This window comes from Paenibacillus sp. AN1007 (assembly GCF_040702995.1).
Taxonomy (GTDB): domain Bacteria; phylum Bacillota; class Bacilli; order Paenibacillales; family Paenibacillaceae; genus Paenibacillus.
In genome coordinates, this window is sequence record NZ_CP159992.1 from 245,514 (window position 1) to 360,856 (window position 115,343).

Sequence of the window (115,343 nt, forward strand, 5' to 3'; positions counted from 1 at the left end):
CTACGTAGTAGAACATTTGCTTCATCTGGACAATTACAAACTGTTAGATGAGCAGACGCTGCGTATTTATGATCCGGGTCTTATCCCATCCGATCTCAACAGTAAGTTGGTCCAGCACGGTGTTGCGGTAGAGTCGATATCCAAACGATCGCATTCTCTGGAAGAGCACTTTATGAGTCTGATGAAAGGGGATGATGACGCTGCTTAAACTTATCCGTCTGGAATGGCGCAAGCACCGCTTTGCCCGTAATTTTGTGGGTGTGGGTATCGCCAATATCAGCATTCTTCTATTCATTATCCTGATTGGCATTACAGAACGAGGGGCTGCAGATTACGTCCTGGCGAATTACCATGACGCCTTCATCCTGATTGATACCATTGCCCGAGCGGTATTTATCATATTCGCAGGTTCCCTGATATCCAAATTAATCATTAGTGAGTACCGGGACAAAACGATGAATGTCATGTTCACCTATCCGATCAAGCGGCATAAAATTATCGCTGCAAAGTTAATACTGGTATTTATATTTACTTTCGCAATGATTATGTTTACAGATATTCTGATGGGGACTCTTCTGCTGGCTGCGAATCAATATTATGGCTTTATTACCGAGCCGCTGGGGTCGGCAGCGTTGGGGCAGCTGGTGCTTAAATACACGATCAGTTCACTCTCTGCAGCTGCGATGGCTCTGATTCCCCTATTCTTCGGTATGCGCAAGCATTCGGTAACAACTACAATGGTTGCTTCGGTTCTCCTTGTTTTCATTGTGTGCTCCGGTTTCGGCGGCCCTACAATGTCGCTCAACGATATCATCGTTATTCCGTTGACCTTAGGAGCGATAGGATTATGGATTGCTGCACTTTCCATGGTACGGCTGGATACCAAAGATGTGAATTAAGACATAACTTCTTTTCCTTCTGAAAACCACGCGCTGCATGGCTTGACATGCCATTGACATCCGCACGTACAAGGGATAGGATAGTGTCAACTGAAACACGAAGGAGATTAGAACGACCATGACGATTCCTAAAACGTTGACCATCGCAGGTTCAGATACGAGCGGCGGTGCTGGTATTCAAGCGGATTTAAAAACATTCCAGGAGCTGGGTGTATACGGAATGACCGTATTAACAACGGTTGTTGCGATGGAACCTGAAACATGGGATCACCAGGTCTTCCCTGTAGAGTTGAATGTGGTCGAAGCTCAGCTTCGTACTGTTCTGGACGGCATTGGCTTTGACGCCATGAAGACAGGCATGCTTGGTTCTGTAGATATTATTGAGCTTGTCGCCAAACATATTCGCCGCAGCGGTCTCCCGCAGATCGTTATCGATCCGGTTATGGTCTGCAAAGGCACGGATGAAGTGCTGCAGCCGGAAAATACAGAAGCGATGATCGAGTTTTTACTGCCGGGGGCAGACCTCGTCACACCAAATCTGTTTGAAGCTTCCCAACTGGCGAAGAGCGGTCCGATTCGTTCCAAAGAGCAGATGGAAGCCGCCGCAGCTGCCATTCATGCTCATGGTGCCAAGCATGTTCTGATCAAAGACCGCGGTGTAATTAACCCGGGTAAAGCGATGGACTTGCTCTATGACGGAACAAACGTTGAATGGTTTGAGGCTGATGTTGTCGGCTCCGGGTATACACATGGTGCAGGATGCACAACCTCCGCTGCGATTACGGCAGGTTTGGCTCGTGGCCTATCGGTGAAAGAGGCTGTACGTGAAGGAAAAGCGTTTATTACCAAAGCGATTGCTGGCGGGTTCCCGTTGAACCGCTTTGTTGGTCCTACACTGCATGCTGCACATCGTTTGGAGCACCAACGTTAATCATCGTTCACAATGAGCCTGTTCTTCACAGGACGGCCTGCAGCGCAGCGTATGCTTTTAATAAGCATATCCGGAATTTCATCTTAGGAGCGGTCAACAAACAGTGTACTGCCTGTTGGCTGCTTCTTTTTTTATGCTCATTTTGATAAAAAATAGTAACTTTTGGTATATATTAATCGTATATATGGTGAAGCAGATCTCTGAATGGATCTGGATTTATATGGATGCATCTGGACACATGAACGACACATGAAGCAGGTATGTTAACTTTAGTAATCGAGAAGGAGAGTCGGTCATGATCAGAACCGTGCTTCTGGTAGAAGACGAAAGCCGCATTCGCGAGATTGTGGCCGATTATTTTATAAAAGAACAATGGCATGTGATTGAAGCTGAGGATGGAGTACAGGCGCTGGAACAGCTGGCGCTGCATCAGGTGGATCTAGTCATACTGGATGTATTAATGCCTGAAATGGATGGCTGGACATTATGCGGTCATATTCGCTCTACTTCTGCCGTACCTATTATCATGCTCACCGCAAAGTCCGAGGATGATGACAAAATCCACGGTTTTCAATTAGGTGTAGATGATTATGTTACCAAACCGTTCAGTCCCCGGGTTCTCGTCGCGCGGGCGGAGACATTGATGAAACGTGTGGAAGGCGCGGTAGGACGTGAGCAGGGGGCGATCCGCTTTGGCGGGGTCACTCTTGATCCTTGGGCCAAACGTATAGAGAGAGACGGGGCCGAGGTGGAGCTTGCACCAAAGGAATATGAGCTGCTTCTCTATCTCGCTCGGAATGCAGGTATTGTCCTATCGCGGGAAGCGATATTGAATCGGGTATGGGGATTTGACTTTGAAGGTGATTCCCGAGTGGTGGACACACATATCAAGAAACTCCGCAGCAAATTGGGGGATGAAGCCAAGTGCATTCGGACCGTGATTGGTACAGGATATCGTTTTGAGGCGGAGGCATGAGAAGAAACGGCGTAACGATGAAGCTGTTTCTGGTCATGGCCGGGTTCCTGCTCCTGCTGTACGGAACAACGGTACTTGCCCAGCTGATCTGGTTCCCCGATTTTTACCAGCATCAGAAGATCACAAGTATGAAAAAGAAACTGTCCAAGTTTGAACAGCAGTATTCCGCGAGCCACTGGAATGATCTGCAGCTTGCCAAAGAAACAGGCAGGTTCATGCGCCAGAATCAGTCCCATCTCGTTATTTTGACGAATACAGGCAAACTGGTAGATGATCCCTTTCACATTACACTTCTTCAGGAAGACGGCAAGCGTGTGAAGGTTTCCCTATCTCTGTTCATTAATAGTGAGAACGCAGGCTGGATCAGGTCTCATCTGAAGTTTGGGCAAAAACTCACCGTAAAGGGGCCATCCGGCAATCTGGATCAACCTGAACCGATGGTATACCCATTCAAAATTCAGGATGCGGCTTCTGCCGCATGGGGAACGGAGACCTTTCAGGAATCACTGCTGCCGGTTCAGGAATGGACCGGGGTATTAACAGAGGTTGTGCTGCCTGACCTCGCGACCTGGAGTCAGCGGCAAGGACTGCTTGTGCAGGCTCTCGAAAGCCGGTTCCCATTGTCATCGGAAGATCAGCAGACGCTGTCTAACGGTAACATGATTAATGAGGAATGGACGGACGGCTGGAGCGGTGTCCGCAATGTGATTACGATTGCTCCGGTGCATCGTGCCGGTTCAGAGCAGCAGTTGATTTTTTCTCTCACCTCACTTCAGGAGATGCGGGAAGCGAATGAAGCGACTCGTTTATTTTATGGATACTTCGGCATTGGTGCTTTTGTTTTGATTCTGCTGCTTGCGCTGCTGCTGTCTCGAATTATTACAAAGCCGCTTCTTGCTCTGAATCATGTGGCCAAGAAGATGTCCACGCTGGATTTCACGGTGAAATCACCGATCCGGCGCAAGGATGAGATTGGCAGCCTTTCCGATAGTCTGAATGCATTATCAGGTACACTTGGTCAAACATTGGAGGAACTTAGACAGGCCAATGAACAGATGCGTACCGATATGGAAATGAAGCAGCAGATTGAACAGCGTCAGCGTAAGTTTTTTGCCGATGCCTCTCATGAACTCAAGACGCCTATCAGCATTATTAAGGGATATTCGGAAGGGCTGAAAGACGGCGTAAGTGAAAACAAGCGAGAACGCTACATTGAAGTCATTGTAGACGAAGCTGTCAAGATGGAGACGATGGTTGAAGAGATGCTGGATCTGGTGAGACTTGAATCTGCTGCGATTCAGCTGAATACAGGAGCGATTGCCCTGGCAGATATGATTGAAGATATTACCGGGCGTCTCGGACCTCAGCTGAAAGGTAAAGGACTTGAAGTTGTGCTTGTTTCCACAACGGAGCAGACCGTTGAAGGCGACCGAAGCAAGCTGGAGCAGGTATTTTATAATATTATGATGAATGCTATACGTCACGCGGTTCCGCAAACCGATATAATGATTGAGATTAGCAGACATGAAGGATCTGTCCACGTTACGATTGAAAATAAAGGTGAACATATTGCGGAAGAAGAACGTCAGTATATATGGGAGAGGTTCTACCGTGTAGAACGTTCGCGCAATCGCAAAATGGGAGGGACCGGGCTGGGCCTGGCCATTGCGAAGCAGATTCTGGATCTGCACGGGTGTGGTTATGGTGTGGAGAATACACCGGATGGCGTACGTTTTTATATTACATTTCCTAAAGCCTAGTATGAAAGGAAGTTAAATCTTATGAAGTCTTTACCATCCATTTTAACCTTGGGTAATTTAAGTTCGGGGATGCTTGCAGTCATTATGGCGATTCATGGGGAGTTCGCCTTGGCTGTGACGATGATCTGGGTAGCGATGTTCTTTGATCTATTCGATGGATATGCAGCGCGCAAGCTTCATTGCGAAGGGGAATTTGGCAAGGCACTTGATTCACTGGCCGATGTCGTTTCTTTCGGGACAGCTCCTGTGCTGATTTTATACCTTAACTCAATGACCGAAGTCGGTTTCCTGGGTATGGCGTTGACAGCATTGTTCCCCGTGTGCGGAGCACTTCGTCTTGCACGGTATAACTGTCAGAAAACACCCGTTAGTGGTTTTGTCGGAATGCCGATTACCTTCGCAGGTGGGCTGATGTCCTTCTTCGCTCTGTGGAGTCCTTATTTTACTCAGGGAGTAGCATACCTCGTTATTGTTGTATTATCAGGTCTTATGGTCAGCCAAATCCGTTTCCCTACACTGAAGCAGCTGCTGCCCTCTCATGAGAAGGATATTGTGGAACCGAAATAAGGAGCGAGTCGAGTATGGAATTTGCTAAAGAAATTATTAGTCAATATGGGTATTTTGCAATATATGGATTACTCGCTCTTGGCGTCATTGGACTGCCGATACCGGATGAGGTGCTGATGACCTTCGTGGGTTATCTCGCCTCCATCTCGGTTCTGAATTATTGTGTATCCATTGCTGTTTGCTTTGGCGGGGCGTTTACTGGAGGCATACTGAGTTATACCATTGGCAGAAAAGCAGGCAGGCCCTTGTTTGATAAGTATGGCAAATGGATAGGGATCAATGCCAAGCGATTCAGTAGGGTAGAGACCTGGTTTCTCAAGTATGGATCCTGGTCTGTTATTATCGGTTACTTCATCCCAGGTGTTCGTAATCTGATGTGCTGTTTCTCTGGCATGAGCCGCATGGGGATGGGCAGATACGTAATTGTTTCAAGTATTGGTGCCTTTGCCTGGTGTGTCGTGTTTATTTCGATTGGTTTCTATGTAGGTGTATTAACGTAGGTTGGATAATCTGTGCAGGGTGGACAGATTATGTTCACTTCGCTAAAAGATTTCCGGTTCCCAGTCGCCGCATCCGGCATCAGTAAGGGATGCAAATTATAACTCAGGATAGAAGACCTCTTGTGCGTAAAGTGGTCTTTTTTACTGTCTATTTTTTTAAAAATAGCCAATGCCAACTCCAACTTAACTCCACAATTACCTAAGCCAAGCTAAGTGGACCTCAAATCGATTTAAGACTAGATTAAGCTGAGTCGAATGATTTCTTCAATCTAACCTAAGCTAAAGCTGGACCAAGGGCCAAAATCGTAAGTGAACTAAAGTTAATTCAACCAATGATCCAAATAGCGTCTCTGGAAATCGTTAGAAAGAATTACTATAGGCACTTCTGTAGACAACTGCATCCATGCACTTTTCTCTTATGATCGTAAAGCGTAAGTCCGATACCTTTTATTACCGCTCGCAGCATATACGATCTGTTGGTCCAGCAGATTGCGGAGAATTTTTCGGGTGTGAACGTTAGAAACTCGCAGATGTGCTGCCAGCTCTGAAGGTGTAAAAGGGCGGACTATACGTCTTGCGTATCGGACTGCTTCAGCATCCAACCAGTTCAGGGACGGAGGTACATCTGAAGACACGAATTTACCTATGAAAGCCAGCACCAGCTGCTGACACTGTTTCGGTTCGTCTTTGATGGAGAGATAGGCAATTGGTAGAAAAGTCCAGTCTTCCAGCGTTAAAAGACAATGGCGCCAGCACAAATCCTTGAAACGCCTCACATCGAGATCACGGGCGTGAGGCCCATAGCCTTGAATTTCGATGCCCCCCTTCACGCCATTACCTGGTAAATAGGCTAGGTCCAGATAGCGATAACCGTTGTGAAAGTCCCGAACCTCCCATTCAGGGTAAAGATGGTTAAAGTTTTTCATTACAGGAAACCAGACAGAACGTAGAAATTCCAACGTTCCATGTTCAAGTCCATGTTCGATGCGGGACCGTACCCGTGGGTTTGTTTCTTTGGCAATCAGTGCTGCCATTCAACTCCCATACGCCTCATCAAAATCATAACTCATCTTGCTCATCCAATGACCACCCCCATAAATTTAAAAGCAAAAAGCCGCTCTGCCCCATTCAGCCTCCACAGGGGAGAGCTGGAAAATGGACAAAGCGGCGTGTACTCCACGACCGACATTCTTTCGTGTCACAAGTGACTAAAGAAATTACGATCACTTTATAACTATCATACTCGATTTACAGAAGTAACGCACTACACAACATGTGTAACTCTCATCACTGAAATGTTAACTATTACCTGCATCTACTTTTATCATGTTCGCTGCAAACTGATCTGTTCCATGCTGAGGATTTACCCATCCTGATGAGACTCTTCGATCCCGCGCTCCACACGACGGTCTCCCTTTTTACGGGCAAACGTGATCTTAAGCAGCGGTGGGGTGACTAGAGTGGTGACAATAACCATAATAACCACGCTGGTGAAATATTCAGCATCAAGCAGACCTGACGCAAGTCCAGTGGAGGCAATAATGAGAGCAACTTCGCCTCTGGAAATCATGCCTGCCCCGATGGCAATCGAAGAAGAACGGTCAAAACCGGTTAATCGGGCACCGATACCTCCGCCAAGAATTTTGGTCAAAATGGCTACAATGCTGATGACGATGATCAGGCCAATCTGAGAGCCCACACCCTCAAAAGTTACATTTAGTCCAATGCTGACGAAGAAAACGGGGACAAATACACTGTATGCGATAGGTTCCACCTTTTGCTCCACCTCATGTTTGAAGCCGGTTTGAGATACAGCAATACCTGCTGCAAATGCACCGATAATACCGGCAACGCCCATCCATTCTGCAAAATAAGAGAAGCCAAAGCAGATAATTAGTCCTGCCGTAATGACAGTTTCCGTAACGCGCAGCGGGGCCATCCATTTCATAATACGCGGCACGAGCAGCCAGCCTGCTGCAGTGATGATAACGAAGAACAGCAGCTTTTTACTGATCAGCCAGGCAATGGACACATCTCCGCCCCCCGTTCCAAGTACACTCATCATAACGGCGAGAAGTACAACGACGAGTACATCATCAACTACGGCAGCTCCCAGAATGGTTGTACCTTCACGAGAACTGAGCTGGTTCATATCCTTCAATGTCTGTACGGAGATACTTACGGACGTGGCACAGAACAACAGACCAAAGAACAGCGCATGAGTCTGTGACATCCCAAAGGCTATTGCCGATCCATATCCCCCGATAAAAGGTAAAATAACTCCGCCCACTGCCACAGCGAAAGCGGACTTCCAGTTTTTTTTCAACTGCTCCAGGTCGGTTTCCAGACCTGCAATGAACATAAGCAGCAGTACGCCGATCTCGGCCATGTAATGCACAAAATCACTTTTCTCCACCCAGCCAAGCAGGGCAGGTCCAAGAATAACACCTACAATAAGTTTTCCCAGCACCGATGGCTGGCCTAATCGAACGGACAGGTCACCTGCAAGTTTGGTGAAGATTAAGATAAGGGCAAGAACGAGTACAAATTCCACAGTCGGTTTCTCCTCTCTGATCGCGGCATACTTAGAATATCCTTTCCAAGGGAAAACAACCCGTCCCAGCCGGTCTGCAACAGACAAAAGGCATGGAACAACGATAACAAGTTACCGTTCCATGCCTAAAAAAGACAAAGAGGGGCCCTTGGTGACAGGCTCCTCCGTAGTCGACGCGTATGTGATTAAGTGCATTAATTATAACACATCTGCCGACTTGGGTAAAATAGTACTCGGGCAAAAAGGGATGAAAACGGCCTTCAACGGGCATTTATACGTAAAGGCCGCATTTTTTGTTCAGAGTGTTGTCACTTAACAGCCCTGATTCGCCGAGATATAATGATATAGAACACAGAAAGTTAGGATATGAGGAGGATTTTGCATTGGCTAAAAAGGAAAGAGGGGATCTGGACATGTCATCCAATCAGACGACCCCGACCAGTAATAAAAATTTCGCAGGTATCATTATTACCATCTCCATTCTTGCTAACGTTATCATCCTGTTACTGTTTTTTGCACCATCGATCGGTTATAAAGGCGACGTCACATTTGACATTACTGTGCTGCCGCGCTTTAACGCCGTATTTAACAGCTTTACCTTTATCTTTTTGCTTGCGGCACTGATCGCGATCATCAAACGTAACGTCAAGCTGCACAAGCGCTTTATTTTAGCGGCATTTTCAACGACGCTGCTGTTTCTGGTGACGTATCTGACGTTCCACTATCTTTCCCCGGAAACGTCCAAATTTGGCGGCGAAGGAATCGTTCGTTCCATCTACTTCTTTATTTTGATCACGCACAGTATTCTGGCTGCGCTGATTGTACCGCTGGCGCTGTTTACCTTGGTATGGGGCTGGACGAACCAGCTTCAAAAACACCGTAAAATTGCACGCTGGACCATGCCGATCTGGCTGTATGTCAGCTCCACAGGGGTAGTCGTTTACCTGATGATGGCACCTTATTATTAATTCTATTTCACGGGTTTAACCATTCACGTCATGTATTTTTTCGAAAGAAGCTGTACCTGGGGTTAGCAGATACTAATACGGCTGCTGTATAAGTTTGCTGGATCTGTGGTTGATGTATCCAAGGAAGGAGGGGCACGTGATGTACAGAATAGTATTGATTCGCCATGGACAGAGCATGTGGAACGTGGAAAACCGCTTTACCGGATGGACTGACGTGGATCTGACTGAGGATGGTTACGGGGAAGCGCGTAAGGCGGGGAAAATTCTGAAAGAGCAGGGGTTTGATTTTGACTGTGCTTACGCCTCGGTACTGAAACGTTCCATCCGTACATTGGATATTGCGCTGGATGAGATGGACTTGATGTGGATTCCGATTGAGAAGACGTGGAAGCTGAATGAGCGCCACTATGGAGCGCTGCAGGGATTGAACAAACAGCAAACTGCCTTGAAATATGGAGAAGACCAAGTCCATGAATGGCGGCGTTCGATTAACGTATCACCTCCGGCTCTGGATGAGAATGATGATAGATATGTGCAGGATTTGGACAAGTATAAGCGACTTGGCTGCACGATCCCGCGTACTGAGAATTTAATGGATACGTCCAAGCGGGTACTGGAGTACTGGGAGGCAGAGATCAAACCGATGGTTTCGGCGGGAAAAAGAGTGCTGATCTCCGCGCATGGCAATACGCTCCGTTCCCTTGTCATGCATCTGGACCAAATGTCCGAAGCAGACGTGATGGCGCTCAACATCCCGACAGGCATTCCGCTTGTCTATGAGTTGAACGAAGAGCTTCACCCGATCGGTCATTTTTATCTGACCGCCGATGGCTCAACTTACAAACATGAAGAGATGAGCCATGCAGCTCGACCATCCGACTGAATCAAAGAACAGCTCATACAGGCTCGCGTAACGGAGCACAATAACCAAGCAAAGATGATCACCGAACCATTCTTCATTCGGTGGATCATCTTTTTTGTACGGTTAAACCGAAGCATCAGGGGTGTACCTGTGAGAGAGAGATTTATTTTTTCAAAGGCAGGCCTTGGTATCGTTTCGTTTGCGCTGGATCGGGTAAAACTCAAACAAGACACAACGTACATTAAACCCTAAGGAGGAGAGCTGCATGTCAAAACGGAAATTGCTTATGACAGCCCTAGGAGCTGGTGTGACGTATTTGATGAGGAATAAGCAGGCCCGAGATAAAGTGATCAGCACGGTATCCAATATGGTGAAAAAGAATGGATCATCCGCTCAGAGCGCCAGACCGCGAGTAGAGGTTAACAGCAGAGAGTGGAAAAATTAAGGCAGCGGCGTGATATACGATCGCGGCTATGTATAACTGTGGATCAAACCTGGGACGATGGTTCCGGGTTTTTGTTTTGCAGGCTGCCGGGTTAGATACTGCGCTGAGAATGCGATTTTTACCAGGAAGAATGATACAATGAATACTTGCAGAACGTATGGAGGGAGATGCACTTATGGAAAATGGTCGTTTGGACACAACCATGAAAAGAAATCGTTTGGGCACATCCGATTTAATGGTGGGGGAGATCGGACTGGGCTGTATGTCGCTCGGAACGGAACTGAACTCTGCGGTGAAATTGATTCACGAAGCTTTGGACCATGGTGTCAATCTGCTGGATACAGCGGACCTGTACGATGCTGGGCGAAACGAAGAGATTGTGGGACAAGCGATTAAAGGCCGCCGGGACCAGGTTATTCTTGCTACGAAAGTGGGCAATCGCCGGATTCCCGGTAAAGAAGGCTGGTCATGGGACCCGTCTAAAGCCTATATCAAACAGGCTGTGCATGAAAGTCTCCAGCGTCTGCAGACTGATTATATTGATTTGTATCAGCTGCATGGCGGCACACTTGATGATCCAATCGATGAGACCATTGAAGCCTTTGAGGAATTAAAGCAGGAAGGACTCATTCGGTATTATGGCATTTCTTCGATCCGTCCGAATGTCATTCGGGAATATGTAGAGAAGTCATCGATTGTCAGCGTGATGAACCAGTACAGCGTAGTGGATCGCAGAGCCGAAGAGGAAGTGCTGCCTTTGCTTGAGGAAAAAGAGATCAGTGTCATCGCCCGTGGTCCAGTTGCCAGCGGTGTGCTGGCTGATTCGGGAACAGAGAAGGCGAATAAAGGTTACCTGGATTACACGCCCAATCAGCTGCACCATATTCGCCAAGGGATGGCTCGGCTCGTTACAGATGACCGCAGCATGGCGCAGACAGCTATCCGTTATGCACTGGCTCACCCGGCTGCAGCTGCTGTCGTACCTGGAGCCAGCTCCAGAGCGCAGCTGCTGCACAACATTGCCGCAGCTTCGTCGCCACCACTCACCGCAGCCGAGGTTCAGGTCATTCGTGAGCATACTCCGGCTAACCGATACACACAGCATCGCTGATCGATTCGCTGCCTGTTTCCAAATGTAACTTTTTAAAGTACAATAAAGACAGGCGGCAGGAAGAGTAACGTGGACCAAGTTAGACTGCTGCATACAATAGGTAAACATGAACTAGAATGATATAAGGAGAGAACTCATATGGAAAGAATTCAAAGTGAACAGCAATACCTCGACCTGATTAACTCAGACGGTTTAACCGTGATCAAATTTGATACAACCTGGTGCCCGGACTGCAAAAACCTGGATCGCTTTATCGGTGATGTTATGAATAAACATACAGACAAATCCTTTTATGCCCTCGATGCAGAACAGTTCCAGCCGTTTGCGGAAGAGAATGGTGTACGCGGAATTCCAAGCCTGCTTGTATTCCAAAATGGCAAGAAGCTTGCACACCTGCACAGCAAATGGGCAAAAACCCCTACACAGATCTCGGAGTACCTGGAGACGCTTGAATCTAAAGTGTAATCGAATATTGATGTGATGAAGATGGATTCATGACGAAACCCCTGCCTGTCTTACGACCAAGCAGGGGTTTTTGAATTATGTGACTTCATTGGACTCACAGTTTGACAATGAACTTACATATTAACCATTTTATTTCCTTTGGGCTTGAGATTTACAAGCAGAATACTGGCAATTATCATAATCAGTCCGGCAACCAAATTGACCGTCACCGACTCTCCAAGGAATAAAACACTGCAGAGCAGTGCAATCAGCGGAATTAGAAAGGTAAAGGACCCTACTTTGCTGGCTTCTCCGTTACTGACGAGTTTGAAGAATGCAAGCCAGCCTAAGGCAATGACAAATACCGAAATAAACAGCATATCCGTTATAAAAGAAAGGCCCCACTGCACATTTCCCCAACTTTCAGATGCTGTCCCTGCCGCAGTGAGTACAATCCCGCCAACCAGAATCGGAATCGCCGTCATCCAGAGTCCATCTACTTTGGTAGAGTTCTTTTTCATGTATATGGTACCCGCAGCCCAGCTTAAAGCACTAAACAACCCAAGTATTACTCCCTCAGGGGATATCTGGCCAGTCATACCGCCGAGACTGATCACAGCTGTACAGGACGAGCCCGGTGATTTTCATCCCATACATTGTTTCTCCCAACCACAGCCAAGCCCCGATCCCGAGCAGTACAGGCTGCAGGAAAACGATGGAGGAGAATAATCCTGCGGGTACCTTTGTCAGGCCGACTGTCTGGAATCCGTAGAAAAAAATGATGTTAAATACCGCAGAGATCGCATAAATATGCCAGGTTTTCCGAAGCTGAAGTGTTTTGTAACGTGGAAGAGCATAGAGTCCTAGGACGAGCCCTCCAATCAGCAGACGCATGCCTGCAAAAAGAAGAGGGGGGGTAAAGTTTAATGCATATTTGGTCAAGGGCCAGTTTACTCCCCACATAAGAACCAGGAAAACCAGAATCCAGCCTGCTTTTGCACGTGATAAAGCCATAGGTCAAACGTCTCCTTTAAAGATACATAGCAAAGACTGCTGCAACCGCATGATCGCTCAATCTATACCATACTTCATGTGAATTCGGATAAGAACAGCGCCCAAGAGGTCTCTCGTTGCTCGCTCCGTGTTCTCCATGATACAATAACCAGCGGGATAATTGAAATGCATGTTAATTATGAGGAGCATACCAAAATAGTTATGAACAATTCACAATTACAGCTGTTTGTTAAAGTCGCCGAGACAGGAAGCTTCACACGCGCAGGACAGGAGATGAACATGACACAGCCTGCAGTCAGCCGGTCCATCTCCTCCTTGGAAAATGATTTAGGCGTTACGCTGATCATACGAGATCGGCGCAATGGTATTATGTTGACGGATATAGGGCAGCGAATTCTGGTCATCTTCCGACAGATTTTACAGCAGTACGATAAGGTGCATCAGGTGGTAGCTGCCGAGAAGGGCCTGGAGATTGGCACGATCCGCATTGGCTCTTTCCCCATGTCATCTGCACATCTGCTGCCCAGAATTATTCGCTCAATCCGAGACAGGTATCCGAATATCGAATTTGAACTGCATGAAGGCAATATTATGGAGATACAGGAATGGCTGCATTCACGTGCTATTGATGTCGCTTTAATCATCGCTACCGACAAGGAAGCTGCGGATATGAACTATGAAACGATGCCGTTATACAACGAAGAGATGCTGGCGGTGTTTCGAGAGGATGAGATATTTGCTAATGAGGAAATGTTACATGTGAGAAAACTGAGTGGACAATCGATGATTATCTGTAATGGCGGTTATGAAGTGCCGATTGTAGATCTGTTTGAACGTGCAGAAGCGGAGCTGAATATCGGCTTTATCGTGCATAACATCAATACCTGTCTTAACCTGATTGAACAGGGACTTGGAACAGCCATTCTGCCTGCCATTTCGCTGTCTTGGCTTCCTTCGGGTGTAAAAGCGCTGCCTACAGAGCCAAAGGCATATCGCTGTATCGAGATTGCTGTACCTTCGCTGATGGAGGCTTCCCCAGCTTCCCGTTTGTTTATAGAGACTGCACAGCAGCTGTACGGATCATAATCAGGGTCTTGTTTAGAATTTGTTCAGTGTCGTTCTGTATACTAATAGAACAAACTGAATATTGGAGTGAACAAGAGCCGAATGAGCAGAGAGATTTTGGAAGAGATGCATCAATTGAGCCATAATAATGATCGAAGGTATCATTTGCTGATGATTGGTGTAAAGCAGTTGTTAAATGAACAGAAGCTGAATAGGTATCGTTGGTTGGGGAGACTGAAGGAACGAAAAAGACAGCGAAGCATACAGGCAGATCGTTGGGAATAATATCGGATTACCTGAACATGCCTAAGTAATGCCAGGCTTACATTGTACATATTAAATTATAGCCAAATGGCGGCCCTGCTTCCGGAGGAAGACAGGGCCGCCATTTCTGTTAGAGCAGCTGATCGGTTTGATGTTGGATAAGAATGGAGATGTGTAACCCCGTTTTTGTTCCATTCATATAAATTACATCATCAGAATCACGAAGAATACTGCTGCCAGTACAAAGCGGTATACAGCGAAGACAGTCAGGCTCAATCTTTTCAGAATAGACAAGAATGTCTTAATTGCCAGCATGGCCACGATGAATGCGGCGATAAATCCAATCGCAAAGATGAGAAAATCATCGCTGTTCAGATGATCAATGCTTTTGTACATATCGTATCCCGTAGCACCAATCATAATTGGAACGGACACGAGGAAGGTGAACTCTGCCGCAGCTACCCGGCTGATTCCGGCAAACAGGCCGCCGGAGATTGTGGAACCGGAACGAGAAAAGCCCGGCCACAACGCCAAAATCTGAAACATGCCTACAGCAAATGCCTGCTTGTAGGTAATATCATCAACATCATGTGTGGTAATACGTGAGCTTTTACGGCTCCAACGCTCAGCTGCGATCATCAGTAGACCACCGATCACAAGGCTGTACAGTACGGTTTGCGGACCAAACAAGTGAGCTTTAATCCAGTCCCGGAACACAAGTCCGATGACGACAGCAGGAACCATCGCCAGAATGATATGGCCCAGATTGAGACGGCGGGAATACGGCCTTTTGCCTCCGGTGAAGCGAAACATATCAATGAATTTGTTCCAGTACAATACAACAACAGCCAGTACAGCACCAAGCTGCACAACCACCTCAAACGTTTTGACTGACTCGTTGTCCTCTGATAGACCCAGCAGGTGAGCTGTCAGAATCATGTGTCCGGTAGAGGACACGGGCAAAAACTCAGTCAAACCTTCGATGATGCCCATAATAATGGATGATATAAAGTCCAATTCTCTTCCTCCTTGAGATGCAGATGACAGCCATAAGGGCCTGTCCTGCTATGACGATGTCTGTCCTTTCGAACAAGACTATCCTCTATTATGCTCAGAATGGTCTCCCACTTCAACTCTATGCTTGTAACCCGGTGTTTAAAACTATATTGACAAAAACCGAGTTATCCCATAGGATATACATTAACTGACTGACTAATCAATCGGGAGGTTTGCAATCATGGCCAAAATCAACGGTTTGGAGCCCGGAGAAGAGCGCCGAGACCAAATTATCCGTATAGCGATGGAACGATTCGCGACCCAGGGGTATCATCAGACCAAAATTTCCGATATTGTTCGAGAGGCTGGAGTTGCTCAAGGAACGTTTTACTGGCATTTCAAGAGCAAAGAGGCCATTGCCTCCGAAATTTTGTTAACCGGCAGAGAGCAGCTGCTGGAGGCGATCGGGCAGGGCTACCGCAAGGATGCGGGATCGGTTGAAGATATGGTGAAGGCCTCGGAGAAGCTGTTTACCGACTTGTTCACCTTTGCGGCGGCGAATCGGTATTTTATGGAGCTGCTGCTTAAGGGAATTGTGACCGAAGCGTCCGTTCAGGCGCTGGTCGAAGAGACTCGCAATGCGGTGGAGACGGCTTTCCGTCACAATATGGAGCGTGCTGTCGAACTGGGCATGCTGCCAGCAGATATGAAAGTACCCCTGCGTGCGGCGCTGCTTGTAAGCATGATCGAGGGTATGATCTCACGCTGGTTGTTTGGCTCGGAGGAGCTGCACAGCCGTTTCCCGGATATAGACGCTGCAGCGTTAGCAGCTGAAGCGGCGAGTTTTGAATTTTACGGCCTTCTTGGTACATAATGGGCAGCGGGGTCGTGGCGTTATTTTCAGGAAAGAGGCAGGAAAATTACACAATTACACGCTTCTTCACATGATTAAGCCAGTCACAGGGAATAATGGAAGCACCAAGAGAACATAAGATGAATGAGAGGAAGTTAACGTCATGAATAACACATATGGAACTAAAATTCGCAAAGGGTGGTCTCTCACCGCAATTCTGCTCATGGTTGTGCTCGTACTGAGTGCGTGCGGCAGCAAGGCTGCGGATAATGGGGACACGAATACGGGCAATACAAACAATGCAGCACAGTCTGGTGGCAGCGAACTGGAACAGATCAAATCCGCAGGTGTGATTAAAGTCGGCATGATGGGCACGTATCGTCCGTACAACTTCCTGAATGACAAGAAAGAAATGGACGGATTCGATGCGGATATCGCACGTGAAGTGGCGAAGCGCCTTGGCGTTAAAGTTGAATTTGTATCTCAGGAGTTCTCGGGTCTGACACCAAGTCTGCAGGCGAAAAAGCTGGATGCGATTATCAGCCAAATGACGATTACGGACGATCGTAAAAAAGTGCTGGATTTCAGTGATCCGTACATCACGAACCAAGTCAAAATTATTGTCAAAGAAGACAACAATGATATTACGAAACTGGAAGATTTCAAAGGCAAAACGATCGGTGTAGGTTTGGGCACTAACGATGAAACGTACCTGCGCAGCGAAGTGCTGCCCAAAGTTGGAGAGTTTACAATCAAAACGTATGATGATGTCATTTCATCCCTGAAGGACCTGAACGCAGGTCGGATCGATGCTACGATTAACAACCTGTATGCTTTGAAACCGATTATCGATGCGAATGGATTCAAAATTAAAGCTGTAGGCGAAGCAATCAAAAGCGACCAGGCAGGGATCGCGGTGCGTAAGGACAACCCTGAGCTTGTCGCTGCATTGAACGATGCGCTGCAAGGCATGAAGGACGACGGCACATACAATACTATTTTCAAAAAATGGTTTGGTGAAGAGCCTGCGCAATAATGAACCGGCAGGGCGAAGGGAAGTTTGATCCATGGAACTGGTATTCGAGAATATCCCCTTCTTTCTGAAGGGGGCTTATTATACGCTGTATGTCACGGTGATCTCCATGTTTTTTGCCTTTATCATCGGGTTGCTGGTAGCTATTGCTAGGCTTAAAGGGCCGGTGTGGTTAAGGCTGATCGCCAGATTTTATGTATCCATCATGCGGGGCACCCCGCTGCTGGTGCAATTATTCGTCATTTATTACGGGCTTGTCGACTATGGTGTAACGCTTGGGTCGCTTACGGCCGCTTGTCTGGGGCTTAGTTTAAATGCCGGTGCGTTTCTTTCCGAAACGTTCCGCGGGGCGATTCAAGCTGTACCGAAAGGGCAAACGGAAGCGGCATACGCGACGGGTATGACTCCCGCACAGGCGATGAGACGTATCATTTTCCCGCAGGCCGTGCGCATTGCCATTCCACCGATGGGTAATACCTTTATTGGCATGCTCAAGGAAACATCGCTAGTCGCTGCTATTGGCGTTACCGAACTGCTGCGTTCTGCACAGCTTTTGGTATCGCAGTATGCAGTCAATATGCCATTTTATCTGGCAATTGGCGTAATGTATTGGATCATGAGCATCGGCTTCTCGGCCATTCTGGAACAAGTGGAGCGCCGGCTGGCCCGGGCTTACTAAAGGGGGAGAGGACCGATGATTACTACAACCGGACTGACCAAACGTTTTCAAAATCATGAAGTGCTCACCAATATCGATATGCATGTAGATGCCAAGGATATTGTTGTCCTGCTGGGTCCCAGCGGTTCGGGCAAAAGCACCCTGCTGCGCTGTCTCAATGGACTCGAACAGCTGTCCGGCGGACAGATCGAAGTGAACGGCATTGTGGTAAACAGTGCAGATCCGCTGCGCGTGCAGCGTGCCCGGGTACTGGAGATTCGTCGCCAGACCGGCATGGTGTTCCAGCAGTTTAACCTGTATCCGCACAAGACGGTGCTTGGCAATGTCATGGAAGGTCTTATAACGGTGAAAAAAATAAAGCGGGATGAAGCCGCCGAGCGCGGGCGTCTTTTGCTGGGTCGTGTAGGTCTGTCGGACAAGGAGGACGCTTATCCTTCCCGTTTATCGGGGGGCCAGCAGCAGCGAGTAGCCATTGCGCGTGCTCTGGCGATGGAGCCGGAAGTGATGCTGTTTGACGAACCTACCTCAGCCCTTGACCCCGAACTGGTTGGAGAGGTGCTGTCGGTGATGAAAGAGCTGGCACAGGAAGGCATGACGATGCTGGTCGTGACACATGAGCTGAAGTTTGCCCGGAACGTGGCGAACAAAATCGTCTTTATGGCGGACGGTTCCATTGTCGAGACAGCAAGCCCCGAAGCCTTTTTTGAACACCCTGAGCAAGAGCGCACGCGCCAGTTCCTGCGGCAGATTACCGAATTTTAAACCACCCAGTGATGGGAAGGTTATTCTGTCATCGGAGTGTATGTGTAAACTAACTAAAGGAAGAAGGAAAACATCATGAATGTAACAACAGTATGGAAGGGAAAACGCGCCTTTACCTCTGAAGGACCTTCAGGGTATGCTGTAGGTATGGATGCCACAGCAGCATATGGCGGTGACAGCCAAGGCGCTACGCCGATGGAATTGTTACTGGCAGGACTTGGCGGCTGCATGGGGATCGACATTACGATGATTCTGGATGCTTTTCTGGATAAGATCGATTCGATCGAGATCGAAGCGCAGGGCACACGCAGCGAGGATATGCCGAAAGGTTTTACGTCCATTGATCTGATCTTTAAAGTAGACGGCGACATCCCGGATTACCGGATCTGGAAAGCCATCCAGATGGCCGAAGAGAAATACTGCGCCGTTTCCGCGTCACTGAGCGCAGATATCCATCCGAAGCTGATTCTGAACGGCGTAAGCACGCCACGTCCTTAAAACAGCTTTAATTTAATTTAAGCTTTAAAAACACATCAGATTTAATGAAAAGAGGCACTTCCAATCGTGGAAGTGCCTTTTTAGCGTAGGCATGTTTTTTGGGTTCCATCCATGTATCTCAAACCATATCTCCTTTTTAATGTCAAATCGAACGCTGCAGTTATGTGGTATGATGGATGCGCGGGTTAGCGTGACCTGTTTCTAATGAACTGAAGATGTAAGCGCTTATACGGACGATGGAAGGTGCAGATATGTTAAAACGGCTGATTCGAACTTCGAATAATCTCAAATTAAAGCATAAATTGCTCATTTCCTATGTGCTTGTTGTTATGATTCCAGTGCTGATTATTGGTCTCGCTGTTACCAGTTATTTTCGTCAGCAGGCGCTGGATAATGCCATCGGGCAGACCATCATTAATGTGGATAAAATTAAAAGCCAGACGGCGACCATGCTGCGTGTGCCCACCGATATATCCAACATGCTGATGTTCAATGCCGATCTCAAGGAGATCGTGAACCGGCGTTACAAGAGTGTGGTAGAGCTGACTTCGGCCTATCTTGCCTATAAAGACTTTCAGGAATATCGAAGGCTGTACCGCGAAATAGCCGGTATTCGATTTTACTCCCCCAACCCGACATTGATTAACAATCTTGAGTTTATTCCGGTGAATGAACGGACCAAGGAGAGCTACTGGTATAAGGAAGCGCTGAAAACGACGAGCATCGGCTGGTTCTATATCCCCGGCAGGGAAGACAACCCGGTTCACCGGCTCAGTCTGGTGCGCAAAGTTCCGTTTGCCGAATATAAGACAGAAGGTGTACTGATGATTGTGATCAATCAGGAGGAACTTAACGGCCTCCTGCGTCAGGAGCAGTTTGAGACGCTGATTACGGACGAACAGGGTTATGTAGTTGCAGCCAAAAATACCGAACTGGTCGGTAAGACGCTGGATGAGCTTGATTTTGGCGTAGATCTGCAGAGTCAGCCCAAAGGCACCATCGAAGCTGATTTTCAGGGGGAGCCTTCCAATATCGTGATTGATGAACTGGGGCCGGGGTCCAGCTTCAACAAACTGAAGGTCATCTCGGTGTTTGCGACCAAAAATATCGTGAAAGATGCTAACCAGATCAGCCAGATTGGCATGATTTTTATTACTTTGGTGCTGGTGATCGCACTGCTGCTGGTATATATCATCTCATTCCTGACCTCAAACCGGCTTCTCCGGCTCAGCAAACATCTGAACAAGCTGGCTCTCGGGGACTTGAATGTCACTTCGCGTATTGACGGAAATGATGAGATTGGTCAATTATCACGCCAGTTCAATTACATGGTGAAGAGCATTAACGAATTGATGACCCAGGTGGTCGAGACCACGGAGCAGAACAACCGATTGGAAATCGCTCAGAAAGAGATTAAACTGAAAATGATGGCCAGCCAGATCAATCCCCATTTTTTGTTTAACGCGCTTGAATCTATTCGCATGAAGGCTCATATCAAGGGGGAGGCAGAGATTGCGAATATTGTCAGGCTGCTTGGCAAGCTGATGCGAAAAAGTCTGGAGATTGGCAGCGGTAAAACGACGTTTCGGGCAGAACTGGAGATGGTACGTTCTTATCTGGAGATCCAGAAGTTCAGGTATGGAGACAGACTAGCGTTTGAGATTCATGTGGACCCTGAGGTGGAGAGAATGTATATTCCTCCTTTGATCATTCAGCCGATTGTAGAGAACGCCATTGTACATGGTTTGGAAAACAAGGAAGGTACTGTGCAGGTTCATATTCATATCTGGCTGAAGGATGGCATAGTGGGGGTTCGAGTTAAGGATGATGGGGCGGGAATCACGCCGGAAAGGCTTACTGAAGTGATGCAGTTTGTCAGCGGCCCCGAGGAAGAGGAGAAGAGCCGGATTGGGATGCGTAATGTGCATCAGCGTTTAACGTTGACGTATGGGGAAAGTGCCGGGTTACAGATTAACAGTGTGTACGGGGAAGGAACGGAGGTTTCTTTCACCTTGCCAGCAGGAGGGAACCAGCATGTATAAAGTATTGTTGGTAGACGATGAACCGAGCATTCGCGAGGGACTGACCACCATTATCGATTGGGAAAAATACAGCTTCCAGGTCATGGCTACAGCCGGAAGCGGGCGAGAAGCGATCGCCTGTTTCCACGAAATGAAGCCGGACCTGACCATTATTGATATACGGATGCCAGGCATGACTGGCCTGGAGGTAATAGAAGAGCTCCGCCTGACTCAACCGGATGCACATTTTCTGATTTTAAGCGGGTATGCTGATTTTGATTATGCCAAAAAGGCAATCAGCTTCGGCGTGGACGGCTACCTGTTGAAGCCGGTGGACGAAGAGGAAATCATTGCTGAACTGGAGCGCATTGCGGTGCAGCTTCAGCAGGAGCAGGAGACGCAGGCGCGTTACGCGGGAGAAGATACAGCCTACAGGGAACATCAGATTGAGGCGCTGCTCTATGACTCACTGCAGGGTACGGGAAGCAGGGAGGAAGACAGCCTTGGACTTCACTGGCCGCAGTATCAAGTGATTCTGCTGGAAATTCATGCAGCACCGGATCTGCAGCGAGGAAATGAGATGAAGCGCAAGCTGATTGAAGCATTTGATCAGAAGGAGAGAGGGATCGTGTTTTCCTTTCATTCCGGACTGGGGCTGTTAATTAAAGAAGTGGTTACTCGGGACTCTGCAGCACAGGAGATGTACGAGGAGCTGCAGGCATTACTCGCGGAATGGAACGTACACATGTACGCTGCTGCGGGAGAACCGGTACATTCTACAGCGGATATTGCCAGATCATACACACAAGCTAACACCCTTCTAGCGGAACGTTTCCTGTTCTCCGGGCAGCGAATCGAGCGCTGGGACGAAGGGCGGCTGTCTCCTTCAAATATTACAGATGTGAACGGTCAGGAAACCGTAACAGAAGGGGTACAGGAGCCTGATGAAGTTGAATTGGCGGACAAGCTGTATTATGCCCTGGATATTCGCAGTAGTGAATCCGTGATGCGTGTGCTTGGAGAGATGGAAGAGCGCCTGATTCCGTACCACTGGACGGAGCAGGCAATCAAAACAGCATTTTCTCAAGTGTTCTCGCTCGCATTTAACAAGCTTGCTGCGGCTAATCAGCAGATGCAGTCTATTATGCAGGAGCACTCGGTGCTGATTAACGAGGTATATCATCAGTTTACGATGGCCGACCTCAAAGCGATGGCAGCTGAGCATTTGAATCGTCTGATCCAGCGAATGGGCGGAGGCAGCAAGGATACAGTGATGAAACAGATGATTGAATTCATTCAACGTAATCCGGGCGAGAACCTCAAGCTTGAAGTTCTGGCTGAGGTGTTCAATTACAACAGCAGTTATTTGGGGAAATTGTTCAAGAATCACACCGGGGAGTATTTTAACGCCTTTCTGGATAAAGTCCGAATCGAGCAAGCCAAAGTGCTGCTTGACGAAGGATTAAAGGTGCATCAGGTAGCTTCAAGGGTGGGATATGCCAACGTGGACTATTTCCACGGTAAATTCAAGAAATATGTGGGTGAGTCTCCTTCGGCGTACAAACAATCCAGATCCCAAGCCCAAGCCAAAGAAACGGGTTATCAGGAGGGCGAAAACGAGTGATCCAGACTTACCTCTGGTGCTCATCGTAATTATAGCGGATGTACTTCCTGGAATAAGCAATGGTTTACGAATACCCTGCACCGTAGACTGACCTGCACAAAGTACAAGAGTCCAGAGGAAGGGTGGCCCAGATTATGAATCCGCAGTCGGATGCAGTCGAAGCGCGTTATACGATCCATTTGAATGGAACCTGGCATTTTCTACTGGCCCAGCAGGCCGAAGAACATACTGAACACAGCGGGCATAGTGAAAGCAGGAACACGAAGCAATGGTGCCCTCCGCACCCGGAGGATGCTCTATGGAACACGATTCAGGTGCCGGGGTCTTGGGAGGAGCAGGGGTATGGTCAGGCTCCCGGGTATGCCCGAATCGATACATGGACTAAAATTCGTGAGTATGAGGGCTCAGCTTGGTATGCCAGAGATGTCTTTATTCCCGCTGACACCCGGAGCGGACATTATGTATTCGGACTGAAAGGCGTGCGTTGGACATCAAGGCTTTGGTTCAATGGAAACGAAGCCGGCATAAGGGACAGCCTGCTTACTGAACAGACGTGGGATATAACCCCTTGGGTAAAGCCAGGGGAGAACAACCGTATAGAGATTTGGGTCGATAACACGATGAAGCTGCCTCTCGCGGGCAGTCACATTCATTCATTACATACGGCCGCGGCTTGGGGGGGCATTACAGGAGGAGCATTTCTGGAAAGGCAGCCTTTACGGCGGGTACATAACTTACGAATTGAGCCTGACATGGCCAGCGGAACGATATCGGTTCAGTGCACGATCAGCAGACCCGCTGAAGTCTCCGCATCACGGATGCAGCTGCGGATTGATATCGAGCACCCGGATGGAACATGGCTGAGGCCCCATCTTTATGATGTACAGAGTGCCGAGAAGCAAGTAAATGCCAGAACGGAGGCTCAGGAGAACGACGGAGCGGAAACAGGTGTGATTATAGTATCATATCGGGTTGAACTGGGAGCGGAGAGAACGATCATAGCGTGGAACGATGAGAACCCTGCTTTATACCGGGCAGTGGTTCGATTGAAGGAAGGGGAACAGGAGCTTGACCGGATGGAACAGCGATTCGGTATGCGTTCTTTTGCAGCACGTGGTAAACAATTAATCCTCAATGGAACGCCAGTCTTTCTGCGCGGGTACGTGGACTGCTGTATATTTCCGCTCACTGGATATCCGGTTTGGGATTACGAGCACTATGTGAAGCAGTTTCGCACAGCCAAGTCTTACGGCTTTAACCATGTCCGTTTACACGGGTGGAGTCCACCGGAACCGTTCTGGGAGGCCGCCGATGAAGAGGGCATGCTTGTGCAGGCAGAGCTTCCGCACTGGTCCCGTTTTTTTCAAGAGAGTCATACTGCTGCTCCGATAGAGATATTGAGCTATCTCACACAAGAACTGGATCGACTGCTGGAGGCCCTGCATCGCCATCCTTCTTTTGTCTTGTTCTCACTGGGCAATGAGCTGATTGGTGCGAACGGACATCCCGAACTGAATGCACTGATCGCAAGAGCGAGAGAGAAGGACCCGTCCAGATTATACACGGATAATACAGGCTTTGGGCAGCTTCCCCCACAAGGAAGAGAAGCGGATTATTATATTCAGTCCTTTAACTGGCATCCTCCGCTGGAATCCGTTTTGTCGGCGGTGCCGGATACGACACTGGATTATCATGCGGTTACAAGGCTGGCATCACACCCGGTCATCGGGCATGAACATGCACAGTTCACGATGTATGTGCGTCCCCAGGAGCGGGAGAAGTATACAGGAGTCTTTCGTCCTACGTGGTTAGATCCTGTCGAAGAGTCACTCCAGCGTAAAGGCATGATGGTGAAGCTGGAACCGTATCAGCAGGCAACGGGTAAACATCAGATGCGATCACTCAAAGAAGCGATGGAGCGAGTAAGACGTACGCCGGATGCAGCAGGCATCCAGCTGCTGGATATCCGCGATTTCCCGGGACAGGGGCATGCCACCACCGGTTTTCTGGATGTATTTTGGGAGGATAAAGGAATAACAACCCCTGCTGAAGTAAAACAGTTCAATGCTGATGTGGTCATACTTCTGAGCTGCATAGAGCGGACTTATTACGCTGGAGAGCTGATCGAGATTGATGTGCGCATATCTCATTATGGCAAAAGGACATTAAAAAATGCTTCCATTCACTGGAGAATGGCTGCGGATGGACAGCTGCTCACGGAAGGAGAATGGAGCTGCGGAGATATTCCCTGTGGTTCGGTCCTGTCTCTCGGAAGTGTGAAGATTGATGCACCGGGCCATGGTGTATCAGCCTTTCGAGTGGAGGCCGAGCTGCGCTGCCATCCTGTGAATGATGCAATTCATCCTGTCAGCGCTGAACACTCCATCGTGCATCCTGCCAATCATCTGACGTCCGTTACGGCAGCCCAGAATGTTTGGCATGGCTGGTCTTTCCCGGTGGTACAGGCGGCGAGCGAACGCCATGGGGATATGAAGCGCATCTGGAATACGATGAAGGAACTGCAGCCCTTGCTGGTTGAATCACACTGCGAGCGTGTGGACCATGTAGATGGCTGCAGGCTGCTGAGACAAGGCCAGCATGAGCTGTTAATTGTGAAGTCCCTGACTCCCAATGTGCTGGATGTGCTCTTGAATGGCGGCCGTATTTGGCTGCAGCCGGATGCCGAGGATCTGTATGATCCGGTGGAAACGAAGTACCTGCCGGTGTTCTGGAATTATCTCATGTTTGCTGCGCAGCCGGGAGCCACGATGGGCATGCATATGGAGAAAGAGACCGCCCTTCTTGGGAGCTTCCCGCATGATGGGGCCTCCGATTGGCACTGGTATCATCTTGTGAATGGTACGCCTGCAGTTTGCCTCGACACGATGCAGGATGTTAATCCGCTGATTGAGGTGGTGGATCATTTCCACCGGGCCAAACGGCTGGCCTATGCATTTGAAGCCAGAGCAGGAAAGGGCCGTATTCTGGTATCTACTTTTCCTTTTACGGACACAGCCTTGATGAAGCGCCCGGAAGCCGCCTTTCTTTTTCAAGAGATGCTGTCTTATGTCCAGGGAGAGCAGTTTAAGCCGAGCAGTTCCGTTACAGCGGCCCAGCTGCTTGGAATGTTCAAGCTGAAGCCTATTCAATTTACATTGTGATATAAAGCATTTATTCGGAGACCTGCAAAGGTCTCTTTTTTATGTTTTTCGGCTAAAGGTAAACGATTTCTAAAAAACGTTTTCGTAAATATACTAACAAAGTTAAATCTAACTTTATATGGATTTATAAAAGTTAATAAGTCTATATTATCTCTAATTTTAAAGGATTAATGTCTGATTTTAGGGGGGGATATCTAATTTTTATATGATTTTCTCTAAAATCCAGATGGTATTTTGAAAACGCTCTATCGATTATGATTATTTTATAAAAACAGAGGAGGGGGAACGGAGATGGAAACGCTAACAAAGAAATCCGCTTCCGCGAAACGAAGCAGGGACCCCAAACCGCCATTGAAGCAGCGGCGGAACGGAGTTTGGGACAGAATGAAACAGCAGAAATATCTTTATCTGATGTCACTGCCATTCGTCGCTTGGGTTTTTGTATTTAACTATCTGCCGCTGTGGGGATGGACGATGGCTTTTCAAAATTATAAACCTGCCAGGTCATTCGGAGAACAGGATTGGGTTGGTTTTAAACACTTTGTAGAATTGTTCAGTGATGACCGGTTTTATCTGGTGCTTCGAAATACACTTGCAATGAGCTTGATGGGACTGATTGTCGGTTTTATCGTGCCGATTTTCTTTGCCATCCTCTTGAATGAAATGAAAGGTATGTTCTTCAAACGGGCTGTGCAGACCGTATCGTACCTTCCTCACTTTGTATCCTGGGTTGTTGTAGCAGGGATTATTACCAAGATGCTGTCGACCGATGGCGGAATTATCAATGATATTCTGATGGGTCTTCATATTATCGATAAGCCGATTCAGTTCATGGCGCAGGGGAACCTGTTCTGGTACATTGTTACCGCCTCGGATATGTGGAAGGAAACCGGCTGGAATGCCATCATCTATCTGGCGGCCATTACGGGTATTGACCAGGAGCTGTACGAGGCTTCACGTGTAGATGGTGCGAACCGCTTCAGACAGATGTGGCACATTACACTGCCGGGAATTCGAACGACGATCTCTGTATTGTTCATCATGTCGATAGGACACCTGATCAGTATCGGTTTTGAGAAGCAATTTTTGCTGCAGAACAGTCTAGTACTGGATTACTCGGAAGTCCTTGATCTCTACGCACTGAATTACGGTTTGAATATGGGTCGATTCTCGTACGGTACAGCGATAGGCATATTCAATTCCGTTGTCAGTATCATCCTTCTGTTTACGGCTAACGGTTTGTTCAAAAAATTCACCAAAGAAAGCATCATGTAGGGAGGGGGAGACATTATGGCGAACAAAACATTCAATGCCACACGGGGCGATAAAGTGTTCGATATATTCAATATCCTCGCGATGACCATGGTGCTGATTGTAACACTCTATCCATTCCTCAACGTACTGGCGATCTCGCTGAATAACTCGGCGGATACAGTACGCGGCGGAATCTACTTATGGCCTCGTGAATTCACACTGCAGAACTATCAGACAATCTTTCAATATGAGGGGCTGCTGCAGGGTTTGAAAATCTCCATTATGCGTACCCTTGTGGGTACACTGCTTGGGCTGATCAGTTCATCGATGATTGCCTTTACATTAAGCAGACCTGATTTCGGACTGAGAAAATTCGTATCCACAGCGCTGGCATTGACGATGTATTTCTCGGGTGGTCTGATCCCTGTATATATCCTGATGCGTGACCTGAACCTGATTGGTACATTCTGGGTATACGTACTGCCAGGTATGATCAGTGCGTGGAACGTATTCATCATCCGTTCATTCATTGACGGTCTGCCATATGCCCTTCAGGAATCGGCCAAGCTGGACGGTGCGAATGATTTCAAAATTTATTACCGCATCATTCTACCGCTGTGCAAGCCTGTACTTGCAACCATTGCGCTGTTCCTCGCCGTGGGACAGTGGAATGCATGGTTTGATACGTACCTATATAACGGCTCGAAGGCGCATCTGACTACTTTGCAGTACGAGCTGATGAAGGTGTTGCAGAGTACGCAGCAGGGCTCGGGTGCCGGACGGAACGCCAATGATATGGCACAGCAGATGGCACAGATTTCTCCGGAATCCATCAAAATGGCGATAACGATCGTCGTAACGGTTCCGATTCTGATTGTTTATCCGTTCCTGCAGAAGTACTTTGTTGGCGGAATGACACTTGGTGCGGTAAAAGCATAGACCTTGGTACAGATGTAAAGACTGGCCTAATAATGGATTGTAAACCTATAATAGAGTACTTATATAGAGAAGCTCAGGGTATCCCGACTGCTGCCATACACTATAATTTCAGTTTTGGCGGCGGGGCAGGGATCACTCATGAAGCTAAGAGAGGAACAGAACAGTTCCGTATAAGACAGACGTATGAAATAGGGAGGATTACCATTATGTCCAGTTTTAAAATGAAGGTCGCACTGGGGCCGCTTCTGGCTTTACTTTTGATTACATCCTGTGATGGAGGCGTCGGCGGTAAAACGTCACTTACGAATACCAGCGGAGCGCAGTCTCCGCTTACGTTCGATTTTTTCAGTGTTGATCCAAATCCAAACTGGAATGGCATGAAGGATGAAGTCGGCACGGTTATTACAGCCAAAACAGGCATCACCTTGAACGGCGAGTTTGCCGTTAGCGGGGGACAGGACAGAATATCCCTGATGGCAGCAAGTCGCGACTATCCGGATATCGTTTCACCCAAGGGTGAACTCAGCAAGCTGGTGGATGCTGGCGCAATGCTGGACCTGACCGACCTGATCGAAGAACATGCTCCCAACTTGAAGAAGCTGTATGGTAATTACATGAATCGGTTGAAATACAGTAACGAAGATCAGGCAATCTATGTGCTGCCGACGTATTATGCGGTGGACCAGAAATATTTTGATGCAGGCGGGGGATTCGGTATTCAGCATCGTGTGCTGAAAGAACTCGGATACCCCAAGGTTCGAACACTTCAGGACTATGAAAATGTACTGCGGGCATACAGCGACAAACATCCGATGACGGATGGTCAGCCGACCATTCCGTTAACGCTGGATGCAGACAACTGGAGAATCATGATTACCGTCACGAATCCGGCCTTTCTGGCCACAGGCGCACCGGATGACGGCGAATACTATATTCATCCGGAAACCTATGAAGCGATGCTGCATTACAAACGCCCGGAGGAAAAAGAGTATTTCCGCTGGTTGAATCATATGTACAGCGAAGGTTTGCTCGATCAGGAAAGCTTTGTGCAAAAATCAGATCAGTACAAATCCAAAATTGCAAGCGGACGTGTACTGGGTGTCATTGATCAGGATTGGGGGTATGCCGATGCAGAGGACGCACTGAAATCGTCGGGTAGAGCGGAGTCAGCTTATTCTCATTTCCCGGTGACACTGTCCGAGGAACTGAAAGATCACTCTTTTCAAGACCCAGGATTTGTATCCGGCTGGGGAGTAGGTATAACCACTGCTAATCCTGACCCGGTACGTACCATTCAATTCTTTGATTATTTGGCTTCCGAGGAAGGGCAGATTCTGATGAACTGGGGCATTGAAGGCAAACACTACGAGATCAAGGATGGCAAGCGTGTGATTCCGGCAGCGATTCAGGAGCAAAAAACAAACCATGCTTCTGCGTTCCAAAAAGAGTCTGGAATCGGACTATATAAAAATATGTCCGGACGCTATGGAGATGGCGTGAAAGATTCCACGAATAATTATTACACGACAAGTTTTCCTGAACAGATTGAAGCTTCATATACTCAAGCAGAGAAAGAGACCCTTCAGGCATACGGTGCTTCAACATGGAAGGATCTGTTCCCGAGTGAAGAGGAATTTCCGGTTAAACCTTGGGGGCAGCCTATAACATGCCAGCACCAGGAGATTCGGATTATAATGTCGTTTTCCAGAAAACACAGGATATCATCCGCAAACGGATTCCCGAAGCTGTCTTAAGTTCACCCGACAAGTTTGATGCCATCTATGATGGCATGATCGCTGAACTGAACCAGGCGGGAGCAGAAAAAATGGAAAAACAATATACGGCATTGATTCAAAATCGCGTTCGGTTATGGAACGCTGATTAGTGTTCGGTAAGTACAGACCTGTCCATTGAAAAAATAAAATAGAACCCGGAATATCGGGTTTCTTTTATAACAAAAACGTTTTAGTGAAACCGTTTTAGATTTTTGAAATTAGCTATTGACAAGGGTTTTCTTAAATATTATGATTCAACTGTGAAAGCACTTACAATTAATTGTGCATCTACTGCAGCCGTCTACCCGACAGAAAGAAGATTAAACATATCTGAAGGGAACAAAGCCTGGTCACTCAGAACGGCACCCTCATCCACTGGAAAAAAAGTAAGCGCTTCTAATGTTACTGAATCTGAGAAGAACGTTGGATTCACCCGAATATGGTATGAGCAGGCAGGTCCTGTTGTACAAATACACAGCTTCATTTTATCCAAAAGGGGGATTACACATGAAGGGCAGAACACCAAAAACATTTGCAATGCTTTTGTTAGCCAGCGCGCTTGCAATCACAGCAGGATGCGGAAGCAGTGGAGAGAAATCAGCTTCAGAGAAACCGGTGGACACGGGTGACACGACGACCCCGATTACGTTTACATTCTTTGGAGCAGATGCCAGTCCGAACTGGAACAACATGAAGGATGCTGTCGGGCAGGAGATTACCAAAGCAACGGGGGTTACACTTGAAGCTGAGTATGATGTAAATAATGGCGGCGACCAGAAGATACCGCTCATGGCTGCCAGCGGTGATTACCCTGATATTATCTATCCTAAAGGAAACCTGTCGAAGCTGGTGGATGCAGGCGCAATGCTTGACCTGACCGACCTGATTGAGGAGCATGCTCCCAACCTGAAGAAAATCTATGGTGACCAGATGAACCGTTTGAAATACAGCACAGAAGATCAAGCCATCTATACGATTCCAACCAATATGGGTGTAGGTAACGTCGCGTTTGATGCTACTGGCGGGTTTGAGATTCAGCAGAAGGTATTAAAAGAGCTGGGCTACCCGGAAGTGAAAACACTCGAGGATTATGAGAATGTGCTGCGGGCTTACTATGAGAAACATCCAACAATCGATGGGCAGCCTACTATTCCGCTGACGCTGAATGCCGATGACTGGAAGATTATGATTACGGTTACAAACCCGGCCTTCCAGGCAACAGGTGCACCAGACGACGGGGAATATTATATCAATCCTGAAACCTATGAAGCGATGCTGCACTACAAACGTCCAGAGGAGAAAGAATACTTCCGCTGGCTGAACAAAATGTATAACGAAGGTCTCCTGGACAAAGATACCTTTGTTCAGAAGGATGATCAATATAAATCCAAAATTGCCAGCGGCCGCGTTCTCGGTCTGATTGACCAGGAGTGGAACTATGGCGAAGCAGAAAATGCACTCAAATCCAAAAACAACGGTGAGAGCACGTATGCGCACTTCTCCGTCTCATTGAACAAGGATATTGTGGATCATACATTCCAGCCAACCGGTTTTGACGGTTACGGTATCGGAATTACTACCTCTGCGAAAGATCCGGTTCGGATCATCAAGTTTATGGATTGGCTTGCTTCCGACGAAGGCCAGGTCCTCCGAAACTGGGGGGTTGAGAACCAGCATTATAAAGTCGAAAACGGCAAACGCATCGTGCCGGAAGATGTCCAGGACCGCAAGATCAACGATAACTCCGCCTTCACTAAAGAGTCTGGAATCGGGATGTATAACGTCTTCAGTGCCAGATACGGTGATGGTGTGAAAGATCCCACAGATAACTACTACACAACCAACTTCCCTGAACAGATTCAGGCTGGATATACAGCAGCTGAGAAAGAAACGCTGAAAGCTTACGGCATTACAACTTGGAAAGATTTCTACCCGTCTGAGGATGATCTGAAGCTGAAGGATTGGGGCGCAGCATACAACATGCCGGTGCCTTCCGATACCGAATATAATGTTACCTTCCAAAAAACACAGGATATCATCCGCAAACGGATTCCTGAAGCGATTTTGGCCAAACCGGATCAATTCGACAGTCTCTATGACGGGCTGCTGGCTGAACTGGATAAAGCAGGCGCAGTAGAGATGGAAAAACAATACACCGTATGGATCAAGGATCGTGTATCCCTCTGGACGGGAAAAGATGTGAAGTAATGTTGAAACCATAACGATTGAAACAGGGGTCGTTGATTACATTTTACGAATAAGTTTGGCTTAACTAATATGTGGTATCCTCAGGCCCCTGGCCTGTTATACAGATAAAACCTTCATAAATAGGGGGAGATAGACAATGAGAGGCAGTATGAAAGACAGAATTACAGGTAAAAGACCGAAGACGTTTGCTATGTTAATGCTCGCTAGTGCGATGTTGGTTACTGCTGGATGCGGTAACTCCGGCACCAAGGAGACTACCGAATCCAGTGGTACCGATCCGATTACGATCTCATTCTTCGGTGCGGACCCTAGTCCAACCTGGAACAACATGCAGGATGCCGTTGGTAAAGAGATCACAAAGCAAACCGGAGTAACGATTGAAGCAGAGTATGATGTCAACAATGGTGGTGACCAAAAGGTTGCATTGATGGCAGCTAGCGGCGACTATCCAGACATGATTTTCCCAAAAGGAAACTTGTCAAAGCTGGTGGACGCAGGTGCAATGATTGACCTGACCGATCTGATTGAAGAACATGCACCGAACCTGAAGAAAATCTATGGTGATCAGATGAACCGTCTGAAATACAGCACGGAAGATCAAGCGATCTATACCATCCCAACGAATATGGGGGTAGACAACGTTGTCTTTGACGCGACAGGCGGATTCGAAATCCAGCAAAAGGTACTGAAAGAACTTGGTTATCCTGAAGTAAAAACACTTGAGGACTACGAAAAAGTACTTCGTGCCTATTATGAAAAACATCCAACGATCGACGGTCAGCCAACGATTCCATTGACGCTGAATGCCGATGACTGGAAAATCATGATCACGGTTACGAATCCGGCCTTCCAGGCAACAGGTGCACCGGATGATGGTGAATACTATATCGATCCAGAAACGTATGAAGCGAAACTTCACTACAAACGCCCAGAGGAGAAAGAATACTTCCGGTGGCTGAACAAAATGTACAATGAGGGCCTTCTGGACAAAGATACGTTTGTACAAAAGGATGACCAGTACAAATCCAAAATTGCCAGCGGCCGTGTTCTGGGCCTGATTGATCAGGAGTGGAACTATGGTGAGGCTGAAAATGCATTGAAATCCGCAGGCAAGGATGACAGCACGTATGCTCATTTCTCTGTTTCCCTGAATAAAGATATCGTTGACCATACGTTCCAGCCAACAGGGTTTGACGGTTACGGCATCGGAATTACCACGTCCGCGAAAGATCCGGTTCGGATCATCAAGTTCATGGATTGGCTTGCATCGGATGAAGGTCAAGTCCTGAGAAACTGGGGCATTGAAGGCGACCATTATAAAGTAGAAGATGGTAAACGTGTGATTCCGCAGGAAATTCAGGATCGCAAAGTAAATGATAACTCCGCATTCACCAAAGAAACGGGAATTGGCATGTATAATATTTTCAGTGCCAGATACGGCGATGGTGTGAAGGATGCAACCGACAATTATTACACAACGAACTTCCCTGAGCAGATACAGGCTGGATACACAGCGGCGGAGAAGGAAACGTTGAAAGCTTACGGTATCAGTACATGGAAGGATTTCTACCCTTCTGAAGATGATCTGAAGCTGAAGGAATGGGGCGCAGCGTATAATATGCCCGTACCTTCCGGAACAGATTACAGTGTTAAATTCCAGAAAACACAGGATATCGTCCGCAAACGAATTCCGGAAGCTGTCTTGACTTCACCAGCCAATTTCGATGCGACCTATGATGCATTCCTGGCTGAGCTGGACAAAGCCGGTGCAGTGGAGATGGAGAAACAGTATACGGAATGGATCAAAGATCGTGTGTCTCTGTGGACAGGTAAAGATGTGAAATAACAGGAGATATCCACTATGGTTTTCATCCGGAAAAGGCCCTCGCTCTGAGGGCTTTTTTTTGTGGAGCTGTGAGAAGGAGCATTGACGACATTTTTGAAATCGAATATAATCCTCTTATTGTAAGCACTCCCATTCCAAAATGGGATATCCCCGCTGGTTGTGATGTTATGACTGCTTAAAGCGAATTGCCTTTTTTATTTACACTTCTTCGAAAACGTTTTAGGAAACTGGTTTCGTAATGAAAATGTACCACCTATATTTTTAGTATGCCGCCGGATCAATGATCCAGGCGCCATTAGAGACGGAGGATTAAGCCATGACCATATTTCAATTCCCTCAGGATTTCCGCTGGGGAACAGCAACTGCATCCTATCAGATTGAAGGGGCTGCGCACGAGGGAGGACGCGGAGTTTCCATCTGGGATACATTTGCACGCACTCCTGGCAAAGTGTTTAATGGCGACAATGGTGATGTCGCTTGCGACAGCTACCACCGTTATGAAGAAGACATTGCACTGATGAAAAAGCTCGGTATCAACACCTATCGTTTCTCCATTGCATGGCCGCGTATTATTCCGGACGGAGATGGCGAAATCAACCGTGAAGGCCTGGATTTCTATCATCGTTTTGTAGATGCTTTGATTGATGCTGGAATTGAACCGTTCCTTACCTTGTATCACTGGGACCTGCCGCAGACACTGGAAGATGACGGGGGTTGGGGAAATCGCAGAACCGTAGATGCTTTTGTCAAATATGCAGAAGTGATCTTCAAAGAGTTCTCAGGCAAAATCAATTTCTGGCTTACCTTTAACGAACCATGGTGTATTGCATTCCTCTCGAATATGCTGGGTATCCATGCACCGGGTAACAAAGATGTGCAGACAGCCATTAACGTGGCTCACGGCCTGCTGGTTGCTCACGGTAAGGCTGTACAATCCTTCCGCCGTATGGGGATTACAGGACAGATCGGTATTGCTCCGAATGTTTGTTGGGCTGAGCCTTACAGTAAATCTCCTGAGGATCAAGCAGCATGTGATCGTTCGATCGCGCTGAACACAGACTGGTTCCTGGATCCAATCTACAAGGGCTCATATCCACAATTTTTGGTGGATTGGTTTGCAGAGGCTGGCGCAACCGTGCCGATTCAGGACGGGGATATGGAAATTATCTCAGAGCCGATCGACCTGTTGGGGATAAATTATTACACGATGGGCATTAACCGTTATAACCCGGAGGCAGGTGTACTTCAGTCTGAAGAGCTGAATATGGGCCTGATCAAAACAGACATCGGCTGGCCGGTGGAATCACGCGGCTTGTATGAATTCATGCATTACTTGCAGAAGTACGGCAACGTGGATGTATATATTACCGAGAACGGTGCCTGCATTAATGATGATCTGGAGAATGGGAAAATTAACGATGATCGCCGCATCTCTTATTATGAGCAGCATTTGGCCCAAATCCATCGGATTATCAATGACGGAATTAACCTGAAAGGTTATATGGCCTGGTCTCTAATGGACAACTTTGAATGGGCCGAGGGATACCGGATGCGCTTTGGTCTGGTGCATGTCGATTATCGTTCGCTTGTAAGAACCCCTAAGGAAAGCTTTTACTGGTATCAGAACGTGATCAAGAACAATTGGCTGGAAATTCGGAACTAATTGGTTTATTGTACGGATTTATGTTTCTTCTATTATATATAGGCGGCTCTGTCGGATATTTCCGATGGGCCGCTTTTTTCTGCTGTCTGAGTAAAAATGAAGTTCATAAACCGTTCATAAGCTTCAGCCTGTAATGGTGTTATGAAACGAGTGTTTTTGGGTTATAAGAAGTAAGAGGATGTGTGAATGCGTTTGTCAATATGTTTCACGGAAATAAAGTGTCCAAAATGAGAAATAAATTTGAACATTTATTGACTAAAATTCATACTAATGTGGTATATTTGTATAAGGAAAGCACTTACAAAAAGGGAAAAGGAAGTGTTTACTATGGCATCGAAGACAGCAATGGTCAGCCAATTAGAGCGTAAAGATAAAAATATGCGTCGCGCAGTCTTGACGATGACAGTTTTGGCATGGATTGCACTGATTACTGGAGTTGTGCTGTGCCTAATTAACTTGAATGATTTTAATGATCGTAATTTGGGATTAATGGTTGGCATTGGTTTTCTTGTAGGGAGCGTATTTATTTACGTCATTGCCAAAGCGATTGGTCTGGTTCATACACGCCGGGAAGACGAAGGCGCGGATTAATTATAATCCTGCGCAATATTGTCCATAATAAGACTGGAATATTCCCCGGAATCCAGTCAATAAAGCCCTTTGCGGATTCGTTGACCTTGTTCAACGGGACTGCAAAGGGTTTTATTTTGTGACCTGGAGTGTAAAGATTACAATGTACAAATATCAACCGATCCAGTGATTTGTGAGAAAAAATTCACACATTTAGGGTGTAAAATCGACAAATTTGTTAACAAGAATAAAAAAGTCGCTCGTTTCTGATATCTTTAGTAGGAAGAGAGTAGTATACTGATTTTTTAGTATGAGCGAATATTTGAGGAGAGGGGATCAAAATGAACAAGAAACCTAGGTCGCTAACTCGGATTATTATTCCGGTTGTCCTGACGTTGGTTACAATTGCCTTGATTGTCTGGCCAATGGTGGCAGGCGGGCAGTACGTTGTTATGGATCCGAAGGGGCCTATCGGCGCATCGCAGAGAGATCTGATTGTTATTACGACACTTCTTTGTGCGATCGTTATCGTTCCTGTGTTGATTTTGTCTGCTGTAATCGTTTGGCGTTACCGCGACAAGCCAGACAACAAAAACGAGTACCAGCCAAACTGGGCTCACAATACGAAGGCGGAAGTTATCTGGTGGACCATTCCGATTATTGTTGTCGGGCTGATTGCCATTATTACAGTTCGCTACACGTATGACCTTGAGCCTTCCAAGCCGCTGGCTCATGAGAAAGCACCAATTACGATTCAGGTATCTTCACTGGATTGGAAATGGTTGTTCCTGTATCCTGAGCAGGGCATTGCAACGGTTAACACGCTGAATATTCCGGCAGACCGGCCTGTGAAATTTGAGCTTACTGCGGATTCACCGATGAACTCATTCTGGATTCCGCAGCTGGGTGGACAAATTTACACGATGTCAGGTATGGCGATGACCTTGTATTTGCAAGCAGACCATGAAGGTAAATACTGGGGCTCGGGAGCTAACTTCACCGGTGAACACTTTGCGCAGATGCGTTTTGATGTAAATGCGACTTCGGATGAAGAGTTCGACCAATGGGTGAGGGAAGTTAAAGACCAATCCCAGCCAATGACACAAGAAACGTATGATGCTCTGGCGAAGCCGGGAACAAGTAATGTTGCTTATTACTCTGCCTTCCCTGAAGGTTTGTTCCAGAACATCGTGACTAAATATGTTGTTGACGGCAAAAGTGCTCACAGCAAGCATGAAAGTTCAAGTTCGAACGAAGCTGCTGGAGACAAATCCTTATCTGTACCGAAAGTAAATACAAGTACGAACTAAAGATTGAAAGGAGGCCCCCAATGTTAGAGAGATTAAAGGAGTTTGCATCGGAGTTTTTTGTAACCGGCGACCCGCTGATCTATGGAGCAGACGTGGCGATCGGGATTACGATTATTGCGATCGTATCGGTGCTGACTTATTTCAAAAAATGGGGCTGGCTCTGGCGTAACTGGTTAACTACTGTCGATCATAAAAAGATCGGTATTATGTATATCATTGCTTCCATTATCATGTTGTTCCGTGGTGGTGTGGATGCATTGATGATGCGTCTGCAGCTGGCTATGCCTAATATGGATTTCTTACATCCAGAACACTATAATCAGGTCTTCACAACACATGGTACGATCATGATCCTGTTCATGGCGATGCCATTTATGTTCGGTTTGTTTAACGTCATTGTGCCGTTACAGATCGGAGCAAGGGACGTGGCATTCCCGTTCCTGAACGCACTGAGCTTCTGGTTATTCTTCCTGGGCGCAATGCTGTTCAACCTGTCCTTCGTCATCGGTGGTTCACCGGATGCTGGATGGCTGAGTTATCCGCCTCTATCGGAGCTGTCACACAGTCCGGGGGTAGGACAGAACTTCTATATATGGGGTATCCAGATATCGGGTATCGGTTCCCTGGCGACCGGTATCAACTTTATGGTTACCATCATTAAAATGCGTGCGCCAGGCATGAAATGGATGAAACTGCCGATGTTTACATGGTCGGTATTCTCCACTTGTATTATTATCTTGTTTGCTTTCCCGATCTTGACCGTGACACTTGCACTGCTTTTCCTCGACAGATTTGCCGGGGCGCACTTCTTCACACTTGATCTGGGCGGCAACCCAATGATGTATATCAACTTGATCTGGATGTGGGGTCACCCTGAGGTATACATTGTCGTCTTGCCGGCATTTGGTGTGTTCTCCGAGATCGTAAGTACGTTCTCTCGTAAAAAACTGTTTGGTTACAAATCGATGGTATTCGCGATGCTGATCATCAGCTTCCTGTCCTTCTTTACATGGGCGCATCACTTCTTCACGATGGGTTCCGGGGCGGACGTCAATGCATTCTTCGCGGTAACTACGATGCTGATTGCGATTCCGACAGGGGTTAAAGTCTTTAACTGGCTGTTCACGATGTATCGAGGCAGGATACGCATGGCTACACCGATGATGTGGACCATTGCCTTTATCCCGTGCTTCATCGTCGGGGGGATGACAGGTGTTATGCTGTCCGTAGCTCCTGCTGACTTCCAGTTCCACAACAGTTACTTCCTGATTGCTCACTTCCACCAAGTGTTGATCGGCGGCGTTGTCTTTGGATACTTCGCAGGTCTGTACTACTGGTGGCCTAAAATGTTTGGTTTCCAACTCGAAGAGAAACTGGGCAAATGGGCATTCTGGACTTGGAATATTGGTTTCTATGTCTGCTTCATGCCGCAGTACGCTGTCGGTCTGATGGGTATGACACGTCGTCTGAGCACATATGGCTGGGATACTGGCTGGTGGGAACTCAACTTCGTATCCACAATCGGGGCATTCCTGATGGGTGTCGGATTCTTGTTCCAAGTTGCACAAATTGCAGACGGTATTCGTAAATACAAAACACTCAAAGCATCTGGCGATCCATGGGATGGTCGTACGCTTGAGTGGTCTATTCCTTCACCAGCTCCGGAATACAACTTCGCTGTTACACCGCGCGGAGATGATGTGGATGAGTGGTGGGAAGAGAAAGAACGTCGTGCGAAAGGTATTCATCCGCCTGAGCCTGTATATGAGCCAATTCATATGCCGAAGAATTCCTCGATTCCGTTCATTATGTCTGTCTTCTGGTTCGTAGCCGGTTTTGGCTTCGTCTTCGGATGGCTGTGGATGGCAATTCTCGGACTTGCTGGCGTAGGTATCTGCATGATCGCTCGTTCCTTCTCTTACGATACGGATTATTATATTCCGGTCGATGAAATTAAACGTACCGAAGCGTCGTTAAGGGGGTCGGTATAGATGGCTCAAGCAGCCGCTAAGCACGGTGAGAATCATGCACACGGTCATGACCATGGCCACCATGATCCACAGGAAATGAAAATTCTCGGATTCTGGTTCTTCCTGATTTCCGACGTTATCCTGTTCTCCGTATTGTTCGCAACCTTCATTGTGCTGCGTGACAATACGGCGGGCGGACCGATTTTGTCTGACTTGATCAAAATGCCTGGTGTAATTGCCGAAACCTTCCTATTGCTCACAAGTTCCTTTACGAGTGGACTTGCGGTTCTGGCAATGAACCAGGGTAAAGTAAAACAATTGATTAACTGGCTTATCATTACAGCTGTTCTGGGTGCAGGCTTCCTTGCACTGGAAATTTATGAATTTGTTGAGATGGTTCACGAAGGATTCAGCTACACAACGAGTGCTGCTTCCGGCGCGTTCTTTACCCTCGTGGGTACTCACGGACTCCACGTATCGCTCGGTCTGATCTGGATGATCGGACTGATGTTCCAACTGAAAAAACGGGGTATTACCGATGTCACTCGCGGTAAAATCAACGTAATCAGCTTGTACTGGCACTTCTTGGACGTCGTATGGATTTTCCTCCTGACGATCGTCTATCTGATGGGGGTGATGTAGATGGCAGAGCACAACGCACATGATTCCCATGGACACGAACAACATGGCTCACTGAAGTCCTATGTCGTCGGTTTCATTCTGTCCATCGTTCTGACCATCATTCCTCTGGTCGTGGTGCTGAACGATATGATGGGCAAAACAGGAACAATGGTTGTTATTCTTGGTACAGCGGCACTTCAGTTTGTGGTTCAACTCTTCTTCTTCATGCATATCCGTGAAACAGAGAAGCCTCGCTGGAATGTGATGGCCCTTATCTTCGGATTGCTGATGATGTTGACCATCGTCATTGGTTCGATCTGGATCATGCTGAACAACGCAGTAGCACATTAATATGTAACATAGAGAACCTTCTCGTCTGTCATTCAGGCGAGAAGGTTCTTTTTTATTTTTTTGTAAGTAGTGGTATGGAAAAAACGATCATATGTGCTGTTATAGGTGGTTGCATAGAATGTTTTTAATGTTACGATGTTTATATAATGGAATGTTGTTCCAGCATACAGCGGGAAAGACTTAAGAGCTTGGTTAGGAGAGAGAGTAGAATGAGAGCAAAGGTCATCCGATATTATCGTTTTGGGGAACCAAATGAAGTACTGCTTGTGGAAGAAAAAGAAATACTACCGCCTGGGGAGGGCGAAGTAAACGTAAGAATGTTGGCCAGACCTATTAATCCATCCGATCTTATTCCTGTTCGAGGAGCCTATTCACATCGCACGCTGCTGCCGGCTGTTCCTGGTTTTGAGGGTGTGGGAGTGGTAGAGGCTGTCGGGAGCGGAGTATCACATCACATGCTGGGGCGTCGTGTTTTACCGTTAAGGGGAGAGAATACGTGGCAGGAAGTAGTGAAGACTTCTGCTAGGCATGCAGTCATCGTGCCTGATGAGATCTGTGACGAAACGGCATCTCAGATTTACATTAATCCCGTAACTGCTTGGCTGATCTGTAACCGTATGCTGCATCTTACGTATGGTAATACATTGATCGTCAATGCCGGCGGCTCTGCAATTGGGCGTGTATTTGCACAATTATCGAAAATTATCGGTTTTCGAATGATCGCGCTTACAAGGAGCGATCGGCACACTGCTGACCTGCTCCGTCTTGGGGCGGATGTCATCGTGAACACAACAAAGGAACAGCTTCAGGAAAGAATCATGACAATAACAGAAGGACGAGGCGCTGATGCAGCCGTGGATTGTATTGGCGGAACGGATGGAGAGCAGCTCGTGAGCTGTCTTGGACAGAGCGGTATGCTTATCAGTATTGGACTGCTTTCAGGAATTACCCCATTGTGGCATGAGTTAACCCGAGGAACACAAGTTCAAGTGAAGCTCTTCTGGCTTAAACACTGGGTGGAACGCTGTTCACAGGAGGAGTGGACGCAGGTATTTAATGAGGTAATGACGCTGATCCGTGCTGGGCAGCTGGTCATGGCAGACACGAGCGAGAACTATGAGTTAACGAATGTGCATCAGGCTGCTGCTGCGGCGGAAGCGGGTTTGAAGGGGAAAATACTTTTGAGGAGCTGGAGGTGATTGAGTTGGCAATTCTGAAAAAAATCATGTGTCTAAGTATGTTATGTATGGTTCTTCTTGTGCTATCTGCTTGCTCGGAAAAAACGGAGAGCAGCCTGGTGACGGGAGATGAGGAGCCGAGTCTTCCGGCGGTTGAAGTTTCTTTGCAGGAGGCGGAAGCCAGGGTTCCTTTCAAAATTAAACAGCCGGTCGTCCCGTTTGAAATCACCGAACAATATACTCGAATTTTAGAAACGAATGGAACATACGAAGCAGTGGAAATGACGTATGCAAACAAGGACGAGGATGCAAACTTAATTCTGCTGATCACCAACTCCAAGGCAGATACCCCTCCAAAAGGGAAAATAGGTCGTAAGTTAACCAACGGTTCACAAACCTGGGACCAAGGGAATGGAGAAATAAGTGCCATCTACTGGAGAGATGAGGGGTTAACTTATGCTCTTGTATCCGGCAAAAATAACAATCTTGAACCGCTGTACGACTACACAACATTATTAGAAATAGCGAATACGATCTAATGATTTTCATTTTTCTTAAAATAAGGGTACACAAAAGATACAAAATGAACTAAAATGAACTTATATGAACTTTAACAAACATTAATGAACACGATTGACTGTCAGAAGGACTCAACAAGGCTCGATCCTAACATTATTCATAAGACGAAAGGGATGGATTACAGATGGAAAACCGTTATGCAGCACACCCGAATGAAGTGAAGACGTATGATACAGCTCGTTTGCGTGAGGAATTCCTTATGGAGCAGTTGTTTGCCAAAGACGAACTGGTGACTGTGTACTCTCATGTGGATCGTTACATTGTGGGAACTGCAGTGACACACAGCAAGGACATCACCCTTGAAGTAAACTTGAAAGATATCGGAACGGACTTTTTCTTGGAGCGCCGTGAAATCGGTATCATTAATGTGGGTGGACAAGGTACTGTAACAGCGGACGGAGAAGTGTACGAAATTGGAGCGAAAGAATGTCTTTATATCGGTAAAGGGGTCAAGGAAGTTGTATTCAAGAGTAATGGCACCGAGCAAGCGGCTCAGTTCTATTTCGTTTCTACACCAGCTCACCATACCTATCCGACAGTAAAAGCAACCCAAGAGCAAGCACAGCCGAACCATCTCGGCAGCATCGAAAGCTCGAACGAACGTACCATTTATCGTTACATTCACCAGGGTGAAGGCGGAATCAAGAGCTGCCAGCTCGTGATGGGTATCACGGAATTGAACAAAGGAAACATGTGGAACACGATGCCTGCACATACGCATAACCGTCGTTCTGAAGTATACCTGTACTGGAATCTGCCTGAAGATGGCGTTGTATTCCACATGATGGGTGAACCGAACGAAACACGCCATCTCGTTGTACGTGATCGTCAAGCGATCATCTCTCCAAGCTGGTCTATTCACAGCGGTGTGGGTACGAGCAATTATACATTCTGCTGGGCCATGGCTGGGGAAAATCAGACGTTTGAAGACATGGACGGCGTAGCGATGAAAGATCTGAAATAAACAATAATCCAAGAATCAATACATGAATAAATACAAATAAATGATTGAATGAAGCAATGAACCATGTACAATGAATCTACCAATGAAGTAACCGATGAATGTTCGAATTTAAGCCGTCTGATGTGGAAGTGAATGGGAATGTGTCATTCAAACACGATATTCATTTTTGCATTCAGAAATAGGAAGTTGATTAGATGAATCCATTGAAACGACATGAAAAAATAATGGAGGCTCTGCTGGAGCGCCAGGAAGTCACCGTCAGCGATTTGAGCGAACTGCTGCAGGTGACAGGCAAAACGGTACGAGAGGATCTCGACAAGCTGGAGACTATGGGACTGCTTGTACGTGTACATGGCGGGGCCATGCTTGCTCAGAACGACCAGTATGGCATTTTGAACAGCAGGGGAGTGCTGGAGAAGCGCCAGTCCGAGAAAACCGAGATTGCGGAGCGGGCGCTTGCTTACATCAAACCGGGTGATATTGTCGCTCTGGATGGTGGAAGCACAACGCTGGAGATGGCGAAACGATTGGAGAATCAGCCGTTGACAGTGATTACGAGTGATTTGTATATCATTGCAGAGCTGACGAAAAAGGAACAGGTACGGCTGGTCGTTCCCGGTGGAGCGCGTGTGCGTAATATGTTGGTGGGTGAGGATACAGCGGCGTTTATCTCCGGTCTGAATATTCACAAAGCCTTTATTTCAACCACGGCGCTTCATCCCGAATTTGGATTGTCCATCTATACAGGGGATTTAGTTCCCTTGAAAAAAGCGATGATTGCTGCCGCACAGCAGGTATTTGGTGTGGTGGATCATTACAAATTCGGGCAGTTTGCTCTCCGTACTTTCGCGCAGTGTTCTGAACTGGATTATATTATCAGTGACCGACATCTGGAAGAAGAGACAGCGGATCTATACAGGCAGCTTGGTGTCAATGTGGATTACCATAGTTAACTTCATATCCTTTTTACGTAATGAAATAACGAATGATTAATGTTGTTGTTTGCATATCAAAGACATGCGGAGGAATTGTTCATGAACCCATTTGATTTAAGCGGACAAGTTGCCATGGTGACAGGTACTTCGGGAGGACTCGGGCAGGGAATGGCTGTTGGCCTTGCGGAAGCTGGGGCTGATGTGGTGCTGGTGTCATACTCCAAACCGGCAGAGACAGCAAGTGCTATTGAAGCGCTGGGACGCAAAGCGTATATCATTGAAGCTGACCTGAGCAAGGAAGAGGAGCTTTCAGCTGTATTTGAAAAAGCGCTCGCTTTCCAGGGCAGAATTGATATTCTCGTCAACAATGCCGGCATTATTCGCCGCACTCCGGCAGCAGATCACGCGCATCAGGACTGGCATGATGTTATTGCGCTGAACCTGAACAGTGTATTTTTCCTGAGTCAGCTGGCAGGCAGACATATGATTGAACGTGGAAGCGGCAAAATCATTAATATCGCATCGATGCTTTCCTATCAGGGCGGCATTAATGTACCGGGATATACAGCTAGTAAACATGGCGTTGCCGGGTTGACGAAGGCGCTCGCCAATGAATGGGCTGGCAAGGGTATTCAGATTAACGGAATTGCCCCAGGTTATATGGAAACCGATAATACAACGCAAATTCGTGCGGACGAGAATCGTTACCGCGATATTACGGCACGTATTCCTGCAGGGCGTTGGGGAACTCCTGAGGATTTGAAAGGTCCGGTTGTGTTCTTGGCTTCTGCCGCATCGGATTACTTGAATGGTCACGTACTGAATGTGGATGGCGGATGGATGGCACGTTAATCGGGCTTTCGAGATTCGCTCTGCAGAAGGAGGCAGTGAGATGAAACTTGGCATTCTGGCCCATACGTTTGGTAAACGGCCTACAGCTGAACTGGCACAGACGATTGCGGATAATGGATTCAACTCCGTGCAGCTGGCTCTTGCCAAAGCGTTGTCGGATATGGATTCAGCGAATGGCAAATTGAGCCCTGGATTCGCTAATGAGGTAGGAGAACAATTTGCCAGCCGCGGAGTGAAAATTGCTGTTCTGGGCTGTTATATCAATCCGATTGATCCTGATCCTGTGAGCCGTCGCGCAGACATTAACCGGTTCAAGGAACATTTGCGATATGCCCGGGATTTCGGGTGCAGTATGGTGGCAACAGAAACAGGAGAACGAACGACTTATCGGGATACTCATCCAGACACGTATGATGAAAAGTCATGGAGTGTTCTGAAGGACACGCTGGAGGAAATCACGGAGGAAGCCGAGAAATGGGGCGTACATGCCGCCATTGAACCTGTAGCGACACATACGCTTCATACGCATGAACATATGACCCGTTTGTTTGAAGAGATTCCATCATCTAATCTGGGTATGCTGTTTGATCCGTGCAATCTTATTAAACAGCATCATACAGCAGATCAAGGAGCTTTTCTGCGCGAAGTCATGGAGAAGCTGTATGAGAAGATTATCGTGATTCATGCAAAGGATGTAGCTTTCAATGTACAGGGGGAGAAGTATAATCCTGTTCCTGGTGCGGGAATTCTGGATTATCCGTTGTTCTTCGAATTGCTCAAGACGTATAAACCACACATTGATATCTCGCTGGAAGGTGTGAATGCAGAAGAGGCTGTTCCTGCTGCCAAGCATCTGCGTGAGGTGTGGAATGCTGTAAGGGTGTGAAGAGTTGAGAAGCTCGTCTGCTCATGAAGCTCACACTTATGATTTTGAGTTATATATTGCAAGTTAAATGATTGAAGTTGATTGAAAGAATCGAAAAACCTTTGCTGCGGCGAAGGTTTTTTTGCTGCAGGCGATGTGAGATTTACATATTTATATTTCTTATCGGAAAAATCGGAAATAAACTCTTTTCAAAACCGACATCTTGTGAGAGAATATGGAAAACATAAGCTGTCATGAACAGATATCAGTAAAGCAGGAATTGAGAATCAACACACACACAAGAATGTATATATCAAGGGAGGATTCAGAATTATGTCAAACGAACGTGAGCTTTCATTTGAAACATTAGCTATTCATGCAGGTCAAGAGATTGACCCTACAACTCAATCTAGAGCTGTACCCCTGTACCAGACCACATCTTATGGATTCCGCGATACGGAGCATGCCGCTAATCTGTTTGGTTTGAAAGAGTTTGGCAACATCTACACACGTCTGATGAATCCGACAACGGATGTATTTGAGCAGCGGATTGCGGCGCTGGAAGGTGGAGCAGGCGCATTGGCTACAGCTTCGGGTCAGGCTGCTATTACGTTCTCTTTGCTAAACATTGCTGGTGCTGGAGATGAGATCGTGTCCTCGGCGAGCCTGTACGGTGGTACGTATAACCTGTTCTCTACAACACTGCCGAAACTGGGTCTTGATGTGAAGTTCGTAGATTCCAGTGATCCAGAGAATTTCCGTGCGGCAATTACGGAGAAAACAAAAGCGTTGTACGCTGAAACGATTGGTAACCCGAAAGGTAACGTACTTGATATTGAAGCCGTGGCAGCGATTGCTCATGAGCACGGAATTCCATTGATCGTGGATAACACATTCCCAAGTCCGTATCTGCTTCGTCCAATTGAGCATGGAGCGGACATTGTCGTTCACTCTGCGACGAAGTTTATTGGCGGACATGGTACGTCCATCGGCGGTGTAATTGTAGACAGTGGTAAATTCGACTGGAAAGCAAGTGGCAAATTCCCGGGATTGACTGAGCCAGACCCAAGTTACCATGGGGTTGTGTATACAGAAGCGGTTGGCCCGATTGCTTATATTATTAAAGCACGTGTACAGCTGCTGCGTGACCTCGGTGCATCCATCTCCCCATTTAACTCATGGTTGTTAGTACAAGGTTTGGAGACACTGCATCTTCGTGTGGAACGTCACAGCAGCAACGCTCTGGCCGTAGCGGAATATTTGGAGAAACATGAAGATGTTCTTTGGGTGAGCTATGCAGGTCTGCCAAGTCACCCATCTTATGAGCTTGCACAGAAATATCTGCCAAGAGGGCAGGGGGCAATCTTAACGTTTGGAATTAAAGGCGGCGTAGAAGCAGGACGTAAACTGATCGAAAATGTAAAACTGTTCTCTCACCTCGCCAACGTGGGCGACTCCAAGTCATTGATCATTCATCCGGCAAGCACCACGCATGCCCAACTGACGGCCGAAGAGCAGACCGCAGCTGGCGTAAATCCGGAGTTGATCCGTCTGTCCATCGGTACAGAGAACATTCAAGATATCATCTATGATCTGGAGCAGGCGATTAAAGCGAGCCAGGGTGCAGGCGTAGGGGCTTAACGCGTAAGATAAATTAAAAGGTTAAAGAATAGTCAATGTACAGCATAAGGTCAGAGCCGTGTTCAGCGGACTTTGGCCTTTTTTGCGGGCCATTTTCGGTAGATGTCTGGCGAATTGCGTGTCTTGGTGAAACTTCACCAAGCGGAATGAGAGGATAAGAGTGTAGAGCGCTGTGTTTACTTTTGATATGCTTAATGTACTATAGTTCCCCTAGGAAGGAGGCGGACAGGATTACATTGCGTATAGGTTATGCTGTTCCCATTCTAATCTTAGCAGCTGCTGATATTGGCCTGTTGATCTTCATTATAAGCAGCTTTCAAGGTTTATCTGAGACAGGAAGGGCAAGTTTGCTGCTGCTTGTATTTGCTTTGCTGACTGCATTAACAATTATATCTATTGTTCGGTATATTTCATGGATTAGGGACAAAAGAATTTGATGTTTTTATGCAGGGCATGATCAGACAGGATAGGTGATTATATTTCTTTCTTGTGACTTTTGGCTGCTGTTAACGGGTTTGATTCCCTATTCAAGTTACTATTCAAGTCGCTGCTGGCGGCTTTTTTAGTATCTACGTTTGATGTTAAGTCTGGAGTTTTATTTGGGATATCCATTTACAAATCCACGACACAGGCATATAATAAAACAAAAGTTGCATTGAGTAAAAATAATTGCATAAGCACAAAAATGATTATCATTCTCACTGAATAATTGATTCATTGAGGATGCGAAATCATCTCTAAACCATGCTGCTGCGGGATTTCCGCAGCAGCATGTGCCATTTTTAGGGCAGTAACAATGGCTCTCATTCTCAATACAACTTAGGTTAAGACAGTCAGATGAGAAGCGGAAACCAGCAGCAGTCGAAATGTTCGATTCAGCGAAGTCCAACGAATAAGCAGAAACCAAAGCCAAAGCAAAACCAAAAGCGAAAGACAAAATGCAGTGTCGTTACGCTCAAAAACCCATACGGAAGGAACGTGATTTATATGCAAGCGATACACCAGCCTTTACAAGGAAAACAGCAAGCCAAGCAGCAATCGACCCATACTCCTGGTCCTAACCGGGGCAAGAAGCCGGACTTCCGAGTCATGCTGCAGAACAAGGAGATGCAGGCGGCTTTAGGCAGCGGTCTTATGATGCTGATTGCATGGGGGATTGCTCCTTACTTTGGGACAATGTCTGTCATACTTTACATTGCAGCTTATGTTATCGGGGGCTGGACCAAGGCGAAGGAAGGCATTGGAACGCTGGTCAAAGACCGCGACCTGGACGTTAACCTGCTGATGATTGCCGCATCACTCGGAGCAGCGGCTATCGGGTACTGGAATGAAGGAGCAATGTTGATCTTTATTTTTGCCCTCAGCGGAGCCTTGGAGAGTTATGCGACGGAGCGCAGTCACAAAGATATTTCATCCCTCCTGGCACTTAAACCCGAGACGGCACTGCGGATTGAAGATGGACAGATGAATGTGGTAGCTATTGAGGATTTGAAGCCAGGGGATCTGCTGCTGGTGAAGCCGGGAGAGCTGATTCCAGCGGATGGGGTGGTTTACCGGGGAAGCTCTTTTATCAACCAGTCGTCTATTACAGGAGAATCCATGCCGGTGGATAAGAACATAGGTGACGAAGTTTATGCAGGTACGGTGAATGGCGAAGGGGCAGTATATGTCGAGGTCACCAAGTCAGCTGAAGGTTCGCTGTTCGGCAAGATTATTAAAATGGTGGAAGAAGCACAGGCTGAGGTGCCGGACTCGCAGCGTTTTATGGAACGCTTTGAAGGTATTTATGCTCGCATCGTTGTAGGAGTTACGATTCTGGTTATTGTAGGAACACCGTTGATCTTGGGATGGACGTGGAATGAAGCTTTCTACAAAGCAATGGTTTTTCTTGTGGTGGCTTCACCATGTGCGCTTGTTTCATCGATCATGCCTGTAATGCTGTCCGCAATGTCGAGCAGCGCCCGCCGCGGCATTTTGTTCAAGGGTGGGGCGCATATGGAGAATATTGCTCATACCAAGGTGGTTGCTTTTGACAAAACAGGTACGCTCACGATGGGAACACCCCAAGTAACAGATATTCTGACTGCACCGGGCATAAGTAGGGAGCAGCTGTTATCTGCGGCAGCGTCCATTGAAAATCTCTCGATGCACCCTCTTGCCCGTGCTGTTGTTGAACAGGCCAATAAGGAAAATCTGCCTTTGCAGGAAGCAGAGCATGTGCAGTCCATTACTGGACACGGCATTGAAGGAACGTTGAACGGCATCGTATGGAATATTGGAAGGCTGGATGGAACAGTGTGGGCACAAGATACACGAGAGATGCAGATGGAAGAGAGGAGAGCCGCGAAAACCCTGGGGCTAATGCCGAACGGAGAATCGAAGGATAGTAATTCCCTGGAACCCACAGCCGATGAAGTTGAAAGATCCGTAAACCGTGCTCCAGAGTGGGGAGAGGTATGTGCTGCGCTGGAGCAGGAAGGGAAAACGATATCCGTTGTAACCGTGAATGGTGAGTTTGCAGGTTTGATTGCGATGCGGGACAGGATTCGCCCACAGGCAGCAGCTGCTGTACAGAAGCTGAAGAGCATGGGGGTCGAAGCTGCGATGTTAACCGGTGACCGTGCCCGTTCCGCCTCGGTGATTGCTGGCGAAACGGGAGTTAGTCTGGTTTATGCAGATCTGCTGCCTGAAGACAAGGTGAAACAGGTACAATCGCTTCGCGAGCAGTACGGCCATGTGCTGATGGTTGGTGACGGGGTCAATGATGCCCCAGCACTTGCGGCAGCAACCGTGGGTATGGGGATGGGCTTATCAGGAAGCGGGACGGCCATTGAGGTAGCCGATGCAGTGCTTATGAATGATAACATTGAAGAGATTGCGTGGGTGATTGGGCAGGCTCGACGGGCAGAGCGCACGGTGAAGCATAATATGTGGTTTGCCATTACAGTTATTCTGGCATTGATTGCAGGAAACTTCCTGCAGGATGTCGCCCTTCCGCTTGGCGTGGTTGGTCATGAAGGAAGTACCATTCTGGTTATTTTGAATGGACTTCGGCTGCTGCGTTAAAGTTAATCTGTCATCAAGCTTAACGTGATAGCTTTATAAAACAACTTGCAGCGCCCGGCAGCTCCCGTTTGAACCTGTGGTCAGAGGGTAATAGTCGTAGAGACGATACAGCGTATCTCGCTAATGATAGTTACTCTGATAATAACTTTGAATAATAAGGGAGCTGTGAAAAAATGGGCCGTTACGTACAAGTTGAACCGAGTGTAAAAGTATATGTTGAAGATATTGGTGAAGGGACTCCGGTGCTGTTTTTGCACGGCTGGCCTGTCAATTATAAAATGTTTGAATACCAGTTGAATGTGCTGCCGAATCACGGGATTCGTTCAATTGCGATGGATTTCAGAGGTTATGGCTTATCGGATAAGCCGTCAACCGGTTACGACTATGATCGCATGGCAGACGATGTTCGTGCGGTCATAGATGATCTGGGGCTGACGGATGCGGTGCTGGCCGGGTTCTCTATGGGTGGTGCCATTGCTGCACATTATATGGCGCGGCATCAGGGGCACGGGGTATCCAAGCTGGCGCTGCTGTCGGCAGCGGCACCTGTATTTACCCAGCGTGAAGGTTATCCGTATGGTTTGACGCCGGATGAACTGAACGAGAAGATTATTGAGCCGATTTTCACGGACCGTCCAAAGCTGCTGGATACGTTTGGCGGGATGTTTTTTGCGAAGGAGCACAGCCAGCCTTTCATGCAGTGGTTCCATGCACTCGGCATGGAAGCTTCTTCTTATGGTACGATCAGCAGTGCCATGGCGCTGCGGGATGAGGATTTGCGCGGGGAGCTGGGAACGATCCAGGTGCCTACAGCCATTTTCCACGGTAAAAAGGATGAAATCTGTCCGTTCGAATTCGCGGAGGAGATGCAGAAAGCGATCCCTTCGGCTGAAATGGTTGTTTTTGAAGAGAGTGGACACGGTGCATTTTACGATGAGTTGAACAAATATAATGCCGAACTGATTCGCTTTATCCAATCTTGATCTTGATGTTGTAGATGTTGATGTACTAGTTAAAAAGAATAAACGGAACGCCCTACCGAGGATATAAGCAATTTCAGTAATTTCATGGAATCTTCATTTGTGGCAAAATAAAGAACCCGACTTCAGCGTGCAGCTGTTGTATCGGGTTCTTTTGGCTTTCCGTTTTGACGTCTAGCTTTTTTCGTTTATGTTCCATTTAGAACAGTTCGGTCAGCCCAATCATCGTAATCAGCCCAAACAGGAACGAGATTGTCGCTGCGCGTGCATTGCCGTCTCCGTGGCTTTCGGGAATCAGCTCTTTATAAACGATGAACATCATCGCACCTGCTGCAAACGCCAAACCGTATGGTACAAGGCCAGCCACCAGACTGCTGAGCGTATATCCGATCATAGCGGTAATAATCTCTACAGCTCCGGTCAGAGTTGCAATACCAAGCGCCTTGAAGCGGCCGATATTTTGATTGACGAGAAAGAGAGCGACCAGAAAGCCTTCGGGTGCATTTTGCAGACCGATAGAAAAGGCGATCAGATTCCCCAGATTCTCATCTGTACTAGCGTAACTTACACCGACAGACAAGCCCTCCGGCAGGTTATGCATTGTAATGGCTGCGATAATCATGAAGGCTTTGCCTTCAATTTTGAAAGGCATCTTCTCGGGATTCTCCAGATCTACGTGCGGGATCCGCATCTCCAGCACAAGCAGCACCAGGCTGCCGAGCATAATGCCAAACGCGAGCACGAACAGATTGGACTGTCCGAGTGCTTCGGGAATGAGATTGTACACCGAGGCCGAGGTCATAATGCCCGCTGCGTAAGCGAGCAGAATGTCGCGCAGACGATGTGATATTTTACGCATAAATAAAATCGGTACGGCTCCAAGTCCGGTAGACATGGCCGAAATAATGCTGCCTAGTAGAGCGTCGTTCATGCTTCCATTTTCCCTCCTGATGAAGACTTCTTCATAATCGCTGCCGAGCATTGACACCGTACATAAAAGAGATCATAATGAACAACAGATTAGAATGATTATAAATTAGAATTCCGTTTCTGCATAGGTGAATCGTCATATTCGCAGGCAGTTTATGGACATGACATGGGCTATTCGTTTTAGTGTATGCAAAGGCTCGCGCTTTTGATGCCGGAGAACCTGACCTTTTTGCAGAACCTGGGGGAGGAACTATACATGTATAAATCAATTATTATTGGAACAGGCCCTGCTGGGCTGACAGCAGCAATCTATCTGGCACGTGCTAACTTGAATCCGCTTGTTATTGAAGGACCACAGCCGGGAGGACAGCTGACAACAACGACGGAAGTAGAGAACTTCCCGGGTTTCCCTGATGGTATCATGGGTCCTGAGTTGATGGATAACATGCGTAAGCAGGCAGAGCGTTTTGGTGCTGAATTCCGTACAGGTTGGGTAAACAATATCGACATGAGCGAGCGTCCATTCAAAATTCAAGTAGAAGGTATGGGCGAACTTGTATCGGAAACGTTGATTCTGTCTACAGGTGCTTCCGCTAAATATCTGGGTATTCCAGGAGAAGAAACAAACGTGGGACGCGGTGTCAGCACATGTGCGACATGTGACGGATTCTTCTTCCGCAACAAAGAAATCATCGTTATTGGCGGTGGCGATTCCGCATTGGAAGAAGCAAGCTTTTTGTCCCGTTTCGGTTCGAAAGTAACCTTGGTACACCGTCGTGAGGAACTGCGCGGTTCCAAAATCATGCAGGATCGTGCACGCAGCAACGAAAAAGTAGAAATGGCTCTGAACCGCACACCACTTGAAGTTATTGCTGGCGACAACGGCGTAACTGGCTTGAAGGTACTCAACAACGCAACAGGTGAAGAAGAAGTGATTCCGGCAAGCGGCGTATTCGTAGCCATCGGTCATACACCGAACACAGGTTTCCTCGGCGGCCAGATTACGACGGATGAGCATGGTTACATTTTGACAACACCTGGTACTTCTGAAACCAATATCCCAGGCGTATTCGCATGTGGTGACGTTCAGGATACACGCTACAAACAGGCGATCACAGCTGCAGGCAGCGGATGTATGGCTGCGATGGATACAGAGAAATTCATTGAAAGCCTGGAGCACAGCGCGGTTGCATTGTAATTCGCAAGTTCAGTGTTTAAAGAGTGCTTGATTAAGCTTATTAATTATTAACCATATAAATCAAATAATCATTATGAGGTGAATTGAACATGGAAAACGTAATTGTATACACATCCACGAACTGCCCGAACTGTAAGTCTGTTAAATCTTTCCTGGCTGACAAAGGCATTGCTTACGAAGAGCGCAACATCGAGACAAGCGATGAGTTCGCACAACAAGTATGGGACATGGGCGTACGTGCAGTTCCTTTGACAGTAATCGGTGAACACCGCATCCTAGGTATGAATAAAACGCAATTCGCGAAAGTACTGGACGCTTAATTCATGCTCTTCTAGTATGTAAGCTTACTGTGTAGTTTAAAAGAAATGAAGCTATTCCGGTTCGCGCGAGCCGTTTGAATATAGAAGTGAAGAGAGGAAAACCGTACCTGATGAGGTGCGGTTTTTCTGTTTTTTGCATTTTGAATGGAGTGGTGAAAGAGAAACAAAAAGAAGACGCGTAAAGCAGCGTCTGGGGTTCAAGACGTTGCGTATAAGCGTCTTCTTTTTCCGTTTGTACAAAAAATCCTATGCCTTTACATCCGTTGAGGTGTTAAGACGTTCTCGCTAGAAAAAAATACTCATAAACGTCTGAAATACGACATACACCAGCAAGCCTGACAGCATGTACATGACACCAGCCTTCTTTTTGCTCTGAAAAAATCGAAGTATGCCTAGGCTGAACAGGGGCGCAAGCACAATCAGGAACAGGAGTACGGTGACAAACACTGGCGCCGAGATATCTGATGTATCCACGTAGGTCACGAGTTTTCACTCCGTTTCATTATCGGATAACACAGCAGCGCGAGCGCTGCCATGACAAAAATCACATAACACCATTATACCTCTGGATTTCTTTAACAAAAAGGGAGGAAATGGGGCGAAATCTTGTCAATTTTATATGTTTTTGTGCTGAATATTAAACAGAGACGCGCACATTACCTAAGAACTGGGATATTGCAGCGTAGGCTGCCCCGATTCGGGTCGAGCGGCTGCCGAGCGCAGCCCATTCCACCTGCAGACTGCGGCGGTGATATGGCAGGGTTCGTTCCTCAACCACCTGTTTGAGTGCAGACTCAATCCAGGGTTTGGCTTCTGAAAGCGGGCCGCCAATAATGATGCGTTCCGGGTTAAAGCTGTTGACAATATTGGTAATGCCGATGCCGAGCTTGCGTCCAACCATTTCGTACAAGTTCAGTACAGCTTCGTGACCCTCCTGAGCCAGTTCAATCAATTCCTTGGTAGTACGCCCAGGCAGATGCTCCTGATCCGGGTGCTCATATACTTTTTCCGAGGCATACAATTCCCAGCATCCCCGATTACCGCAAGAGCAGGGCAGGCCCTCTGCTTCAATGGACATATGTCCAGTCTCACCCGCATACCCCCAGGCTCCCTTGTATAATTCACCGTCAACGATGATACCTGAACCAATCCCGATGCCTGCACTGATATAGATTAAATGACGCACGCCAATACCTGCACCAAAGTTCAGCTCGCCCCGCGCTCCCGCATTGGCTTCATTATCAATCGTAACAGGAAGCTTGAAGCTGTCCTCCATCATCGCCCGCAAAGGAACCATCTCCCACTTCAGGTTGGGTGCAAACAGCACAGTGCCCTGCTCATCGACCATCCCGGGAACACCGATGCCAATGCCGATCACGCCATGAGGGGAGGGAGGAGCCTGCCCGATCAGGTAATCTGCTGCCAGCTTTAATTGTTCGAAAACAGACGCTGCATCATGCTGCATCAGATCGGCGGCATATTCGGCAACGATTTGGCCCTCGAGGTCGGAAAGCACGCCTTTCAAACGGGTGACCGTCAGCTCCAGTCCGACTGCATAACCCGCTGTTCCGCGAAAAGCAGCATCAACGGCTTGCGCCCCCCGCTGGACTCTCCGGGGCCAATCTCCTGCACGAGTTCGTCACTGATCAGATCCGCGACCAGATTGGATACCGTTGCTTTGTTCAGACCCGTCACTTCGGACAATTTGGCCCGGGAAAGGGGGGCATGGCGCCGGATCGTATCGAGTACGATCGACTTGTTTATTTTTTTGACCAGCATCTGGTCGCCAGTAATTTTCATATCGCTTAGGCACTCCTATTCTTCGTAACAAAGGATTTCATGTATATCCGCTAAGAAGCTATTCGACTATTATAGCGTAAACGAACAAGGAAAAAACAATTTTATTTAACTTTGTTTAACCGATAGACAAAGTTAAAATGATGTGTTAGGATAACGTTGTAAACGATTTCTTATACAAACTCTTTTAAAACTTTTGAGGAGGCATTTATCACATGGCCTATTTTGAATCCGTTAATAAGATTGCATTCGAAGGTAAAGATTCCAAGAATCCATTTGCTTTTAAACATTATAATCCACAAGAAGTTGTCGCTGGCAAAACGATGGAAGAGCACTTCCGTTTCGGTATGGCATACTGGCACACATTAACTGCAGGCGGAAGCGACCCGTTCGGTGCTGAAACAGCAGTACGTTCATGGGACAGCTACTCCGGTTTGGATAAAGCGAAAGTTCGTGTAGAAGCGGCTTTTGAATTCATGGAAAAAATGAATCTGCCATACTACTGTTTCCACGATGTAGACGTGGCTCCAGAAGGGGCATCACTGCGTGAATTCTACAGCAACATCGATACAATCGTTGATTTGCTCGAAGAGCACATGAAAGCAAGCGGCAAAAAGCTGCTCTGGAACACGGCTAACATGTTCTCCAATCCACGTTTTATGTTCGGTGCAGCATCCACTTGCAACGCTGATGTATATGCTCATGCAGCAGCTCAGATCAAAAAAGGTCTGGAAGTAGGTAAACGCCTAGGTGCAGAAAACTATGTATTCTGGGGCGGCCGTGAAGGCTACGACACATTGCTGAACACAGACATGCAGCTGGAACAGGACAACATCGCTCGTATGTTCCACATGGCTGTTGACTATGCGAAAGAAATCGGCTTCGACGCTCAGTTCCTGATTGAGCCTAAACCAAAAGAGCCAACAAAACACCAATATGACTTTGATGCAGCAACTTCGATTGCTTTCTTGCAAAAATATGATCTCGACAAACAGTTCAAACTGAACCTTGAAGCGAACCATGCAACGCTGGCAGGTCACACATTTGACCATGAAATCCGCGTAGCACGTATCAATGGCATGCTCGGTTCCCTGGATGCCAACCAAGGCGATCTGCTGATTGGCTGGGATACGGACGAGTTCCCGGTTGATATGTATGATGCTACTCTGACCATGTATGAAGTGTTGAAAAACGGCGGTCTGGGCAAAGGGGGCGTAAACTTCGACGCTAAAGTTCGCCGTGGCTCCTTCGAACCTGAGGATCTGTTCCTGGCTCACATCGCAGGTATGGATACGTATGCGAAAGGTCTGAAAGTAGCTTCCAAGCTGATTGAAGACCGCGTATTCGATGAATTCATCGAGCAGCGTTACAGCAGCTTCAACGAAGGCATCGGTGCAGATGTTGTTGCAGGTAAAGCAACACTTGCTTCATTGGCTGAGTATGCTTTGAACAACGAAAACCCACGCAAAAACCAATCCGGACGTCAGGAACTGTTGAGAGCAAAACTTAATCAATACATCTTGGCTGACTAATAACAGTCTTAGAGGAAGAGTAGATTCATGTCCGAACGAACTGCCTATGATTCTATGACTAGATCATTGCCGCAGATAAAGCAGGAATCATACCTCTTCCTACTAGGTGCAAAAGTATGCTGCACCCTGGACGTTGAATAAGCGTGACATTCAAACCGTCCCCGCTTTCCTCTGGGAAGGCGGGGACGGTTTGTTGTCATTGTTGGAGCCCGAGCTGCCTCAAACGAGAACGGTTGTCCCGTTTGAAAGCAACGTTACAAGGGGCATGCAGAAACGGAGTGGGCAGAAAGAACCCGGAGAAACGAAGTGTTCGCATTTACAACCGGATTTCACCCTTGGAAAAGGGGGAATAAGGAAATCCGGGGTAAGGGCGATCGAAGGGTTTTCTGCACACGGAATGGCCTTCCATGCCGACCTAAGGTTTCAATCCTGTATAAACGAAAGGAGTATACTTATGAGTTATGTAATCGGCGTCGACCTCGGAACGAGTGCGGTCAAAACCGTTTTGGTTAATCGCGAAGGCAAAGTGGCATTTGAGGCATCAGAGGCATATCCTTTGTACCAGCCTAAGGCTGGATATAGCGAACAAAATCCAGAGGATTGGGTGGAGCAGACTATTGTGTCGCTCCGCAAGCTGCTGGAAGTATCGGGTGTGCAGCCATCCGAGATTGAAGGATTAAGTTTCTCGGGACAGATGCACGGGCTGGTGCTGGTGGATGCAGAAGGCAAACCGCTGCGTAATGCCATCCTGTGGAACGATACCAGAACGACAGCGCAGTGCCGCCGGATCGAGAATGTACTGGACAGCAAGCTGCTCAGCATTGCCCGGAACCGTGCACTGGAAGGTTTTACACTGCCCAAAATTTTGTGGGTACAGGAAAACGAACCTGAACTGCTTGAACAAGCGGCTTTATTCCTGCTGCCAAAAGACTACGTCCGTTATCGCCTGACGGGGGATTACGCCATGGATTATTCCGATGCAGCAGGCACATTGCTGCTGGATGTGGCCGGCAAACAATGGAGCTCAGAGATTGCGGCAGCATTCAACCTGCCGATGTCCCTGTGCCCACGTCTGGTTGAATCCTTCGACGAAGTTGGCACGCTGCTGCCTGCGATTGCGGAGCAAACCGGTCTGGCGCAGGCAACCAAAGTTTTTGCTGGCGGTGCGGATAATGCCTGCGGAGCCATTGGCGCAGGTATCTTAAGTGAAGGACAAACGATGTGCAGCATCGGTACGTCCGGAGTGGTCCTCTCGTACGAAGAACGGAAAGACCTGGATTTCGAAGGGAAGGTTCACTTTTTTAATCACGGGGAGAAAGATGCCTTCTATATTATGGGCGTGACATTGGCAGCAGGATACAGTCTTTCCTGGTTTAAAGATACGTTTGCCGCAGACAAATCATTTGATGTGCTCCTGCAGGGCATTGATCAGATTCCGGCAGGAAGTCATGGTCTCTTGTTCACACCATATATCGTCGGAGAGCGTACTCCTCACCCGGACGCGAATATCCGCGGCAGTTTTATCGGCATGGATGCCGGGCACAAACTGGAGCATTTCGGACGTGCCGTTATGGAAGGAATTACGTTCTCCCTGCGCGAGTCAATCGATATTTTGCGCAGCGCAGGCAAAACCGTAAACGAAGTTATTTCGATTGGTGGCGGGGCTAAGAACGAAGCTTGGCTGCAGATGCAGGCCGACATTTTCAATGCCACGATTGTGAAGCTGGAGAGCGAGCAGGGCCCGGCAATGGGCGCAGCGATGCTGGCCGCTTATGGAAGTGGCTGGTTCCCGACGATGCAGGAGTGTGCGGCGGCATTTATTCGTCCGGCGAAGTCCTATGTACCGAATCCTGAGACGGCAGCGGTATATAATGATTTGTTTGCCCTTTATCAAGAGGTGTATGGACAGACACGTGGTATAAATGATCGTTTGGCGGCATATCGCTAAGTGGAATTTTGGATCGTGGTATTTTTCATATGATATAAGTTACGAGTCCATGGATAGAGAACGTATTCAGGAAGCATTCGCACAGGCGAATGCTTCTTTTTGTTATGAGCCGCAGTAAGGCCCTATGAAAAGAGGTAACGATATGGTCGCTGCACAGCAGGAAACATATGTTTCTTAGGTCATCTCAATGATTGTACCCTGCATAACCGCATCCGGGCTGAGCATAGATTGGATATAGAGTGTTCAGAAGAATTGCATCAATAAAGTGTTCAGAAAAATTGCATTAAACGTTCAGAAAGATTGCATTAATGGAAGAGAAACAGGAAGTACGGGGGTGAGGTTTTGGATGGAACAGGAGCAGCCTGCCAGAAATAGTCCGCATATCACTTTATCGATGATTGTTCGCAATGAGGAGAGACGTTATCTCAAAGAAGCTCTGGAGACGCATCGTCCTTGGATTGATCAGGCTGTCATTATTGATGATGGGAGTACGGATGGAACGGCGGCGTTGTGCAGGGAACTTTTAGATGGAATTCCGCTTGTGCTGGTAGAGAATCCGGTGTCCCGGTTTTCTGATGAGGTAAGGCTGAGGAAGCAGCAGTGGGAAGAGACAACGGCGGTTAACCCGGAATGGATTCTTAATTTGGATGCGGACGAGATTTTAACGCAGGACTTCGGCATTCTGCGTGATGAGTTATTAAACGGACCGGAAGAAGCCATTTATTTCCGTTTGTATGATATGTGGAGTGAAACCGCGTACCGGGAGGATGCATTTTGGCAGGCGCATGCGTATTATCGACCTTTTCTTATTAAATATCGTCCAGGGATGGTTTATGAATGGAAGGAAACACCGCAGCACTGCGGCCGATTTCCTGTGAGCATTCAGCATCTGCCTTATGCATGTCATGCCCCAAAAGTGAAACACTACGGCTGGGCCAGGGAAGAAGATCGTATCCGTAAATATGCGAGATACCAGACATTGGACCCGGAGGCACGGTATGGCTGGAAGGAGCAGTATGAGTCGATACTGGATGCAGCCCCGCGGCTTATTACATGGACTGATTAAGCAGAAGGGAGTGGGCTCGTTGAAGAAAGAGCAGAAGGAAAAGAAGCGGCTGGCGCAGGAGGATGAAAACCCTACACACGATTTGCAAAAGCTGAAAGATCTGCAAGACCACCAAGACCTGCAAGACCTTCCGAAGTTAAAAGACGGCCAAGATCGTATATTGATCGCCAGCCCTGTGCGGCAGACAGCGGTGATTTTGAATGAATTTCTGGGCTCCCTGCAGACGCTTGATCGAAGTACTGTTCAGACAGCATACCTGTTTGTGGACGACAATGTAGAGAAGGCTTCCTCCCAAATGCTGCATGATTTTATACTTCGACATGACGGGACGGTAATTCAGGCCCGTGAAGTGACAGATGTGGAATGTACGGAGGACCAGGGGAGTTACAACAAGGATGAAGGAGGGCACTACTGGAGGAATGAACAGGTATGGCGCGTTGTCAAACTGAAAAACTACATTTTACATTTTGCACGTGAACATCACTATGATGCTGTGTTTCTAATTGATTCCGACTTGGTGCTGCACCCGCGAACCCTCGAACAGCTTGCCTCCAGCGGCAAAGAGATCGTATCCAACATTTTCTGGACACGCTGGCAGCCGGGAGCCAAGGAAATGCCGCAGGTCTGGCTTCAGGATGAGTACGCACTCTATCGACGAGGCGGTTCAGCTCCTGCGGGAACGGAAGCGGAAGATGAGGACGCACAGACGAATGCTTTTCTTGAACAGCTGCGCATCCCGGGATGTTATGAGGTAGGCGGGTTAGGTGCCTGTACACTGATTCGGCGGTCTGTACTTGAAGCAGGAGTGAATTTTGACCGGATTCCGAATGTATCTTTTTGGGGAGAGGATCGTCATTTTTGCATTCGTGCTCAGGCATATGGATTTCAACTGTATGTGGATACTCACCTGCCTGCCTACCACATCTATCGTTTATCCGAGCTGCCGGGGGCGCTTGCCTATAACCGCAGAGTCAGACGAGGCAAAGAGGCGATCAGCATAACCTTATGTATGATTGTGAAAAATGAAGAGGCCTCCCTTGCCAGATGTCTGGATTCGGTAAACGGTATTGCGGATGAGATCGTCATCGTGGATACAGGCTCTACCGACCGGACACGTCAGATTGCTTCGCGTTACACCGATTGCATTTTTGAGTTTGAGTGGGTAGATGATTTTGCTGCGGCACGGAATTTTGCATTTGATCAAGCATCCTGCGAATATATTTTGTGGCTTGATGCTGACGATGTGTTTGAAGCCGTGGACCGTGCGAAGCTGATTACGTTGAAACGCTCGCTTGATCCCGCGGTGGACAGCGTGACCATGGATTATAACCTCTCCTTTACGCCAGAGGGCAGGGTGGCGTACAGTCTGCGGCGGAATCGTCTGGTACGGCGTGATCGCCATTTTCGCTGGATCGGGGCGGTGCATGAATACCTGGATGCAGCAGGCAATCTACTGCACAGTGACATCGCTGTGACCCATAAAAAAGACAAGGTGTACACAGATCGTAATCTGCAGATTTATCGCAAACGAGAGCAGGCTGGTGAAGATTTCTCGCCGCGTGACCTTTATTACTTCGGCAATGAACTCAAAGACCATGCTCATTATGAAGAAGCGATAACCTATTACGAAAAATTTCTGAATACTGGACTAGGCTGGGTGGAGGATCGGATTGCAGCCTGCCAGAAAATAGCGGATTGCGAGGCATTCCTGAAACGGCCGGAGCGGGAAGCAGCTGCGTTGTTTCGAGCCTTTGCCTATGATCTGCCGAGAGCCGAGGTGTGCTGTCGTCTGGGGGGATATTTTGCCGATAGAGAAAACTACCGCCAAGCTATTTTTTGGTATGAACAGGCCGTGCAGGCGATCCGTCCTGCGGATCCGATGGTTGTGTTAAACGAGGCTGCATGGACCTGGATGCCCCATCTGCAGTTATGCGTATGTTACGACCGAATGGGTAATCGGACAAAGGCCAAGGAGCATAATGATACTGCACTGGCTTATCATCCGACTCATCCAAGCATGCTCTACAATGATCGATATTTTAAGGATTTGGAGAAGGAAAGTGTGCTGGAGAACGCATAGCGTATGGGCAGAAGGACTTCGATAGCGGCATGTTAGCAGCGGGTAACAGTACTCATTGTTACTCCTCTTTTCAGATAACTATAATGAACATGGATGTTACCGTAGACGGCCTCTTTGCGATAAAGAGGTTTTTTTGTATCGAATAATACACTAAACGGACCTAACGTGATGGTTAAAAGGCATGATATTTCCTGTCTGAAACACAAAACAGAGGGAAGTGCAACAGGAACGGGCGAAAAAAAGTCTTTAATCTAACCAAATACGTTCAAAAACAACAATATAGAAAGCAGTACAGGAGCAGCGGGGTATATATAGAAGGAGTTTGTTTGATATTTATATCACAAAAAGTGAAAATCATTTAACGCACAGTTGATTATGACATCGTATGATGAACATATGGCCATTAGCGGAAAGGAGAGACGCCTTGTGAAAGCGAGAACGATGATTGGTGGTATGCTGGCTGTGGCTGCGGTAACGGCGGGAGGTTTATGGAAGGCGGCGGTAAAAAGCCAGACACCCAAAAAAATTCCGATTACGATAACACCGCCCATGCCCTTTGAGGACATTACCTTTGAAAGTGGAGGAGGACGAGTGCAGGGCTGGTTTATTCCAGCGAGACCCGATGTTCCCAAGCCTTGGCCGCTCGTCATTATCGCACATGGCTGGGGTTCCAATCGTTCGCGTGTGCTGCGATATGCACGCCCGATCTGGGAAGCGGGATATGCTCTGTTCATGTATGATGTTCGGAGCCACGGCGCCAGTGATCCAGTTCATGCTGCTTCAGCATACCTGTTCAGGGATGATCTGCTGGCTGCACTAACCTATGTATCCGGCCGATCCGAGATTAACCCGGAAGCTGTTGGTGTGTTAGGTCATTCTCTAGGTGGACTGGGGACAATTCTCGCACTGACAGAAGGCATTCCGGTATCAGCCGTCATCACCGACTCCATGCCATCCCAGTTTCAGGTCATTGTCAGTTCGGAGCTGAGACGCCGGCGTCTGCCTTTGTTTCCTCTGGCGCAATTAATTCCCCGCATCTGGTTCTGGCGGTTGGGTGAATCCCTGAAGACTTATCGGCAGAATGATCCGGTCATGCTGCTGAATGAACGGCGAAAAGGCGTGCAGCTGCCGCTGCTGATGGTGCATTCCAAAGGGGATAATTTTATTCCGCCGAGTGAGTTGGAATATTTTATGTCCAAAGCGGATCCGCCTGTAGAGCATCTTTGGGTTAACAGCAAAGGACACAGCTGCTCCGAGGAAGACCCGGCTTTCTGGAACGCGGTTATTCCGTTTCTGAAAACGCATGTTCATTCCGTTTCACAACCGGCTGCTGCACATGATGAAATTGCAGCAGAGCAGACCAGTACAGATCTTAATGCAGGCTGAAGGTAAACCTAAACAGAATATCCAAAAAGACAGCTTATAGATGGATACAAAATAGCTGAGAGATAGAGAAAAACGCCGGCAAGATTGGCGTTTTTTTGTTGCTTCCAGCCATATACATAAATTCACAATCGTAAAATTACCCGGAAAACAGCGATTAAAAAGGAAGCTTATGGTATCATAGAATAGAATGCCAATATTCATACAAGATCATTTATGATGCATTCTGTATGAAATTGAAGGGAGAGGTAACCATTTTGAGTTGGGATTGGAAAATGAATGGAAAGCTTAAAACGTTCACAGCCAAAGCCGCAGCATCAGCAATGGCAGCATTACTGTTTACGACACAGGCTCCGGGTTTCACAGGCAGCGCATTCGCTGCTCAAGCTGGAGAAGGCTCAGTGAGTAAAGCCGTGACGGGGGAAAATGAACAACTAGACGTAACAAGCAATGACGTGCCAGAGGGTGCAAAGATTTCATCCAGGCAAGCCGCTGAAAATATATTAAAGCTGTTTCCGTTATTAAAAAAAGCAACGATCTCGTCTGCGAATTTTGATTCGCCGAATTCCTATCCGCCACCGGATTACAAGGCATGGGATATCGGATTTCAAGTCACACAGGGCAATCACACAATGGGGTTCAGCGCAAATGTGCATGCAGGTACAGGGGAAGTACTCAGCGTACATCTGCCATCTGAATTTTTGGAAGGGCGATTATCCGCAACCGATGTTCGGCTGACCAAGGAAGAAGCTGAAAAGACAGCTGTGGAACTGCTGTATCAGGCGATCCCTGGACTTGAGGAAGGCCAGTATGAATCGCTTGGAGACATGTATTCACCGATGGAGCAGCAGGCGCTGTTTGGCCGCGCTCAATATCAGTTTGGTTATAACTTAAAACATGATGGAATATTGTCGGATGCAGAGACAGTCTACATAAGTGTGGATGAAAGAGGGCAGGTCGTATCCTATTCAAGGTCGACGATCTCGGCGAAATATCCATCCTCCAAGCCGAAGGCATCGGAAGAGAAAGCCAGACAGATGTTTGAGGATGGATTAGATGTAGAATTGGCCTATATTTCCAAAGAGCGTTTTTCTTCGAAAAAAGGTCAACAATATGTTCTTGGTTATTTGCCAAAAGGCGACAGCATTGGACCGATTAACGCGAATACGTTGGAAAGAATTGATCCGCTGACTGGTAAGGCTGTGAACAAGGACAGCCTGTATCTTAATAAAAAGGTGACAGGAGATGCAGCTGCATTTGCAGCGGCAGGCGGTCAGCGTTTGAATGTGCAGCAGGCGGTAGATCGAGTTGCAGCTCACTTTGATATTCCCAAGGATTACAAACTGCAGCACAGCCAGTTAACCAAAGGGAATTATGGTGACATGAACAATCAGGTGTGGAGTTTGAGCTGGAGCAACCGGAATGCAAACATATCGTATATGTTTATGCGCGACATCTCTGCTCAGGTCGATGCAGTGACAGGACAGGTGTACAGCTATACGCTGATGCAGCGGGTTGGACCAGAGATGGGGCAGGAGAAGCCATCTCAGGAGAAGGAGAGCAGGACTGTTACTCCGCAGCAGGCTGAGAAAAAAGCGATGAATACGATCATTGCAGCTGTTCCGAATGCAAAAGAGCAGTATCAGCTGTCCAGAATCATTGAAACGAAAGATGCCCGTACGTTCCTGTTCCAGCGTTATCTGAATGGAATTCCGGTTCAGGATGATACGGCGCAAGTTCAGGTCATGAATGATGGGGCCGTTACGGAGTTTTATACGCGCTTGGCGGCATCGGCGGAACAACTTCCGACAGATATCAAACCTGCGATTAGTTACGAAGAAGCCAAGGAACTTTATTTGAAAAAATACAAGCTGATGCTGAATTATACTCGCCACGGCGGATATAGTCTGGGCAGCAGTGAACCTGTACCTTTCGGAGTAAACCTGGCTTATGTACCTGTAAGCGGTAAGAAATCGATCTATAATTCTGACGAATTGCTGGATGCAAATACAGGAGAATGGTTCTTCACCTACGGTGGGGTAGATGCAGCATCTCAGGTAGAACCGACAGATATTGCCGGTCACACTGCTGAATCAGCTTTGCGTAATATGACCAAGCATAACGTACTGCTGCCTGACGAGCAGGGGCGTGTATTCCCGGACCGTGTCATTACACGTGGGGATTGGTTCAACTATTTGGCAAGAGCTCTTAATCCGAACATGGATATGTACTATAACAGCGACAGCAATGACAGACTTTTTGCTGACGTATCTCCGGACAGTCCGTATTACAAAGCAGTGAAGGTGTTAATGGATCAACGCTGGCTCGAGGGAGCAGATCCTGAAAAGCAGCTGAAACCCGAGGAAGAGCTGACACGTGAGGAATTGGCTGTGCTGCTTGTGCGTATTTTGCGTTACGAGAAGCTGGCAGGATATTACATGCAGCCGTCAGACCTGCCGAATATTGCTGATGCTGGTGCAATCAACAGCAAGGGTGCTGTTTCTCTGACTCTGAAGCTTGGTTTGCTTCCTTCTATTGAGGGAAGATTTATGCCTGCACGCAAAGTAACCGCAGCTGAAGCTTCTCAAGTCCTTGAACGCCTTGCCAAGCTGCAGGGAAAGACAGATACATTTATGAGCGGCAGCCGCCTATATTAATCCGGAACGAACGAAGTTCATAACTTGCAGTGCAGGGACATAGGATGAAGAGAAGCCGGAAACGTGATGACTGCAGCTGATAATCAAGGGGCCTTCCGTGGAAGGTCCCTTTTAAATTTGACTGCACTGGTATGAGAAATATAGAACAAGGAATGCAGCACTTTTTATGATACAATAAAGCATAAGAATGCTGTAAAGAGGGGTGGTTCCTTTCATGGCCAAGAACGCTAAACGAGTGATTACCTTATTGCTGGCCGGCTGTCTTGCTGCGGCCTGGCTTCCACGTACGGTTGATCTGGATCAATTGTATGCTGCCTCGGGTACATCCGAATTATCCACAGTGAGGGATTTGCGTCAGACGCTGTTAAACGCGATGTCACAACGTAAAGAGGAACTAGTGTTTACCTATAAGGGCAATGTAAAGGGCCTGAAAAAACAGCTGCAGACCTCTATCGACGAAGCAATGAAGAGCGACCCCTATATTCAATATACGGTAAAAAGTTATGCTTTTAACTATAAAGGCTCGAATACATCAGCCGAGGTGAATGTGACCCTCTCTTACCGGGAGACGAAAGCACAGACCGATTACGTCAATCGGAAAGTCGCCAATGTTCTGAAAGAAATTATCAAACCCGGTATGAACAACCATGAGAAGGTCAAGGTGATTCATGACTGGATTGTGCTGAATGTCTCTTATGATACTTCATTGCAAAAATATACAGCTTACGACGGATTAGCTACAGGCAGTACTGTGTGTCAAGGATACTCGCTGCTTGCATACCGCATGCTGGAACGGGTAGGGATCGAGAATCGTATTGTCGAAGGTACAGCAGGCGGACAGCTTCATGCATGGAATCTGGTAAAACTGGATGGCCAGTGGTATCACATGGATACAACATGGGATGATCCGACACCTGACCGTAAAGGCAAGGTGAGTCATAATTATTATTTGCTAAGTGATAAAGAGATGGCGCGTGACCATGTCTGGACAGGCAAAAACAAGTACCCTGCGGCACCTGCGCCTTATCGTGATGCGCTGCTTAAGCTTGTGAAAGCACCAGGGAGCAAGCAGGAGGTATATCAGAAGCTGTACCACGCATTGGAGTACTCGCTCTATGATGAACAGGATGCGGTTAAGGAGCGGGCAGTGCTTAAAACCAAAGTCCAAGCTGTAATTAAAGAGGGCGGCACTTCGCTGACGTTCAGATATAAAGGAACAGAGAACAGCCTGATTGAAGATTTGCAGGACTTGTACCAGCTTGGTATGAAATCTATCTCTTATTTTGTCTCCAAGATGGAGGGTACGGCCGATCTGCGTGTCAAAATTAATTGGACATTATAGCGGACGCAGCATATTCACACGAAATACAATAAGCTTCAAATGTAGATATTATCAATCTACAATCTATGTGCTGCAGGATCAACAATCTGATAGCGTAATAGGAGCGCTCCATATGAGGGGCGCTCTTTTTGCTGTTCTGTTTACGAAAATGTATGTTGTCTATTTTTTGTATATGTTGCCCTGTTATTCTATTCCTCGGCGTCTGCCAACATTATGAACGAGGAGGATATGTGGAACATGAAGAGACGATTGGGCATCATGTTGATTGCACTATTGCTCATTACGCAATTGCTGCAAGGGATGGTGTTAACATCAACCGTGCATGCTCAGGATGACACAAATCATATGTCAGCCGGTACATTGAATGATCCAGCATCACCATCTGCACTGGAAGAGGATACGCTGCCTGAAGAACAGGTCAGCACGGAAGCTGGTGCAGATGAAGAAGCAGTCCCGGAAGCAGAAGAAGTGGACCCCACGGTGTCTGCAGAGGAAATGAATGAAGCAAGCATAAGCCCTATGGCTGCTCCCGCTGCGGCTTCGGAGATTCAGGAGAACCTGATCACGAGTGTGCAGATGTACAACCAGAAACCGGAGTACAACGGCAGCGGTCAGATCGAAGTTAAAGGAGACAAGATCGAAGATATTCGTCCGCGGATATCAGATGAGGTTGCGGTTGTTTTTACATGGGGATTCGGTGATGATGCCCATTCTTACGGAGACGGGTCAACCTTTACATTCCGTCTGCCTGACAAATTTATTATAGGCTCACAGCTGAAAGGGAACCTGGACGGGGGAGTCGGGGAATATGTTGTGAACCCGGACGGTACCATTGTATTTACCTTTAATGAATTGGTTGAACATGCCAAGCTGGAAGGAAACTTCTATGTCTGGCTCAATTTTGACGAGAGTAAAATGGAAGACGGACTGAAACAGAAGATCGACTTTAGCGGCGCAGGTCAAGGTATCATTGATGTGAATTTTGCAAATACCGCGAAGGATGGAATTCAGAAGTCAGGGAAAGCCAATAATAATAATTTTAACTCGGATCATATTGATTGGACGGTCGATTTTAACCAAGGCGAGAAGAGCATGACGAATGTTGTTCTGCAGGATACACTGCCACCAGAGCTTTCACTTCAGGGGGATATTGAAATCCGTGAGCTTCAGGTGCAGTTAAACGGTTCTGTGAAGGAAGGACCGGTGGTCGATAGAGCATCCCAGTTCCCGGTGAATCTTGGGAATATCGACAAGGCATACCGGATTACCTACAAGACCAGCATTAAGGCACCGACGAGTGCTCCTTATACAGGAGTCCTTTATACCAATGAAGCAGCGATAACAGCAAATGAGAGTGAGTATAATGAATCCGATGTTGGCCGTGTAACGGTCAGCTTCAATGAGCCGCTGAACAAGTCGGGCCAGGAAAGTGCATATGACCCGGTTACGCAGACGATTACATGGAAGGTGCAGTACAACTATAATCAGCAGAGCATCACACAGTCCAATGCGTGGCTGGAAGACCGTTTTGATACAACCAGACAGAGACTGGTTGCAGATTCAATTAACGTATATGAAGTTGAGATTCAATCTGGTGGTCGTCCTGGGACGAAAACATTAGTTGGTCCTGAAAACTATACCGTAAGTGGTGTTGATGACGGCTTTAATGAAGGTTTTAAGCTTCAGTTCAACAGCGGTATTAACAAAGCTTATGAGATTGAATACAAAACCCAAGCGATACCGCGTATATACGAGAATGAGACTGTAGTTAATACCGTGAATACACAGGATGGCACGACCAAGGAAGGCCGAAAAAATATTGAGGAAGTCATTTTAGCCAAAAGTGTAAAAAGTGAAAATTTCAATACCAAAGAAATCGAGTGGCAGATTGTGCTCAATCAGGATCAGAAAGAGATGACTGATATCGTCATCACAGATGACTATACAGGCAGACATATGAAGCTCATTCCAGACAGTCTGCAGATCAGTGGAGATCAGAAGGATCAGTTCGAGGAAGCACCACTGGCTGACCCGGAAGATGCCAATTTCGAAAAAGGCTTCACGATTCGCCTGAAGCCGGGCGGTATGATCGATAAACGGCATGTGATTACGTACAAAACAAGCTTTGATCCAACGGCAGGAATGCCGACAAATAATGAATATCGCAACACAGCAGCGTTAGACTGGAAGGAAGCAGGCGCTGCACAGACCACCATTACCAAGTCTGCTGTTGTCAGACCGCAGAATTACACCATTGAGAATGGGAACAAGCGGGGCGAATACAGCGCCAAAGACAAGGCGATCACGTGGACAATTGATGTGAATTACAATCTCTATGATATTCAGGATGCTGTTCTCAAGGATACCTATATCGGTAATCAATCCTTTGTGGAGGGCTCATTTAAAGTGTATGAGCTTGAATTGAGGGGCGCCAACAATGTTACTTCTGTTGGTGATGAAGTTGTGCTGACATCAAGTCAGTTCCAGCTTAATCCCGATGGCAAAGGTTTTACACTGAATCTGGGTAACATCGGCAAAACGGCTTACCGCGTCGTATATCAAACCAGTCTGGATGGAGCTTATGCGGTGGAAGGCTCATACAGCAATCATGCTGTTTTGACGGATGGGGATGGCGGACCTGTTCGCTTTGACAAGGAAGCTGTGGTTACACCTGCCCATGGCGGAGTATATGTGAAGAAGACAGGACAGCAAGTGGGGACATCCGATCTGGCTTCATGGGTCGTGAACGTGAACCCGAGTCAGTCGTTCGTTGCGGCAGGTTCCCAACTATCAGACACATTATCCAGCAATCAAATTTTGCTTGCCGACTCATTAAAGCTGTATGAAGTCCAGCTGCCTGCAAACAATTCGGGCAATATTTCGGTAAAAGCTGGGCTGGTTGATCCAGCGGAATATGAATTGGTGGTAGAAGGCAACACCTTCACCTTTACTTTCAAGAATGACATTAACACAGCTTACCTTCTGGAATACCAGTCCTATATTAACGCGGATGACGGCGATAGAATCGAGAATAAGGCCGAATATGCAGGACAGTCTTCTTTCGTTGTGGGAGAAGGGAACCAGGCAGGGATTCGAGTATCGATGGCTGGTGCAGGTGGAGGCGCATCGACGGGTCTCGGCAAGATCAAAGTGCATAAAGTGGATGACAGCGGTGAGCCGCTGAAAGGAGCCATTTTTGCCATCTACAATGCTTCCGGCACAATTCTTCTGGAAACGTTGGAACCGACAGATGAGAACGGAATGGCGGAAAGCAGCCGAAATTACCGTCTTCACCTGACCAACGGTGTGCCATACCGTCTCAAAGAAGCTGCAGCGCCTGCGGGATATCTCGCTGACCCGGAATATGGTTCGGCTTCAGGACAAACGATTTTGTTTAAGGATGCAGCCGCAGCCTTCGAGATTGTAAACGAAAAGATTCGCCAGGGATTTGAACTGAAGAAGCTGGATGCAGCCGATTCCGCCAAAGTGCTGGAGGGGGCCGTGTTTGAACTGTATCGCATACAGGGCTCAACACGTGAGAAGCTGGATGAACTCACGACGGGAGTAGACGGCAGAATTGCTAAGGGTGATTTGGAGGCAGGAACGTATGAATTAGTTGAAATTCAGGCTCCTGACTTCTACACCGTGGACAGTACACCGATTTCCTTCACGATTACAGCGAACCAGACACAGATTGTGACACTGACAAAGACGAACCAGATCGGTACAGGAGGCAAACTGACTGTAACGAAAGTGAACGCCAAGGATCAATCTCCGTTAAGCGGGATTGAGTTCGAACTGCGGGATTCTTCCAACAGCATTGTAGATAAAGGAGTAACCAATCAGCAGGGCATCATTGAGTTCAGCGATCTGGCTTATGGTGTGTATAAACTGGTGGAAACCAAAGCGGAAGGTTTTGTCATTGAAACACCAGAGACTTCGATCTCCATTACCAAGCCAGACAATCAGGTCAAGATTGAAAACAAGGAAAATGACCGTTCGGTAAAACTCGTGAAATATAATACAGGCCGAACACAGCATCTGCAGGGAGCCGTTTTTGAGCTGCGTGCTCAATCGGAACTTATGGGACCGGATGGAGAATGGTTGTTTAACAAAGTCACAGGCATCGATTCTGCGCTGCTGATAACCGATGTTCGTGGTGAAATTAACCTGAAGCAGCTTGAACCGAATACGTATCAATTGGTTGAAGTTAAAGCCCCGGCCGGATATCAACTGGACCAAACACCGGTTGTGTTTGAGATTACAGCTCAGCAGACCGAACCGATTGTTGTAGCAAAAACTAATCAGGCTGTTCCGGTATCAGGTGGACCAGGTGAACCGTATAATCCAGGTACGCCAAGCACTGGCGGCACTCCGGAACCAACGAAACCTAACACTCCTGATTCAAACAAGCCAAATACTCCTGTAGAAGAAAAACCAGGGATAACCGTGCCTGGTACAGTGGTCACAGACCCTTCACAACCGGCAGAACAAAACGGGAGCACAAGCAAACCGGATGATGATTCCGAAGAAGTACCTTCAACTCCGGCAGTACCTTCGACCCCTGAGACAGGTGAAGGAAATGAGACAGAACCTCAGGTGACAGAAGGTGATGATGCGGGCGAAGATGGTGAGCTTACCCCTTCTACTGGCACAGAATCTGAAAGTGAGGTTTCATCAGGAAATGGCAGTCATTCGTCAGCTCAAGGTATGCTGCCGAAGACAGGTGAAGAGAGCTCCATCGCTTACACGGTCTCGGGCTTAATGCTGATGGCGATTGGGAGTGCAGGGTACTTATACTTCCGCCGCAGAGAGAGATTCCAACGCTAAAGTGAGACGCTGACACTAACCTGAACTAATATGTATAACGTATAATTAAACACCCTCCAGCCTATGCCGCGAAGAATGGATCTTCGTGAGCAGGCGGGAGGGTGTTTTGACGTTTCTTTGGTTCAGGCTGGATGACGGTGAAGCAGTCTATTCAAGTGTTTACTTTTACAGCGCGTATAATGAGCCGGTGTGTAGCATCGATCAGCGGATCGCAGGTAATTAAAGTTAGAACTTCTCCAAGTCCCGGGTCTTTCAGTACAGATACATCGGAAGGCTCCACCACGGTAATCTTGTCGATTTCGTAGTGTATGGTTGTTTGATTGGCAAGTGTGATTTCTACGGAATCACCCAGTTTAAGCTCACCCAACCGGTTGAATAAACGACCTTTTCGATGAGCACGATGAGCAGCAATGGCCGCATTACCCGATTGTCCGATCGAAGCAGTCTCCACCAGATGGGCTGCAGCAAACTTCATATTTTCCTGAGTCGCACCTTCCAGAATAGGCAGACGCACATCAATAACCGGAATAGAGATAATTCCAAGTGTTCCGGGAGCGGGAGAAAGTTTGGCAGCAGCCTGAGTTGTTCCTTCTTGGTCTGCATGACCGGTATCGACACTGCGTTCAAAGGTATGATTCAGCTGGGACAAGCCCGACTGAAGATGTTCCAGTTCATCCAGGACTCGGCTCTGCTGCCAGTCATAATACATTCCCTGGAGCGTGGGAAAGCTGATCGTCAACAGGCCTAACAGCACAAGCAGGACAGACCATTTTTTCAAAGTACAGCTCTCCTTCGGTTGAGGTATAATAGATGCTCCTTTTCTATTGTACGGATCAACCTATACAAAATATGGACAGAAGAGTGTGAGGTGCTTAAAGAAGAAGGCTGTGCTGATTATATATAATCCCACCCAAATATCGGTCTCAACATTCTCCTTAGCCAATAAGCGAAGATCATGATTGGGGTCCATGAGCCGCGATTTAACATGTCATCCTGGTATTGATCATTGATCATATAAGTCCATGTGGACGGAAAATTTTTAAGTCCGAACTTTTCCCACACTGCCGGATCATTGGTACCTTCCAGTTTGCGCAGCATCTCTGCCGACATTCGATCTATTTCAGCCGGTATCCGCTCGTATGCCTGAATAATCTGCTCATGGAATTCATCAATCGGATTCTGTTTAACAAGACCTGTCAGATGAATGCTTTCACGGATGTAGGAAGCGTAAGCCAAATGTTCAGCCCAGAGCTTATCTATATAGAAAAGCCGCACCCGCTGTTCTGAAGGGCTCATCGGCACTGCTCCCTGTAAGATTTGCATTCTCTTCTCGTGTAAGATACGTCTCTGCACCTCAATTATGTCAGAGTAATTATTCAATTCCTGCTGGATGTGGAAATGTTGAGCCATAATTCTAAGCTGAATATAGTCTATTTTTTCGCGGAGTACTGGATCTTCAAGCGGTTCGTCCTGCTTAAAATTACGCTTTGTGAGATCAGCGCCGAATTGAAGCATCAGCTCATCTTCCAAACTTAAGAAAAAGACGGAAGCGCCGGGGTCACCTTGTCGACCCGCTCGCCCGCGCAGCTGGTTGTCGATCCGCACGTTTTGGTTCATGCTTGTGCCAATGACATACAGACCGCCCAGTGCAGCTGCAGCTTGATGGTTCGCAGTACCGCCACCAAGTTTAATATCGGTGCCGCGGCCCGCCATATTCGTCGAAACGGTTACAGCGCCGATTTCTCCCGCTTTGGCAATAATGTCGGCTTCCTCCACGTCGTTCTTTGCATTCAGAACATGACAAGGCACATTGGCACTGGCGAGTGATTCCGCCAGAATAACAGACTCTTCAACACTCGATGTGCCGATCAGTATTGGGCGTCCCGTTGAATGTACAGACCTAATCTCTTGAACAAGTGCTTTAAATTTGGCTTCCTTATGGGTATAAATGCGATGCGGATAATCGATTCGTATGTTTTCTCGGTTTGGCGGAATTTGCAAGACCTGCAGATTATATATATTCTCAAATTCGAAAGCCGAAGCCTTTGCAGTAGCAGTCATCCCGCAAATCTTCGGATACAGACTAATAAAGTGCTGAAGAGTGATTGTGCCAAGCACATTTCCGCCAGTCTTAGAAGGTAATCCTTCCTTGGCACAAAGCGCTGTCTGCAGTCCCTCGGGCAAATGCCTCTTCTCCGCGACACGGCCGGTATATTCGTCGATCAGCTTGATTTCGTCACCTTGAACAAGGTAATCGATGTCTCTTTTCAAGAGCAGTACTGCATGCAGCGAACAATTCAGCGACATCAGCAGACCACTATTATATGGTTCGTACAAATCACCGCACTGCAGCAGCGATTCTACTTTGGCCGAGCCGGTCTCATTTAAGTAAACATTCCGTTTGAACTCATCAAAATGATAATGCTCATTCTCGAGCAGCTGTTTGACCACATCTGCTAAAGGGTACGCTTCGCTGCGGGTCGTATCCGGTTCGCCAGCGATAACTAGCGGCACACGCGCTTCGTCGAGCAGCAGTGAATCTGCTTCGTCAACGATAACGTAGTGGAACGCACGATGTACAGTATCGGTTTCCACCAAAGCGATGGTGTCTCGCAAGTAATCGAACCCCGCTTCTTTGGCTGTAACGTAGGTGATATCCGCAACGTATGCTTCCCGTTTCTGCGGCATACTCATGCCGGTTTTAACGGAATGAACCGTTAATCCAAGCAGGGAGTAGATGGGCCCCATCCATAAAGCATCACGATTAGCCAGATAGTCGTTAAAAGTCAGGACATGAACACCTCTACCTGTGAGTGCATGGAGATATGCGGGCATAACCGCCGAGAGCGTTTTACCTTCGCCCGTATGCTGCTCGATCAGGAATCTCTCATGCAGCGCAATAGCCGCCATGATTTGAACATCATAAGGTTGCAGACCCAGGGTTCGATGTGCTGCCTCGCAGACCAATGCATACGCATCAATAAGCAGCTCGTCCAGAGAAGCACCTGCTTTTGCTTCCTTTATTAGCCGGAGAGATTCCAGCTGCAGTTGGCTATCATTCCAAGCATGCTTATGGTGCTGCTGCTGCCGGATGAGAAGTACTTTTTCTCGATAACCTTCCAGTCTTAACCGATTTTCGCGATTCCTGAATTTCTGAAAGAATTTGGCGGCTGCATTCCGGGGCATTGAATTCCTCCTCGTGTCTATTCATCTTTTAATTTTCGCTGGTATAGAACAACAGATCCGATCGTTACTACAACCGTCCATGCCAAAATAAAGAGAAGAGGTTTTGTCAGTTCTTCCGTCGTAAACCCTGTATGGGGGATGTTCAGCAAATGCACAAGCTGGCTGCTTGGCATATAATCCAGCACTTTGAGGATCGGATACTCATTCTCAAATACCGCTCCCCACGGTGCTCCAGTAAAGAGGGTTGATACTGGCAGGATGGAAAAGGAGGCATCAACCAGCGTTTTGCAGTACAAACCACAAATTGTTCCGAGTGCTGTGTATAGAATAATCGAAAAAAAGTTGGCTGCCGCAAACGCCCACAGGCTCGGCGGCTTATACCCCAATATAATGATGGAAATACTCAATACCACAGCAGACATCACAAAAACGAGCGCACTTTTACCGATTAATACATCAAAGGTTGTTGCCGGCGTCATCATTAAGGAACGCAGCGTGCCGCGTTCCTTTTCTTCTGCCAATAAACATGCTTGTGCGAAACATGTGAAAAGAACAAAGGAAAGATTGAGAAGAAAACCGATTGCTCCAGGCAAATTCGGACCTGCACTCCGAAAAAGGACAGCAAAAATAATAGGGACCGTCAGCATGAAGGAGAGACCGTAATTTCGTGAGAACTCTTTATAGTCCTTCATAAATATGGCTCGTGTGCGTTTCAAAGATATATTCATAGCAGCTCACTTCCAGTCATTTTGATAAAAATATCGCCTAGGCTGGGTTCTTTTGTTTCTATACGGTCAATGAATTCCGATTTCATCCAACGAGCGATTTTGTCAGCCGTTTCCCCATTGATTGGAAGCTCATATGTTTCCGCATTTGTTAATTCAATAGAAACGATATGCTCCCGATGCTGCTTTTTAAGCTCCTTGGGCGTGCCGATGGCTTGGATTTGTCCCCGATGCAGGATCGCTACACGGCTGCACAGCAGTTCGGCCTCTGCCATATCATGCGTCGTTAGAAAAATCGTTGTTCCGTTTGCATTTAAAGACCGTAATCCTTTATAAATATGGGCTGTGTTAACCGGATCTAAAGCTGAGGTAGGTTCATCCAAAAATAACAGTTCAGGTTCATGAATAATTGCGCGTGCTAACAGGACACGCTGGCGCATCCCTTTGGATAAGAATCTCACCTTCTTTTTGCGTTCTCCACTCAGGTTTACAAAATGCAGTGCCTTATCAATTGAAGACTTCGGTAAATCGTACAGCTGGCGATACAATTGCAAATTCTCCTCAATTGTTAATCTTTCATATAAACCGCTGCTATCGGCCAAAATGCCAAAACGCATCTTTTGTGCTGACTCATGCATCTTGTCCGCTGGCTCGTTAAAAATGTATGCTTGTCCACTTGTGGAATTTAACTGTGCTGTGAGCAGCTTCATTAATGTCGTTTTTCCTGAACCGCTCGGTCCAAGAAAACCCAAAATCTCTCCCTTTGGAATGGAAAAAGATACGTCGGATAATACAGTTTTAGGTCCGAACTTCTTCCCGATATGTTTTACATCGATAACTGCCATTCACACCACTTCCTTAGCGTTTATGGCTTAACTATATAGAGGGTGCGTGCCGTTAGCGATCAAAATCCCCTGAAATGCAGCTATTTTGCGCTGAATTGTACCCAGAAATGGTTGACTGAGCCGTCTTCGAACACAGAATCAAAGGTTAAGAAGTGTTTTTAAGTCCTGTAATTTGGTTCGAGATAACGGGACAACGGTATCTTTGCCTGTATGTAATCGAAGACTGTAGCTATTTTTCGACCATGTAATGATTTCTCTAATTTTCTGTAGATTAACAATGTAAGACCGATGGCATCTAAAGAATCCGAAATTCGCTAGTCGCTGTTCAAGCTCAGTAAGCGTCAAGCTGCAGTTATAATTTTCCCCATCTACGTGAACAAGCACGGAACCGTCTATACTTTCGATAAAATCAATTTCAGGGGGATTGAATAGAATCACCTTGTTATTCCTTTTCGTATAAATTTTTTGCAAGGTAATATTGAGCGTGTCTTGATCCTGAGTATCCTGCTGCTCCTCTTCGGCATCCTGAATATCCATGTGCTGAAATCCAAGCTCATTTAAACGGTAAATGACACCACAGCATATAAGGGCATCCTCGGCATTTGAAGTGATAACCAAAATGTTTTTCTCTTTCGAGAGATCATCCACAATACGTTTGAATTGACGACGATCCTGTTCCTCTAAATAAAAGAAGGGCTCTTCCAGTACAAGCGTAGGCTGATGAGCAAAATAAGCACGTAATAAAGTCACATACATTCTTTTGGATGGAGTAAGCTTTTTAATGTTTAACTTGCGACTTTCTTTTAATGCGAAATATTCCAGTAGTGCAGATGCACGTTCATTACGCTCGGTGACGTTAATTAGAAACGTAATCAATTCCTCTACGGTTAGATGCAAATATTCATTTTGCTGCGCTCGAAAAATATAGTACTGTGAACGGTCCTGCAGCTGCTCGATTAATACCTGCTTGCGCTTCAGGTCTGTTATAATGCCAAACACCTGGCTGCATGTCATATTCAATTCGAACTCGGGTAGGATTAAATCCCCACCATGATACACAGGTTGAAATTGCATACGGTCCTCCTGGGGTTTCGTAAATATATGAAACAACAGTAATCATTATAATGTTGGGATAATTCGTTGTCAGCTTCCATTAAAACATAAATCTAACAATGGTATAAGGGAACATAAAGTATCTGAGGTGATTTGGGTTTATTTATATCTCGTTGAAAATGGAAAAACCCTGTTCTGCAGAGAGCTGAACTCTCAGCAGAACAGGGGAAAGGATACCTTAAAGCTTATTTATTCATGCCGGATGAATCAGCAGGGGAGAAGTCGCATTCCTGCAGCGGAATAACCTTGGTCTTTTTGATCCATTTGTAACCAAGCCACAGAATCACGAACAGCGGAACACTCAGGTAAGCAACAAGGACCCCGCTCCAGTCGATCAGGTCGCCTATAAATGCCTGATAGTTCTGTCCCAGAATGACGATGATGCACAGCACAAAAGCAAAGATTGGCCCAAACGGGAACCATCTTGCGCGGTAAGGCAGGTCCCTGAGGTCTCGCCCCTGCGCAACGTAGGCGCGGCGGAAGCGGTAATGGCTGATTGCAATTCCGAGCCAAGTAATGAAGCCGCACATACCCGATGCATTCAGAAGCCATGTATACACGATGCCGTCACCGAAGAGCGAAGCGAGAAACGCGAGCATGCCAACGGCCGTGGTGACGAGCAGCGCATTCATCGGAATGCCGCGTTTGTTCAGCTTGCCAAGGAAACGTGGGGCCTTCCCGTCCCGGGCAAGAGCATACAGTACCCGGCTAGAAGCGTACATACCGGAATTGCCGGCAGAGAGCACGGAGGTCAGAATGACGGCGTTCATGACGGAAGCCGCAATGGCAAGCCCTGCTTTTTCGAAGACCAATGTAAACGGACTTACTCCGATGTTTTCCAAGTCACCTTTGAGCAAATTCGGGTGTGTGTATGGAATAATTAAACTGATTACGGTAATAGCCAGGATATAAAAGATCAGAATGCGCCAGAACACCTGACGGATGGCACGAGGCACATTTTCACGAGGGTTCTCGCTTTCACCCGCGGCAACGCCAATCAGTTCTGTTCCCTGGAAAGAGAATCCGGCCGCCATAAACACACCCAGTACAGCGAAAAATCCGCCGTGAAACGGTGCATCCCCGATGGTAAAGTTGCTGAAACCAACAGCTTCACCGCCCAAAATACCAAAGATCATAAGTACACCGACGCTCAGGAAGATGATGACGGTAGCGACTTTGATAATCGCAAACCAATATTCCGATTCTCCATACCCTTTGACGGACAGAATATTCAAGGCAAAGATCAATACCAGAAACAGCAAGCTCCAGAGCATGGATGAGCTGTCCGGGAACCAGTATTTGATGAGAACTGTAGCAGCAGCGAGTTCGGCGGCAATCGTAACCGCCCAGTTATACCAGAAGTTCCATCCCATGGCGAAACCCAGAGCGGGATCAACGAAACGTGCGGCGTACGTATTAAAAGAACCGGAGTCCGGCATAAAGGTTGCAAGCTCTCCCAGACTGGTCATGAGGAAATAAACCATAATACCAACGGCCGCGTAAGCAATTAATGCCCCGCCGGGACCGGCAGTCGAGATGGCTGTACCACTTGCCAGAAACAGTCCGGTACCAATCGAGCCGCCCAGGGCAATCATGGTCATGTGGCGTGCACGCAATCCTTTTTTCAGGGAAGGCTCGCTGGTAGTTGTTGTTTGTGATTGGTTGCTGCGGTCTTGCATGGTAACACTCCTTCATTTGTATTGCTGATGCTGTTACATAGGTCCATAAACAAAAAAAGACCACAGGCATAAGCCAGCGGTCTTAAACTTCAATATCCGCACCATATCCCAGATGATTAAGATAGCTCAACACAGCAGAATCCATACCTTTTGAACAAAGATAAAAATACGTGCTGTGACAGTTCTGCACCTTTCGGTCGGAGCCCCAGCTCACCGGACCGATAAAGGAACGTCCAGTGAACTTCGGCGGGTACACCTTTCGGCTGATCTCAACAGCGGCTCCTAGCGCCTTCTTCAGCTTACTGATCGCACCCGCGACCTCTACCTCACCATACAATGGATGAGGTGTATCTATTGTTTATGAAATTGAAATGAGAAATCACGCTTCGAGCAGCGTGTAACCTGTTAATCAAACAGACAACAAGTATACCGCTCATCGTTTTACAGTGCAATGACAAATGTTGGAGTGTATCTGTAAGGCCCCACTAAAGGAAGAGCTGAAGAAAAATCTAATCCTGCTTTTTATTCCTTCCTGCCATCTGCTGCCAGACGGTTCCGGCAGCCTGTTCGCCTGACTCGATGCGTTCCAGGGCCATTTTGGCCTGCAGACTCACTTCAAACTCAGGATCTTCAGCAGCGAGCCGGAGTGCCTGCTCGGCCTCCTCGGTCCCAACTTCATAGAGGAAGCGGGCTGCGCGCCAGCGTACAAGCTTGCTCTTGTCAGTTAACGTTTCGATCATAGCTGATGTAGCGGCAGGATCCCCAATGTCTGACAGCGTATCTCCCGCTGTGCGGCGCACGGCAGGAGAACTGTCCCGCAGCGCTTCATATAGAAGTTCCATCGCCTCAGGTGTGCGAATATCGCCAAGATAGACCACAGCCAGACGCCGAATTTGCATTTTGCTGTCCCGCAGCGCCTGAGCGACAAGCGGCAGTCTTTCCTCTGTTGGCTCCATACCATCCAGTGCAGCATACCGTACATTCCAGTCTTCGCTGCGAAGTGCTTCTTCCAGTTCGGCACCCTCCAGCGCACGGCGGTGCTCAATGAACTCCTCTGTATTGGTACCATGTGCAATAGCCTGCTGGATGACCTGCTCCAATCGTTCAGGTGGATACGCGGCTTCCAGTTCCTGCTCAACCTCACGCGCGATATCCGGCAGTTCACCGTACCGTACCCCGTAATCGCTCAGTTTGCGCTCTTTGATCAGCGTGGCACTGGCAACCTCGGTAACCGCTTTGACGAAACGGTCCGACAGGGAAATGCGTTCTTCGTTCGTACCGGCTTTGACCCGTATCTGCATCGGCACTCCCCGGAAGAATTGTACAAATACTTGTGCTTCTCCAAAGTGCTCACCTGAAGCATCTTCAGATTCAATCCAGTCCAGATTTACGCCTTCCTGACCCAGACGACTCTGTACTTCACCAAGAATGACAGACCAGTCAGCATTCCCCTTACGGTCCAGTGCAACGAAATCAGTGGTGTGGAACACACTTTTCACGCCCGGAATGTGAAGCATCTGACGAATAAACGCCGGAGCTGAACGTTCGTTGTCCAATGTATAGGTTCTGCGAATCCCGTCCTCCAGACGTTCGTCAAGATGCAGCATCATCGTATTTGGACTCGGTGTTGGTTCAATGGAAACTATATTCATGGGTGCAACCTCCTATAATACCAAATTGATACGTAATGTCCCGTAAAGTAAATCACACGGGTTATCTCTATTTTACATGAATTCAGGAAAACTGCGAAATGCATAACGGTCGGGAGATGCTCGGAAGATGGATGTGAAGAAATGCGAAGATTGTTAACACTTCTTTCATGTCCACGCACAAACATTCTTAAATGAAAGCTGACACAATGTAGGGAAGAAGCTAATGGAGGTTATACTTATGGAACCTGTTACTGTGCTAACGGATGGAGAGCGCTGTATCAACTATGAGAAAATCAATCAGTTGTTCGAGGATTGGATCGCTGCTGTGCCATCAGATTCAGTAAAGGAAACAGGAAGAGGAGACTGGGAAAATTCACGTTTTTGTATAGTGGATTACAGGAACGCCGAACAGGCTGTATCTGCAGCAAAGGCCATTCGTGCTTTTGTACCGGACGTTCCCGTACTGGTTATTACTGATTTTCAATCATTGATTCGCAAACGCCATCTGCGGGAAATTAACGGTACTGGTGTTGTGAAGATGCTGCTCTGGGATGAACAAGATCCTGACCATGTGGTTAGAAGCATTGAGCGGTGGCTGCACACTTTTGGATATGAAGCACCCTTAACCATGCCCTCCGTTCTATATTTAAGGTAGAATGGAAAAATCATGGTAAGGCTGCTGCTGTTTATCAGCTGTAAGACAGCTTAATGGATGACCAGCTAGACCATATATTTATAGCCTGTACCCCATACCGTTTTAATATAACGGGGATTTTTGGGGTCGGGCTCTATTTTTTTGCGCAGACTGGAGATATGTACGTCGATGGTTCGATCCAGATAGGCACGTTCCGAGCCTTTAATCCGGTCCATCAGTTCATTGCGGGTAAACACTTTGCCCGGATTACGATACAATTCCTTCATAATTTCGAATTCTATATGAGTGACCTCAATTTCAACCCCATTGACAAAGAGTGTTCTTCTGTATTCATTGACATTGATCTGACCCTTAACTTCATCCGCCTGATTCTCTTTTACAGGTTTATCCTGGTAAGTAATAACGGACCTCCGCAGCAGCGCTTTAATTCTGGCATCCAGCTCTTTCAGACTAAACGGCTTGCAGAGAAAATCGTCCGCGCCATTATGTAATGCACGCAATCGGTCATTAAGCATTGTGCTTGCGGATATCATCAGTACAGGAACGGTAGAATTTTGACGAAAAGCATCAACAAGCTCATTGCCATCAATTTCGGGGAGCATTAAGTCCGTTACAACAATATCGGGCTGAAACTGGGGAAATAGATGAAGTGCTTCACGGGCATGATGTACCCGTTCCGTTATGTATCCTTCCTCCTCAAGAAAAAAAGCGATCATATCAGCCAAATTTTTCTCGTCTTCTATAAGAAGTACTTTGATAGACACTGCCTCACACTCCTGGGACAAGAATTTGTTAAGAAAATACGAAATAAATCATTTGAAATACCGCAAAATTTTTAATGTTTGTATTCCAGAATATAGGAAGTATACGCATCGTGCGAAAATACTGGAATAAATGTGACTTTAGTTTAACATGGGTATCATCTATTTCCGAACAATAAAAATTCCCAAACGTACGCCGGGTGTTACATACAGTATAATAGACCAGACGAGTGCACGGGGAATAAATATAGTGAAACCGTTCACACATGAGTGGCAGATCGCTTTGCTGCCCTTGTTATGACATCGTTCTGTGCAAGGAATCGGCTGTGGGTGAGGAAAGGTGCGCATGTATATTGTAAAAGCAAAAAAGATAATGGAATGGATTGCACTGAAGCTAAGAGTGCCTTGGATTGGGACCCTCTTATTGATTACGCTCGGTTCTTTGAGTGCAATCTTCCCATTTACGTTATTTTATGGAGTGCAGTTTATGCTGATCAGCGCTGCGGCTCTGGTGGCTCTCCGCTTATACGGTGCCATTTACGGATTCATAACTCTTATTGGCATTCATCTGATTAAAATTATGATTGTGGGGTGGGAACCGCTCACTGCACAAATTATTGCTGTACGGTTCATAGAGCTGTTCTGGATGCTGGGTTGGCTGAGGCGAGGAAAACTTGGAAGTTTAATTAAGGCTAACGCGATCTTCTGGATTGCCATGTTAATTCCTGTAATTGCTTTTGGTCATCTGATGATGGGATTAAGTATTGAACAGTTAAAGTACGAGTACATGTACATGGCTGTGATCAGTATGGTTAATGCGATGTTCGCAGGAATTGTAGTTGATTTCTGGTATACTACCGGAGGCCGTCAGTTGGGCCACTCCGTCACTATCCCCCTAAAAAGGATTGCATTCAAATACGTTGTTGTTTTTGTTATTTTTGTTTCCCTGCTGCTGCTGTCTGTGGACAGCCGGAGGCAGCTGCAGCAGATGAGCGAGATTATTTTTTATGATTTGAATCATGCGGCTAACGCGGTAGTACAGGATCTAAATGAACAATATGTTAACTCGGATAATTTAGAGATTACGATGAAGCGTTATCGTCACTTATTAGATGTTAATGTAATTCTCCTTGACCGAAAAGATACCGTAATTGCCGCGGGAATAGATACACTCCATAGAGGTGAGTATCTGGACATAAACAATTTCCGACTGCTGAAGGCGGGAGACAGCTCGATTCTGTTCAGTTCGGATCGGATATCCGGCAGCACACATTATAGTGATGTACTTCATTACTGGAGACAGGCATCTTTTGTGTATCAGGCAGACGTCGCTGCGGGAGCTCCTTACCGTGTGTTAGTACAGACCGATTCGGACCGTTATTATTCGCGTATTGAATCGATTTACCTGACAACGCTGCAGACCTTATTTTTCATCATTGTAACTTCAATGATTGTAGCAGCACCTCTGAGTAATAAAGTCGTCAGTCCTCTGCTTCGATTAACAAGAATGACGGGATCTCTTCCCAGAATCTTATTTCGAAACAGGCAGATGGAATGGCCCAGCAGTCATGTTACTGAAGTCCAGATCCTGATTGGCAATCTTCGAAAAATGGCTGACGTACTGCTTGAACAATTCGAACAGATCCGGTTGGATAAATTAACGCTGGAAGACCGGGTTATAGAACGAACCAAAGAGCTCAAAAACAGTGAAGAAGTAAAACGGGCCATCATTGATTCCTCCATCGATGCAATTATCGCAGTAGATGCCAGCGGATTAATTGTAGAGTTTAACCCGGAGGCTGAGCGAATGTTCGGACTTGGGCGGGAAGAAGTTGTACTTCAGAAGGAAGCTTCTTCTCTTTTTCAAGGGGCAAGCTTTCAGGAAATCAAAGAAATGCTGAAGGAAAATGAGTACAACGAAGGCAGGAGATATACCACAGTCGAGGAGATTTCAGGAGTCCGAAGAGAGGGCTCTGCCTTCCCGATTGAATACAAAATTGTAGAGGTTCAGCTGGGAAGCCATGAGTCTTTATATAACCTTTTTATCAAAGACATCACGGAACGAACCAGAGCCGAAGAAGAACGGGTAAGGCATGCGCTTGCGCTGGAGAAGCTGAATGCTGAGTTGATTCGTGAGAAGGTTGCTATTCAGGAACAGCGCGATATCAGTGAACAATTTATTGAATCGGTTCGCGAAGGACTTGTCATGTCCGACCGCTCAGGGACAATCACGATCGTGAATCGTAGAATTGAAGAGATGTTTGGGCTTGGGAATTTCTTGGGGGAATCGATTACCGACTTGGCTCAAGCGATTGATTCCATGGTGCTGACCGATAATTTCAACCTTACGGAACAGACCAAAGCCTTCTTGAATGGAGAACAAGCATTCATCGAGACGAATTTCTTTTTTGACAATGTAGAACAAAGTGTGTTTTCACTGTACATGAAACAGATGGACGTGCCGGGGAAAAAACATGGATTCCTGCTTGTCTTTCGCGACTTGACCGGAGAAGAGCGGCTAAACCGGATGAAAAATGAATTGATCAGTGTTGTCTCTCATGAACTTCGTACACCTGTAGCAACCATTATGGGATATGTGGAGCTGATGCTGATGTACGATCTCCCGGCATCTCAGCGGAAAGAGTTCATGGAGACCATTTCATCTGAAGGCAAACGTCTGAGCAGCCTGCTGGATGATGTACTTGATATCCAACGACTGGATAATGAGGGGATGACCTATCATATGACCTATGTTCCACTTGTGGATCTGGTTGAAGGTGTGGCCGAGCAGTGGAACATGAAGTCTTCTCAACGGATCTACGTACATGTCTTTAATGGTGATCTTTTTGCTTATGCGGACCAGAACAGGATTGTTCAAGTACTTCATAATCTGATTGGCAATGCGGTGAAATACTCTCCTGGAGCAGAGCGAATTGACGTAACGTTATGGGAAGAAGAAGGAGCACTTTGCATTGATGTAAGGGATTATGGGATAGGTATTGCCGAGAGCGAGAAGGAACTGCTGTTTAACAAGTTTTATCGTGTAGATAATTCGGATCACCGTCAGATTGGCGGAACGGGCCTCGGTTTATATATTTCCCGCAAAATTGTGGAGGATCATCACGGGAGTCTGACCTTCATGTCGGCCCCGGGTAAAGGCAGTACGTTCAAAGTCCGGCTGCCCAAACAGGACGTTGTCCTCTAGTGTGTTTACCGAAAGTTGATATGGTATGGAGAGCTTTTATCTTTTGGCACGTGTCGGTGCGGAAAGGTAAAGGCTTTTTTATTTTTATTTTTATTTTAAGCATTCAAGCTTTATTTTTCATCATTAATATTGTTTTTTCGTCATCTGGGATAAAAAATCGGGAACTTTTGCACACTGTATATAGAGCCATAATTTGCATCCTGTGCAAAAAGGAGGGCAACACGTATATGTTTCGCAAACAAGAGAAAAAACTTATCATCGTCTGTCTTGTGGCAGCGGTGGCTGTGCTGTATGCCGTGGTCAAAAGCATCATCCGTATTATGAGTTATTGAAAATCCGTTCAGGCAGAACGAATCCGCTGTTGTACATAATCTATCATTATACAGCTGAACAACGATAACGATTACGCCGAAAGAGGAGTGTGCCCATGTCATCTCTGGACCCTGTACTGCTCAGCCGGATACTGACCGGTCTGACCCTGTTTGTGCATATTATTTTCGCTTCGATTGGCGTGGGTGTACCGCTCATGATTGCATTGGCTGAATGGCGGGGACTGCGCACCAATGATATTCATTACACGCTGCTGGCTCGCCGGTGGGCCAGAGGTTTTGTGATTACAGTGGCTGTGGGTGTTGTCACAGGGACGTCCATCGGGTTACAGCTGAGTCTGCTGTGGCCGATGTTTATGCGAGTCGCAGGTCAGGCCATTGCGCTGCCGCTTTTTATGGAGACGTTTGCCTTTTTCGTGGAAGCCATCTTTCTCGGAATATACCTTTACACCTGGGATCGTTTCAAAAAGAAATATACGCACATGCTGCTGCTCATTCCGGTAGCTCTCGGCTCATCCGCTTCCGCGATCTTTATTACAACCGTGAATTCTTTCATGAACCAGCCGCAGGGTTTCACCTTGATTAACGGCATCATGAAGGATATTGACCCGATCGCTGCCATGCTGAATCCGGCGACGCCAACCAAAGTATCCCACGTGCTTGCTTCCTCTTATACTTTGAGTGCGGGTGTACTGGCGGGTATTGCGGCGTTCAGTCTGCTGCGCGGACGGGACCATGTGTACTACAAAAAAGCACTCAAGCTCACAACGGTATCTGCGCTTGTATTTGCGATCAGCACCGTCATGATCGGTGACTCGTCCGGTAAATTTCTGGCGAAATATCAGCCGGAGAAGCTGGCCGCTGCCGAGTGGCATTTCAAAACGATGAAGGAGGCACCGCTCGTTTATGGCGGTATTCTGGATGAAAACAACGAGGTCAAATATGCCATCGAGATTCCTTATGCGCTGAGCATTTTGGCAGGCAATCGCCCGGATACGGAAGTGAAGGGACTGGAGGAATATCCGGCAGACCTCAGACCACCGCTGTCCATTCATTACATGTTTGACCTAAAAGTGACTACCGGGGTCATCATCCTGCTGATTCCAGTGCTCTACGTACTGCGCCGGTGGATGCCTGGACGTAAACCTTATCCCAAATGGCTGCTGCTTGGTATCGTGTTCCTTGGCCCACTGGCGATGATTGCGATTGAGCTTGGATGGATGTTTGCCGAGGTGGGCAGACAGCCCTGGATTTTGCGTGGATATATGAAGGTGTCCGAGGCGGCAACGACCTCCACATCCGTCGGTTGGATGCTGGTGCTGTTTATTCTGCTGTATCTGGTGCTGTGTTTCTCATGCATCCGCGTCATCAGCAAGCTGTTCCGCAACAAAGAGGCGGAGAAGGAACTGGATTCGCTGGGTCTGGAAGGAGGCATCGTGCATTGAGTTTTGAAATTGCGGGTATCGCGATATTGTGGACGTTCCTGTTCGGTTATCTGATTGTGGCGTCGATTGATTTCGGTGCGGGGTTCTTCAGCTTTTACAGCATTTTGACCGGACACGAAAACAAAATTCATAACATCATTCAGCGTTACCTGTCTCCGGTGTGGGAGGTGACGAATGTGTTTCTTATTTTCTTTGTGGTGGGTCTGGTCGGATTTTATCCCGACAGTGCGTTCTATTACGGGACAGCCCTGCTTGTGCCGGGTTCTCTGGCGATTGTCCTGCTGGCAATCCGTGGAGTGTACTATGCATATAACACCTACGGCAACCACGGGAAAAACAGCAAAATCTATCTAGCGCTGTACGGCGCAACGGGACTTCTGATCCCGGCGGTATTCTCCACCATTTTGGCCATTTCCGAAGGAGGGATCATTGAGCAGGCAGGCGAAAAGGTATTTTTTCGCTGGCGTGAATTTTTGACGAATCCCTACACGTGGTCTGTTGTGCTGCTGGCGTTGGTGAGTGTGCTGTACATTTCGGCGATGTTTCTGTCTTATTATGCGAAGCGGGCGGGCGACGAGCCAGCCTTTGGCGTCCTGAGGGAATATGCGCTGCTGTGGAGCCTGCCCACCATTTTCGCGAGTTTTCTGGCTTTTCTGCAAATTAACAAACAAAATCCGGCTCACTTCGAACAGATGGTCAATATGTCGTGGATGTTCATCGCATCCTTTATCTGTTTTGTCATTGCAGTGTCGCTTGTGTGGAAAGAGAAATATCTGGGATGGTGTTTCGTCGCAGTGATGCTGCAGTTTGCCTTCGCCTGGTACGGATACGGCCGATCGCATCTTCCGTACATTCTCTATCCATACATCAACATCTACGATAGCTTCACGAACCGAACGATGGGTATTGCATTGATTACGGCATTCAGTCTGGGGCTGCTGGTGCTCATCCCTTCGCTGGTGCTGATTATGAAGCTGTTCCTGTTTGATGCCAATTATGTACGCGGTAACGCCGGAAAAAAGAAAGGATGACTTCGCCATGTTCGCGACGATGATTTCGAATATTCTCTATATGCTGTCTGCTCTGCTTCCCCGGCAGCTTACGGTGCTGAGATCTGCATGGCCGACAGGCATCTATCCGGGACTGCACCTGCACCCGCTTTTGGAAGAAGGGGTGAAAGGCATACCGGGTATCACGGGGCTCAGCTTCTTTGAGACCTTTACGATTATGTATGCTCCGCCCCTGATTATGGTGGCTGCCATTGTTTTTCTGTTTGTGTATATGGCGGTATACAAAAATCCAAAGGATTGATCTCATTACAGCTGTGCTTCATGGCAGGTGGTACGACCGTTCGGGATGCGGGTAATCTGATGTTAAGAACCGAGGAAGGGAGGAGGCCCCTTCATGCCCAAAATTCGCTATAACAATATCGATAATGTCAGTACAGACAAAACGTTGAAGGAGTTCAAGCAGTGGAGAGAACAGCGCCGGCGCAAAGTCAAGGACTATTCCTACAAAGTCCCGAAGCATGACCCGGAGCTGGACTATTTACATGCCAACCGGGAAGAAACTACAATAACGTGGATCGGACACTCCACCTTTTTCATCCAGTATTATGGACTGAACATCGTGACTGACCCGGTATGGGCCGAGAAAATGGGATTTCAACGCAGGCTCGGTGCCCCGGGTATTCCGATTCAGGATGTTCCGCCGCTCGACGTTATCCTGATCTCTCATTCACACTATGATCATCTGCACCTGGCTTCCCTGCGCAAGCTGGTTACAGCAAAGACCCTTCTGATTGTACCGGACGGCTTGAGACGTAAAATGATCCGGAAGGGATTTCACCGATGTCATGAGATGAAATGGTGGGAGCACCTGGTGCTCGGTGGAGTGAAAATTACGTTTGTGCCTGCCCAACACTGGACACGCCGAACGTTGTTTGATACGAATACGTCTCATTGGGGCGGTTATGTACTGGAGCCGAATCACGCCGTACATGTGTCAGAAGAGAGCGCTGCGGCAGCGGCGAGGGAGACGGCCGAAGGATCTGTTTCTGCCGATTCAGATTCGCATAAACCCAGCGGTGGAAAACCGGCATTCGGAGAGCCGCCTGTCCTTTATTTTGTCGGAGATACCGGGTATTTCAAGGAATTCAAAACGATTGGTGAACGTTTCGACATTGGTGTCACGCTGATGCCGATTGGCGCGTACGATCCGGAATGGTTCATGACTTCCCAGCATGTGACACCGGAGGAGGCTCTTCAGGGATTCGTGGAAACGGGTTCACAGCTCATGGTACCTATGCATTATGGAACCTTTAAGCTGGCGGACGACACACCGAAGGAAGCACTGGATCGGCTGGAGACGGAGCGAGAACGGCTTGGAATCGCCAAGGAACGGATTCGGGTGCTGGGACACGGCGAGACCCTTCGCATCCGGCATGAGACTGCCGAGACAGAATAAAGGGGCTAACAAAAGCCAGCCAGATATGGTAATCTATAAACATACGTGCATGAACAGCATATTTACCAAAACTTTAATCCGTAAAAAGCGGCTGATTTTCGAATTTGCCGCTTTTTTGTGTTATAATATGGTGCCAGAATAGGCATCGGATATTGAATCCATGATTTTACGCAGGTTGCTATTCATGCAGTATGCAGATTAACCAATAAAGGATGGTATGCTTAATGATCAGTACAAGCGGCATCACGCTCCGCTACGGAAAACGTGCGCTTTTTGAAGATGTGAATATCAAATTCACGCCAGGCAACTGTTACGGCTTGATCGGTGCGAACGGAGCCGGCAAATCAACGTTTTTGAAAATTTTGTCCGGTGAGATTGAAGCCAACTCGGGAGAGGTGCACATCACCCCGGGCGAACGTATGGCCGTTTTGAAGCAAAACCACTTTGAATATGATGAGTACCCGGTTCTCGAAACCGTAATTATGGGTCACTCTCGTTTGTATTCCATTATGAAAGAGAAGGATGCCCTGTATGCGAAGGCAGACTTCACAGAAGAAGATGGCCTGCGTGCAGGTGAACTCGAAGGTGAGTTTGCTGAGCTGAACGGCTGGGATGCAGAACCGGATGCAGCAGCACTCCTGATTGGTCTTGGAATCGATCGTGATATGCATGACAAAAAAATGGTAGAGCTTAGCGGTAACGAGAAAGTCCGCGTATTGCTGGCACAGGCACTGTTCGGTCGTCCGAATAACCTGCTTCTCGATGAGCCTACCAACCACTTGGACCTCGAATCTATTCAATGGCTCGAGAACTTCCTGATGGATTATGAAGGTACCGTTATCGTCGTATCCCATGACCGTCACTTCCTGAACAAAGTATGTACGCATATCGCGGACATCGACTTTGGTAAAATCCAGCTGTACGTAGGTAACTATGACTTCTGGTATGAGTCCAGCCAATTGGCACTTGCTTTGCAGCGGGATGCCAACAAGAAAAAAGAAGAGAAGATTAAAGAGCTGCAGGCCTTTATTCAACGTTTCTCCGCGAACGCTTCGAAATCCAAACAGGCGACTTCCCGGAAGAAGCAGCTCGACAAAATTACGCTGGATGACCTGCGTCCGTCGAACCGTAAATATCCATTTATCAACTTCAAACCTGAACGTGAAGCGGGGAAACAGCTGCTTACCGTTGATCGTTTAAGCAAAGCGGTTGAAGGTGAAAACATGCTGAACGATATCAGCTTTGTGGTGAATAAAGGCGACAAAATTGCTTTTGTTGGCCCGAACGGTAATGTCAAATCGTTACTGTTTGATGTCGTGATGGGTGAAACTGAAGCAGACAGTGGTGAGTACACTTGGGGGGTAACAACAACTCAAGCGTATTTCCCGAAAGATAACTCGAAGTACTTTGACGGTGTAGAGATGAGCTTGGTGGATTGGCTGCGTCAATACTCCAAAGATCAGGACGAAACATACCTACGCGGTTTCCTGGGCCGTATGCTGTTCTCCGGAGAAGAAGCTTTGAAAAAGGCAAGTGTGTTGTCCGGGGGAGAGAAAGTCCGCTGTATGCTGGCAAAAATGATGCAGACCGGTGCGAACGTGCTCATTCTCGATGAGCCGACGAACCACTTGGATCTCGAATCCATCACTGCACTGAATAATGGTTTGATCGACTTTGACGGCACGATGCTGTTCACATCCCATGACCATCAGTTTATCCAAACGATTGCTAACCGCATCATTGAAATCACACCTACAGGTCTCATCGATCGTCAGATGAGCTATGATGAGTATCTGGAAAGCGAAGAAGTGAAAGAGCTGCGCAGCAAAATGTATCCAGTCGAAGCATAAAATCGCTTTTAAAATAAGAACAAACCAAAAACCGCAAGTCCTCCATAAGAGGGCCTGCGGTTTTTGGTTTTTCATGCTGGAGCTGAATAAACCGCCCCGGTACTCCAGTACATCTGTCTGGAACTAAGATCCGCCTGTACGACGGCGCTGGTTGTTCGGCTTTTTGTTGTTCTGGCTCTTCATCGCTTTAGGGCCGCCTTCAAAGTAAGCACCGGACTGGTTACCGGAATTTTGCTGCTCTTTCTTTTGTGCCAGCTTTTGACGGATTGCATCCTGCAGGCTGACCTTTTTCGGTTCTTTATTTTCGCTCATTGTATATCCCTCCCGGTCTTACAGTAAGCCGTCCAAATTGGACGGGATGTACTCATTTTATACGTTTTATAAAAGCCTCACAAGGGCAACCTGATAAAATGCCGGTTTTCACCAATTTTGCCTGAACCAACATTGTTTCTTACCTTCTACAGCCCTGCCTAATGGAAACTTTGTTTCAGCCTGCCTACAGCGATGCGGCTTGGCAACACTGTTTCTGTAGACCCACACGACCTGCATTTGGTAATATGAGAAAACCGTTATTGGAAACGTGAAAAGGAGTGTCGTCCGATTGAACGCTTACGAAGAAATACGTAAAGGAGAGCGGGGAGCCTGGATTAGTATTGCAGCTTACCTCGTATTATCTGCTTTTAAGCTTATCTGTGGATATTTATTTGCTTCCAGCGCTTTGCTTGCAGACGGCATCAATAACGCCACAGATATTGTGGCATCTGCTGCAGTGTTAATCGGGCTGCGCATCTCGCAAAAACCGCCAGATTCGGATCATGCTTATGGTCACTTTCGGGCGGAGACGATCGCGGCACTGATCGCCTCATTTATTATGGCTGTTGTAGGACTCCAGGTGTTGGTTGAAGCAGTTCGTTCATGGTACGCGGGTGATTATGCTGCTCCAAACCTTTGGGCAGCCGGTGTAGCCGTAATCTGTGCTGTGGTCATGCTGGGGGTATACCGCTACAATTCTCGTCTGGCCAAACAAATTAACAGTCAGGCTTTGCTGGCGGCAGCCAAAGATAATCGTTCGGATGCCTGGGTAAGTATTGGTGCTGCCATCGGTATTGTCGGTTCACAATTTGGACTACCGTGGCTTGATAAAGTGGCTGCACTCCTTGTAGGTCTGCTGATATGCAAAACAGCTTGGGAAATTTTCCGTGATTCCACTCACCTGCTCACGGACGGTTTTGACCAGAAGCAGCTGAATGATTTGAGGTCTGCCGTTGCCCGTGTTCCTGGTGTCGAAATCATTAAGGACGTCAAAGCACGAGTACATGGCAGTCATGTACTGGTGGATGTGGTGATTGAAGTGGACGGAGGATTAACGCTGATAGAGAGCCATGAAATATGTGATCAGGTTGAGGAACGTCTGAAACGATCACATAATATTATGCATGTTCATGTGCATGTTGAGCCGCGATCAGAAGAGACACATCCGAGCTAATCCACGAAACAGAATTTTTAGACCGCGTACATCAAAAAAAAGGACAGACGCAATGCTGCGTACTGTCCTCTTTACATATGTTATAAACGATTATACCATATTATTGAATAGCAACATGAATCCAGGCTTTGCCTTTCCATGTGTACACTTGAACCCACTCACCGCCGTCAAATCCGTCAACCACTTCACCTGTCGTATCGATGACTTGGGCTGCCAGTGCACCGATTGGTTTGCCGTTTGGTGCATCATAGAACCATGTGCGCTCGAGCAGGTTCAGCAGCATTGTTGGTGCAGTAACTACGTCACTTGGTTTTACAAGCGGCTCCTCGAATTTGATATCATCAGTGGACGGTGTTTCTGTTGTAGTTGAAGTACCTTGAGCGCCTGTGGAATCAACGGTTGTACCTGTTACAGTCTCAGCATTACCTTCAACTGTTTCTACAGCAGGTTTGTTGACTTCAACAGCCGGTGTAGTAGTCGCCGGTGTAGTAGTAGTTGCTTCTGTACCAGATGCTGGCGTTGTTACCGTGCCGGTAACCGCTTCCTCAGCGCCTGCAGCAGCAGCCATGGAACCCATCAATGTTAAAGCAGCGGCAAAACTTACGATTTTTTTCATTTGTATTTCCTCCTCGATAGATATGTAGTTTTTGTTGCCCTGTGTTAAAAGTAACCAAGCAAGCATGTGTCTGAATCACAAATTATAACAATATTTTCTTGGTTTCTCCAGAGTCAACTGGCGCATCTGTGGGTATATAACAAGGTTGTAAAATTCATACTTTCGCGGCATACAAACGGGCGGGCTATATCATTAAAGTCCTGTTTTTTCAGGACTCTTCGGGGATTCAGGTTGGAATAAAGCAGAGGGGAGTGTAATACATAAATATAGGAAAATAGGAAGGAGTACCTGGTTTGGAACGAACAAAAGCCGACGTGCCCGGAGGCATCATCGGCTTTCGTATGTAAGCAAGTGAATCCAATTTAGACACTTTCATGTCATCGCATTCGGCTTCTTCCTGTAATGAGGGAAATGATAAAGAGTACAACAAAGATGAAGAAGAGTACTTTTGCAATAGAAGCGGCTGCTTCAACAATCCCGAAAAACCCGAAGATTCCGGCAATCAGTGCAATAATCAGAAAAACGACAGACCATTTTAACATGATAATCATCCTTTCGTAATATGGTTTGTGGCGTGGACTGTTGTGTCTCACTGCCCTGTGTAGTCTAACCTTAACCGAGTGCCAATGACTTGAAACATGGTGTTTTTTTCTACCGCTATACATCGATCGAGGCACATTTTCTTTTGTTTCGCCCGTGAAAGGCCCGGGTAACTATAGCAATAACAAAACCGACGCACTATGGAAAGAGAGGTTGTTCTTAATATGATCTATCAACTAAGCGTGGCCCTGATTGCAGTGGCATTTGCAGTACTTGTTTTCTTTCTGATTCGCACACTGAAATCGGCCCAGGGTTCACTGGATAACGTCTCTCAGACACTGCAGGAAGTGCAGAAGACCATCGATGAGCTCAGTTATGAAGTAAAACAAACGGTAAGACATGCGAATGACATCACGGCTGATGTGCAGCACAAGATGAAGAAGATTGATCCGGTCATGGAATCTGTCGAGAATCTGGGAGAAGTACTGAGTGAAGTGACGGCAGCAGCCAAGCAGGTGTCAACTACTCTCATGACCCGATTTCAGACGAAGCAGCCGAAAGCGGGAACAGGCAAAACGTCTGAATCCCATCAGGTAACGGCTCCACCAGCTACGGCTTCGGAACGTACACTGCAGTCCTATGAAGCCGTATATCATGATGATGCAAAGGGCGGGAAGAACTGGATGAAATATATCGATGTTGCGGCTAATGTATGGCAGCGTATGCGCAAATAACATGACCGTGTTCTGAATGAGGTGAAGCCTTCAGGGCGGTGATGAACCTGATGAAAGGGTGAGAATCATGATGAAACTACTGCTAGTGACGATGTTTAGCGTAATTTCTCCCTTTTCCGTTCAACCGGCAGCACCTGCTGCTCACGATATGCAGTGGACGGTAATGGAGGAACAGAAGCCAGAAATAACTTTGGCTGCTGATCATTCCGAGACGTTCGGGCAGTTTCGGACTCTGAATGGCGTTTCACTGGAGGATGGAAAGCAGAAAGTGTTAGGCAAACTGGGCCAGCCAGTCGATATCAAAAAGGACCCTTATCTGGGATGTCCGGAATATCATTTCCGTGATGTACATGTTGGAATATGTGAAGATACGGGCATTATTCAATATGTGCATGTCGATGGATCACGCGAAGACTTGAAAGTGAATGGGAAATCAATCCCGATGCACATTGACGCTATTCATCAAGCGCTGGGCAAACCGTATTATACAGCTGAGGATGGCGAGGTGTATGTTCGCGGTCAGTATGCAATCAAAGTGTATCTGAAACCGGGCTCCAGTGAGATTGAAGGGGTTGACTTTTTTGACGATGCGGTGTCCTGAGGTCAATAATCCAGCTTAGGTTTCAACGTAAAATAGTATGGTTATATACTATAAGAGCTCGATAAAGAAGATTAAATCAGAGGAGAGTGGAAACGATGAATTCAACCAACACACAGGCTTATGCCAAAGTGGTAGAAAACGGAGTTCAAGCAGTAGAAGCGGTGAAAGAATTGCAGACTACTGGATACTTAGCTGATCATATCTTCGTACTAGCCCACGAGAAGGATCGTACAGATCGGATTGCTGATACGGCAGATGCTAAGGAGATTGGCATGAAAGAGGAAGGTATATTCGATTCCATGGCGAATTTGTTCCGTTCACGTGGTGACGAGCTTCGCGCCAAGATCGTATCGATGGGTTTCACAGAAGCCGAGGCTGACTTTTACGAGAGTGAATTGGATAAAGGCAAGGTTCTCGTTATTGCCAAAAAGAAAGACTAACTTTTAAAGGCTGAACCCAGGGCTGCTTTATCAGTTAATGTCCTGTGGTATAACAGCAAAGGCTCAATCAAAAACATAGATAAGGAATGGGGTGAACCCCATTCCTTATCTATGTTTTTGCAAGTTGTTCGCCCGGGCATGGGCGATAACCAGGTGAGCAGCAGATGCAAAAATGTTACAAAAGGATAGAGGGGAAATCCCTTTGATGGTGCTATTTTCTGATAGTCATTTTCTGGTTTTATCATTATAGTTATACTAGGAATTGTTATGTCTACTGACTCTTTGGATGAAAAATTTGTATAAATAAGGTTGTTCGATTAACTGATAATCATCGACAAACCCGGACGCCACAGATAAGGAGATAGAAATGAGAATACTTATTGTTGACGACAATCCGACAAATGTCATTATCATTCGAGAAATTTTGAAAAAGGAAAATTACCGCGATATTGTGACAGCAAGTTCCGCTATGGAGATGTTCGAAGTATTGGGAATCGGTGAGGATAACAACGAACCGCGTCCGAAAACATCGGATATTGACCTGATTTTGCTGGATATGATGATGCCTGAAATGGATGGAATTGAAGCCTGCAGCATCGTGCAAAAATTCGAAAATCTGAAAGACATCCCAATTATTATGGTTACCGCGATCGGTGATTCCAAAAAATTAGCCGAGGCCCTCGACGCGGGCGCATCCGATTATGTAACGAAGCCGATTAACAAAGTGGAACTGATGGCCCGCATTCGGCTGGCTTTACGTTTGAAACAGGAAAAGGATTGGCACAAGGAACGTGACCAGCGGATTCAGGATGAGCTGAAACTGGCGGCGATGGTTCAGAACGCCGTATTGAGCCATGCGATCGAAGATCCATCGTTCGAGGTGCATGCCATTTATAAACCATCTTTTGAGCTTGCAGGTGATCTGTATTCCTGGTTTCCTCTCGGAGAAGGACGGTATGGAGTACTGCTTCTCGATATGATGGGGCACGGCATATCTTCATCCCTGTTCACGATGTTTATCGCTTCCGTTCTTAAGGATACGGTAACAACGTATGTTGACCCGGAGAAGGTTATTCAGGAGCTGAACCGCCGCTTTAACCAGCTGCATCTTGGAAAGCAGCTGGTACAGTACTACTTTACAGCGATTTATTTGGTCGTTGATACCCGAATGAAGCGTATCGATTATGTGAATGCCGGGCATCCCCCAGCTTTATTTTTCCGCAGTGACGGCAGTGTGACTTCGTTTGACAGCGTATGCTGTCCTGTTGGATTGTTCGACAAAATGGATATTGAACCTCAAACTATTCATTACGAAGGTTCCGGGCATATAGCCATGTATACCGATGGGCTGCTCGAAGCGGTTCAGGGAGATCAGGAGCAGCAGCTGGAATTTCTGAAAGAACAGTTAAAAGGTTCTCATGAGTGGAATGAAGAAGCGATGCAGAAGCTGTTTTTTGATGATGAACTCAATCCGGAACGGGATGATGATAAATGTCTGGTGTGGATTACATTGGATAAAGGGGCGGAAACGGAATGAAAATCAGGAATAAACTGCTGATTGGTTTTACCGCCTTGATGGTCATCATGATTGCCCTCACCTTTGTAAGCTATGAACGGCTTAACAGCAGTAACAAACAGATCGATCAGATGTATCAGGAACGTTATCTTAAAGTCCGATTCACTTCTGCGGCGCGCGGGGAAGTCAACGATATTGCCAAAGTGCTGGCTAACTTGTTATTGAACCCGAACAATTCGGTCAAAGCAGCAGAAACGGACTTGAAGGAAATGAAGGAAAGGGGCGCCGGTTATCTGAAACAAGTCAGAGACCGGGCGGATACTGCCACGGAGCATCAACTTGTCGATCAGGTGAATAACGCGTGGGATGCTTATACGAATTATGCTTCAAGAGTGACTAGCCTGATGTCCCAGAATCGGGTGGAGGATGCGAACAACTATCGCAACTCGACAGGACTTGCGGTTCAGAAGGGAGCGGTGGACACCCTAAATGCGCTGTCTCGTTATCAGGATCAGGAGATTGATGCCGAGATCAAGGACGCCAATGCTGCCTATACGAGAGCGGTCCAGATAACGGTAAGCATCATGGTGGCCGGATTGCTTCTCGCCCTTGGAGTCATTCTCTGGGTGCTTCCAAGCATTACGCGTGGTCTGAACACAGTGTCGATGATGATTACCAGTTTTGGCAAAGGCCGGTACAAGACGATCCGCCGAATACAAATCAAATCGACCGATGAGATTGGGCAGATTGCCACTGTTTTCAAAGATGTCTCGAACGATCTCGAAGAGAAGTTGGAGATCGAAAAAGCATATGTACAGGCGCAGCAGGATCAGAACTGGATGAGCTCCAACATTGCGAGAGTACCTGAGCTGCTTCGCGGAATCGGCTCCATCCGTCAGATTTCCCAGATGTTTATTAGCGAATTCACATCTGTACTTGGTGCGCAGCTGGGCGTCGTCTATCTGATTGACGAAGAGAAACATCCAGATGAGCTGAGACGCTATGGGTCGTACGCTTTTGAAGAGAATGGAGAGCTGGGCAAAGAGGTATATCGGATTGGGGAAGGTTTGATTGGTCAGGCGGCACTGGATATGACCCCAATTGTGCTGGACCACACGCCTGATCAATATGTGAGCATTGGTTCCGCTTCAGGTTCGGCACCAGCTGCGGGAATTATGATCTATCCTGTCGTGTTTGAGGATGAACTGATTGGCGTGGTAGAACTGGCTTCTTTCGAAGGTTTTGGTGAAATGCACAAGCAGCTGTTCGGTCAGCTGATTATGAATTTAGGCGTCATTCTTAACAATGTTCGTCGTCGTCTTCGTGTCGAGGAGCTGCTGCGGGAGTCTCAGGCCCTTACGGAGGAGCTGCAGGTGCAGTCCGAAGAACTCCAGACACAGCAGGAAGAACTTCGCCGCTCCAATGAAAATCTGGAAGAACAGACGGATGCCCTTAAACGTTCTGAGGAACTGCTGCAGCGCCAGCAGGAGGAATTGGAGCATTTCAATACCGAACTGATTGCCAAGACGCGTGCGCTTGAGGAGCAGGTACGCGAGGTCGAAGAGAAAAATGATGAAATTGAGAAAACGAAGACACAATTGGAACAGCAGGCGATGCAGCTGTCGATGACCAGCAAATACAAGTCTGAATTTTTGGCGAATATGTCGCATGAACTGCGAACTCCGCTGAACAGTCTGCTCATATTGTCTCAGTTATTGTCGGAGAACAAGGATGGCAATCTCAGCAGCAAGCAGCAGGAATATGCACAAACCATTTATATGTCAGGCGCAGACTTGCTGAAAATGATCGATGAGATTCTGGATTTGTCGAAAGTAGATGCAGGTAAAATGGACATCAACTATGAGACGGTTCGATTGGATGAGCTGACCCACTTTGTCACCCAAAACTTTGGGCCGATGGCTAACAAGAAGGAATTGGATCTCAATATTGATTTCGACAGTTCGCTGCCGGAGTGGATCTATACAGATAGTCATCGGGTGAAGCAGATTTTACGTAATCTGCTCTCGAATGCATTCAAGTTTACGAATCGAGGTTCGGTGAACCTGATTGCACGTCGTATGAAACCGGAGGAGCTGCCTGGATACCTGAACACGAATCAGGAGTATCTCGGATTCAGCATCAAAGATACCGGGATTGGTATTCCGTCCGACAAGACGGATCTGATCTTTGAAGCATTCCAGCAGGTGGACGGAACGACCAGCCGTAAATATGGCGGTACGGGTCTAGGGTTGTCGATCAGCCGTGAGCTGGCAAGACTGCTTGGCGGAGCCATACAAGTAGAGTCCTCGGAAGGCGTGGGGAGCACTTTCACGCTGTTCCTGCCGGATAATCATGAGGAAGCCGAAATGGCCGAGGAAGAAGCGGCCAGAGAAGCAGCGGTATCTTCAGAACAGCAGCAGGAACAGCTTTCTGATTCTGGATCTGTGCGCAGATCTCAACAATCCATTCTTGCGCCTGATCCGGAACGCAGTCGTGCAGCTGATCTGTCATCAGCTCGCAGCACAGAGGTCACCCGGATTGAAGACGATCTTCACAATATCGTTGAAGGAGACAAAACACTGCTGATCATCGAAGATGATGTGAAGTTTGCCCATATTCTGATGGATATGGCAAGAGGCCGCGGCTTCAAAGCGCTGGTTGCCACTCAAGGGGATACGGGGCTGCAAATGGCCCGCGAATACCTGCCTGATGCTGTTATTCTTGATATTCAACTTCCTGTAATGGATGGATGGACGATTTTGGGCGAATTGAAGAGCAGTTCGGTCACACGTCATATCCCGGTGCATGTCATCTCGGTTGTTGATGATATGAAACAAGGATTGATGATGGGGGCTATTGCTTACCTGAAGAAACCGTCGAGTAAAGATTCACTGGATAAAGCATTCTCTCATATCGAATCCTATACAGAAAATCAGCTGAAACGGCTGCTCATCGTCGAAGACGACGAAATACAGCGTAAAGCGATCATCGAATTAATTGGTCATGATGATGTTGCTATTACGGCTGTTTCTACAGGCCAGGAAGCTCTCAATGAACTTCACAGCCAGCGTTACGACTGCATGGTACTCGATCTGATGCTGACGGATATGACGGGTTTCGAGCTGCTGGATCAGATTCGGGATGATGAGTATCTGAATGATCTGCCCATTATCATTTATACGGGGAAAGAACTGGATTCCAAGGAAGAGATGAAACTTCGCAAATATGCGGAATCCATCATTATTAAAGACGTGAAGTCACCCGAGCGTCTGCTGGACGAGACGACCTTGTTCCTGCATCGGGTAGAAGCCAACCTGCCTGAAGACAAACGCCGCATTTTGCAGAAGCTGCACAACAAAGAAACGTTATTCGAAGGCAAGAAGATTCTGCTGGTTGATGATGATATTCGAAATGTATTCGCGTTATCCAGCGTGCTCGAAGGGTACCGCATGGATGTTACTTTTGCTGAGAACGGCCGCGAGGCACTGGAGACACTGGAGAACAATCCTGATTTTGATCTGGTGCTGATGGATATGATGATGCCAGAGATGGACGGTTACGAAGCGATGACACGGATCAGGCAGAACCCGAAATTCGAGAAATTGCCGATCATTGCGCTTACAGCCAAGGCGATGAAAGAGGATCGCGGCAAATGTATTGAGGCTGGAGCATCTGATTATGTGAAAAAACCGATTCAAACCGATCAATTGTTATCATTAATGCGGGTGTGGTTGTATTCGTAAGCTCATTCTTTGGGTAATGAAGGACAATAACGAATACGCAAGTAACCAATGATGAAGTGGAGAGAAGTTATGACACCGTGGGAACCTAACGAGATGGGGGCAGATACGGTCCGTATACCGCAGGATGAAGAGCGTGAACTGATCGAGATTGAATTGCTTCTGGAGGGAATGCATCGTTTGTATGGGTATGACTTCAGAAATTATGCGCTGCCTTCACTAAGACGTAGAATATGGCACTATGCGCATGCAGAAGGTGTGAAAAGCATATCCGGGCTGCAGGAAAAAGTGCTGCACAACCGTTCGTCATTTGAACGGTTTGTACAGAATTTGTCCATTCCTGTAACGGAAATGTTTCGCGACCCATCGCTTTTCCGCATGTTCCGGGAAAAGATTATCCCAATCCTGAGAACCTATCCGTATATCCGGATATGGCATGCAGGCTGCTCTACGGGGGAAGAAGTTTACTCCATGGCGATTATGCTGCATGAGGAAGGCCTTTACGATAAGGCGCGAATCTACGCAACGGACATGAATGACCGTTCACTGCAGCAGGCTAAGGAAGGCGTATACGGTATTGAGAAAATGAAGTTGTTTACAACAAACTATCTGGAGGCAGGGGGCACAAAAGCCTTCTCCGAATACTATACAGCAAAATATAATTCCGTTATATTTCACCCGTTTCTTCAGAAAAATATTATTTTTGCCGAGCATAACTTGGCAACAGACCGGTCATTTAATGAATTTAACGTTATTTTTTGCCGCAACGTGATGATTTATTTCAATGATGAGCTGCGGAACCATGTGCACGGGCTGTTTCATGAGAGCTTGAGCCACTTCGGCATCCTTGTTCTGGGATCGAAAGAATCCATTCATTTTACAGAATACAGCGATGCTTATGAGCCGTTAGACCGGACCGAAAAAATATACCGGAAGATCAAATAGGGGGTTAGGCTAGCTATGGGGCTCAATGAACCAATCCACATATTACTGGTAGATGACCGCCCTGAGAACCTGCTTGCGCTCGAAGCGGTTCTGGAATCAGAACAGTACAAACTCGTCAAAGCAAATTCCGGAGAAGAGGCACTCCGTTGTTTGCTTAAAGACGAATTTGCGGTCATTGTGCTTGATGTGCAGATGCCTGGTATGGACGGAATTGAGACAGCGAAATTAATCAAGGCACGTGACAAATCCAAGGATGTACCGATTATCTTCATCTCGGCAAACAGCAGAGAGGCGGAGCACTTGTTTGCCGGTTATTCTGCGGGAGCTATTGATTATATGGTCAAACCGTTTATTCCTCAGATTTTGAAGTCCAAAATCGAGGGTTTTGTGGAGATGTTTATTTCGAACAAAAGACTCAAGACACAGACCATGCTGCTTCATCAGAAGACGCAGGAACTGGAGAAGATGAATCAGCAGCTTGTGCAGGCCAAAGAAGAAGCCGAGATTGCGGCTAACGCCAAAACCGAGTTTCTGGCCATGATGAGCCATGAGATCCGTACACCTATGAACGGGGTGATCGGTATGGTTGACCTGCTGATGGAGACCGAGCTGAGAGAAGATCAGAAGGAATATGTGGATATCGTGCGCCGTAGCGCCGACGCACTGGTTACAGTGATCAATGATATTCTTGATTTTACGAAGATGGAGTCTGGCAAAATGGAGCTGGAAGAGCATCCATTTGAACTGGTTTCCTGCATACGGGAAGTGCTGGGTTTGTTCGCTGCAGAGGCAGGTAAAAAAAACCTGGAACTGGATTACTTTCTTGAAGACTCCGTGCCTGAATTAATCTATGGGGATATGGCAAGGCTTCGGCAGGTGCTGCTTAATTTGATCGCCAATGCGGTGAAGTTTACAGATCATGGCGGTGTATATCTCATTGTATCCGTGAACGAAGAGCAGGATGATAACATGTCTCTGGAGTTTGCAGTGAAGGATACAGGAATAGGCATCGCGCCTGACAAAGTGGATCGCCTGTTCCAGCCGTTCTCCCAGCTTGACACGTCGATGACTCGTAAATATGGCGGAACAGGCCTGGGGCTGGCTATTTGCAAAACGCTGGTTGAAATGATGGGCGGCCATATTCATCTGGATACATCGGAGAAGCGGGGAGCTACCTTCGTGTTCACCATACAGGCGAAGCGTTATGTAGAAAAAGAATTAGTGCAGGGTATTGGCGAAGAAAAGCTAACGGATTTGGAAAAAAAGGATAAGCATCCGACCGTGCTAATTGTGGATGACCATCCGATCAACCAGAAGCTGATGTCAATTATGCTGCATAAGCTGGGGCTGCTTTCGGATATTGCAGAAGATGGTCAGAAAGCACTTGAGATGGTGATGGAAAGCCCGTCGCCATATGATTTTATATTTATGGATTTGCAGATGCCGGTCATGGACGGTCTGGAATGTACAAAACGTATACGGGAGAGTGATCCCCAGAAGCAGCAGCCCATCATTATTGCGATGACGGCTAACGTGATGGAGGGTATTCAGCAGCGCTGTACGGCAGCAGGCATGGATGATTATATCAGCAAGCCGGTGAAGATGGGCAGTGTCAAACAGAAGCTTGCTCATTTTCAGAAGAAACGTCAAGTCGTCAATCCGGGTGCTTCAGCAATGAATCAAGCGAATTGAATATTTTGCCAGTTATGTTTCCTGTTTCACTTGAGCATAAGTTGGGTTATAAGTAAGGAAACCATTGATCAGGAGAGAGATGTCTAATGAATACAAATAAAAATGAGAAATTCAATGCAAGAACCGAGACACAAGACGGTGTATGCACAGTGTATCTGACTGGCGAACTGGATTTGTCGGTTGCTCCTGACTTCCGTTTGGTAATGGAACCGCTCGTGGACAACAAGGATCAGGATCTGATTATTAACATGAAAGATCTCAAGTACATTGATAGCACAGGGATTGGTATCCTGTTATCTGTTCTCAAGGCCAGACATGGAATGGAAGCTCGCTTTGAAGTACAGGAAGTTCCTGCGCAAATTCAGAAACTTTTTGATATGACGGGTATAGCCAAATTCTTTGTTACACAGAAGAATTCCCAATAGGAAAGGATCGAAAAAGGAATGAATGCAGAAGTCCAAAGAATTACTCTTAATTTACCGGCGACAGCTGAATATGTGGATATTGTAAGACTTAATCTATATGGTGTTGCGTCCAAAATGGGATTCTCATATGAGGACATTGAGGATATGAAGGTTGCTGTGTCGGAAGCCTGTAACAACTCCGTATTGTATGCCTACTCTCATGAAGGCGGTATGGTTGAAGTGGTATTTGAAGTAGATGGTGATGCACTTGCAATTACTGTCAAAGACGAGGGTGCCAGCTTCGAGAATGTGAATCCTGCTGTATCGCGTTCCGGCCTTCATGACAAGGAACTGACAGACGCTCAGATCGGCGGACTTGGGTTCTATCTCATGCAAGCCTTGATGGACGATGTCAGTGTGGAGAGTGAGACGGGCAAAGGTACGAAAGTAGTACTCGTAAAACGTCTTGCAAAAAGTGAGGAGAAAGTATGAATGAAAAAGTGACTCCCCCAGAGTCCATGTCTGAAGCGATTGGTTTGATCTGGGAATATCAGCAAACACAGGACAACGAAATCGCCACAGTTCTTATCCGCAAGTACGAACCGATGGTCAAGATGGCCGCGGGTAAAATTGCCCGGAATCGACCCGATTTATACGAGGATCTGTATCAAACGGGCCAAATGGCCTTGATCCGATTGCTGAAGCAATACGATATCAATCTGGGGATTCCATTTGAACCGTATGCAATGAAGAGTATGATCGGTCACATGAAAAATTATCTTCGGGATAAGTCATGGTACATTCAAGTGCCGAGAAGAATCAAGGAAAAAGGGGCATTAGTACAGCATGCCATTGATGAGCTGACGGTGAAGCTGGAACGTTCACCCGGGGTTAACGAGATTGCTGAATATCTCGATCTTACACCCGAGGAGACGATTGAGGTTCTGGCCGGCCGTGAGTGTTATCACTATGTTTCTCTGGATTCTCCTTTATCTCAGGATGACAGTGCAGCGACACTCGGTGAACTGATCAGCGCGGATGTAAATGACTTTGATTCGGTTGAAAAACGGATGGATCTGCAGCAGGCATTAGGACAGCTCAAGGAACAAGAGCAGAAAGTACTTATTTTAGCGTTCCAGGACGGGCAGTCGCAGCGAGCCATTGCGCAGAAGCTGGGTGTCTCCCAAATGAGTGTATCCCGAATTCAGAAACGGGCTACGGAGAAACTGAAGCAAATTATGTCCAACGCTTCTATGCTATGATAAATCATTCTTATTGCTGCCCGAATACGGCTTGACGAGGACACGGTATTGCACTGGACTGCATACGTGTCCTTTTTGAATTTAATGGAGTAAGCCCAGGGCAGAAGAAAAATTCGACAGGGGGATGTATAGTGGATCAAGTCAAACTGGAAGCTAGGCGTGATCAGTTATCCTACGCCGAACAGTGGCAGTGGTGGGATTGGGCAGCTCCGGATTCCAGCAGTATGGACCATGCGCTGAAAGATCTGACGGAAGCATTTCCAGATATGGAGTATTGGCTCCGCAAAATTCCGGAGGTTGAATCCAACTATTTGTCCGTGCGTTACATGAATGGAACGGAACCCGTTATTTTTGGTTCTTTCTTATATGCCGTAAAAAATGAGAGAGAAGATACACGCAAAGGGAATCAGATGTATTTTTATGTAGATCAACATCATATGGTTACGCTCAATCTCGATGAGAATACAAGGGAGATTATGAAATCGGGCGAACGTAAGCAGATGCTGCGGCAGTGTACGCAGGCCAGAGAAGGCATGTTTGTGCTCTTTCGGGCAATTCTGCATTACTATCATGTCGGCATGGATCATTTTGAGATGAATTTGCGGGATCTGGAGCGAAGAATGGAGACCCGCAATGCACGTACATTGATGGATCAGATTATGGCCGCACGGTTCGAATTGCTGTACTGGAGCAATCTGTTTATTCCTTATTCCGAATTAATGGCGGCTTCCCGGGAGGCTTACCTTCAGGAAATTACAGAGAATCGTTTCTATCAGCAGCTTCGGTATCGTGTTGAGCGGATGGAGTGTTTGTTCCAGCATTATGAAAAAGAGATTGATACCTTGATCTCAATAGACAATGCGATATCCGGTGTGCGCGGCAATGAAATTATGAAAACTCTAACGATAGTAACTTCCGTATTCACGCCGGCTACAGCTGCTGGTGCGATCTGGGGGATGAATTTCGAAAATTTACCCCTGATAGACAAAACATGGGGAGTAGTACTGGTTATCGCACTGATCATCTGCAGCATGATCAGCATGTATATATGGATGATGATGAAAGGTTGGACGGGAGATTTGCTGAAAGTAAAATCTGCCCAGTCTTCCGCTCCGGGAAACCGGGACAGAGAAGAGGATGGACCGCGGTAGTCATAGACCAGCGGCTCCTCTTTTTATTTTTTGTAATCCTCGATGTAGCCGAGCAAATCAGCAATATATTGGCCCACAATGGGCATATTGACGAATTGACTAAGGATAAAGGCAAGCAAACCAAGTACAACAAACGTACCGACGGTCAATCCGAGTCCGCGTGCCATACCCGCAGTGAAGTTGGTGATAATTCGTTTTTTTGCACTGCTGTAATTTTCAATGATGTCTTTGATTTGTGCTCTCTCCAGACTATCAGCAATCTGATCGAGCCGCGTATTCAGCCGTTTGACCTCGTGCCGCAGTTCGAATGGATGTTCACTAGTATCGTACTGCTGTGCAGGTGTTCCCCCTGTTACCGGGGTATTCCCATTGATCGTGACTTTACTCATAATGACGATTCCTCCGTTCGCTCTGGATAAAAAATAGCCAGCTGAATGCAGCTGGCTATTCATTGCTTGATCCCTTCAGCCTTTACAGGCTGGTCGAGTTCAGTTCTTTACGTGCATCTTCTTTCGCTTCTGCGGAAGCGGCAGCTACTTCGTCAGATGCACGGGTTGCTTCCTCAGCAACGTCAGCAGACGCTTTTCTCACGGAATCCATAACCTCATTACGGCCTTGGTTTACCGTTCTTGCCAGATCGGATGTTTTGGATGACACCGTTTTGGCAAGTTCAGAAGCTTTATCTCCAACAACAGTTGCCACTTCTTTGGTACGGTCAGTTACCATGCCCACCTTCTCGGACAGGTCACCACGCAGTTCGCGTCCTGGTTTCGGGGCAAACAGCAGGGCAGCTGCAGCACCCAGCAGACCTCCGATGAAAATGCCTTTGGCGAAAGTAGAACCAGTTTGTACAGGATATTGCTCTTCTGCTTTATTCATGTCTAATCACTCCTTATTCAAATTAAAAACAATTTACGAAACAACGAACACCATCTAACCCGAATCAGGCAGCCTGTCTTAGCAGTCTGGACACAAGCCCCAGCAAGAAAACAAAGAGCGCTGTACCAATGATGGCGGGGATGACTGCAAAGTTACCGATAACCGGTCCCCAGTTACCAAGCAAAAGTGCCCCCAGCCAGGCTCCGGCAAATCCGGCAATCATAGCACCAATCACACCGCCCGGCATGTTATGACCGGCAAGTGCATCTCCGATCAGACCAATAATGACCGCCATGACAATGCTGATAATAATGCCCCACATAACAACCGCCTCCTTTTCAACTTGATGCAGGATGTTGTCTGTTCGCGTTTGCTTACTTCGTATATAAACGCCGTGCATCTCGGTGAAACAACTATCTGCCCGATGAATAAACTGGAAACAGGAGACAGATGAACATTAAAGGAAACGTTTCATCCCCTGAATCCAGCATAAAATCCAGACGGATCCGGCAGCAAATCCGGCAATCACATCAGTAGGATAATGGACTCCGAGCATGATTCGACTAAGACCGATCAACAAAATAAATGTAATGCCGCAAAAAACAGGAATCCACCTAAGAGCTAAATCTTTGTCTCTCCATTCCAAGGCCCAGACGACAAAAAGCATGCCGTAGAATCCCATTGAAATCATGGCATGACCGCTGGGATAACTGTAGCCATGCACAACGAGAAGGTGATCCAGTTCCGGTCTGCTCCGTCTGAAAATTTCCTTCAATAGGGTGTTCAGTACCCACATCATGCCAAAGCTTATGCTGATTACACAGCCATATACATTTGTTCTGTGACGGCGCCTTGCGAAGCATAACAGTGCAAAGCCGGCTGCCGCGAGTACTGATATTTTGAATGAACCTATAGCTGTGATGAAAGAAGTATAAGGAAGCAGAGAGAGACGTGATTGGGAATGCAGGTAGAAGATTTGCTGTACCTGATTATCCAGCTGAATCAGGCGATCCAGGCCAACCCAGGCTCCTGCACCGGCTAACAACAATACAATGGATGCGCTGAGCAGTGCAGCAATAAGGGTATATTTCAGCAGAAATTGCAAAGGGATGATATGTGGCGGTTCAGATGAAAGATGTTGAGAGCTGCGCAGCATATAACTTATCTCCTTCTATACAAGTGTAGTTCTTCGGTAATGCTGATAAAGCTTTACCCGAAACGACTGTCGAAAAAACTGTAAAACCGTCGATTTTGTACTATACTAATGAGGATATCCCATGCGGCGCCGTGAAGCAAAGCAGAGATGAACTGAATTATATATTAAGTTGAATACTGCTTTTACACTTTAACGGAGAGGACAGAAAAAACCTGAAAAAGCGAAGCGCTCGCCTTTATCACCGGATTTTTCCCTTCGGAAAAGGAATTCAAAAAATCTGAGGATAAGCGCTACTCTCCAGGTTATTCTGTCTTCGGAGTGGACTGTGTAAAATCTTGAATTCAACTTGTATAGTCATGAATTTGGAAATATGAAGGAGAGAAACACGCATGGAGAGTGCTTTATTAGTTAAAGAATACCGTGCAGGCGTGATGGAATGCGCCCATTACGGACACATATGTATTACAGATGAGCATGGACGGGTTGTATATTCGGCTGGTGATCCCCATTTCAGAACTTTTACACGTTCATCTGCCAAACCATTTCAGGCGATCCCGGGTATTCGGGCTGGAATCGACCGTCACTATAACCTTGAAGCACAGGAAATTGCCATCATGGCCTCGTCACATCGCTCAGAACCCGAGCATATCCGAGTGCTGGAACATTTAGCCCGTAAAATCGGACTTGGCGAGGAATGTCTGATCTGTGCACCAAGCTACCCACTTAATGAAGAGAGCCGCAATTCCTGGATTCGTGCACAAGGAGAAAAACGCCGCATACTGCATAACTGTTCAGGCAAACATCTCGGAATTCTAGGGTACAGTCAGATGAAACAGTTTGATTTAAACAGCTATGCCGAGCCGGATCATCCCGTGCAACGGGAAATTCTTGAAACGCTGGCAGGCCTCGCAGGCATTGAAGAAAAAGAGATTCAACTCGGGACGGATGGCTGCGGCTTTCCGGTATTTTCACTGCCGTTGTCTGCACTCGCGAGTGCATACCTGAAGCTGGCTTGTCCCGATCTTATCGCTGATGGCCCTACACGTACCGCTGTAGAAACGATTACTTCAGCTATGAATGCGCACCCTCTGATGGTCGGTGGGTTGAATCGGGTAGATTCGGTGCTGCTGGAGGACGATAACATCGTTGCCAAAGGTGGATTCAAGGGTGTATTTGGTTTTGCGCTGAAAAAAGAGAGACTGGGCATCACGTTTAAAGTACTGGATGGTTCCGAAGAAGAATGGGCCTCCATTACACAATCGATATTGAAGCAAATCGGTTATTCCAACTCCAAAACCGCTGCGAGGTTGGCTGAAGTATTCCCGGCAGCTATCCGTAACGACGCTGGGACTCTCGTAGGGGAAATGGAAAGTGAATTTGTACTCCACTCATTAAAAGATAGCGTGTAACCTTTGGAATGAGCGTGATTAGAATGACCGGACCCCGGGTAAAGATCACATACCAACTGGTATTGACCTTAACTTAATTTTAACACGCATGGATTACTGCCCATGAGGCAGTTCCAATCCTCTGGAGGTGGATGTATATGATTAAAGTAGTGACATCGGAAGAAAGGCACACGTCGGATCGAGGTTGGATACACAGTGAATTCAGCTTTTCCTTTGCAGATTACGAGGATCCAAGCAATGCCCATTTTGGTTGTCTGTTAGCCCATAATGACAACACACTGATGCCGCAGGAAGGCTTTAAAAAACATCCCCATCACGATCTTGAAATCGTCAGTTACGTAATATCAGGTACGCTTAAGCATACAGATAGTATGGGCACGGAACAGCTGCTGAAAGCGGGGACGGTTCAAGTGATGAGCGCTGGGACAGGTGTGGAGCATTCCGAAACGAATCCGGACACGGATGAACCTGTACGCTTTCTGCAGATGTGGTTTCTGCCTTCCCAGCGAATGCTTAAACCGTCTTATGCCTATCGTAAAATAGAAGAGTCTGCACCGCTGAATCGACTTTGTCCAATTGTATCAGGGGTGTCAGATCAGGCGGATGAAATTTCAGAAGAGGGTTCGCTGCGTATTGCGCAGGACGTAACCTGTTATCTGTCCAAACTGGAGTCGGGCAAGAAATTAATGTATCCGCAGCATGAGGAGCGGCGTACACATTTGTTCCTTATTAGCGGTCATCTCGAGATTCAGTGCTCCGATGGCCATTTTAATCTCAAGCCCGGAGATGCGGCTCGAATCCGCAAAAGCTGTGACCTGCAAATGACAAGCGCAGGCAGCGAGCCCGCAGAATTTGTACTTATTGATCTACCTTGACAGGAGCACTGCATCAGAGCGTTGTATTGATCCGTTAGCACAGCCGAACAGGCTGTAAAAAAGGGACCTGTTATACATCAACATACGGATGTATAACAGGTCCCTTTAGTTTGTGTTTCTGCCAGATGTGAAGGCAGAGGTTTACGAATGATGGCCTATTTGCGCAGTCTGCCAAGTTCAGAAGCAACGGCTTCCACTTCCGAGATACTCAGATGCTCTTTACTCATGACCATCTCATACAAATCCTGCAGATCCTCATATTTCTCAAGTGGGAATGCTGAAGCCTGCATAGCGGCACCACTGGCCATCCGCAGTTTGGTCTTGATGGCTTCTATCATATATTCCATATTAGCTGCTGTTGCTTGTGTTAAATCCATCGTTTACTTCATCCTTTCCATCTTCCAGGGATGGTTTGTTCGCTTTTCATAAGAGAAACTCCTGTTATTGTAGCATGAGTGGAAGGAGACAAGCCAATGATTTTGCGGGGGGACGGAGCATCGGTTACAATATGGGAATAGAACTGAACGACTGGCATGAGAAGATCATGCCGGAGCTGTCCATCGTATCCGTTTATAACAGGAGGGAATTCAGCTTGACCTTATACAAACGAGAGCTGGTCCGGCAGCAGAGTCGAGGCATGCGTAAAGGTGTACATAGAGATCAGCTTGTTCTTTTTTTCAAGGACATCTTCCAGCGGCATAATCTCGACGAGATTACGTTTCTCTGTATCGGTACAGACCGTTCGACCGGAGATGCACTCGGACCCATGACGGGTACGCTGCTCGAAGAACAGGGTTTACCCCATGTAATTGGCACACTGGCTGCTCCATGTGATGCAGACACGCTCGAAAAGAGGTTGGCACATATTCCGGCACAGCATACCATTATTGCAATAGATGCCTGTTTGGGCCCGAAAGATGCTGCCGGGACATATTATGTATCCGGAGCGCCGCTTCGTCCGGCCGAATCCGTTGGTGGCAAGCTGCCGCCGGTCGGGCAGTACAGCTTAGCCGCAGTAGTTAATGCTAATGGACCAAGGCCGTATTCGATTTTGCAGATGACTTCTCTGTACCTTGTTATGAACATGGCCCAAACGATTGCCGATTCCATATCTGAGGCCCGGAGTGCACGACAAACGTTTCATTTGTGAGTTGATTGCTTAATAATATACAACCTGAAATATTACATTCGCGCAGAGAGAGGGATTAATATGGAAAAAGTGATGTGTGATGGAACGACGATTTGTTATGCCGAGCAGGGGAAAGGGGAAGCACTCGTGCTGCTCCATGGATACTGCGGCAGTTCATCTTATTGGGATGAAGTGGTGCCGGAATTGGCACGCGGTTATCGTTGTATCGTGCCCGATCTGCGTGGACACGGCAAAACGGATGCACCGGTTGGCAGTTATACGATTGAACAGATGGGCAATGATGTCCTGCAGCTAATGGATGAAATCGGTGTGGAAAAAGCGGTTATTCTCGGACACTCCATGGGCGGTTATATTGCACTTTCGATCGCACAGCATCATCCGGAGCGTCTGAATGCGTTTGGTTTGATTCATTCAACGGCGTTCCCAGACGGTGATGAGGCGAAGGAGAAACGCCTGCGTGCGGTATCCACCATTCAGTCTGAAGGTATTGTGAACTTTGTGGACGGGCTGGTTCCGGGCTTGTTCGCACCGGAGCATGTGGAATCCATGTCTGCACACTTGAATCGTGTGAAGGAAATCGGTTACCAGACTGCACCTCAAGGAGCAGTCGGTGCTGCACTGGCTATGCGCGAACGCCCGGATCGCCGGGATGTATTATCCGCTTCGCCGCTTCCTGTGCTGCTCGTGGCAGGAGAAAAGGACGGTTTGATTCCGCCGGAGCGCACTTTTACAAGTGATAAGCCTCATATTGTGCAGGCCACGATTGCAGGTGCAGGGCATATGAGCATGTATGAAGCACCGGAAGAGCTGATTCAGGTGATTAAGCAGTTTATGGCAGGTTTGACTGATTAAGATGAACTGAGAGAACGTTTGGAAAATGGAAATGAAAAAGACGACCGTATAGGACTTTCTGTTGAATTGAGCGAGTGTCTGGTAGATGACAACGGACCATCGTTTGCATATGAAGACCCCTGCATGTCTATGTGGACAAGCAGGGGTTTTTGATTTGTTTGCTGCCCGGCTTGGAGTTAGCCGGATTTTCGCTTTTTTTTACGGCATGAATTAAAATAAAACGTATAGTCAGGCGGAAGAAAAAGGTTGGAAGATGATAAAGAAATGAGGGGGCACAGCAATGTTCAGGAAGGATTATCTGCTCCGAATGATGGAGGAAATGACAGAGGCGATCGGCAAAGCCTTTACACTCAGACAGCAGCGTAAACATACGGAAGCTTTGTCTGAACTGGACGAACTGATGCGCAGACAATTTGGCATGAATCTCTCGTTGCTGAACTCGCTGCCCGCAGAGGATGTCATCGAAATGTTCCGCTTTCGGGGAGTCATTGAGGTGGACAATCTGCAGCAGGCGGCAAGACTTATTGAAGAAGAGGCTTATATTCACCAGGAGAAGGCCAGAGTTGAAGGCATAGATGATGAGGAGAAAATGGAGGCAGAGGATGCTGCGCTTGTCCGTTTAATGCGAGCTTCACATTTTTACCTGTATGCATTGAATCATGGGGCTAATCCGCAGCTGCTGCAGGCACCTGAACGTGTAGAGGAAGTGATGGAACAAATTCAGGGATATGAGCTTCCTGCCCGAACGGAAAAGCAGCTTGCACTGTACCGGGAGCATCAGGGACGATACGATGCAGCTGAGAACAGCTGGTACCGATTGCTGCATCTTGGCCCGGAGTATCCGGTGCAGTATGAGGATGATGCCAGAGCATTTTATCAGAGGCTGATCGAACTTACGGATGATCAGCTTGAACGGGGCGGCCTGCCGCGAGCTGAGGTTGAAGAGGGGCTGGCTCAGATTAAAGTTTCGGAAACGAGACGTTAGCAGCAGAGAACGTTTTCTGGATTCAGGCTGAAGTATGGAACGTGGACTTACAACACATATGGAGAGCAGGTCCCTCACTTGGAGCGGACACAAAATTATGGTATGGTAACGTGTGACCAAACCAAACCGAAAGTGAGATGTACCCCGTGGATTCGTTGCGAAAGCTTATACAAGATGTTTTTGAACAGAACTCGCTGATTACGGCGACCTGGAGTCAGCTGCGCAGACGGGACAATGTCTCGTTTACCAAAGTGCAGGTGAAGCCGGTAACGCTGAAAAATCAGCTTCATTATCAGTTTGCTTTTCATTATGCGAATAAAGTGCTGCATGAAAACTTGACCCCGGCTGAAGCGATGGCGCGC

At 47.2% G+C, this 115,343-nt stretch carries 97 protein-coding genes, 3 pseudogenes and 1 riboswitch (2 of these 101 cut by a window edge); of the genes and pseudogenes, 77 read left to right on the forward strand and 23 right to left on the reverse strand.

Features of this window, described 5'->3' with window-relative positions; genetic code table 11:
* The 7 genes from ABXS70_RS01000 to ABXS70_RS01030 all read left to right on the forward strand — a co-directional run.
* A protein-coding gene (locus ABXS70_RS01000) for an ABC transporter ATP-binding protein (protein ID WP_342552870.1) crosses the window boundary here: on the forward strand, nt 1–208 show its end. Its footprint begins 716 nt before the window's first position; only the last 208 of its 924 coding nucleotides appear in the window; its start codon lies beyond the left edge, outside the window; it ends in the stop codon at nt 206–208.
* On the forward strand, nt 192–899 hold the full coding sequence (locus ABXS70_RS01005; RefSeq protein WP_366293317.1) for an ABC transporter permease: 708 nt from the start codon (nt 192–194) through the stop codon (nt 897–899). Before ABXS70_RS01000 ends, ABXS70_RS01005 begins: the two co-directional genes overlap by 17 nt.
* A 118-nt stretch (nt 900–1,017) precedes the next feature.
* Entirely contained in the window at nt 1,018–1,830 is an 813-nt protein-coding gene (thiD, locus tag ABXS70_RS01010) for a bifunctional hydroxymethylpyrimidine kinase/phosphomethylpyrimidine kinase (RefSeq protein WP_342552868.1), read from the forward strand.
* A gap of 295 nt (nt 1,831–2,125) precedes the next feature.
* On the forward strand, nt 2,126–2,806 hold the full coding sequence (locus tag ABXS70_RS01015) for a response regulator transcription factor (protein ID WP_342552867.1): 681 nt from the start codon (nt 2,126–2,128) through the stop codon (nt 2,804–2,806).
* Nucleotides 2,803–4,566 (forward strand): HAMP domain-containing sensor histidine kinase, encoded by a 1,764-nt coding sequence (locus ABXS70_RS01020; RefSeq protein WP_342552866.1) that lies wholly within the window; start codon nt 2,803–2,805, stop codon nt 4,564–4,566. Before ABXS70_RS01015 ends, ABXS70_RS01020 begins: the two co-directional genes overlap by 4 nt.
* Before the next feature lie 21 nt (nt 4,567–4,587).
* Nucleotides 4,588–5,133, forward strand: a complete 546-nt coding sequence (gene pssA / locus ABXS70_RS01025) for a CDP-diacylglycerol--serine O-phosphatidyltransferase (protein ID WP_342552865.1) — start codon at nt 4,588–4,590, stop codon at nt 5,131–5,133.
* A 14-nt stretch (nt 5,134–5,147) separates the two neighbouring features.
* Nucleotides 5,148–5,633: a DedA family protein gene (locus ABXS70_RS01030; RefSeq protein WP_366293322.1), complete on the forward strand. Its 486-nt coding sequence runs from the start codon at nt 5,148–5,150 to the stop codon at nt 5,631–5,633.
* A gap of 416 nt (nt 5,634–6,049) precedes the next feature.
* Here the strand turns inward: ABXS70_RS01030 and ABXS70_RS01035 are convergent, their stop codons facing one another.
* Both ABXS70_RS01035 and ABXS70_RS01040 read right to left on the reverse strand, forming a co-directional pair.
* Entirely contained in the window at nt 6,050–6,667 is a 618-nt protein-coding gene (locus tag ABXS70_RS01035) for a transcriptional regulator (protein WP_366293325.1), read from the reverse strand.
* Between the two features lie 329 nt (nt 6,668–6,996).
* On the reverse strand, nt 6,997–8,187 hold the full coding sequence (locus ABXS70_RS01040) for a cation:proton antiporter (RefSeq protein ID WP_342552860.1): 1,191 nt from the start codon (nt 8,185–8,187) through the stop codon (nt 6,997–6,999).
* Between the two features lie 413 nt (nt 8,188–8,600).
* Here ABXS70_RS01040 and ABXS70_RS01045 point away from each other — a divergent pair, with 413 nt between their 5' ends.
* The 5 genes from ABXS70_RS01045 (at nt 8,601) to ABXS70_RS01065 (ending at nt 12,038) form a co-directional block, all read left to right on the forward strand.
* Nucleotides 8,601–9,155 carry a DUF420 domain-containing protein gene (locus ABXS70_RS01045; RefSeq protein ID WP_272039954.1) on the forward strand — a complete coding sequence of 185 codons (555 nt, stop codon included), beginning with the start codon at nt 8,601–8,603 and terminating at the stop codon, nt 9,153–9,155.
* A gap of 139 nt (nt 9,156–9,294) precedes the next feature.
* Nucleotides 9,295–10,038 carry a 2,3-diphosphoglycerate-dependent phosphoglycerate mutase gene (gene gpmA, locus ABXS70_RS01050; RefSeq protein WP_342552859.1) on the forward strand — a complete coding sequence of 248 codons (744 nt, stop codon included), beginning with the start codon at nt 9,295–9,297 and terminating at the stop codon, nt 10,036–10,038.
* 244 nt (nt 10,039–10,282) lie between these two features.
* On the forward strand, nt 10,283–10,462 hold the full coding sequence (locus ABXS70_RS01055) for a hypothetical protein (protein WP_366293329.1): 180 nt from the start codon (nt 10,283–10,285) through the stop codon (nt 10,460–10,462).
* Nucleotides 10,463–10,664: 202 nt separating this feature from the next.
* Nucleotides 10,665–11,573 (forward strand): aldo/keto reductase, encoded by a 909-nt coding sequence (locus tag ABXS70_RS01060; RefSeq protein ID WP_342556445.1) that lies wholly within the window; start codon nt 10,665–10,667, stop codon nt 11,571–11,573.
* 138 nt (nt 11,574–11,711) lie between these two features.
* A complete protein-coding gene (locus ABXS70_RS01065) occupies nt 11,712–12,038 on the forward strand; it encodes a thioredoxin family protein (RefSeq protein ID WP_342552857.1) in 327 nt (108 codons plus the stop codon).
* A 113-nt stretch (nt 12,039–12,151) separates the two neighbouring features.
* On the opposite strand, the pseudogene ABXS70_RS01070 reads toward ABXS70_RS01065, so the two are convergent.
* Nucleotides 12,152–13,031, reverse strand: a pseudogene (locus ABXS70_RS01070) (DMT family transporter).
* A 201-nt stretch (nt 13,032–13,232) separates the two neighbouring features.
* Here ABXS70_RS01070 and ABXS70_RS01075 point away from each other — a divergent pair.
* Together ABXS70_RS01075 and ABXS70_RS01080 are read left to right on the forward strand one after the other, a co-directional pair.
* The gene (locus tag ABXS70_RS01075) at nt 13,233–14,117 is read left to right on the forward strand and encodes a LysR family transcriptional regulator (RefSeq protein ID WP_342552855.1); all 885 of its coding nucleotides are present in this window, start codon (nt 13,233–13,235) and stop codon (nt 14,115–14,117) included.
* A gap of 81 nt (nt 14,118–14,198) precedes the next feature.
* Nucleotides 14,199–14,381 carry a hypothetical protein gene (locus ABXS70_RS01080; protein WP_342552854.1) on the forward strand — a complete coding sequence of 61 codons (183 nt, stop codon included), beginning with the start codon at nt 14,199–14,201 and terminating at the stop codon, nt 14,379–14,381.
* 183 nt (nt 14,382–14,564) lie between these two features.
* Here ABXS70_RS01080 and bacA read toward each other — a convergent pair whose 3' ends face one another.
* A complete protein-coding gene (gene bacA, locus ABXS70_RS01085; RefSeq protein WP_342552853.1) occupies nt 14,565–15,377 on the reverse strand; it encodes an undecaprenyl-diphosphate phosphatase in 813 nt (270 codons plus the stop codon).
* A 220-nt stretch (nt 15,378–15,597) separates the two neighbouring features.
* On the opposite strand from bacA, the gene ABXS70_RS01090 reads away from it, so the two are divergent.
* The 28 genes and pseudogenes from ABXS70_RS01090 (at nt 15,598) to ABXS70_RS01225 (ending at nt 51,557) form a co-directional block, all read left to right on the forward strand.
* Nucleotides 15,598–16,230: a TetR/AcrR family transcriptional regulator gene (locus ABXS70_RS01090; protein ID WP_342552852.1), complete on the forward strand. Its 633-nt coding sequence runs from the start codon at nt 15,598–15,600 to the stop codon at nt 16,228–16,230.
* Between the two features lie 142 nt (nt 16,231–16,372).
* On the forward strand, nt 16,373–17,245 hold the full coding sequence (locus ABXS70_RS01095; RefSeq protein ID WP_342552851.1) for a transporter substrate-binding domain-containing protein: 873 nt from the start codon (nt 16,373–16,375) through the stop codon (nt 17,243–17,245).
* Nucleotides 17,246–17,276: 31 nt separating this feature from the next.
* A complete protein-coding gene (locus ABXS70_RS01100; protein ID WP_342552850.1) occupies nt 17,277–17,921 on the forward strand; it encodes an amino acid ABC transporter permease in 645 nt (214 codons plus the stop codon).
* A 15-nt stretch (nt 17,922–17,936) separates the two neighbouring features.
* The gene (locus ABXS70_RS01105; protein ID WP_342552849.1) at nt 17,937–18,683 is read left to right on the forward strand and encodes an amino acid ABC transporter ATP-binding protein; all 747 of its coding nucleotides are present in this window, start codon (nt 17,937–17,939) and stop codon (nt 18,681–18,683) included.
* Nucleotides 18,684–18,758: 75 nt separating this feature from the next.
* Entirely contained in the window at nt 18,759–19,181 is a 423-nt protein-coding gene (locus ABXS70_RS01110; RefSeq protein WP_090924948.1) for an OsmC family protein, read from the forward strand.
* A gap of 251 nt (nt 19,182–19,432) precedes the next feature.
* Nucleotides 19,433–21,223 (forward strand): histidine kinase, encoded by a 1,791-nt coding sequence (locus tag ABXS70_RS01115; RefSeq protein ID WP_342552848.1) that lies wholly within the window; start codon nt 19,433–19,435, stop codon nt 21,221–21,223.
* Nucleotides 21,216–22,826, forward strand: a complete 1,611-nt coding sequence (locus ABXS70_RS01120) for a response regulator transcription factor (RefSeq protein WP_342552847.1) — start codon at nt 21,216–21,218, stop codon at nt 22,824–22,826. Before ABXS70_RS01115 ends, ABXS70_RS01120 begins: the two co-directional genes overlap by 8 nt.
* Before the next feature lie 134 nt (nt 22,827–22,960).
* The gene (locus ABXS70_RS01125) at nt 22,961–25,987 is read left to right on the forward strand and encodes a sugar-binding domain-containing protein (protein WP_342552846.1); all 3,027 of its coding nucleotides are present in this window, start codon (nt 22,961–22,963) and stop codon (nt 25,985–25,987) included.
* A 291-nt stretch (nt 25,988–26,278) separates the two neighbouring features.
* Complete coding sequence (locus tag ABXS70_RS01130; protein WP_342552845.1) at nt 26,279–27,262, forward strand: sugar ABC transporter permease; 984 nt, start codon at nt 26,279–26,281, stop codon at nt 27,260–27,262.
* A gap of 15 nt (nt 27,263–27,277) precedes the next feature.
* The gene (locus ABXS70_RS01135) at nt 27,278–28,180 is read left to right on the forward strand and encodes a carbohydrate ABC transporter permease (protein ID WP_342552844.1); all 903 of its coding nucleotides are present in this window, start codon (nt 27,278–27,280) and stop codon (nt 28,178–28,180) included.
* A 206-nt stretch (nt 28,181–28,386) separates the two neighbouring features.
* Nucleotides 28,387–30,065, forward strand: a pseudogene (locus ABXS70_RS01140) (ABC transporter substrate-binding protein).
* A 397-nt stretch (nt 30,066–30,462) separates the two neighbouring features.
* Nucleotides 30,463–32,163, forward strand: a complete 1,701-nt coding sequence (locus ABXS70_RS01145; RefSeq protein ID WP_366293340.1) for an ABC transporter substrate-binding protein — start codon at nt 30,463–30,465, stop codon at nt 32,161–32,163.
* Between the two features lie 136 nt (nt 32,164–32,299).
* On the forward strand, nt 32,300–34,009 hold the full coding sequence (locus ABXS70_RS01150; protein ID WP_342552841.1) for an ABC transporter substrate-binding protein: 1,710 nt from the start codon (nt 32,300–32,302) through the stop codon (nt 34,007–34,009).
* Nucleotides 34,010–34,325: 316 nt separating this feature from the next.
* Nucleotides 34,326–35,672 carry a GH1 family beta-glucosidase gene (locus ABXS70_RS01155; protein WP_342552840.1) on the forward strand — a complete coding sequence of 449 codons (1,347 nt, stop codon included), beginning with the start codon at nt 34,326–34,328 and terminating at the stop codon, nt 35,670–35,672.
* Between the two features lie 327 nt (nt 35,673–35,999).
* Nucleotides 36,000–36,263 carry a hypothetical protein gene (locus ABXS70_RS01160; RefSeq protein ID WP_342552839.1) on the forward strand — a complete coding sequence of 88 codons (264 nt, stop codon included), beginning with the start codon at nt 36,000–36,002 and terminating at the stop codon, nt 36,261–36,263.
* 320 nt (nt 36,264–36,583) lie between these two features.
* On the forward strand, nt 36,584–37,552 hold the full coding sequence (gene cyoA / locus ABXS70_RS01165) for a ubiquinol oxidase subunit II (protein WP_342552838.1): 969 nt from the start codon (nt 36,584–36,586) through the stop codon (nt 37,550–37,552).
* 20 nt (nt 37,553–37,572) lie between these two features.
* Nucleotides 37,573–39,543: a cbb3-type cytochrome c oxidase subunit I gene (locus ABXS70_RS01170; RefSeq protein WP_342552837.1), complete on the forward strand. Its 1,971-nt coding sequence runs from the start codon at nt 37,573–37,575 to the stop codon at nt 39,541–39,543.
* Nucleotides 39,544–40,164: a cytochrome o ubiquinol oxidase subunit III gene (cyoC, locus tag ABXS70_RS01175; protein WP_342552836.1), complete on the forward strand. Its 621-nt coding sequence runs from the start codon at nt 39,544–39,546 to the stop codon at nt 40,162–40,164. It abuts the gene before it with no gap.
* Nucleotides 40,165–40,494 carry a cytochrome o ubiquinol oxidase subunit IV gene (gene cyoD, locus ABXS70_RS01180; protein WP_342552835.1) on the forward strand — a complete coding sequence of 110 codons (330 nt, stop codon included), beginning with the start codon at nt 40,165–40,167 and terminating at the stop codon, nt 40,492–40,494.
* A gap of 209 nt (nt 40,495–40,703) precedes the next feature.
* Nucleotides 40,704–41,693 (forward strand): zinc-dependent alcohol dehydrogenase family protein, encoded by a 990-nt coding sequence (locus ABXS70_RS01185; RefSeq protein ID WP_366293347.1) that lies wholly within the window; start codon nt 40,704–40,706, stop codon nt 41,691–41,693.
* Nucleotides 41,694–41,698: 5 nt separating this feature from the next.
* On the forward strand, nt 41,699–42,211 hold the full coding sequence (locus ABXS70_RS01190) for a hypothetical protein (protein ID WP_342552833.1): 513 nt from the start codon (nt 41,699–41,701) through the stop codon (nt 42,209–42,211).
* Nucleotides 42,212–42,375: 164 nt separating this feature from the next.
* Nucleotides 42,376–43,215, forward strand: a complete 840-nt coding sequence (gene kduI / locus ABXS70_RS01195; RefSeq protein WP_342552832.1) for a 5-dehydro-4-deoxy-D-glucuronate isomerase — start codon at nt 42,376–42,378, stop codon at nt 43,213–43,215.
* 194 nt (nt 43,216–43,409) lie between these two features.
* Nucleotides 43,410–44,168: a DeoR/GlpR family DNA-binding transcription regulator gene (locus tag ABXS70_RS01200; RefSeq protein WP_342552831.1), complete on the forward strand. Its 759-nt coding sequence runs from the start codon at nt 43,410–43,412 to the stop codon at nt 44,166–44,168.
* A gap of 81 nt (nt 44,169–44,249) precedes the next feature.
* Nucleotides 44,250–45,002, forward strand: a complete 753-nt coding sequence (kduD, locus tag ABXS70_RS01205) for a 2-dehydro-3-deoxy-D-gluconate 5-dehydrogenase KduD (protein ID WP_090924445.1) — start codon at nt 44,250–44,252, stop codon at nt 45,000–45,002.
* 40 nt (nt 45,003–45,042) lie between these two features.
* Nucleotides 45,043–45,888: a sugar phosphate isomerase/epimerase gene (locus tag ABXS70_RS01210; protein WP_342552830.1), complete on the forward strand. Its 846-nt coding sequence runs from the start codon at nt 45,043–45,045 to the stop codon at nt 45,886–45,888.
* 312 nt (nt 45,889–46,200) lie between these two features.
* Nucleotides 46,201–47,508: a homocysteine synthase gene (locus ABXS70_RS01215; protein WP_342552829.1), complete on the forward strand. Its 1,308-nt coding sequence runs from the start codon at nt 46,201–46,203 to the stop codon at nt 47,506–47,508.
* A gap of 987 nt (nt 47,509–48,495) precedes the next feature.
* A complete protein-coding gene (locus ABXS70_RS01220) occupies nt 48,496–50,574 on the forward strand; it encodes a heavy metal translocating P-type ATPase (RefSeq protein ID WP_366293353.1) in 2,079 nt (692 codons plus the stop codon).
* 173 nt (nt 50,575–50,747) lie between these two features.
* Nucleotides 50,748–51,557: an alpha/beta hydrolase gene (locus ABXS70_RS01225; RefSeq protein WP_342552827.1), complete on the forward strand. Its 810-nt coding sequence runs from the start codon at nt 50,748–50,750 to the stop codon at nt 51,555–51,557.
* 196 nt (nt 51,558–51,753) lie between these two features.
* On the opposite strand, the gene ABXS70_RS01230 is transcribed toward ABXS70_RS01225, so the two are convergent.
* Nucleotides 51,754–52,485, reverse strand: a complete 732-nt coding sequence (locus tag ABXS70_RS01230) for a ZIP family metal transporter (protein WP_090924449.1) — start codon at nt 52,483–52,485, stop codon at nt 51,754–51,756.
* A gap of 255 nt (nt 52,486–52,740) precedes the next feature.
* Between ABXS70_RS01230 and trxB the strand changes: the two genes are divergently transcribed.
* Nucleotides 52,741–53,682, forward strand: coding sequence for a thioredoxin-disulfide reductase (trxB, locus tag ABXS70_RS01235; protein ID WP_090924450.1), 942 nt, complete (start codon nt 52,741–52,743; stop codon nt 53,680–53,682).
* Nucleotides 53,683–53,771: 89 nt separating this feature from the next.
* Entirely contained in the window at nt 53,772–54,002 is a 231-nt protein-coding gene (locus ABXS70_RS01240) for a glutaredoxin family protein (RefSeq protein WP_111268376.1), read from the forward strand.
* Nucleotides 54,003–54,287: 285 nt separating this feature from the next.
* Here ABXS70_RS01240 and ABXS70_RS01245 read toward each other — a convergent pair whose 3' ends face one another.
* Both ABXS70_RS01245 and ABXS70_RS01250 read right to left on the reverse strand, forming a co-directional pair.
* Nucleotides 54,288–54,485 carry a hypothetical protein gene (locus tag ABXS70_RS01245; RefSeq protein ID WP_342552826.1) on the reverse strand — a complete coding sequence of 66 codons (198 nt, stop codon included), beginning with the start codon at nt 54,483–54,485 and terminating at the stop codon, nt 54,288–54,290.
* A 154-nt stretch (nt 54,486–54,639) separates the two neighbouring features.
* A pseudogene (locus ABXS70_RS01250) lies at nt 54,640–55,802 on the reverse strand (ROK family transcriptional regulator).
* Between the two features lie 212 nt (nt 55,803–56,014).
* Here ABXS70_RS01250 and xylA point away from each other — a divergent pair.
* The 8 genes from xylA (at nt 56,015) to ABXS70_RS01290 (ending at nt 72,637) form a co-directional block, all read left to right on the forward strand.
* Complete coding sequence (gene xylA, locus ABXS70_RS01255; protein WP_123065876.1) at nt 56,015–57,331, forward strand: xylose isomerase; 1,317 nt, start codon at nt 56,015–56,017, stop codon at nt 57,329–57,331.
* 454 nt (nt 57,332–57,785) lie between these two features.
* Entirely contained in the window at nt 57,786–59,279 is a 1,494-nt protein-coding gene (gene xylB / locus ABXS70_RS01260; RefSeq protein ID WP_366293361.1) for a xylulokinase, read from the forward strand.
* 334 nt (nt 59,280–59,613) lie between these two features.
* Nucleotides 59,614–60,345, forward strand: a complete 732-nt coding sequence (locus ABXS70_RS01265) for a glycosyltransferase family 2 protein (RefSeq protein ID WP_366293364.1) — start codon at nt 59,614–59,616, stop codon at nt 60,343–60,345.
* Nucleotides 60,296–62,425: a glycosyltransferase gene (locus ABXS70_RS01270; protein ID WP_366293367.1), complete on the forward strand. Its 2,130-nt coding sequence runs from the start codon at nt 60,296–60,298 to the stop codon at nt 62,423–62,425. The genes ABXS70_RS01265 and ABXS70_RS01270 overlap by 50 nt, the downstream gene beginning before the upstream one ends.
* A gap of 426 nt (nt 62,426–62,851) precedes the next feature.
* Nucleotides 62,852–63,811, forward strand: coding sequence for an alpha/beta fold hydrolase (locus ABXS70_RS01275; RefSeq protein WP_342552821.1), 960 nt, complete (start codon nt 62,852–62,854; stop codon nt 63,809–63,811).
* A gap of 227 nt (nt 63,812–64,038) precedes the next feature.
* Nucleotides 64,039–66,465 (forward strand): YcdB/YcdC domain-containing protein, encoded by a 2,427-nt coding sequence (locus tag ABXS70_RS01280; protein ID WP_342552820.1) that lies wholly within the window; start codon nt 64,039–64,041, stop codon nt 66,463–66,465.
* 214 nt (nt 66,466–66,679) lie between these two features.
* Nucleotides 66,680–67,807: a transglutaminase domain-containing protein gene (locus ABXS70_RS01285; protein WP_366293371.1), complete on the forward strand. Its 1,128-nt coding sequence runs from the start codon at nt 66,680–66,682 to the stop codon at nt 67,805–67,807.
* Nucleotides 67,808–68,044: 237 nt separating this feature from the next.
* Nucleotides 68,045–72,637, forward strand: coding sequence for a collagen binding domain-containing protein (locus tag ABXS70_RS01290; RefSeq protein WP_366293374.1), 4,593 nt, complete (start codon nt 68,045–68,047; stop codon nt 72,635–72,637).
* Between the two features lie 151 nt (nt 72,638–72,788).
* Here the strand turns inward: ABXS70_RS01290 and ABXS70_RS01295 are convergent, their stop codons facing one another.
* The 7 genes from ABXS70_RS01295 to ABXS70_RS01325 form a co-directional block, all read right to left on the reverse strand.
* On the reverse strand, nt 72,789–73,415 hold the full coding sequence (locus ABXS70_RS01295) for a class D sortase (protein WP_342552817.1): 627 nt from the start codon (nt 73,413–73,415) through the stop codon (nt 72,789–72,791).
* Nucleotides 73,416–73,531: 116 nt separating this feature from the next.
* On the reverse strand, nt 73,532–75,823 hold the full coding sequence (locus ABXS70_RS01300) for a DEAD/DEAH box helicase (protein ID WP_366293377.1): 2,292 nt from the start codon (nt 75,821–75,823) through the stop codon (nt 73,532–73,534).
* A 17-nt stretch (nt 75,824–75,840) separates the two neighbouring features.
* On the reverse strand, nt 75,841–76,551 hold the full coding sequence (locus ABXS70_RS01305; RefSeq protein WP_366293380.1) for an ABC transporter permease: 711 nt from the start codon (nt 76,549–76,551) through the stop codon (nt 75,841–75,843).
* Nucleotides 76,548–77,393 carry an ABC transporter ATP-binding protein gene (locus ABXS70_RS01310; protein ID WP_366293383.1) on the reverse strand — a complete coding sequence of 282 codons (846 nt, stop codon included), beginning with the start codon at nt 77,391–77,393 and terminating at the stop codon, nt 76,548–76,550. The genes ABXS70_RS01305 and ABXS70_RS01310 overlap by 4 nt, the downstream gene beginning before the upstream one ends.
* A 138-nt stretch (nt 77,394–77,531) precedes the next feature.
* Nucleotides 77,532–78,467, reverse strand: a complete 936-nt coding sequence (locus tag ABXS70_RS01315) for a LytTR family transcriptional regulator DNA-binding domain-containing protein (RefSeq protein ID WP_366293386.1) — start codon at nt 78,465–78,467, stop codon at nt 77,532–77,534.
* A 224-nt stretch (nt 78,468–78,691) separates the two neighbouring features.
* Complete coding sequence (locus tag ABXS70_RS01320) at nt 78,692–80,185, reverse strand: amino acid permease (protein WP_366293389.1); 1,494 nt, start codon at nt 80,183–80,185, stop codon at nt 78,692–78,694.
* Between the two features lie 114 nt (nt 80,186–80,299).
* A riboswitch (Lysine riboswitch) is annotated at nt 80,300–80,517 on the reverse strand.
* Nucleotides 80,518–80,694: 177 nt separating this feature from the next.
* Entirely contained in the window at nt 80,695–81,837 is a 1,143-nt protein-coding gene (locus ABXS70_RS01325) for a virulence factor (RefSeq protein WP_366293392.1), read from the reverse strand.
* A gap of 238 nt (nt 81,838–82,075) precedes the next feature.
* Between ABXS70_RS01325 and ABXS70_RS01330 the strand changes: the two genes are divergently transcribed.
* Nucleotides 82,076–82,492 (forward strand): hypothetical protein, encoded by a 417-nt coding sequence (locus ABXS70_RS01330; protein ID WP_366293395.1) that lies wholly within the window; start codon nt 82,076–82,078, stop codon nt 82,490–82,492.
* 65 nt (nt 82,493–82,557) lie between these two features.
* Here the strand turns inward: ABXS70_RS01330 and ABXS70_RS01335 are convergent, their stop codons facing one another.
* A complete protein-coding gene (locus ABXS70_RS01335) occupies nt 82,558–83,256 on the reverse strand; it encodes a response regulator transcription factor (RefSeq protein ID WP_342552813.1) in 699 nt (232 codons plus the stop codon).
* 343 nt (nt 83,257–83,599) lie between these two features.
* Here ABXS70_RS01335 and ABXS70_RS01340 point away from each other — a divergent pair, with 343 nt between their 5' ends.
* The 6 genes from ABXS70_RS01340 to ABXS70_RS01365 all read left to right on the forward strand — a co-directional run bounded on the left by ABXS70_RS01340 (nt 83,600) and on the right by ABXS70_RS01365 (nt 92,548).
* On the forward strand, nt 83,600–86,458 hold the full coding sequence (locus ABXS70_RS01340; RefSeq protein WP_366293398.1) for an ATP-binding protein: 2,859 nt from the start codon (nt 83,600–83,602) through the stop codon (nt 86,456–86,458).
* A 427-nt stretch (nt 86,459–86,885) separates the two neighbouring features.
* Nucleotides 86,886–88,232: a cytochrome ubiquinol oxidase subunit I gene (locus ABXS70_RS01345; protein ID WP_342552811.1), complete on the forward strand. Its 1,347-nt coding sequence runs from the start codon at nt 86,886–86,888 to the stop codon at nt 88,230–88,232.
* A complete protein-coding gene (locus ABXS70_RS01350) occupies nt 88,229–89,263 on the forward strand; it encodes a cytochrome d ubiquinol oxidase subunit II (protein ID WP_342552810.1) in 1,035 nt (344 codons plus the stop codon). The genes ABXS70_RS01345 and ABXS70_RS01350 overlap by 4 nt, the downstream gene beginning before the upstream one ends.
* Before the next feature lie 7 nt (nt 89,264–89,270).
* Nucleotides 89,271–89,543, forward strand: a complete 273-nt coding sequence (locus ABXS70_RS01355) for a hypothetical protein (RefSeq protein WP_342552809.1) — start codon at nt 89,271–89,273, stop codon at nt 89,541–89,543.
* Nucleotides 89,544–89,636: 93 nt separating this feature from the next.
* Nucleotides 89,637–90,698 (forward strand): MBL fold metallo-hydrolase, encoded by a 1,062-nt coding sequence (locus ABXS70_RS01360; RefSeq protein ID WP_342552808.1) that lies wholly within the window; start codon nt 89,637–89,639, stop codon nt 90,696–90,698.
* 224 nt (nt 90,699–90,922) lie between these two features.
* Nucleotides 90,923–92,548 (forward strand): ATP-binding cassette domain-containing protein, encoded by a 1,626-nt coding sequence (locus ABXS70_RS01365; RefSeq protein ID WP_342552807.1) that lies wholly within the window; start codon nt 90,923–90,925, stop codon nt 92,546–92,548.
* A gap of 123 nt (nt 92,549–92,671) precedes the next feature.
* Here ABXS70_RS01365 and ABXS70_RS01370 read toward each other — a convergent pair whose 3' ends face one another.
* On the reverse strand, nt 92,672–92,860 hold the full coding sequence (locus ABXS70_RS01370; RefSeq protein WP_342552806.1) for a hypothetical protein: 189 nt from the start codon (nt 92,858–92,860) through the stop codon (nt 92,672–92,674).
* A 289-nt stretch (nt 92,861–93,149) separates the two neighbouring features.
* On the opposite strand from ABXS70_RS01370, the gene ABXS70_RS01375 reads away from it, so the two are divergent.
* A complete protein-coding gene (locus ABXS70_RS01375) occupies nt 93,150–94,034 on the forward strand; it encodes a cation diffusion facilitator family transporter (RefSeq protein WP_342552805.1) in 885 nt (294 codons plus the stop codon).
* 100 nt (nt 94,035–94,134) lie between these two features.
* On the opposite strand, the gene ABXS70_RS01380 is transcribed toward ABXS70_RS01375, so the two are convergent.
* Both ABXS70_RS01380 and ABXS70_RS01385 read right to left on the reverse strand, forming a co-directional pair.
* The gene (locus tag ABXS70_RS01380) at nt 94,135–94,650 is read right to left on the reverse strand and encodes a hypothetical protein (RefSeq protein WP_342552804.1); all 516 of its coding nucleotides are present in this window, start codon (nt 94,648–94,650) and stop codon (nt 94,135–94,137) included.
* 377 nt (nt 94,651–95,027) lie between these two features.
* Nucleotides 95,028–95,192 (reverse strand): DUF1328 domain-containing protein, encoded by a 165-nt coding sequence (locus ABXS70_RS01385; RefSeq protein ID WP_342552803.1) that lies wholly within the window; start codon nt 95,190–95,192, stop codon nt 95,028–95,030.
* A 222-nt stretch (nt 95,193–95,414) separates the two neighbouring features.
* Between ABXS70_RS01385 and ABXS70_RS01390 the strand changes: the two genes are divergently transcribed.
* The 11 genes from ABXS70_RS01390 to ABXS70_RS01440 all read left to right on the forward strand — a co-directional run bounded on the left by ABXS70_RS01390 (nt 95,415) and on the right by ABXS70_RS01440 (nt 107,675).
* Nucleotides 95,415–95,924 (forward strand): DUF948 domain-containing protein, encoded by a 510-nt coding sequence (locus ABXS70_RS01390; RefSeq protein ID WP_342552802.1) that lies wholly within the window; start codon nt 95,415–95,417, stop codon nt 95,922–95,924.
* 67 nt (nt 95,925–95,991) lie between these two features.
* On the forward strand, nt 95,992–96,525 hold the full coding sequence (locus ABXS70_RS01395; protein WP_342552801.1) for a hypothetical protein: 534 nt from the start codon (nt 95,992–95,994) through the stop codon (nt 96,523–96,525).
* 95 nt (nt 96,526–96,620) lie between these two features.
* Entirely contained in the window at nt 96,621–96,965 is a 345-nt protein-coding gene (locus ABXS70_RS01400; protein WP_366293408.1) for a general stress protein, read from the forward strand.
* A gap of 367 nt (nt 96,966–97,332) precedes the next feature.
* On the forward strand, nt 97,333–98,502 hold the full coding sequence (locus ABXS70_RS01405) for a fused response regulator/phosphatase (RefSeq protein WP_342552799.1): 1,170 nt from the start codon (nt 97,333–97,335) through the stop codon (nt 98,500–98,502).
* Nucleotides 98,499–102,224: a response regulator gene (locus ABXS70_RS01410; protein WP_366293411.1), complete on the forward strand. Its 3,726-nt coding sequence runs from the start codon at nt 98,499–98,501 to the stop codon at nt 102,222–102,224. Before ABXS70_RS01405 ends, ABXS70_RS01410 begins: the two co-directional genes overlap by 4 nt.
* A 69-nt stretch (nt 102,225–102,293) precedes the next feature.
* The gene (locus ABXS70_RS01415) at nt 102,294–103,166 is read left to right on the forward strand and encodes a protein-glutamate O-methyltransferase CheR (RefSeq protein ID WP_342552797.1); all 873 of its coding nucleotides are present in this window, start codon (nt 102,294–102,296) and stop codon (nt 103,164–103,166) included.
* A 15-nt stretch (nt 103,167–103,181) separates the two neighbouring features.
* Entirely contained in the window at nt 103,182–104,858 is a 1,677-nt protein-coding gene (locus ABXS70_RS01420; protein ID WP_366293415.1) for a response regulator, read from the forward strand.
* An 86-nt stretch (nt 104,859–104,944) separates the two neighbouring features.
* Nucleotides 104,945–105,283 carry an STAS domain-containing protein gene (locus ABXS70_RS01425; RefSeq protein ID WP_342552795.1) on the forward strand — a complete coding sequence of 113 codons (339 nt, stop codon included), beginning with the start codon at nt 104,945–104,947 and terminating at the stop codon, nt 105,281–105,283.
* 18 nt (nt 105,284–105,301) lie between these two features.
* Complete coding sequence (gene rsbW / locus ABXS70_RS01430) at nt 105,302–105,754, forward strand: anti-sigma B factor RsbW (RefSeq protein ID WP_342552794.1); 453 nt, start codon at nt 105,302–105,304, stop codon at nt 105,752–105,754.
* Nucleotides 105,751–106,524: a sigma-70 family RNA polymerase sigma factor gene (locus ABXS70_RS01435; protein WP_342552793.1), complete on the forward strand. Its 774-nt coding sequence runs from the start codon at nt 105,751–105,753 to the stop codon at nt 106,522–106,524. The genes rsbW and ABXS70_RS01435 overlap by 4 nt, the downstream gene beginning before the upstream one ends.
* A gap of 131 nt (nt 106,525–106,655) precedes the next feature.
* Nucleotides 106,656–107,675, forward strand: a complete 1,020-nt coding sequence (locus ABXS70_RS01440; protein WP_366293418.1) for a magnesium transporter CorA family protein — start codon at nt 106,656–106,658, stop codon at nt 107,673–107,675.
* A gap of 23 nt (nt 107,676–107,698) precedes the next feature.
* Here the strand turns inward: ABXS70_RS01440 and ABXS70_RS01445 are convergent, their stop codons facing one another.
* From ABXS70_RS01445 to ABXS70_RS01460, 4 genes are all read right to left on the reverse strand, one after another.
* Nucleotides 107,699–108,064: a DUF5665 domain-containing protein gene (locus ABXS70_RS01445; protein WP_342552791.1), complete on the reverse strand. Its 366-nt coding sequence runs from the start codon at nt 108,062–108,064 to the stop codon at nt 107,699–107,701.
* Between the two features lie 82 nt (nt 108,065–108,146).
* Nucleotides 108,147–108,554: a YtxH domain-containing protein gene (locus ABXS70_RS01450; RefSeq protein ID WP_342552790.1), complete on the reverse strand. Its 408-nt coding sequence runs from the start codon at nt 108,552–108,554 to the stop codon at nt 108,147–108,149.
* A 64-nt stretch (nt 108,555–108,618) separates the two neighbouring features.
* The gene (locus ABXS70_RS01455; protein WP_293198004.1) at nt 108,619–108,876 is read right to left on the reverse strand and encodes a GlsB/YeaQ/YmgE family stress response membrane protein; all 258 of its coding nucleotides are present in this window, start codon (nt 108,874–108,876) and stop codon (nt 108,619–108,621) included.
* Nucleotides 108,877–109,011: 135 nt separating this feature from the next.
* Nucleotides 109,012–109,710: a phosphatase PAP2 family protein gene (locus ABXS70_RS01460; RefSeq protein WP_342552789.1), complete on the reverse strand. Its 699-nt coding sequence runs from the start codon at nt 109,708–109,710 to the stop codon at nt 109,012–109,014.
* Between the two features lie 389 nt (nt 109,711–110,099).
* Between ABXS70_RS01460 and ABXS70_RS01465 the strand changes: the two genes are divergently transcribed.
* Nucleotides 110,100–111,119: an asparaginase gene (locus ABXS70_RS01465; protein ID WP_342552788.1), complete on the forward strand. Its 1,020-nt coding sequence runs from the start codon at nt 110,100–110,102 to the stop codon at nt 111,117–111,119.
* 137 nt (nt 111,120–111,256) lie between these two features.
* Nucleotides 111,257–111,994 carry a pirin family protein gene (locus ABXS70_RS01470; RefSeq protein ID WP_366293424.1) on the forward strand — a complete coding sequence of 246 codons (738 nt, stop codon included), beginning with the start codon at nt 111,257–111,259 and terminating at the stop codon, nt 111,992–111,994.
* 155 nt (nt 111,995–112,149) lie between these two features.
* Here the strand turns inward: ABXS70_RS01470 and ABXS70_RS01475 are convergent, their stop codons facing one another.
* The gene (locus ABXS70_RS01475) at nt 112,150–112,371 is read right to left on the reverse strand and encodes a DUF1128 domain-containing protein (protein WP_342552786.1); all 222 of its coding nucleotides are present in this window, start codon (nt 112,369–112,371) and stop codon (nt 112,150–112,152) included.
* Between the two features lie 131 nt (nt 112,372–112,502).
* Between ABXS70_RS01475 and yyaC the strand changes: the two genes are divergently transcribed.
* The 4 genes from yyaC to ABXS70_RS01495 form a co-directional block, all read left to right on the forward strand.
* Complete coding sequence (yyaC, locus tag ABXS70_RS01480; protein WP_342552785.1) at nt 112,503–113,144, forward strand: spore protease YyaC; 642 nt, start codon at nt 112,503–112,505, stop codon at nt 113,142–113,144.
* A gap of 60 nt (nt 113,145–113,204) precedes the next feature.
* The gene (locus ABXS70_RS01485) at nt 113,205–113,996 is read left to right on the forward strand and encodes an alpha/beta hydrolase (RefSeq protein ID WP_342552784.1); all 792 of its coding nucleotides are present in this window, start codon (nt 113,205–113,207) and stop codon (nt 113,994–113,996) included.
* Nucleotides 113,997–114,276: 280 nt separating this feature from the next.
* Nucleotides 114,277–114,981, forward strand: a complete 705-nt coding sequence (locus tag ABXS70_RS01490) for a DUF6483 family protein (RefSeq protein ID WP_342552783.1) — start codon at nt 114,277–114,279, stop codon at nt 114,979–114,981.
* A 137-nt stretch (nt 114,982–115,118) separates the two neighbouring features.
* Nucleotides 115,119–115,343: the beginning of an SAM-dependent methyltransferase gene (locus ABXS70_RS01495; RefSeq protein WP_342552782.1), read on the forward strand. 1,017 nt of this gene lie beyond the right edge of the window; 225 of the gene's 1,242 nt are visible here — the first part of the coding sequence; it begins with the start codon at nt 115,119–115,121; its stop codon lies beyond the right edge, outside the window.

Excerpts from the sequence above, each read along its gene's own strand:
- ABXS70_RS01135 (WP_342552844.1), top strand. The coding sequence starts at position 27,278 with ATGGCGAACAAAACATTCAATGCCACACGGGGCGATAAAGTGTTCGAT.
- cyoC (WP_342552836.1), top strand. The coding sequence starts at position 39,544 with ATGGCTCAAGCAGCCGCTAAGCACGGTGAGAATCATGCACACGGTCAT.
- ABXS70_RS01015 (WP_342552867.1), top strand. The coding sequence starts at position 2,126 with ATGATCAGAACCGTGCTTCTGGTAGAAGACGAAAGCCGCATTCGCGAG.
- ABXS70_RS01045 (WP_272039954.1), top strand. The coding sequence starts at position 8,601 with ATGTCATCCAATCAGACGACCCCGACCAGTAATAAAAATTTCGCAGGT.
- thiD (WP_342552868.1), top strand. The coding sequence starts at position 1,018 with ATGACGATTCCTAAAACGTTGACCATCGCAGGTTCAGATACGAGCGGC.
- ABXS70_RS01200 (WP_342552831.1), top strand. The coding sequence starts at position 43,410 with ATGAATCCATTGAAACGACATGAAAAAATAATGGAGGCTCTGCTGGAG.
- ABXS70_RS01305 (WP_366293380.1), bottom strand. The coding sequence starts at position 76,551 with ATGAATATATCTTTGAAACGCACACGAGCCATATTTATGAAGGACTAT.
- ABXS70_RS01065 (WP_342552857.1), top strand. The coding sequence starts at position 11,712 with ATGGAAAGAATTCAAAGTGAACAGCAATACCTCGACCTGATTAACTCA.
- ABXS70_RS01420 (WP_366293415.1), top strand. The coding sequence starts at position 103,182 with ATGGGGCTCAATGAACCAATCCACATATTACTGGTAGATGACCGCCCT.
- ABXS70_RS01115 (WP_342552848.1), top strand. The coding sequence starts at position 19,433 with ATGTTAAAACGGCTGATTCGAACTTCGAATAATCTCAAATTAAAGCAT.
- ABXS70_RS01120 (WP_342552847.1), top strand. The coding sequence starts at position 21,216 with ATGTATAAAGTATTGTTGGTAGACGATGAACCGAGCATTCGCGAGGGA.
- ABXS70_RS01380 (WP_342552804.1), bottom strand. The coding sequence starts at position 94,650 with ATGAAAAAAATCGTAAGTTTTGCCGCTGCTTTAACATTGATGGGTTCC.
- ABXS70_RS01445 (WP_342552791.1), bottom strand. The coding sequence starts at position 108,064 with ATGAGTAAAGTCACGATCAATGGGAATACCCCGGTAACAGGGGGAACA.
- cyoA (WP_342552838.1), top strand. The coding sequence starts at position 36,584 with ATGAACAAGAAACCTAGGTCGCTAACTCGGATTATTATTCCGGTTGTC.
- ABXS70_RS01475 (WP_342552786.1), bottom strand. The coding sequence starts at position 112,371 with ATGGATTTAACACAAGCAACAGCAGCTAATATGGAATATATGATAGAA.
- ABXS70_RS01300 (WP_366293377.1), bottom strand. The coding sequence starts at position 75,823 with ATGCCCCGGAATGCAGCCGCCAAATTCTTTCAGAAATTCAGGAATCGC.
- ABXS70_RS01030 (WP_366293322.1), top strand. The coding sequence starts at position 5,148 with ATGGAATTTGCTAAAGAAATTATTAGTCAATATGGGTATTTTGCAATA.
- ABXS70_RS01450 (WP_342552790.1), bottom strand. The coding sequence starts at position 108,554 with ATGAATAAAGCAGAAGAGCAATATCCTGTACAAACTGGTTCTACTTTC.
- ABXS70_RS01185 (WP_366293347.1), top strand. The coding sequence starts at position 40,704 with ATGAGAGCAAAGGTCATCCGATATTATCGTTTTGGGGAACCAAATGAA.
- ABXS70_RS01155 (WP_342552840.1), top strand. The coding sequence starts at position 34,326 with ATGACCATATTTCAATTCCCTCAGGATTTCCGCTGGGGAACAGCAACT.
- pssA (WP_342552865.1), top strand. The coding sequence starts at position 4,588 with ATGAAGTCTTTACCATCCATTTTAACCTTGGGTAATTTAAGTTCGGGG.
- ABXS70_RS01470 (WP_366293424.1), top strand. The coding sequence starts at position 111,257 with ATGATTAAAGTAGTGACATCGGAAGAAAGGCACACGTCGGATCGAGGT.
- ABXS70_RS01285 (WP_366293371.1), top strand. The coding sequence starts at position 66,680 with ATGGCCAAGAACGCTAAACGAGTGATTACCTTATTGCTGGCCGGCTGT.
- ABXS70_RS01325 (WP_366293392.1), bottom strand. The coding sequence starts at position 81,837 with ATGAATATAGTTTCCATTGAACCAACACCGAGTCCAAATACGATGATG.
- ABXS70_RS01455 (WP_293198004.1), bottom strand. The coding sequence starts at position 108,876 with ATGTGGGGCATTATTATCAGCATTGTCATGGCGGTCATTATTGGTCTG.
- ABXS70_RS01460 (WP_342552789.1), bottom strand. The coding sequence starts at position 109,710 with ATGCTGCGCAGCTCTCAACATCTTTCATCTGAACCGCCACATATCATC.
- ABXS70_RS01435 (WP_342552793.1), top strand. The coding sequence starts at position 105,751 with ATGAATGAAAAAGTGACTCCCCCAGAGTCCATGTCTGAAGCGATTGGT.
- ABXS70_RS01270 (WP_366293367.1), top strand. The coding sequence starts at position 60,296 with ATGAGTCGATACTGGATGCAGCCCCGCGGCTTATTACATGGACTGATT.
- ABXS70_RS01485 (WP_342552784.1), top strand. The coding sequence starts at position 113,205 with ATGGAAAAAGTGATGTGTGATGGAACGACGATTTGTTATGCCGAGCAG.
- ABXS70_RS01090 (WP_342552852.1), top strand. The coding sequence starts at position 15,598 with ATGGCCAAAATCAACGGTTTGGAGCCCGGAGAAGAGCGCCGAGACCAA.
- ABXS70_RS01415 (WP_342552797.1), top strand. The coding sequence starts at position 102,294 with ATGACACCGTGGGAACCTAACGAGATGGGGGCAGATACGGTCCGTATA.
- ABXS70_RS01060 (WP_342556445.1), top strand. The coding sequence starts at position 10,665 with ATGAAAAGAAATCGTTTGGGCACATCCGATTTAATGGTGGGGGAGATC.
- ABXS70_RS01210 (WP_342552830.1), top strand. The coding sequence starts at position 45,043 with ATGAAACTTGGCATTCTGGCCCATACGTTTGGTAAACGGCCTACAGCT.
- ABXS70_RS01160 (WP_342552839.1), top strand. The coding sequence starts at position 36,000 with ATGGCATCGAAGACAGCAATGGTCAGCCAATTAGAGCGTAAAGATAAA.
- ABXS70_RS01055 (WP_366293329.1), top strand. The coding sequence starts at position 10,283 with ATGTCAAAACGGAAATTGCTTATGACAGCCCTAGGAGCTGGTGTGACG.
- ABXS70_RS01390 (WP_342552802.1), top strand. The coding sequence starts at position 95,415 with ATGATCTATCAACTAAGCGTGGCCCTGATTGCAGTGGCATTTGCAGTA.
- yyaC (WP_342552785.1), top strand. The coding sequence starts at position 112,503 with ATGGGAATAGAACTGAACGACTGGCATGAGAAGATCATGCCGGAGCTG.
- ABXS70_RS01035 (WP_366293325.1), bottom strand. The coding sequence starts at position 6,667 with ATGGCAGCACTGATTGCCAAAGAAACAAACCCACGGGTACGGTCCCGC.
- ABXS70_RS01170 (WP_342552837.1), top strand. The coding sequence starts at position 37,573 with ATGTTAGAGAGATTAAAGGAGTTTGCATCGGAGTTTTTTGTAACCGGC.
- ABXS70_RS01230 (WP_090924449.1), bottom strand. The coding sequence starts at position 52,485 with ATGAACGACGCTCTACTAGGCAGCATTATTTCGGCCATGTCTACCGGA.
- ABXS70_RS01395 (WP_342552801.1), top strand. The coding sequence starts at position 95,992 with ATGATGAAACTACTGCTAGTGACGATGTTTAGCGTAATTTCTCCCTTT.
- ABXS70_RS01320 (WP_366293389.1), bottom strand. The coding sequence starts at position 80,185 with ATGCAAGACCGCAGCAACCAATCACAAACAACAACTACCAGCGAGCCT.
- ABXS70_RS01020 (WP_342552866.1), top strand. The coding sequence starts at position 2,803 with ATGAGAAGAAACGGCGTAACGATGAAGCTGTTTCTGGTCATGGCCGGG.
- ABXS70_RS01405 (WP_342552799.1), top strand. The coding sequence starts at position 97,333 with ATGAGAATACTTATTGTTGACGACAATCCGACAAATGTCATTATCATT.
- ABXS70_RS01075 (WP_342552855.1), top strand. The coding sequence starts at position 13,233 with ATGAACAATTCACAATTACAGCTGTTTGTTAAAGTCGCCGAGACAGGA.
- ABXS70_RS01220 (WP_366293353.1), top strand. The coding sequence starts at position 48,496 with ATGCAAGCGATACACCAGCCTTTACAAGGAAAACAGCAAGCCAAGCAG.
- ABXS70_RS01080 (WP_342552854.1), top strand. The coding sequence starts at position 14,199 with ATGAGCAGAGAGATTTTGGAAGAGATGCATCAATTGAGCCATAATAAT.
- gpmA (WP_342552859.1), top strand. The coding sequence starts at position 9,295 with ATGTACAGAATAGTATTGATTCGCCATGGACAGAGCATGTGGAACGTG.
- kduI (WP_342552832.1), top strand. The coding sequence starts at position 42,376 with ATGGAAAACCGTTATGCAGCACACCCGAATGAAGTGAAGACGTATGAT.
- ABXS70_RS01355 (WP_342552809.1), top strand. The coding sequence starts at position 89,271 with ATGTTCGCGACGATGATTTCGAATATTCTCTATATGCTGTCTGCTCTG.
- ABXS70_RS01225 (WP_342552827.1), top strand. The coding sequence starts at position 50,748 with ATGGGCCGTTACGTACAAGTTGAACCGAGTGTAAAAGTATATGTTGAA.
- rsbW (WP_342552794.1), top strand. The coding sequence starts at position 105,302 with ATGAATGCAGAAGTCCAAAGAATTACTCTTAATTTACCGGCGACAGCT.
- ABXS70_RS01005 (WP_366293317.1), top strand. The coding sequence starts at position 192 with ATGATGACGCTGCTTAAACTTATCCGTCTGGAATGGCGCAAGCACCGC.
- xylB (WP_366293361.1), top strand. The coding sequence starts at position 57,786 with ATGAGTTATGTAATCGGCGTCGACCTCGGAACGAGTGCGGTCAAAACC.
- trxB (WP_090924450.1), top strand. The coding sequence starts at position 52,741 with ATGTATAAATCAATTATTATTGGAACAGGCCCTGCTGGGCTGACAGCA.
- ABXS70_RS01215 (WP_342552829.1), top strand. The coding sequence starts at position 46,201 with ATGTCAAACGAACGTGAGCTTTCATTTGAAACATTAGCTATTCATGCA.
- cyoD (WP_342552835.1), top strand. The coding sequence starts at position 40,165 with ATGGCAGAGCACAACGCACATGATTCCCATGGACACGAACAACATGGC.
- ABXS70_RS01240 (WP_111268376.1), top strand. The coding sequence starts at position 53,772 with ATGGAAAACGTAATTGTATACACATCCACGAACTGCCCGAACTGTAAG.
- xylA (WP_123065876.1), top strand. The coding sequence starts at position 56,015 with ATGGCCTATTTTGAATCCGTTAATAAGATTGCATTCGAAGGTAAAGAT.
- ABXS70_RS01315 (WP_366293386.1), bottom strand. The coding sequence starts at position 78,467 with ATGCAATTTCAACCTGTGTATCATGGTGGGGATTTAATCCTACCCGAG.
- ABXS70_RS01280 (WP_342552820.1), top strand. The coding sequence starts at position 64,039 with ATGAAATTGAAGGGAGAGGTAACCATTTTGAGTTGGGATTGGAAAATG.
- ABXS70_RS01110 (WP_090924948.1), top strand. The coding sequence starts at position 18,759 with ATGAATGTAACAACAGTATGGAAGGGAAAACGCGCCTTTACCTCTGAA.
- ABXS70_RS01345 (WP_342552811.1), top strand. The coding sequence starts at position 86,886 with ATGTCATCTCTGGACCCTGTACTGCTCAGCCGGATACTGACCGGTCTG.
- ABXS70_RS01130 (WP_342552845.1), top strand. The coding sequence starts at position 26,279 with ATGGAAACGCTAACAAAGAAATCCGCTTCCGCGAAACGAAGCAGGGAC.
- ABXS70_RS01310 (WP_366293383.1), bottom strand. The coding sequence starts at position 77,393 with ATGGCAGTTATCGATGTAAAACATATCGGGAAGAAGTTCGGACCTAAA.
- ABXS70_RS01425 (WP_342552795.1), top strand. The coding sequence starts at position 104,945 with ATGAATACAAATAAAAATGAGAAATTCAATGCAAGAACCGAGACACAA.
- ABXS70_RS01100 (WP_342552850.1), top strand. The coding sequence starts at position 17,277 with ATGGAACTGGTATTCGAGAATATCCCCTTCTTTCTGAAGGGGGCTTAT.
- ABXS70_RS01125 (WP_342552846.1), top strand. The coding sequence starts at position 22,961 with ATGAATCCGCAGTCGGATGCAGTCGAAGCGCGTTATACGATCCATTTG.
- ABXS70_RS01370 (WP_342552806.1), bottom strand. The coding sequence starts at position 92,860 with ATGAGCGAAAATAAAGAACCGAAAAAGGTCAGCCTGCAGGATGCAATC.
- ABXS70_RS01145 (WP_366293340.1), top strand. The coding sequence starts at position 30,463 with ATGAAGGGCAGAACACCAAAAACATTTGCAATGCTTTTGTTAGCCAGC.
- ABXS70_RS01290 (WP_366293374.1), top strand. The coding sequence starts at position 68,045 with ATGAAGAGACGATTGGGCATCATGTTGATTGCACTATTGCTCATTACG.
- ABXS70_RS01490 (WP_342552783.1), top strand. The coding sequence starts at position 114,277 with ATGTTCAGGAAGGATTATCTGCTCCGAATGATGGAGGAAATGACAGAG.
- ABXS70_RS01400 (WP_366293408.1), top strand. The coding sequence starts at position 96,621 with ATGAATTCAACCAACACACAGGCTTATGCCAAAGTGGTAGAAAACGGA.
- ABXS70_RS01410 (WP_366293411.1), top strand. The coding sequence starts at position 98,499 with ATGAAAATCAGGAATAAACTGCTGATTGGTTTTACCGCCTTGATGGTC.
- ABXS70_RS01385 (WP_342552803.1), bottom strand. The coding sequence starts at position 95,192 with ATGTTAAAATGGTCTGTCGTTTTTCTGATTATTGCACTGATTGCCGGA.
- ABXS70_RS01465 (WP_342552788.1), top strand. The coding sequence starts at position 110,100 with ATGGAGAGTGCTTTATTAGTTAAAGAATACCGTGCAGGCGTGATGGAA.
- ABXS70_RS01360 (WP_342552808.1), top strand. The coding sequence starts at position 89,637 with ATGCCCAAAATTCGCTATAACAATATCGATAATGTCAGTACAGACAAA.
- ABXS70_RS01150 (WP_342552841.1), top strand. The coding sequence starts at position 32,300 with ATGAGAGGCAGTATGAAAGACAGAATTACAGGTAAAAGACCGAAGACG.
- ABXS70_RS01330 (WP_366293395.1), top strand. The coding sequence starts at position 82,076 with ATGGAACCTGTTACTGTGCTAACGGATGGAGAGCGCTGTATCAACTAT.
- ABXS70_RS01105 (WP_342552849.1), top strand. The coding sequence starts at position 17,937 with ATGATTACTACAACCGGACTGACCAAACGTTTTCAAAATCATGAAGTG.
- ABXS70_RS01095 (WP_342552851.1), top strand. The coding sequence starts at position 16,373 with ATGAATAACACATATGGAACTAAAATTCGCAAAGGGTGGTCTCTCACC.
- kduD (WP_090924445.1), top strand. The coding sequence starts at position 44,250 with ATGAACCCATTTGATTTAAGCGGACAAGTTGCCATGGTGACAGGTACT.
- ABXS70_RS01365 (WP_342552807.1), top strand. The coding sequence starts at position 90,923 with ATGATCAGTACAAGCGGCATCACGCTCCGCTACGGAAAACGTGCGCTT.
- ABXS70_RS01340 (WP_366293398.1), top strand. The coding sequence starts at position 83,600 with ATGTATATTGTAAAAGCAAAAAAGATAATGGAATGGATTGCACTGAAG.